Annotated in this window: 106 protein-coding genes, 1 tRNA gene and 1 pseudogene (2 of these 108 running past the window's edge); 40 read left to right on the forward strand and 68 right to left on the reverse strand. The window is 27.8% G+C overall.

Going from position 1 to position 115,343, the window contains the following annotated elements; genetic code table 11:
- The 4 genes in view from T324_RS0107950 to nagA are tightly spaced (at most 28 nt apart) and all read left to right on the forward strand, a layout consistent with a single transcriptional unit that may run on beyond the window.
- Window positions 1-599, forward strand: the end of a protein-coding gene (locus tag T324_RS0107950) for a hypothetical protein (RefSeq protein ID WP_028329754.1). Its footprint begins 991 nt before the window's first position; only the last 599 of its 1,590 coding nucleotides appear in the window; its start codon lies off the left edge, out of view; the stop codon is at window positions 597-599.
- A gap of 28 nt (window positions 600-627) precedes the next feature.
- Window positions 628-3,381, forward strand: a complete 2,754-nt coding sequence (locus T324_RS0107955) for a hypothetical protein (RefSeq protein WP_028329755.1) — start codon at window positions 628-630, stop codon at window positions 3,379-3,381.
- Window positions 3,382-3,404: 23 nt separating this feature from the next.
- Window positions 3,405-4,178 carry a sugar phosphate isomerase family gene (locus tag T324_RS0107960; protein WP_028329756.1) on the forward strand — a complete coding sequence of 258 codons (774 nt, stop codon included), beginning with the start codon at window positions 3,405-3,407 and terminating at the stop codon, window positions 4,176-4,178.
- A 20-nt stretch (window positions 4,179-4,198) separates the two neighbouring features.
- Window positions 4,199-6,160 carry an N-acetylglucosamine-6-phosphate deacetylase gene (nagA, locus tag T324_RS0107965; RefSeq protein ID WP_028329757.1) on the forward strand — a complete coding sequence of 654 codons (1,962 nt, stop codon included), beginning with the start codon at window positions 4,199-4,201 and terminating at the stop codon, window positions 6,158-6,160.
- A 58-nt stretch (window positions 6,161-6,218) separates the two neighbouring features.
- On the opposite strand, the gene T324_RS17020 is transcribed toward nagA, so the two are convergent.
- A complete protein-coding gene (locus T324_RS17020) occupies window positions 6,219-7,427 on the reverse strand; it encodes a diaminopropionate ammonia-lyase (RefSeq protein WP_038375141.1) in 1,209 nt (402 codons plus the stop codon).
- A gap of 147 nt (window positions 7,428-7,574) precedes the next feature.
- On the opposite strand from T324_RS17020, the gene T324_RS0107975 reads away from it, so the two are divergent.
- Together T324_RS0107975 and T324_RS0107980 are read left to right on the forward strand one after the other, a co-directional pair.
- Window positions 7,575-7,660 (forward strand) — tRNA-Ser (locus tag T324_RS0107975).
- Window positions 7,661-7,674: 14 nt separating this feature from the next.
- Window positions 7,675-8,373: a FliO/MopB family protein gene (locus T324_RS0107980; RefSeq protein WP_028329758.1), complete on the forward strand. Its 699-nt coding sequence runs from the start codon at window positions 7,675-7,677 to the stop codon at window positions 8,371-8,373.
- 59 nt (window positions 8,374-8,432) lie between these two features.
- Here T324_RS0107980 and T324_RS0107985 read toward each other — a convergent pair whose 3' ends face one another.
- The gene (locus T324_RS0107985) at window positions 8,433-9,179 is read right to left on the reverse strand and encodes an early set domain-containing protein (protein ID WP_028329759.1); all 747 of its coding nucleotides are present in this window, start codon (window positions 9,177-9,179) and stop codon (window positions 8,433-8,435) included.
- Window positions 9,180-9,190: 11 nt separating this feature from the next.
- A complete protein-coding gene (gene fliS, locus T324_RS0107990) occupies window positions 9,191-9,643 on the reverse strand; it encodes a flagellar export chaperone FliS (RefSeq protein WP_028329760.1) in 453 nt (150 codons plus the stop codon).
- Between the two features lie 207 nt (window positions 9,644-9,850).
- Between fliS and T324_RS0107995 the strand changes: the two genes are divergently transcribed.
- Window positions 9,851-10,672 carry an aldo/keto reductase gene (locus T324_RS0107995; RefSeq protein ID WP_028329761.1) on the forward strand — a complete coding sequence of 274 codons (822 nt, stop codon included), beginning with the start codon at window positions 9,851-9,853 and terminating at the stop codon, window positions 10,670-10,672.
- 82 nt (window positions 10,673-10,754) lie between these two features.
- Here T324_RS0107995 and T324_RS0108000 read toward each other — a convergent pair whose 3' ends face one another.
- The 5 genes from T324_RS0108000 to T324_RS0108020 form a co-directional block, all read right to left on the reverse strand.
- On the reverse strand, window positions 10,755-11,450 hold the full coding sequence (locus T324_RS0108000; protein ID WP_156920157.1) for a hypothetical protein: 696 nt from the start codon (window positions 11,448-11,450) through the stop codon (window positions 10,755-10,757).
- Window positions 11,451-11,700: 250 nt separating this feature from the next.
- Window positions 11,701-12,729 carry a hypothetical protein gene (locus T324_RS0108005; protein WP_028329763.1) on the reverse strand — a complete coding sequence of 343 codons (1,029 nt, stop codon included), beginning with the start codon at window positions 12,727-12,729 and terminating at the stop codon, window positions 11,701-11,703.
- Window positions 12,730-12,748: 19 nt separating this feature from the next.
- The gene (locus tag T324_RS0108010; protein ID WP_028329764.1) at window positions 12,749-13,564 is read right to left on the reverse strand and encodes a TIGR00282 family metallophosphoesterase; all 816 of its coding nucleotides are present in this window, start codon (window positions 13,562-13,564) and stop codon (window positions 12,749-12,751) included.
- Between the two features lie 27 nt (window positions 13,565-13,591).
- A complete protein-coding gene (rny, locus tag T324_RS0108015; RefSeq protein ID WP_028329765.1) occupies window positions 13,592-15,121 on the reverse strand; it encodes a ribonuclease Y in 1,530 nt (509 codons plus the stop codon).
- A gap of 130 nt (window positions 15,122-15,251) precedes the next feature.
- Window positions 15,252-15,791: a rubrerythrin family protein gene (locus tag T324_RS0108020; RefSeq protein WP_028329766.1), complete on the reverse strand. Its 540-nt coding sequence runs from the start codon at window positions 15,789-15,791 to the stop codon at window positions 15,252-15,254.
- Between the two features lie 188 nt (window positions 15,792-15,979).
- On the opposite strand from T324_RS0108020, the gene T324_RS0108025 reads away from it, so the two are divergent.
- The 5 genes from T324_RS0108025 to T324_RS0108045 all read left to right on the forward strand — a co-directional run bounded on the left by T324_RS0108025 (window position 15,980) and on the right by T324_RS0108045 (window position 20,059).
- Entirely contained in the window at window positions 15,980-16,600 is a 621-nt protein-coding gene (locus T324_RS0108025) for a cytidylate kinase-like family protein (RefSeq protein WP_028329767.1), read from the forward strand.
- A 73-nt stretch (window positions 16,601-16,673) separates the two neighbouring features.
- Window positions 16,674-17,174 (forward strand): DUF2262 domain-containing protein, encoded by a 501-nt coding sequence (locus tag T324_RS0108030; RefSeq protein ID WP_028329768.1) that lies wholly within the window; start codon window positions 16,674-16,676, stop codon window positions 17,172-17,174.
- Between the two features lie 33 nt (window positions 17,175-17,207).
- Window positions 17,208-18,113, forward strand: coding sequence for a 16S rRNA (cytosine(1402)-N(4))-methyltransferase RsmH (rsmH, locus tag T324_RS0108035; protein ID WP_028329769.1), 906 nt, complete (start codon window positions 17,208-17,210; stop codon window positions 18,111-18,113).
- 18 nt (window positions 18,114-18,131) lie between these two features.
- Window positions 18,132-18,485: a septation ring formation regulator EzrA gene (locus T324_RS0108040; protein WP_028329770.1), complete on the forward strand. Its 354-nt coding sequence runs from the start codon at window positions 18,132-18,134 to the stop codon at window positions 18,483-18,485.
- Window positions 18,486-18,541: 56 nt separating this feature from the next.
- Window positions 18,542-20,059 (forward strand): UDP-N-acetylmuramoyl-L-alanyl-D-glutamate--2,6-diaminopimelate ligase, encoded by a 1,518-nt coding sequence (locus T324_RS0108045; protein WP_028329771.1) that lies wholly within the window; start codon window positions 18,542-18,544, stop codon window positions 20,057-20,059.
- Window positions 20,060-20,110: 51 nt separating this feature from the next.
- Here T324_RS0108045 and T324_RS0108050 read toward each other — a convergent pair whose 3' ends face one another.
- The 12 genes from T324_RS0108050 to rplI form a co-directional block, all read right to left on the reverse strand.
- Window positions 20,111-20,806, reverse strand: coding sequence for an L-ribulose-5-phosphate 4-epimerase (locus T324_RS0108050; protein WP_028329772.1), 696 nt, complete (start codon window positions 20,804-20,806; stop codon window positions 20,111-20,113).
- 95 nt (window positions 20,807-20,901) lie between these two features.
- Window positions 20,902-22,395 carry an L-arabinose isomerase gene (araA, locus tag T324_RS0108055; RefSeq protein WP_028329773.1) on the reverse strand — a complete coding sequence of 498 codons (1,494 nt, stop codon included), beginning with the start codon at window positions 22,393-22,395 and terminating at the stop codon, window positions 20,902-20,904.
- Between the two features lie 21 nt (window positions 22,396-22,416).
- Window positions 22,417-24,093 (reverse strand): ribulokinase, encoded by a 1,677-nt coding sequence (locus T324_RS0108060; protein WP_028329774.1) that lies wholly within the window; start codon window positions 24,091-24,093, stop codon window positions 22,417-22,419.
- Between the two features lie 105 nt (window positions 24,094-24,198).
- Window positions 24,199-25,173 (reverse strand): galactofuranose ABC transporter, permease protein YjfF, encoded by a 975-nt coding sequence (gene yjfF, locus T324_RS0108065; RefSeq protein WP_028329775.1) that lies wholly within the window; start codon window positions 25,171-25,173, stop codon window positions 24,199-24,201.
- On the reverse strand, window positions 25,166-26,218 hold the full coding sequence (locus T324_RS0108070) for an ABC transporter permease (RefSeq protein WP_211232584.1): 1,053 nt from the start codon (window positions 26,216-26,218) through the stop codon (window positions 25,166-25,168). The genes yjfF and T324_RS0108070 overlap by 8 nt, the downstream gene beginning before the upstream one ends.
- Before the next feature lie 2 nt (window positions 26,219-26,220).
- Window positions 26,221-27,717 (reverse strand): sugar ABC transporter ATP-binding protein, encoded by a 1,497-nt coding sequence (locus tag T324_RS0108075; protein ID WP_038375142.1) that lies wholly within the window; start codon window positions 27,715-27,717, stop codon window positions 26,221-26,223.
- A gap of 70 nt (window positions 27,718-27,787) precedes the next feature.
- Window positions 27,788-28,783 carry an ABC transporter substrate-binding protein gene (locus tag T324_RS0108080; RefSeq protein ID WP_028329778.1) on the reverse strand — a complete coding sequence of 332 codons (996 nt, stop codon included), beginning with the start codon at window positions 28,781-28,783 and terminating at the stop codon, window positions 27,788-27,790.
- 140 nt (window positions 28,784-28,923) lie between these two features.
- Window positions 28,924-29,199, reverse strand: a complete 276-nt coding sequence (locus T324_RS0108085; RefSeq protein ID WP_028329779.1) for a helix-turn-helix domain-containing protein — start codon at window positions 29,197-29,199, stop codon at window positions 28,924-28,926.
- The gene (locus tag T324_RS0108090; protein WP_038375145.1) at window positions 29,192-30,031 is read right to left on the reverse strand and encodes a hypothetical protein; all 840 of its coding nucleotides are present in this window, start codon (window positions 30,029-30,031) and stop codon (window positions 29,192-29,194) included. Before T324_RS0108090 ends, T324_RS0108085 begins: the two co-directional genes overlap by 8 nt.
- A 128-nt stretch (window positions 30,032-30,159) precedes the next feature.
- Complete coding sequence (locus T324_RS0108095) at window positions 30,160-30,966, reverse strand: MlaE family ABC transporter permease (RefSeq protein WP_028329781.1); 807 nt, start codon at window positions 30,964-30,966, stop codon at window positions 30,160-30,162.
- Between the two features lie 7 nt (window positions 30,967-30,973).
- Window positions 30,974-32,374, reverse strand: a complete 1,401-nt coding sequence (gene dnaB / locus T324_RS0108100; protein WP_028329782.1) for a replicative DNA helicase — start codon at window positions 32,372-32,374, stop codon at window positions 30,974-30,976.
- A 36-nt stretch (window positions 32,375-32,410) separates the two neighbouring features.
- Complete coding sequence (gene rplI, locus T324_RS0108105) at window positions 32,411-32,902, reverse strand: 50S ribosomal protein L9 (protein ID WP_028329783.1); 492 nt, start codon at window positions 32,900-32,902, stop codon at window positions 32,411-32,413.
- Between the two features lie 200 nt (window positions 32,903-33,102).
- Between rplI and T324_RS0108110 the strand changes: the two genes are divergently transcribed.
- Window positions 33,103-33,618: a flavodoxin family protein gene (locus tag T324_RS0108110; protein ID WP_028329784.1), complete on the forward strand. Its 516-nt coding sequence runs from the start codon at window positions 33,103-33,105 to the stop codon at window positions 33,616-33,618.
- 75 nt (window positions 33,619-33,693) lie between these two features.
- On the opposite strand, the gene T324_RS0108115 is transcribed toward T324_RS0108110, so the two are convergent.
- Together T324_RS0108115 and T324_RS0108120 are read right to left on the reverse strand one after the other, a co-directional pair.
- Window positions 33,694-34,506, reverse strand: coding sequence for a TatD family hydrolase (locus T324_RS0108115; RefSeq protein WP_028329785.1), 813 nt, complete (start codon window positions 34,504-34,506; stop codon window positions 33,694-33,696).
- Window positions 34,507-34,662: 156 nt separating this feature from the next.
- A complete protein-coding gene (locus T324_RS0108120) occupies window positions 34,663-35,001 on the reverse strand; it encodes an HIT domain-containing protein (protein WP_028329786.1) in 339 nt (112 codons plus the stop codon).
- A 199-nt stretch (window positions 35,002-35,200) separates the two neighbouring features.
- Between T324_RS0108120 and T324_RS0108125 the strand changes: the two genes are divergently transcribed.
- Entirely contained in the window at window positions 35,201-36,007 is an 807-nt protein-coding gene (locus T324_RS0108125; protein ID WP_028329787.1) for a ZIP family metal transporter, read from the forward strand.
- Between the two features lie 11 nt (window positions 36,008-36,018).
- Here the strand turns inward: T324_RS0108125 and lptB are convergent, their stop codons facing one another.
- The 4 genes from lptB to T324_RS0108145 form a co-directional block, all read right to left on the reverse strand.
- Window positions 36,019-36,858, reverse strand: a complete 840-nt coding sequence (gene lptB, locus T324_RS0108130) for an LPS export ABC transporter ATP-binding protein (protein ID WP_028329788.1) — start codon at window positions 36,856-36,858, stop codon at window positions 36,019-36,021.
- A gap of 35 nt (window positions 36,859-36,893) precedes the next feature.
- Complete coding sequence (locus T324_RS0108135; protein ID WP_028329789.1) at window positions 36,894-37,424, reverse strand: ferritin; 531 nt, start codon at window positions 37,422-37,424, stop codon at window positions 36,894-36,896.
- Between the two features lie 227 nt (window positions 37,425-37,651).
- Window positions 37,652-38,167 (reverse strand): ferritin, encoded by a 516-nt coding sequence (locus tag T324_RS0108140; protein WP_028329790.1) that lies wholly within the window; start codon window positions 38,165-38,167, stop codon window positions 37,652-37,654.
- A 224-nt stretch (window positions 38,168-38,391) separates the two neighbouring features.
- Window positions 38,392-40,209, reverse strand: coding sequence for a methyl-accepting chemotaxis protein (locus tag T324_RS0108145; protein WP_483771100.1), 1,818 nt, complete (start codon window positions 40,207-40,209; stop codon window positions 38,392-38,394).
- A gap of 658 nt (window positions 40,210-40,867) precedes the next feature.
- On the opposite strand from T324_RS0108145, the gene ilvD reads away from it, so the two are divergent.
- From ilvD to T324_RS0108180, 7 genes are all read left to right on the forward strand, one after another.
- Window positions 40,868-42,550 carry a dihydroxy-acid dehydratase gene (ilvD, locus tag T324_RS0108150; RefSeq protein ID WP_028329792.1) on the forward strand — a complete coding sequence of 561 codons (1,683 nt, stop codon included), beginning with the start codon at window positions 40,868-40,870 and terminating at the stop codon, window positions 42,548-42,550.
- A gap of 540 nt (window positions 42,551-43,090) precedes the next feature.
- A complete protein-coding gene (locus T324_RS0108155; RefSeq protein WP_028329793.1) occupies window positions 43,091-44,029 on the forward strand; it encodes a bile acid:sodium symporter family protein in 939 nt (312 codons plus the stop codon).
- 96 nt (window positions 44,030-44,125) lie between these two features.
- Entirely contained in the window at window positions 44,126-45,214 is a 1,089-nt protein-coding gene (locus T324_RS0108160; RefSeq protein ID WP_028329794.1) for an iron-containing alcohol dehydrogenase family protein, read from the forward strand.
- A 30-nt stretch (window positions 45,215-45,244) separates the two neighbouring features.
- Window positions 45,245-46,183, forward strand: coding sequence for a bile acid:sodium symporter family protein (locus tag T324_RS0108165; RefSeq protein ID WP_028329795.1), 939 nt, complete (start codon window positions 45,245-45,247; stop codon window positions 46,181-46,183).
- Window positions 46,184-46,375: 192 nt separating this feature from the next.
- Window positions 46,376-49,030: a valine--tRNA ligase gene (locus T324_RS0108170; protein ID WP_028329796.1), complete on the forward strand. Its 2,655-nt coding sequence runs from the start codon at window positions 46,376-46,378 to the stop codon at window positions 49,028-49,030.
- 133 nt (window positions 49,031-49,163) lie between these two features.
- On the forward strand, window positions 49,164-50,183 hold the full coding sequence (locus T324_RS0108175; protein ID WP_028329797.1) for a DUF2806 domain-containing protein: 1,020 nt from the start codon (window positions 49,164-49,166) through the stop codon (window positions 50,181-50,183).
- 178 nt (window positions 50,184-50,361) lie between these two features.
- Window positions 50,362-51,234 (forward strand): helix-turn-helix domain-containing protein, encoded by an 873-nt coding sequence (locus T324_RS0108180; protein ID WP_038375147.1) that lies wholly within the window; start codon window positions 50,362-50,364, stop codon window positions 51,232-51,234.
- A 58-nt stretch (window positions 51,235-51,292) separates the two neighbouring features.
- Here T324_RS0108180 and T324_RS18880 read toward each other — a convergent pair.
- Window positions 51,293-51,415: pseudogene (locus tag T324_RS18880) on the reverse strand (type II toxin-antitoxin system RelB/DinJ family antitoxin); the annotation flags it as partial.
- Between the two features lie 132 nt (window positions 51,416-51,547).
- Window positions 51,548-52,891 (reverse strand): MATE family efflux transporter, encoded by a 1,344-nt coding sequence (locus T324_RS0108185; RefSeq protein WP_028329799.1) that lies wholly within the window; start codon window positions 52,889-52,891, stop codon window positions 51,548-51,550.
- 527 nt (window positions 52,892-53,418) lie between these two features.
- Here T324_RS0108185 and T324_RS0108195 point away from each other — a divergent pair.
- The gene (locus T324_RS0108195; protein ID WP_038375188.1) at window positions 53,419-54,474 is read left to right on the forward strand and encodes a serpulina hyodysenteriae variable surface protein; all 1,056 of its coding nucleotides are present in this window, start codon (window positions 53,419-53,421) and stop codon (window positions 54,472-54,474) included.
- Window positions 54,475-54,535: 61 nt separating this feature from the next.
- On the opposite strand, the gene T324_RS0108200 is transcribed toward T324_RS0108195, so the two are convergent.
- Window positions 54,536-55,879 carry an MATE family efflux transporter gene (locus T324_RS0108200; RefSeq protein WP_028329801.1) on the reverse strand — a complete coding sequence of 448 codons (1,344 nt, stop codon included), beginning with the start codon at window positions 55,877-55,879 and terminating at the stop codon, window positions 54,536-54,538.
- 308 nt (window positions 55,880-56,187) lie between these two features.
- Here T324_RS0108200 and T324_RS0108205 point away from each other — a divergent pair, with 308 nt between their 5' ends.
- Window positions 56,188-56,535 carry a YqfO family protein gene (locus T324_RS0108205; RefSeq protein WP_028329802.1) on the forward strand — a complete coding sequence of 116 codons (348 nt, stop codon included), beginning with the start codon at window positions 56,188-56,190 and terminating at the stop codon, window positions 56,533-56,535.
- Here T324_RS0108205 and T324_RS0108210 read toward each other — a convergent pair.
- The 6 genes from T324_RS0108210 to T324_RS0108235 form a co-directional block, all read right to left on the reverse strand.
- A complete protein-coding gene (locus T324_RS0108210; RefSeq protein ID WP_028329803.1) occupies window positions 56,524-57,306 on the reverse strand; it encodes a hypothetical protein in 783 nt (260 codons plus the stop codon). The genes T324_RS0108205 and T324_RS0108210 overlap by 12 nt on opposite strands.
- A gap of 26 nt (window positions 57,307-57,332) precedes the next feature.
- Complete coding sequence (gene fliE / locus T324_RS0108215) at window positions 57,333-57,701, reverse strand: flagellar hook-basal body complex protein FliE (RefSeq protein ID WP_028329804.1); 369 nt, start codon at window positions 57,699-57,701, stop codon at window positions 57,333-57,335.
- 28 nt (window positions 57,702-57,729) lie between these two features.
- On the reverse strand, window positions 57,730-58,191 hold the full coding sequence (flgC, locus tag T324_RS0108220) for a flagellar basal body rod protein FlgC (RefSeq protein ID WP_008724603.1): 462 nt from the start codon (window positions 58,189-58,191) through the stop codon (window positions 57,730-57,732).
- Window positions 58,192-58,223: 32 nt separating this feature from the next.
- Complete coding sequence (flgB, locus tag T324_RS0108225) at window positions 58,224-58,652, reverse strand: flagellar basal body rod protein FlgB (RefSeq protein WP_028329805.1); 429 nt, start codon at window positions 58,650-58,652, stop codon at window positions 58,224-58,226.
- 136 nt (window positions 58,653-58,788) lie between these two features.
- Window positions 58,789-59,847: a tetratricopeptide repeat protein gene (locus T324_RS0108230; RefSeq protein ID WP_245580668.1), complete on the reverse strand. Its 1,059-nt coding sequence runs from the start codon at window positions 59,845-59,847 to the stop codon at window positions 58,789-58,791.
- Window positions 59,848-59,852: 5 nt separating this feature from the next.
- Window positions 59,853-60,509 (reverse strand): HAD family hydrolase, encoded by a 657-nt coding sequence (locus T324_RS0108235; RefSeq protein WP_028329807.1) that lies wholly within the window; start codon window positions 60,507-60,509, stop codon window positions 59,853-59,855.
- A gap of 179 nt (window positions 60,510-60,688) precedes the next feature.
- Between T324_RS0108235 and def the strand changes: the two genes are divergently transcribed.
- From def to T324_RS0108255, 4 genes are all read left to right on the forward strand, one after another.
- Complete coding sequence (gene def, locus T324_RS0108240) at window positions 60,689-61,252, forward strand: peptide deformylase (protein WP_028329808.1); 564 nt, start codon at window positions 60,689-60,691, stop codon at window positions 61,250-61,252.
- A gap of 12 nt (window positions 61,253-61,264) precedes the next feature.
- Window positions 61,265-61,927, forward strand: a complete 663-nt coding sequence (locus T324_RS0108245; protein WP_028329809.1) for an HAD family hydrolase — start codon at window positions 61,265-61,267, stop codon at window positions 61,925-61,927.
- Between the two features lie 101 nt (window positions 61,928-62,028).
- Window positions 62,029-63,261, forward strand: coding sequence for a M23 family metallopeptidase (locus T324_RS0108250; protein ID WP_028329810.1), 1,233 nt, complete (start codon window positions 62,029-62,031; stop codon window positions 63,259-63,261).
- A 95-nt stretch (window positions 63,262-63,356) separates the two neighbouring features.
- A complete protein-coding gene (locus T324_RS0108255) occupies window positions 63,357-64,178 on the forward strand; it encodes a GGDEF domain-containing protein (protein WP_028329811.1) in 822 nt (273 codons plus the stop codon).
- A gap of 13 nt (window positions 64,179-64,191) precedes the next feature.
- On the opposite strand, the gene T324_RS0108260 is transcribed toward T324_RS0108255, so the two are convergent.
- Together T324_RS0108260 and T324_RS0108265 are read right to left on the reverse strand one after the other, a co-directional pair.
- Window positions 64,192-65,277: a methyltransferase gene (locus T324_RS0108260; RefSeq protein WP_028329812.1), complete on the reverse strand. Its 1,086-nt coding sequence runs from the start codon at window positions 65,275-65,277 to the stop codon at window positions 64,192-64,194.
- Between the two features lie 251 nt (window positions 65,278-65,528).
- Window positions 65,529-67,124, reverse strand: coding sequence for a potassium/proton antiporter (locus T324_RS0108265; protein ID WP_028329813.1), 1,596 nt, complete (start codon window positions 67,122-67,124; stop codon window positions 65,529-65,531).
- Window positions 67,125-67,486: 362 nt separating this feature from the next.
- On the opposite strand from T324_RS0108265, the gene clpB reads away from it, so the two are divergent.
- Window positions 67,487-70,066, forward strand: coding sequence for an ATP-dependent chaperone ClpB (clpB, locus tag T324_RS0108270; protein WP_028329814.1), 2,580 nt, complete (start codon window positions 67,487-67,489; stop codon window positions 70,064-70,066).
- Window positions 70,067-70,103: 37 nt separating this feature from the next.
- On the opposite strand, the gene T324_RS0108275 is transcribed toward clpB, so the two are convergent.
- The 11 genes from T324_RS0108275 to gmk form a co-directional block, all read right to left on the reverse strand.
- A complete protein-coding gene (locus T324_RS0108275) occupies window positions 70,104-71,192 on the reverse strand; it encodes a hypothetical protein (RefSeq protein ID WP_028329815.1) in 1,089 nt (362 codons plus the stop codon).
- Window positions 71,193-71,459: 267 nt separating this feature from the next.
- Window positions 71,460-72,473 (reverse strand): flotillin-like protein FloA, encoded by a 1,014-nt coding sequence (floA, locus tag T324_RS0108280; RefSeq protein WP_084548636.1) that lies wholly within the window; start codon window positions 72,471-72,473, stop codon window positions 71,460-71,462.
- Between the two features lie 29 nt (window positions 72,474-72,502).
- On the reverse strand, window positions 72,503-73,207 hold the full coding sequence (gene pyrH / locus T324_RS0108285) for a UMP kinase (protein ID WP_028329817.1): 705 nt from the start codon (window positions 73,205-73,207) through the stop codon (window positions 72,503-72,505).
- A gap of 72 nt (window positions 73,208-73,279) precedes the next feature.
- On the reverse strand, window positions 73,280-73,759 hold the full coding sequence (locus T324_RS0108290; RefSeq protein ID WP_028329818.1) for a GNAT family N-acetyltransferase: 480 nt from the start codon (window positions 73,757-73,759) through the stop codon (window positions 73,280-73,282).
- Window positions 73,760-73,777: 18 nt separating this feature from the next.
- A complete protein-coding gene (locus tag T324_RS0108295) occupies window positions 73,778-74,266 on the reverse strand; it encodes a GNAT family N-acetyltransferase (RefSeq protein ID WP_028329819.1) in 489 nt (162 codons plus the stop codon).
- A 26-nt stretch (window positions 74,267-74,292) separates the two neighbouring features.
- Entirely contained in the window at window positions 74,293-75,768 is a 1,476-nt protein-coding gene (locus T324_RS0108300; RefSeq protein ID WP_028329820.1) for a hypothetical protein, read from the reverse strand.
- Window positions 75,769-75,925: 157 nt separating this feature from the next.
- Window positions 75,926-76,909, reverse strand: a complete 984-nt coding sequence (locus tag T324_RS0108305) for a hypothetical protein (RefSeq protein WP_028329821.1) — start codon at window positions 76,907-76,909, stop codon at window positions 75,926-75,928.
- Between the two features lie 88 nt (window positions 76,910-76,997).
- A complete protein-coding gene (locus T324_RS0108310; RefSeq protein ID WP_028329822.1) occupies window positions 76,998-78,773 on the reverse strand; it encodes a GAF domain-containing SpoIIE family protein phosphatase in 1,776 nt (591 codons plus the stop codon).
- A gap of 108 nt (window positions 78,774-78,881) precedes the next feature.
- Window positions 78,882-79,811, reverse strand: coding sequence for a tRNA (adenosine(37)-N6)-dimethylallyltransferase MiaA (miaA, locus tag T324_RS0108315; RefSeq protein WP_028329823.1), 930 nt, complete (start codon window positions 79,809-79,811; stop codon window positions 78,882-78,884).
- Between the two features lie 5 nt (window positions 79,812-79,816).
- Window positions 79,817-80,209: a hypothetical protein gene (locus tag T324_RS0108320; protein WP_028329824.1), complete on the reverse strand. Its 393-nt coding sequence runs from the start codon at window positions 80,207-80,209 to the stop codon at window positions 79,817-79,819.
- Between the two features lie 23 nt (window positions 80,210-80,232).
- Entirely contained in the window at window positions 80,233-80,784 is a 552-nt protein-coding gene (gene gmk, locus T324_RS0108325) for a guanylate kinase (RefSeq protein WP_028329825.1), read from the reverse strand.
- A gap of 170 nt (window positions 80,785-80,954) precedes the next feature.
- Between gmk and gltX the strand changes: the two genes are divergently transcribed.
- The 3 genes from gltX to T324_RS0108340 all read left to right on the forward strand — a co-directional run bounded on the left by gltX (window position 80,955) and on the right by T324_RS0108340 (window position 83,333).
- Entirely contained in the window at window positions 80,955-82,400 is a 1,446-nt protein-coding gene (gltX, locus tag T324_RS0108330) for a glutamate--tRNA ligase (RefSeq protein WP_028329826.1), read from the forward strand.
- A gap of 22 nt (window positions 82,401-82,422) precedes the next feature.
- The gene (locus tag T324_RS0108335) at window positions 82,423-82,809 is read left to right on the forward strand and encodes a response regulator (protein ID WP_028329827.1); all 387 of its coding nucleotides are present in this window, start codon (window positions 82,423-82,425) and stop codon (window positions 82,807-82,809) included.
- A 167-nt stretch (window positions 82,810-82,976) separates the two neighbouring features.
- Window positions 82,977-83,333: a hypothetical protein gene (locus T324_RS0108340; RefSeq protein WP_028329828.1), complete on the forward strand. Its 357-nt coding sequence runs from the start codon at window positions 82,977-82,979 to the stop codon at window positions 83,331-83,333.
- On the opposite strand, the gene T324_RS0108345 is transcribed toward T324_RS0108340, so the two are convergent.
- The 4 genes from T324_RS0108345 to T324_RS0108360 form a co-directional block, all read right to left on the reverse strand.
- Window positions 83,319-84,107, reverse strand: coding sequence for an ABC transporter ATP-binding protein (locus tag T324_RS0108345; RefSeq protein ID WP_028329829.1), 789 nt, complete (start codon window positions 84,105-84,107; stop codon window positions 83,319-83,321). The genes T324_RS0108340 and T324_RS0108345 overlap by 15 nt on opposite strands.
- A 16-nt stretch (window positions 84,108-84,123) precedes the next feature.
- Window positions 84,124-85,032, reverse strand: coding sequence for an ABC transporter permease (locus T324_RS0108350; RefSeq protein WP_028329830.1), 909 nt, complete (start codon window positions 85,030-85,032; stop codon window positions 84,124-84,126).
- A 53-nt stretch (window positions 85,033-85,085) separates the two neighbouring features.
- Entirely contained in the window at window positions 85,086-86,051 is a 966-nt protein-coding gene (locus tag T324_RS0108355) for an ABC transporter substrate-binding protein (protein ID WP_028329831.1), read from the reverse strand.
- A 98-nt stretch (window positions 86,052-86,149) separates the two neighbouring features.
- Window positions 86,150-86,779, reverse strand: a complete 630-nt coding sequence (locus T324_RS0108360) for a MotA/TolQ/ExbB proton channel family protein (RefSeq protein ID WP_028329832.1) — start codon at window positions 86,777-86,779, stop codon at window positions 86,150-86,152.
- A gap of 434 nt (window positions 86,780-87,213) precedes the next feature.
- Here T324_RS0108360 and argC point away from each other — a divergent pair, with 434 nt between their 5' ends.
- Genes argC through T324_RS0108380 form a run of 4 tightly spaced genes read left to right on the forward strand, consistent with a single transcriptional unit; the run spans window position 87,214 to window position 91,711 of the window.
- Entirely contained in the window at window positions 87,214-88,272 is a 1,059-nt protein-coding gene (gene argC, locus T324_RS0108365) for an N-acetyl-gamma-glutamyl-phosphate reductase (RefSeq protein WP_028329833.1), read from the forward strand.
- 31 nt (window positions 88,273-88,303) lie between these two features.
- Entirely contained in the window at window positions 88,304-89,557 is a 1,254-nt protein-coding gene (argJ, locus tag T324_RS0108370; RefSeq protein ID WP_038375148.1) for a bifunctional glutamate N-acetyltransferase/amino-acid acetyltransferase ArgJ, read from the forward strand.
- A gap of 24 nt (window positions 89,558-89,581) precedes the next feature.
- Entirely contained in the window at window positions 89,582-90,448 is an 867-nt protein-coding gene (gene argB / locus T324_RS0108375; RefSeq protein WP_038375149.1) for an acetylglutamate kinase, read from the forward strand.
- Window positions 90,449-90,478: 30 nt separating this feature from the next.
- Window positions 90,479-91,711 (forward strand): aspartate aminotransferase family protein, encoded by a 1,233-nt coding sequence (locus tag T324_RS0108380; protein WP_028329836.1) that lies wholly within the window; start codon window positions 90,479-90,481, stop codon window positions 91,709-91,711.
- Window positions 91,712-91,761: 50 nt separating this feature from the next.
- On the opposite strand, the gene T324_RS0108385 is transcribed toward T324_RS0108380, so the two are convergent.
- The 4 genes from T324_RS0108385 to T324_RS0108400 are packed head-to-tail and all read right to left on the reverse strand — an operon-like array spanning window position 91,762 to window position 94,098.
- Entirely contained in the window at window positions 91,762-92,316 is a 555-nt protein-coding gene (locus tag T324_RS0108385) for a GNAT family N-acetyltransferase (protein ID WP_028329837.1), read from the reverse strand.
- 9 nt (window positions 92,317-92,325) lie between these two features.
- On the reverse strand, window positions 92,326-92,862 hold the full coding sequence (locus tag T324_RS0108390; RefSeq protein WP_028329838.1) for a methylated-DNA--[protein]-cysteine S-methyltransferase: 537 nt from the start codon (window positions 92,860-92,862) through the stop codon (window positions 92,326-92,328).
- Window positions 92,859-93,500: an isochorismatase family protein gene (locus T324_RS0108395; protein WP_028329839.1), complete on the reverse strand. Its 642-nt coding sequence runs from the start codon at window positions 93,498-93,500 to the stop codon at window positions 92,859-92,861. Before T324_RS0108395 ends, T324_RS0108390 begins: the two co-directional genes overlap by 4 nt.
- Before the next feature lie 25 nt (window positions 93,501-93,525).
- The gene (locus tag T324_RS0108400; RefSeq protein ID WP_028329840.1) at window positions 93,526-94,098 is read right to left on the reverse strand and encodes an HD domain-containing protein; all 573 of its coding nucleotides are present in this window, start codon (window positions 94,096-94,098) and stop codon (window positions 93,526-93,528) included.
- 183 nt (window positions 94,099-94,281) lie between these two features.
- On the opposite strand from T324_RS0108400, the gene T324_RS0108405 reads away from it, so the two are divergent.
- The gene (locus T324_RS0108405; RefSeq protein WP_028329841.1) at window positions 94,282-95,571 is read left to right on the forward strand and encodes an ankyrin repeat domain-containing protein; all 1,290 of its coding nucleotides are present in this window, start codon (window positions 94,282-94,284) and stop codon (window positions 95,569-95,571) included.
- 39 nt (window positions 95,572-95,610) lie between these two features.
- Here T324_RS0108405 and T324_RS0108410 read toward each other — a convergent pair whose 3' ends face one another.
- On the reverse strand, window positions 95,611-97,014 hold the full coding sequence (locus T324_RS0108410; protein WP_028329842.1) for an HD-GYP domain-containing protein: 1,404 nt from the start codon (window positions 97,012-97,014) through the stop codon (window positions 95,611-95,613).
- A 158-nt stretch (window positions 97,015-97,172) separates the two neighbouring features.
- Between T324_RS0108410 and T324_RS17025 the strand changes: the two genes are divergently transcribed.
- Complete coding sequence (locus T324_RS17025) at window positions 97,173-97,838, forward strand: helix-turn-helix transcriptional regulator (protein ID WP_084548644.1); 666 nt, start codon at window positions 97,173-97,175, stop codon at window positions 97,836-97,838.
- Here the strand turns inward: T324_RS17025 and T324_RS0108420 are convergent.
- The gene (locus tag T324_RS0108420; protein ID WP_028329844.1) at window positions 97,835-98,755 is read right to left on the reverse strand and encodes a tyrosine-type recombinase/integrase; all 921 of its coding nucleotides are present in this window, start codon (window positions 98,753-98,755) and stop codon (window positions 97,835-97,837) included. The genes T324_RS17025 and T324_RS0108420 overlap by 4 nt on opposite strands.
- A gap of 160 nt (window positions 98,756-98,915) precedes the next feature.
- Window positions 98,916-99,794 carry a cation diffusion facilitator family transporter gene (locus T324_RS0108425; protein ID WP_028329845.1) on the reverse strand — a complete coding sequence of 293 codons (879 nt, stop codon included), beginning with the start codon at window positions 99,792-99,794 and terminating at the stop codon, window positions 98,916-98,918.
- Window positions 99,795-100,038: 244 nt separating this feature from the next.
- On the opposite strand from T324_RS0108425, the gene fabD reads away from it, so the two are divergent.
- Both fabD and T324_RS0108435 read left to right on the forward strand, forming a co-directional pair.
- Entirely contained in the window at window positions 100,039-100,950 is a 912-nt protein-coding gene (gene fabD, locus T324_RS0108430; protein ID WP_028329846.1) for an ACP S-malonyltransferase, read from the forward strand.
- 99 nt (window positions 100,951-101,049) lie between these two features.
- Entirely contained in the window at window positions 101,050-101,688 is a 639-nt protein-coding gene (locus T324_RS0108435; RefSeq protein WP_028329847.1) for an ankyrin repeat domain-containing protein, read from the forward strand.
- 71 nt (window positions 101,689-101,759) lie between these two features.
- Here the strand turns inward: T324_RS0108435 and ahpC are convergent, their stop codons facing one another.
- On the reverse strand, window positions 101,760-102,323 hold the full coding sequence (gene ahpC, locus T324_RS0108440; protein ID WP_028329848.1) for an alkyl hydroperoxide reductase subunit C: 564 nt from the start codon (window positions 102,321-102,323) through the stop codon (window positions 101,760-101,762).
- A 195-nt stretch (window positions 102,324-102,518) separates the two neighbouring features.
- Between ahpC and T324_RS0108445 the strand changes: the two genes are divergently transcribed.
- Entirely contained in the window at window positions 102,519-103,280 is a 762-nt protein-coding gene (locus T324_RS0108445) for a DUF4253 domain-containing protein (protein ID WP_028329849.1), read from the forward strand.
- Window positions 103,281-103,337: 57 nt separating this feature from the next.
- Here the strand turns inward: T324_RS0108445 and T324_RS0108450 are convergent, their stop codons facing one another.
- From T324_RS0108450 to T324_RS0108485, 8 genes are all read right to left on the reverse strand, one after another.
- Entirely contained in the window at window positions 103,338-104,294 is a 957-nt protein-coding gene (locus tag T324_RS0108450; RefSeq protein ID WP_028329850.1) for an ROK family protein, read from the reverse strand.
- A 77-nt stretch (window positions 104,295-104,371) separates the two neighbouring features.
- Window positions 104,372-105,121 carry an ankyrin repeat domain-containing protein gene (locus T324_RS0108455; protein ID WP_028329851.1) on the reverse strand — a complete coding sequence of 250 codons (750 nt, stop codon included), beginning with the start codon at window positions 105,119-105,121 and terminating at the stop codon, window positions 104,372-104,374.
- Window positions 105,122-105,255: 134 nt separating this feature from the next.
- Window positions 105,256-106,290, reverse strand: a complete 1,035-nt coding sequence (locus tag T324_RS0108460; RefSeq protein ID WP_028329852.1) for an NADH:flavin oxidoreductase/NADH oxidase — start codon at window positions 106,288-106,290, stop codon at window positions 105,256-105,258.
- Between the two features lie 157 nt (window positions 106,291-106,447).
- The gene (locus T324_RS0108465; RefSeq protein WP_028329853.1) at window positions 106,448-108,958 is read right to left on the reverse strand and encodes an ankyrin repeat domain-containing protein; all 2,511 of its coding nucleotides are present in this window, start codon (window positions 108,956-108,958) and stop codon (window positions 106,448-106,450) included.
- A 93-nt stretch (window positions 108,959-109,051) separates the two neighbouring features.
- Window positions 109,052-110,560: an ankyrin repeat domain-containing protein gene (locus T324_RS0108470; RefSeq protein WP_028329854.1), complete on the reverse strand. Its 1,509-nt coding sequence runs from the start codon at window positions 110,558-110,560 to the stop codon at window positions 109,052-109,054.
- Window positions 110,561-110,582: 22 nt separating this feature from the next.
- Complete coding sequence (locus T324_RS0108475; RefSeq protein WP_038375150.1) at window positions 110,583-113,504, reverse strand: LPS-assembly protein LptD; 2,922 nt, start codon at window positions 113,502-113,504, stop codon at window positions 110,583-110,585.
- 32 nt (window positions 113,505-113,536) lie between these two features.
- Window positions 113,537-114,733, reverse strand: coding sequence for a tyrosine--tRNA ligase (gene tyrS / locus T324_RS0108480; RefSeq protein ID WP_028329856.1), 1,197 nt, complete (start codon window positions 114,731-114,733; stop codon window positions 113,537-113,539).
- 119 nt (window positions 114,734-114,852) lie between these two features.
- A protein-coding gene (locus tag T324_RS0108485) for a M24 family metallopeptidase (RefSeq protein ID WP_028329857.1) crosses the window boundary here: on the reverse strand, window positions 114,853-115,343 show its 3' portion. 586 nt of this gene lie beyond the right edge of the window; only the last 491 of its 1,077 coding nucleotides appear in the window; its start codon lies off the right edge, out of view; the stop codon is at window positions 114,853-114,855.

The following is a 115,343-nucleotide window of genomic DNA, read 5'->3' on the forward strand; positions in this document are numbered from 1 at the left end:
TAAATAAAGCATCAGAACAATTAGAAAATCTTGTTGAAAACAGATTAGAAGATTCTGACAGTACAAAAGATGAAAATTTGGGCAAAAGACCTTTTACTATTATTGATAAAATAGAAAACAGCCGTGTAGAAATCAATGAAGGATATGCTCCTCCTGCAGGCGGACAAACTATAGTAGCAGCTCCTCAGGATGCTCAAGCAGCTCAAACAGCACCTACACAGCAGCCTAACATAACAGTAAAAGTAGAGGCTCCTAAAGAAAGTGCAAAATTAGCTAAACCGGAAACTCAATTAAAACCAGCAAGCGAAACTCCTACTATGAGAATGAAATTGTTGGATGACATAGATGATTATGAAAAAAAATTAGTTATTACTTACGGTTTTGACAATATGCCTGAAAATACTTATTACTCTAAATATAAAAAGATATTAAGAAATGCTGCTAGAATAAGTTTATTCGGTAATTTACAAGAAGGTTTAGAAATGTTTAAACTTATAAGAGATCAAAATATACCGGATGAATATAAACAGATGATAGATAAAAATATACAAGATATTACTTATTATTTAAGAGGCTTGCATAGAGTTAGAATGGAATAAAAATTATTTTAAGAAGCAAATAAGTATAATGAAAAGTTTTATAAAAATACTATACCTATTAATGATAATATCTATTTTATCATGTTCTCAGAAAAAAGTAAAAGATATAGAAATTGAAGCTGTTTATGATAAAAAAGATAATTCATATACAATTTTATATCCTGAATATAATAAAGAGTACCCTAAATTTATAAAACTTAAATATGGTAAAGCTGTAAAAATAGATAATGGAATGTCTCTTACATACAATATTGATACAGATAATATACCAATAAAATTAAATATAGAAACAGAAGAAAATAATGTAACAAAAAGATTATCAATAGAAAATCCATTAGTTAATAGAAATATAAATCTTACATTATATGCTACAAACTTTAATCCTCCTTTAGAGAAAAATAAAATAAGAGAATTATCTATAAGCCTAGAAACAATAGGAGATGTAGATACAAAAGATACTGTAAAGGTGGCAATCTCAGAATATACTGAAAAAAATAAAGTTAGAGAAAATATATCATTAATATTTCCTGAAAGCGGACATACAGCAAAAAGTAATCCTCCTTTCATAATGATTAATAAAAAATCTCCATTAGTAAGAGTATCTGTATCAAAAGAACCATCTTTTACAACAAGATATGAATATACTCTAAGAAACAACACTTTTTTCTCTATGACAAATGAATTAGAAAACGGTAAATGGTATATTGCTTTTGATGAAAATGGAGACACAAATTTAAGAAGAATATTTAGTTTCTTTATAAATAATTCTAGCACAAAAATAACACCTATAACTAATAAAACATTTAATATACCAAGACCTTTTGTATTTATAGATCAGCAAACATTAAACGTATTAAATGTATTAAACAGTTCAGAAAGACTTCAGCCATCAACCTTATTAAGGAATTTAAATGCCTTCAAATTATATACAAAAGAAAATATGGGCAAATGGTCTATAAATAATATATCATATACTAATAATGGAGATACTAATCAATTACATTTTGAAAATTTGCCTTCTCACAGCATGCTTATGTCTTTAAAAGCAGCATTTGAACCTAATAATAATTTATTAAAATATGAAATAAAACAAATGATAAGAGACATAATTGATTTAGATGAAGCAAATATAGAAAATTACAGTCATATTGAAGCAGTTAATATACTTGCCAACTCTTTGCTCATGCCTTTTGATGTAATGTATGATGATTTTTCCCCAGAAGAAATAGTACTTATGAAACAAAAATTTATAAAGTATGGAGAAACTTTATATAATTACATAATAGAAAATCCTTCAGAATACAGATCAAAAAACAATATTAAATATATTACAACATTGGGATTGATAGCAATTAATATGCTTAATGAAAATGTTAATCAGGAACAAATATTAAATTGGCATTATTTCTCAATGCACTATGCAAACGGAATGATATTTTCTATGTTTGATAAAGACGGAAGTTTTAAATCTTCTATAAGCGAAGCATTTGATACTATACTTCCAATTATGACTTATGCTTTATCTTTAAGAAATGTAGGAATATTTGATGCATTTAGTTTGGAATCATTTGCAAATATAGGAAAATATTTATCAATAGTTGGATACCCTTCAGGATACACTTTGTCTATAGGATACACTGCAATAGATAACAGAAGCAAATTAAGATTTGATACAGGTGCTAGAAATGCTGTCATGGAATTATTAAGTAAAATTTATATGAATCCATTATATAAAAATTATGCTGTATTTGCTCAAAGCGAAGCCGTTAATCTAAAATACTTGCCTTATGTTATAATGTGGAATAATTATGAGTTTAGAGATAATGTACCTTCTAATCCGGTTTTCCAATATGAAACATATTTCTTTAATAAAATACAAACAGCAATTTATAATGAAAATATAAAGGCTTTAAATGAACCTTATCTTGCAGTATATGCTAAGGGAATAAATACTCATCCTTCTTTCGGACTAAATCATAATGATAGAATGAGTTTTGTTTATTATAATTACGGTGATTTTATTATAGATGAACTTGGATATAATTTTGATACAAACGAATATAATGAATTTGCAAATGCTGACTTTCATAACAATATATCTATAGATGATTATAAAATAGAAGAAAATACAGGAAGTTATTCATATATTGCAAACACAACAAATTATTACAAAATGTTTTATGTACATTCTAAAGCAGATCAAAAATATATATATCCTGTAACATTAAAAAATTATGATAGAAGATTTTACTATCTAAAACCTAATATTTTAGTAATAAAAGAAGATATAGAAGCTTTGCCTGATATAACTAAAGAATATCATATTCACGGATATAAATACAAATGGAATATAAACTCAAAACTTCCAATTTCATTTGATAATGAAAACAATCAATTTATAATCGATGGTAATTATTCATATACGTATATAAATGTTATATCAAAAGATGAGATATATTATAATATAATTCAAACAAATATAGGACAAGTTACTTTATACAGTGCGGAAGTTACAACAAAAGAAAATATCAAAAAATTTGAACCTTGGGTTATAATCAGCACTATGCCTAAAAATAATGTTCCTCCTGCTATGAGAAGAAATATTATAAATACTAATATATCCGTTAATAATTTCACAAGCACTAATTTAAATTTCACATCAGGATATAAACAATACTACATCAATATATACAATGATTATAATTTTGAAAACGATACTAATAAAACAGATAATATAGTATATACAGAAAATAGGGAAAATGTTATAATAAGTTCAGATTAATGTTATCTTAAGGACTTATTATAATGAATATATATATTGCAGATTCATATAAAGATTATACATCATTTACAGCTAAGCATATTCTTCATTTCTTAGAAAAAAAGCAGGAAATGAAAGAAAAATTATATATATCTGTTTCAAGTGAATATGATACAAAAGACATATATAAAGCCATAATAGAAAATATTAAAAATTATAAAATAAACTTTAAAAACATATTCATATTTCAGCAATCAGAATATATAGGCTTATCTCAAAATAATATTAACAGCAAGGCATATTTTTTAAGAGAAAATTTACTTTCTAAAGTTGATATACCAGAAGAAAATATATTTTTATTTGACGGAAGTAAGGATGAATCTCAAATGCAGAAACAAAATGAGATTATAAATAAAATAGGAAGATTCGATGTTATATGGTACTCGCTCACTGCTGACTCTACTTCTGCGGGTAATGAAAGAATGTCATCATTATCATCACTATTTAGGATAAAAACATTAAGCGAACATACAATAAGTGAAATAAAAAGCAGATTTGAAAGTAATAATGAGGAAGTACCAACAACTGTATTCAGCATGGGAATGGGATTTATAAACATAGTTGATACCGTTTTATTAACATCATCTGGAATAGAAAAATCTTGTTCATTGAGAGATTGTTTAGAAAGAGGTATAAGCAATTCATCACCTTTAAGCAAATTACAAAAACACAGCGATGTTACAGTAATAGCAGATTATGAATCTTCTTTAAGACTATCAAGTCAAACAGTATTTATGAAAATAGAAAAGAATATATAAAATATAGGAGGAGAATATACATGAGAATAATTATTACAAATGAAAGCGTTTATGAATGGGCAGCATATTATACAGTAAAATGCATACTAGATTATTCAGATAATAAACCATTTGTATTGTCTTTTCCTTTAAGACATGTCAATAAAACATATTATCAAAAATTACTTTCATTTTATAATGATAATATAGTATCATTTAAAAATATACATATAGTATCATCCGGGGAATATATAGATTCAAATATATCTCAAAAATATTTAGAGGATAATTTCTTAAAATATATAGATATACCAAAAGAAAATATACATCTATTTGACAGCAAAGTTTCAAATAGAAAACAAGAAGCTAAGAGGATGGCTAATACAATAAAGGAATTAGGAAATATTACATTACTAATAGATACATTAGCCGAAGATGGAAGTTTTCTTCTTAATACTCCAAGTTCATCATTGGAAGGAAGTGTAAGAGATAAAAAGATAAGCGAAATTATAAGAAGCTATGAATCTAGAAAATTTAATATGCCTATAGAGATGTTTCCAAGAGAAGGATTTACATTAGGTTTTGAAGAGGCTTTCAACGCTAAATATGTTCTTGTCATGGCTAATGGTTATGACGTATCGGATGCTTTAGCCCATTGTGTAGAAGGTGCAATAAGTCAATTCTACCCTACTTCAGCACTTCAGGAACATAAAAAACTTATAATAGTAGCTGATGAAGAATCAAGCAGCGATTTAAAAGTAAAAACTTATAAATATGCTAAGAGTTTGGAAAGCAAAAGTCTTCATCCTAAAGAACTTATCAAAGGTCTTTATAAATCTTATTATGCACTTACAAATATTAGAATATTTGACGGTGAAAAGTTTATAGACGGACACTGTATCGTAATAGAAAATAATGTTATTAAAAGTGTAGAAAAAGAAATAGATGTGGATGCTGTTATTACAAGAATAGATTTGGGAGGAAAAATAGTAGCTCCGGGATATATCGATTTGCAGGTTAATGGTATAGGAGGTTATGATATTAATGCTTCACCTACAGTTGAAACATTAAAAAATATGAATGAAGTATGCCAAAGATACGGATGTACTTCATATTTGCCTACTATTATTACAAATGGCGATGAATATATGTTAAAAATCATAGATTTATTTAATAATATAGAAGATTTATCTATAATAGGAGTTCTTGGAATACATTTTGAAGGTCCTTATATATCACATGAAAAAAGAGGTATTCATAATGAGAAATTCATAAGAGAACCAAATATGGAAATGATTGAAAAAATAAATGCCTCTAAATGTGTAATGGTTACAGTTGCACCTGAAATGGTTGATGGAAAAGTTATAGAAGCTTTTGCTATGGGCGGAAAAATCGTATCTGTTGGTCATACTAATGGAACATATAATGAAATAAAAGAAAAAATACCTTATGGAATAACTTTCGCTACTCATTTATTTAATGCTATGCGTCCTTGGGGTTCAAGAGAACCTGGTGCTGTTGGTGCTGTACTTGAAACAAAAGATATGTATGCAGGACTAATATGCGATGGAGTACATTGTGATTTTGCATCTGTAGAACTTGCATACAAATTAAAAACAGGTCATATATGTATAGTAACTGATGCTATAGCTCCTGCTGCTGCTCCTGAGATAAAAGAATATATTTGGGCTGGAAAGAAAATACATAGAGACGGCAACAGACTTATAGATGATAATGGTACTTTAGGAGGTTCATCTATAACTATGAGTCAGTCTGTTAGAAATGTAGTTAATGAAGTTGGTGCTGCAGTAGAAGAGGCTTTAAAAATGGCTTCACTCTACCCTGCTCAAGTTATGGGCATAGATGATAAATACGGTAGAATCAAAGAAGGCTACATTGCTGATTTAGTTATACTAGATGAAAAGTTAGTAGTAAAAGGTGTTGTATTCAAAGGTAATTACAAAGAATATGATTATGACCATGAATGGGTAACCCATGCTTAATTTTTTAAATTAAAAATAACAAAGGCTTTACTTGATCAACAGGTAAAGCTTTTATTTATTAATCAAAATAATTCATTGATTTTTTGCCATACCATAATATATCTTCATACATTTTTCTATCAGTATCACCTTCCGTACTTATAAATAAAAGTATAGAATCTTCTGTAATATTCATCTCTTTTCTAATAGATTCAAAATTTTTATTTACACATATACAATAGGCAATACCTAAACAAACAGCACCGGATTCTCCAGATATAATTCTAGCATCATTTTTTATAGGATTTCCTAATATACGCATGCCTAAAGCAGAATATTCATCCGGACATGTTATATAATAGTCTACTATATCTTTTAATACATTATATGCAAAAATATTAGGCTCCCCTACTGAAAGACCTGCCATAATAGTATTTAAATCTCCGCCTACAGTTGAAAAACAATTATTAACAGCAGATTTCATATAACATCCTGCAGTATCTGCTTCAATAATAGTCATATGAGGCTTATTATCTTTAAATAAATTAGTGTAATATGCCATTATTCCAAGTGCAAAAGTTCCAGCACCTGCCTGCAGTATAATATGTGTAGGCTTAATATCCAGCATCTTATTTTTTATCTCTTCTGCTATTGCTGTATATCCTTGAGATATATAATTGGCAGTGTCTATATAACCATCCCAAGCCTGATCTTGAATATGATACCAGCCCATTTCCTTTGATTTTTCTATGACTAATTTTAATGTGTCATCATAATTATATTCGCTTACAATAACATCTGCTCCTAAATCTCTTATAGCATTAATACGTGATTTTGATGTTTGTTTAGGAACATAGATAATGCATTTACATCCCAACAACTTAGCTGTATATGCCAAACCTCTGCCATGATTTCCATCTGTAACAGAAGAAAAAACAATATCTTTTATTTTATCTTGAACATTTGCATTCAAAAAATAATTAAAACTTATATCTTTTATAGATACGCCTAATATTTTGCAAAGAACCTTAGAAACTCCGTAAATAACGCCTACAGCTTTAAAAGAATTTAATCCCATTCTATATGATTCATCTTTAACAAAAACTTTTTTTACTTTCATCTTTTTAGCTAAATTTTTAAGCTCTACTAATGGGGTTTCATTATATTCTTTTACAGTTTTTAAATAATTCAAAGATTCTGATGCAATTTCTAAATTAAATAAATCACAGTCTGTTTTTCCAATGCAATTAGAATTAAAAAAACAGCATCCTAATATTTCTTTTTTCATATTTAATCCTCACAGATTCTATTATATTCATTTTATTTTGATTGTAAATACAAAAAATATCTTTATTCACAAAAAATTAAATATGAACTTGACTAAAAATCATATTTATGTTATCATAATTGAACTATTTGAAAAAATATATAATGTGGAGAGATGCCCGAGAGGCCGAAGGGAGCAGTTTGCTAAACTGTCGTAGGTAACCCCTACCGCGGGTTCGAATCCCGCTCTCTCCGTATTCGGTTTATATATGATAAAAAAACTTTTTCTTATATCTTTAATTATTTTCAATATAGCTTTTAGCCAAGAAACTAATAATACAGAATTAACTAATCAAACAGATAATACAGAAAATATCACTAATGAAGAAAATACAGCAACTAATTTCTTTAATGCTACATTAGATAATACAAATAATGTGCAAGAACCTGCTATACTTCAAGATATAAGAAATATTGAAAATAGAGCCCAAATAAGTAATGGCTGGATGTTTTTTAAGGCTATTATAGGCTTTATTATTACATTAGTGGGCATATATTTGGTATTTATGTATTTAAAAAATAAATCAAGAAAAGTATCTGGTTCAAGTGAGATTATAAATGTACTTGCTACTACTCCGGTTGCAACTAACAGATATATATCAATAATAGAAATTGTTGATGATATGTATTTAGTTTCTATATCAGATCATAATATTAATTTACTTTCAAAAATAGAAGATAAAGAAACTAAAGATCAAATAAAAATGATGTATATTAATTCTAAAAATAATATAGTAGATGATAGCTTCAAAAATATTTTAAATCAAACATTATCAGTATTTAAGCAGCCTAAAATGAAAGAAAAAGATCCATTGAAAACAACTTCAGAAATTAGAGAAAGACTGCATGAATTAAATAATCCAAACAACAGTAATAATAACAATAATAAAGAAAATGACAATCAATAAAAATAAAAAAGAGATACTTTTATTAAGTATCTCTTTTTTGTGGTTATATGTTTATTTTATTAATATTTTACTCTATTAGTTTGATTATAATTTATCATAGTATATGAGTGAAGTCTGCCATCATTTCCTTTATAAACATTCATATTAAGCGGGTCAACTTCCCATATTCTATCTACAACAAAGTTATAATAATAATTTCCCTCTTCAGCTCTCAAAGTAATAACCCATAAATTATTTGAATATGTCATAGGGTATCTTAAGCTATCAAATCCTAATTTATCAGAAGTGAACATTACCTCTTTAGCTGTATTATTGCTGTAAAAGAAAGTAACTGTACCATCAGAATTATATATAGGATTTTTCTCATAAAAACCAATATCATTAGTAAGTACAAAATAACTTACAGCCTGATTATTATTATCATATTCAACATTCAAATTTAATGGATCATTAATCCATACTCCATTAACTCTGTATCTATATGAATATTTTCCAGACTTTAGAGGAGCTTGCCATAAATAGTAAAAAACTCCATAAGAACTTTTAATCAAAGGTATACTGTCTTCCCAATTATTAAAATCACCAGAAACTTCTACTGAATCATAATTTTCAGCAAATGTAAATAATACACCGTCATCTACTACACGAGGAGGCATTACATCTTGTATATTATAATAATTAAGAATTTCTAAGCTATTCATTCTAGCTTCATATTGTTCTATAGTTTCATAATCTTTATCTCTACATGATACAAGAGCAATAAAAGAAACTGCAAAAAATAATATTAATTTACTCATCTTTCTCATTTTATAATCATTTAACCTGTTATATTTAATTTGCTTTCTGTATTAGAAGAATCGTCATCTTTTTTGGCAGCTGATGAAACATTGCCTTTGCTTAGCTGTTCTTCTACACCTTCCCAAGCTGTTTTAAGCTCTTTAAGATATCTTATAACTTCTAATAAAGGCGGTTTTGTTTTAGATATATTACCTTCTGTAAGTTTCTGATTCATATATGTGTATATGGATGCTAATCTATCAGCTATTTCTCCAGCTTCATAATTTAATGAAGATAAAAGCTCATATATTATTTCTTGCGCTTTTAATATATTATTATGAGCCTCTTCTACTCCATGCTTTTTATCCATAGCAGCACAAGCTGTTTCTAAAAATTTAATAGCACCGTCATACAGCATAATAATAAGTTTATTTTGTGAGGCTGTGCTTACATCAACCTTTTTATACTTTTCGTAACCATTGCTAATAGCCAATTGAAACCCCCAAATATAATATTATGTTAATATATAAATATTATCGGAAAATGATAAAAACAATAAAACATTTTTTGTAATCACTATAACTATATTATACATCATATAAAATAAAAAAATAGTATAATAATACTAAAATTTTTTATAAATTTCATATATAATCAATATCATAGTATATTATATATAATAAACAAAGGATAAATTTATATGATTAATCTCAAATTAAATAACTCTATAGAAATGCCTATATTTGGTCTCGGTATATACAAAATGACTAATCAAGAAGAACTAGAAAATGCCGTACAATGGGCTATAGATGCCGGATATAGAAAATTTGATACAGCACAATTTTATAATAATGAAGAAGAACTTGGTAAAGCCATAAGAAAAACAGGAATTAAAAGAGAAGAAGTGTTTATAACAACAAAAATATGGAATACTCAACAGGGATATAATTCTACAAGAAAATCATTTGAAGAAAGTTTAAAAAAACTTAATATGGATTATGTTGATTTGCTTCTTATCCATTGGCCTGGTCAAAATAAAGAAAGATATCTAGACACATACAGAGCATTGGAAAATATTTGTCAAAGTAAAAAGGCTGTATCTATAGGATTAAGTAATTTTGAAATAAAACATTTAAATGATATATTTGCTCATTGTAATATAGCACCTGTTTTAAATCAAATAGAAAGACATCCTAACTTAATCAGAAATGAATTGGTAGAATTCTGTAAAAAACATAATATAGTTGTAGAGGCTTGGTCTCCTTTAGCAAGAGGAAAACTATTAAATAATGATACAATAAATAAAATTGCTAAAAAATATAATAAAACTCCTTCACAAATCATATTAAGATGGGATATTGAAAGCAATATATCAGTTATACCAAAATCTGTTACTAAAGAAAGAATAGAAGAAAATATTAATATATTTGATTTCAAACTAGATAAAGAGGATATTGAAAGTATAAATAAGTTAGAAAATGGTGACAGAATAGGAGAAGATCCATTAATTTTTGATTTTTAATAATAAAATAATAGTATGAAAATAGCTATCACTGTATAAGCAGTGATAGCATTCTATTAATAAAACTTTTTCAGTTTATGAATTATCTATAAATATATTTCTTATTATAGAAAGGCTGATAACGATTTTCTTTATCTAAAAATGAATTCTGATATGAAGGATATAAAACAACTGTACCATCTTCATTTACATGGCCTACAGGATCATACTCATAAAAAGGTAAAAGGGAATTTTTATAATAAACTGTATCTGAAGGTCCCCATTTCAATGGAACATCAACTCCAAATACTTTATCCTCTTCTACTGGAACACCATATATATAAACATATTTTGTACGTGTATCTATTGCTACAAGAGTATTATCCAATGATATTATTCCGCCGCCTTTTCCTGTAAATCTATAGAAATAAAAACGTTTTATAACATTAGCATTCTCTGCATTTCTTTTTTTAGTGTATAACGGATTGTATCCTCTGTATTGATAGTACTGCATACTAGATATAAAAAATAATCCGGCACTAGAATTTTTACCCTTATAAGTATATTCTTTAGTTTCTGAATTATTAAGTTCCCAATACTTATCTTCTGTCTTTTCTATAAATTTAAAGCTAGGTACATTATTTCCATCAAAAGAAGCTACCAAAAGCCAATTATTAAATTTTGAAGCACTAAAATTAGGATTATCAGATGCTCTTTGCACTGAATTTTCAGAAAATAAAGGAGTAATAGCAATTAATGCCGATATAACTAGTGTATAAAAAAATAATCTATTAATCATAAGCAAATCTTCTAAAAATATTTATTTATAGTGTTAATAATATATTAAAAACCATATAAGTAAATATACCATTTTACTAGTTTAATATAAATTTTCTATTAAATAGAGAAAAAACTAAAAAAATACAAATTACATAAAACATTTAATACTAATTTAACAACACTTTAGAATTATTGTTGCTAAATTAGTGAACATTTTAATTATTATGTCTTATTATTGATATGCTAAGAGATTATTTTAATTTAAATTATTATTTTTTATTGTCTATATTATCGCTATCTGAATTTTCAGCATCATTTTCATCGATTATATTATCTTTAGATGGATTTTCAATATTATTTTTCTCATCTTCAGGTAATTCTATATTTTTTGTATCTTTAATTTTATTTATACCTCTTATTTTTCCATACAATACAGCAAATATAAAATAATATGCTATACAAACTATAACAGCTGATAAGCTATAAGGTAATAATGCCATTTTAACATTATAAACAGTATTAAATAAATAATTATATCCATAAGGAAAACCTATATATATAAGCAAAAATAAAGGTATTACAAGAAATAACCAGAATTTATTTTTATAAACCTTATCTCCAAAAACATAAGAAACTATAATAGTTAATATAGATATTGCTGTAAGATATGATATTGTACCTCTATCTAGTTTAGCATTAGCAAAATCTAGCTCTAAAAAATTCATCAAGATTATACCAGAAACAGATGTAAGGAATATTCCTATCATCGTTAAAGCTATAGAAAATATAATTTTAAGTAAAAAAATTCTATTGGAAAATTCTTTTTCTTTATGAGGTAGTATCTCGACAATCCATAATATTATAGAAAAACTAAATGTTTGCAAAAGTAATTCAGGTAAATTAATTAAATGAAATTCTATAGGTAATTGAGTATATATAAGTCCTTCTATAGAAGAAGGTGCAGCAGATGGTACAGATATTATACCTATACATACAAGTATAAGCCATAATATGAACCATCCAAACTTAGTTGCTATAACCTTTCTTAAAGGATACAAGGCAATGGAAATAAATATTGCTCTTATGGGTTGTAAAAATGGTCCTATAACAGTTAAAGGAGATTCAAACCCCCTCATAAAATCTGCCACAACATTATTGCTATAAACTGTACTATAATCCATAAAATTTGAGAATATAATACCTAACACTATATAGGTTAATGTATGTATAATAGCAACTTCAATATAGAATATTATAAAATGTCTAATAATTATTCTAGGACTATTATTACCATCCATAGCTAAACTCTAAATAAAACTATTTTTCTTGTCTTTCAACAATATCATTATGGTATACTATATTTATTCTTTTTATAGAATGTGCTTTACCTGTTGCACTGTCAACTTGTACAACAATACCATTAATCATAGGGCTTGTAGTTTCAACTTCAAATCTATGAGGCATTCTTGTAACAAATCTTGCTATGGCCGGCTCTTTTTTCATTCCTATTACAGAATTATAGCTTCCGCACATACCTATATCTGATATATAAGCTGTATGAGATGATAATATTTTTTCATCAGCAGTTTGAACATGTGTATGTGTACCGAATATACAAGAAACTTGTCCTTCAAGATAATAAGAAAATGCTATTTTTTCAGCAGTGGCTTCTGCATGAAAATCTATAAATATAATATTTGTTCTTTCTTTTATATGTTTAATTGCAAGATTAGCTTTTTTAAAAGGGCAGTCCAAAGGATCCATAAAAGTTCTGCCCATAAGGTTTAAAACTCCAATCTTACAATCCAACATATCATATATATAATATCCAAGACCAGGAGCATCATTAGGATAATTATATGGTCTAATAAGCCTATGTTCATTACCTATCAAAGCAAAAACATCTCTATTATTCCATATATGATTGCCTGAGGTCAATACATCTATTCCGCAGTCAAATAATTCATTTGCTGTATCTCTAGTTATACCTATACCATTAGCAGCATTTTCACCATTAGCTATAATAAAATCTATATTATTTTCTAGCTTTATCTCTTCTAAGTGTCTTCTTACAGCATAACGGCCTGTAACACCAACTATATCGCCAAGACATAAGATATTCTTTATAGACATTTTCGCATCTACCTTTACACAAATAAATTATCTTGCAACCTCAACTGCTCTGGTTTCTCTAATAACAGTAACTCTTATTATTCCAGGATATTTCAACTCATCTTCTATGCGTTTAGCAATATCTCTAGCTATTTGTTTAGCCTGCATATCGTCTACTATATCACTTTTAGCCATAACTCTAAGCTCTCTTCCTGCTTGTATAGCAAAAGATTTTTCAACACCATCAATACTATCAGCAATTTTTTCCAAATTATCCAAGCGTTTTATATAGCTTTCAAAAGATTCTCTTCTAGCACCAGGTCTTGCCGCACTAATAGCATCAGCAGCTTTAACAATAACAGCCTCAACAGTTTGAGTATCAACATCATTATGATGTGCTCTTATAGCATTAACTACCTCTTCTTTTTCGCCGCATCTTTTAGCTAAATCTGCGCCGCTCATAGCATGAGAGCCCTCGCCTTCTGTTTCTATAGCTTTACCTATGTCATGCAAAAATGCACTTCTTTTAGCTAAATCAACATTTGCTCCTATCTCAGCAGCTATCATAGCAGCTATGTTAGCAACTTCTTTACTATGAAGAAGCATATTTTGACCATAACTAGTTCTATATTGAAGTCTTCCCATATGTCTGATTAATTCATGATGCATAGTAGTTAAATTCAAATCTACAATAGCATTTTCACCAGCTTCCATTATGGAATCTTCTACTTCTCTTCTAGTTCTTTCAACAACCTCTTCTATTCTAGCAGGATGTATTCTTCCATCTAAAATAAGCTTTTCTAAAGAAACCTTAGCTATATGCTTTCTTACAGGATCAAAACAAGATATTACAACTGCTTCCGGAGTATCGTCTATGATAATATCTACACCGGTTAATGTTTCAAGCATTCTTATATTTCTACCTTCTCTGCCTATTATTCTACCTTTCATTTCCTCACTAGGCAAAGAAACAGAAGTTACAGAAGATTCTTGTGCCACCTCACTGGAAAGACGCTGTATAGTTTGAACTATAATTTCTCTAGCCTTTCTCTCGCCTGTTTCAATGGCATTTTTTTCTATATTATCAACTATTTTAGCAGCAGATTTTTTGGCATCTTCTTCTATATCATTTATTAAATTAGCTTTAGCTTCCTCTTTAGTGAGTCCTGCTATTCTTTCTAATTCTTTTTCTTCATCTTCTATGAGATGCTCTAATTTATCTTCCTGCTCCTTTATCTTTTTCATCTTATTCTCAATATTATGCTCTTTATTCTCTAAATATTGAGTTTTTTTATCAAGATTAGCCTCTCGTTGTAGTACTCTATTTTCTAATTTCTGAATTTCAGCCTTTCTGTCTCTGTTCTCACTCTCCAATCTATTACGCTCTTTTTGTATTTCAGAATTAGCTTCAGAAAGCATAGTTTTCCTTTCATTATCTGCCTTTTCTCTTGCACTTTGAAGCAACTTATGTGTTATTATTTCCGTAGAGTTAAGCTTTATTTTAGCTATAACAAAACGGGTTATATATCCAAAAACAAAAGCAACTACAACGAAGGTGATTGTTATACCTATATTCATTATTCACCCCGTTATTTAATACTAATTATTTTAAAAATAATATTCTTACATTAAAATAACATAATTTAACTATAAAGTCAATAATATTATTTACAAAAGAATAAATAAAATTTGTAGTTTTTAAATTTAATTAATATTTTTGGAACATCTTTCCGGAACCTCCGCAAGTCTCACAAGTCTCTGGAGATTTATCTCTATATATGTTGCCGCAGCTTGGGCAAAGATAAAAAGTAACTTCTTCATCTTTATTTAAGAAATTATCTATTATATCTTGGAATAACTTAGCATGTTCTGTTTCAACTTTACCTAATGAATTTACTGTATCGCTTACTAATTTATTTTTCTGCTCAACAGCAACTTGTGCTAACTGAGGATAAAGTATTGTAGATTCATAAACTTCACCTTTTATACCTGCCTCCAAATTCTCTTTATCACTAGCTGGGGTAACAGGATTTATCTCCGGCACAAATTTATTCATATCTAATCCGCTTCTTAAAGCCAACTTTCTCATTTTTTCAGCATGTATTTTTTCAGCCAATGATGTTGTTGAAAATACTTTTTGAATAGCTTTATTTTTAGATGCTTTTCCAAATAAACTATATCTATTTGCAGCATTTGATTCACCTTGAAATATTGAATATAAAACTTCTTCTAATGTTTTAGCAGCCATAAATTATACCTCCAAAATATATTAAAATAAAATGTTTTTTAATAACATTAACTATATGATATCAATTTGTAAAAAAAAATCAAACTATTTTTTTAAAAACTATTAAAATATATGAAGGTAACCATATAGACTAAATTTTTTTTTATATTATAATAAAAAAATATATATTAATTTGTGGTATATTAAATATGGATAGGAAAATTATAACTATTAGCAGACAATATGGAAGCGGCGGAAGATATATAGGAGAAATGCTAGCTAAAAAATTAAACATTAATTTCTATGATAAAGAATTAATAGAAGTTGTAGCAGAAAAAACAGGAATAAATAAAGAATATCTTGAATCTAAAGAAGAAAAATTTACAAATGACAATCTTTTCTTCAGTGCATTTCATAAAGAACATTTTTCAAGCCCTTTTTCTTCTAAAATTACATATTCTACATTAGATAGGATGTTTGAAATTCAAAGCGAAGTAATAAGAAATATAGCAGCAAAAGAAGAATGCGTAATAATAGGAAGATGTGCAAGTTTCATATTAAAAAATTTATACGAATGTTTTAATATTTTTATACATGCTCCAAATAAAGAAAGAATAGAAAGAATAACAAATCAATATGGAATAAAACTGGATCAAGCAGAAAATGTATTAAAAAATACAGACAAATACAGAGCAAATTATCATAAATATTATACAGGAGAAGAATGGGGAAATATGGTTAATTATAACCTAACATTAGACAGCGGATACTTTAGTGATGAGGACATATGCCAAATAATAATAGAAGCAATTAAATATAAAAAAAAATAATAAAAATTTGAAAATTACAAAATATATTATTATATTTATAATAATCAATAATTTGAAATTATGAAGGTATTTTATGAAAAATAAGGATATAAAAGATTTTTACGAAAATGACTATTTTTCCTATGAATCTCATTGTGATTTATGGGGAGATGAAAAGATATTACTATTAATAGATTTCGGAGATGTACCAAATAAGTCAGAAATGCTGTTAAAACATATAGATAAAATAAATGAAATATTAAAATGGATCAATGAACATAAGCAAAATATTTCAGAATTTCTTATTTCAAAACAATGTCTTACTTTAGCAGAAGAATGGGTTTCTACATGTGAAGAATTAGAGGAAAACACATACAAGAATCAATTAGGTGAAATAATAAATATACCTATAAAAGAAGAAGAATTTTTTAATGCTATGTATATAGATACATTATTAATAGACTTTGATGAAGACGAAACAAGACCTGATACAACAATGCATATATTATTTGAACCTGATTATTTTAAGCATCATTCATTAATAGTTTATGTTGATGGCGAAAGAAATATAGAATATGGTGATATAGCAGGATAATTTTAGCGCATCATTTTACCGATAATATTAGAGATGATTGGTAAAAATGATGAGTTAGAAATAGTACATACTCCTGTTATGTTAAAAGAGGTTTTGAGTTTCATACCTGAGAATGCCAAAATAGCTATTGATGCCACTTTAGGCGAAGGCGGGCATACTAAAGCTATGTTGGATTTAAATCTTGAAGTTCATAGTTTTGAAAGAGATAAAAACATCCTCGAAATTGCTAAAAAAAGGTTACATGAATACAGCAATTTTCATTACTATAATAATACATACAACAAAATGACAGAATCTCTTGATAAAAGTATATTAGGCAATATAGACTTTATGCTTTATGATTTAGGGGTTTCATTATTTCATTTCAAAAAAGCTGAGAGAGGTTTTTCATTTAAAGATAATGTTAAATTGGATATGAGACTTGGAATAAATGAAAAAAGTGCTTATGATGTTATTAATTTCTACAGTGAAAAAGAATTAGAAAGAGTGTTAAAGGAATATGGCGAAATTCATAATGCCGCTAAAATTGCTTCAATAATAGTTAAAGAAAGAAATAAAAAAAACATAGAAACTTCAAGAGAATTAGAAAACATAATATTTCATAATACTGATAAATCAAAAAGATATGGAAAAATTCATCCCGCTACATTGGTATTCCAAGCTATAAGAATAGAAGTAAATGATGAATTAAATATACTTAAAGATTCTATATCGCAAATACCAAATATATTAAAACCAAATGGAATTGCCGCTGTGATTAGTTATCATTCACTAGAAGACAGAATAGTAAAGAACTTCTTTAAAGAAAATGAAAAGACAAAAAATAAAGAAGGCATATTTAAACTACTAAATTCTAAGGTTATAACTCCGACAAATGAAGAAATAAAATCAAATCCAGCAAGCCGAAGTGCTAAAATGAGAGTAGTTCAATTAATATAATTTTTTTATGGAGAAAATATGAATAGGCATCAAAATAATACAGATAAAACTCAAGTAAAAGAAAAAAAAACCTACTCTATAGGTTCATTCTTTATCATTCTTCTTTTATTTGTAATCACTATAAGTATATTTACTTTTGCAAGAAATGTTAAAGCAAATGAAATACTTGTTGAAATATCTAAGCTGGATAGAGAAATAGAACGTTTAGAAAAAGAAGTAAAAGTATTAAGTGCTGAAGAAGCTGAATACTCATCTCCAAACAGATTCATAGAAACAGCAATAATGAATGGTTTTACATCTGCCGGAGAAAATAATAATAATGATATTTTATATTTAAAAATAGAATCTGAAAATGAGAAAAATTACCATTAATATTATTTTTAGTATATAATATACATTATAAAAAATAATATTAAATGGAATAAACAATGAAATTCTTTAAAGAACTTATAAAAAATTATAAAACTCAAAAACAATTAACAAAAGAATGCTTAAACTTAGAAATTAAAGGAATAGCTTACAATTCAAAATTAATCAAGAAAAACTATATATTTGTTGCCATAAAGGGGTTAAAAGATGACGGACATAAATATATAGAAAGTGCTATCAACAATAAAGCAAGTATAATAATATACGATGCTTCCGCTGATAAAAATTTTATAAAAGAGTTAGAAACAAAATACAATAATATATATTTTGTATCTGTAAAAAATCCTAGAGAATGCTTAGCTTATATATCAGCAAAGTTCTATGATGAGCCTACTAAAAAAATAAATACAATAGGAATAACAGGAACTAACGGAAAAACTACTACTACATATTTATTAAAATCTGTATTAGAAGCCAATAAAAACAAAACAACTTTAATAGGCACTATCAAAAATATGATAGGAAAAACAGAAATTAAAACAAATTTAACTACTCCTGAATCTATTGATTTAGAAAATATCTTTAATAAATCATTAAAGAAAAATATATCTCATATCGTAATGGAATCATCATCACAGGCACTTGCTATGAACAGATGTGATTACTTACAATATGATACAGCAATCTTTACTAATATAACAGAAGATCATCTTGATTATCATGGAGATATGCAAACTTATCTTAAAGCAAAGTTAAAATTATTCTCTCTTCTAAAAGATAGCTCTAAAAAGAAAAAATTGGCCATAATAAATATAGATACTGATAATTTCAAGCAAATATCAAATTACATAAAAAAACTTGATATAAAAATGGTTACTTACGGGCTAAATGAAAAAGCTGATTATTACGGAAAAATAATCTCTTTAAACTCTAAAAATACAGAATATAAATTTTATGCAAAAGGAAAATTTATATCAAAAGTAAAATTATCAATGCTTGGAAGATTCAATATACTAAATTCATTATCTGTTTTAGCTTATTGTTATGAATACAAACTTGATATAGAAAAATCTATAAAAGCAATGAAAAAAGTACAAGTAGCAGGAAGATTTGAAATAGTCACAAATGAAAAACATCCTTTTATAGTTGCTGTTGATTATTCCCATACTCCTGACAGTTTAGAAAATATTTTAGTAGAGGCTAAAAAATTAAATCCTAACAGAGTTATAGTGGTATTCGGATGCGGAGGAGATAGAGACAGAAAGAAACGCCCTATAATGGCTGCTATAGCTGAAAAATACGCTGATATAGCAATACTTACTACAGATAATCAAAGAACAGAAGATATTAATCAAATAATGAATGATATTGAAAAAGGATTTAAAAATAATAATTACAAAAAAATTATTGATAGAAAAGATGCTATATTTGAAGCAGTGAAAGAAGCCAAAGAAAATGATATAGTTATAATAGCTGGAAAAGGACATGAAACTTATCAAATATTCCCAGACAAAACTATACATTTCGATGACAGAGAAATAGCCAGAGAAGCTTTAACTGAATTATATAAAAAATAAATAATTAAAATATAAAAGCTGCATTATTTTTATAGTGCAGCTTTTAAAAAATTAATTTTGACCATAATATGAATTTTTACCATGTTTTCTAAAATAATGCTTATCTAATAAATACTGTTCAACTCTTTTAATATCTTTATTTATTTGTATAGTTCTATATGCCATTTTAGCAACCTCTTCAAGAACAACAGCATTATAAACAGCATTAGCAACATCTTTTCCCCAAGCAAAAGGTCCATGCGATGATAATATAATTCCTGGTATATCCATAGGATTAATATTTCTTTCTTTTAATGTTTCTATTATAACTAAACCGGTATTCTTTTCATAATCGCTTTCTATTTCTTCCTTAGTCAAAGCTCTAGCACAAGGTATATCTCCGTAAAAATAATCAGCATGAGTTGTACCTAAAGCAAATATATCTTTTCTAGCCTGTGCCCAACTAGTAGCGTAACTTGAATGCGTATGGACTATAGCACCTATTTCAGGAAAAGCTTTATATAATTCAATATGCGTAGCAGTATCTGATGATGGTTTATATTTACCTTCTTTTTTGTTTCCATCTAAATCAAGTATAACCATGTCATCAAATTTCATTGTATCATAATCTACACCGCTGGGTTTTATAGCAAACAGTCTGCTTTCTTTATCAATACCGCTTACATTTCCCCAAGTGTAAATAACTAAATTTTTTCTTACAAGTTCAATATTACCATCAAACACTATTTTTTTTAATTCATCAAGCATAATACACCTTTGATAACATTTGCTTTCTATTATAAAACAATAAAAATATCTTATAATAGAAAGCAAATAAAAATTTAATATTATGAACAAAAATATTATCTCATATTCCAATAAGCTTCATTCCATCTCATTTCTTTTCTAAAATCATTAACTTTAGTATTTTCATCTATAACTAAAAGTTCTATTTGAGCCATTTCAGCATAATCTGCTAAGTAATCAACATTGATAGCATTAGAATAAGTAGTATGGTGTCCGCCTCCTGCTAATATCCAAGCTTCAGCAGCTGTAGTTAAATTAGGAGCAGGTTTCCAAAGTACTCTTGCAACAGGAAGTTTAGGGAATTTATTATCTTCTATTTTAACAGCATTAACAACATTAACAGCCATTCTAAATCTATTTCTCATCTCAACTATAGAAGCACATAAAGCAGGACCAGCCTGTCCATTAAATACTAAACGTGCAGGAGCTTCTCTATCTCCTATACCTAATTCATGAACTTCTATATTAGGTTTAGAATCTGCTATTGAAGGACAAACTTCAAGCATATGAGCACCTAAATTCATCATATTATTTTCTTCAAAATGATAAGTGTAATCTTCCATGAAAGAAGTACCACCTTTCAAACCATTACCCATAACTTTTATTGTTCTAACTAAAGCAGATAATTTCCAATCTCCCTCAGCCCCGAAACCATATCCATCTGCCATTAATCTTTGAGTAGCTAATCCAGGAAGCTGCTTCATACCATGCAAGTCTTGGAATGTATTTGTGAATGCCTTAGCATTTTTATCTTTTAAGAATGCTTTTATAGCTATTTCTGTTTTTGCCTGTTCTTTTATATGAGATATAGTATATTCTTTATTATCCCCATAAATTATATTATAAGTATCTTCATATTCTTTCATAAGTTTATCTACATCAGAATCAGTAACTTGATTCATGTATTTAACTAAATCTCCCACTGCATAATATTGAACAGACCATCCAAATTTAATCATAGCTTCAACTTTATCACCATCTGTAACAGCAACATCTCTCATATTATCACCGAATCTTACAATGGTCATATCCATACCGTCTACATAAGCAACAGCAGCTCTCATCCATATAGCCATTCTATCTTGTACATTTTTATGAGACCAATGTCCTGCTATAACTTTTCTAGGTATATTCATTCTTGAAGTAGCAAAACCAAATTCTCTATCTCCATGTGCCGATTGATTTAAATTCATAAAATCCATATCTATTTTATCGTAAGGTATTTCAACATTAAATTGAGTATTTAATTCCAACATTGGTTTCTTTAATACACTCAATCCTTTTATCCAAGTTTTTGCAGGAGAAAATGTATGCATCCAACATATTACTCCTGCACAATTAACACTTGCATTTGCTTCATTCAATTGAGACAAAATTTTATCAGAATCTGTTAATATCTCTTTGTATACAATTTTATATGGAAGTCCGCTATTATTTAGAGCTTCTACTATTTTTTTAGAATTAGCCCTTACTTCTTTTAAAGTTTCTTCTCCATATAAATATTGACTGCCTGTCAAAAACCAAAATTCATATTTAGATAAATCTATCATAATATTTTATCCTCCAAATAGTTAATTATTATTAATTAAATCCTCACTAAATCTAGCAAGTTCTTTATATTTTTTATATAATTTTTCATATATCTCAACATTTTCTTTTATAGGTTTATGTATCCTTTCAATACCAGCGGATATTGCATTTTGTGCTTCAAAAACTGTATCATATAATCCATAAGCCTTAGCCGCAAAAACTGCAGCCCCTATAGCAGGTGCCTGATCATCTTTAGTTACATATATTTCCCTATTTGTTACATCTGCTAATATTTGCATACCTAATACGCTTTTCCTAGCAACTCCACCTATAGCCATAACCTTCTTAATCTTTATTCCGCCATCCTCAAAACATTCTATTATAGCTCTTGCCCCATAAGCAGTAGATTCCAACAACATTTTCATAAAAACAGGAGCATCAACACCTAATGACATACCGAATATAGTAGCTTTTAAATTTTGATTAGCAAAAGGAGTTCTTCTACCATTAATCCAATCTACAGCTACAGGGGAATTCTCAGTAGTTTTTATTTTGTTAGCTTCTTCCTCTAATAAAGGCAATATTTTCTTTTCAAATATTTCTGTTTCTTCTTCTGTACTTTTTATTATATTTTTATAAGGCCACATCAAAATATTTCTAAACCATGAATAATAATCTCCATAGGCTGACTGACCTGCCTCATAACCTATATAACCTTCAACTACAGAGCTATCAACTTGACCGCATATACCCTTTACTAAATTTTCTTTACCGCTAGGTATATTTCCGATTGTAACATCGCAAGTTGAAGTACCTATACTTTTTACCAAAACTCCTACATCAACCAATCCTCCAACAGCACCTATATGAGCATCATAAGCCCCAACACAAACTAATATACCTTCATTAAGCCCTAATTTCTCAGCCCATTCTTTAGTCAAATATCCCTCTATAGTTTCTGTTGAATATGTTTCTGTTCCTAAAGAGTCTCTTATATCACCCATTTTAGTATCAAATTTATCAAAGAAACTTCTAGGAGGATATCCGCCCCAACTTTTATGCCACATGCATTTATGACCGGCTGCACATCTGCTCCTTTTGATAGTATCAGGATTGGTATTGCCGCAAAGAATAGCTGTTATCCAATCGCAATGCTCCATAACTGTATATACAGCCTCTTTTACAGCTTTATTATTTCTAATAACATGCAAAGTTTTAGCCCAAAACCATTCTGTAGAATAAACTCCTCCAAGATATTGAGTATAATCCACATCATTGCTATGAGAAACTTCATTAATTTCATCTGCTTCTTTTACAGAAGTATGGTCTTTCCATAATATAAACATAGCATCTGGGTCATCTTTAAACTTTTCACTCATTGCAAGAGGCATTCCGTTTCTATCACATAAACAAGGTGTAGAACCAGTTGTATCTATACATATACCTCTAATTTTTTCTGCTGCATTACTAAAATTTTTATTTGCTATATCAAGTGCCTTATTAACAGCTTCTGTTAAACTTTCAATATAATCTAAAGGATGTTGTCTAAATTGATTTATTTTTTTATCACAATATAAACCTTTTTTCCATCTTTGATAATAACTTACATAAGTACCTATAACATTACCATTAAATGCGTCCAATATAACAACTCTAACTGAATCAGAGCCGAAATCCGCTCCTAACATATAATGCTCATTAACATTAAAACTTTTCATTTTACTATTCTCCATTTTCTACCAATATGTTTCCTAAAGGGTTTTTAATAGAATAAAAACCCTTTAGGATTTGAAATTATATTAAAGAACATTAATTAATTTAACTTAATCAACATTTGTCTTTTTAATAAAAAATGTTTGGAAAAGTATAAAGAATAAAAGGAGTATACCTATAGCTATTCTAGTCCACCATGAACTTAAAGTTCCTTGGAACATTATTAATGTTTGTATAACTCCCAATATTAATACTCCAAAAAGAGTACCTATTACATTTCCAACTCCTCCTGATAAAAGAGTTCCTCCTATAACACATGAAGCTATAGTATCTAATTCGCCTCCTTGTGCATGTAATGAATATCCGGATAACATATATAAAGAGAATACAATGCCAGATAATGAGGCGAGAAAACCATTAATAGTATATACTATTACTTTTGTTTTCTTTACACCTAATCCCATTAACATAGCAGACTGTTCATTACCGCCTATAGCATATAATGTTCTTCCAAACCTAGTATATTCAAGAATGATATATGCTGTAATCAATACTATTATTGCAATTATTACATTAAAAGTTATAGAACCATTTATAAACGGTATTTTGAACAATGCTATTTTTTGAAACAACTCATTATTAATAGTTATAGATTCCGTACTAATTATATAACATAATCCTCTTGCTAAAAACATTCCTGCAAGTGTAACTATAAAAGGAACCACATTAAATATACTTATAACTATTCCATGTACAAGACCAAATATAGTACCTACAGATAATCCAGCCAATATAACAATAGCAGGGTTTATACCAGCTTTTTCGCTTAAATGTGCTACAACCATAGTAGTTAATGCTATTACGGAACCAACTGAAAGATCTATACCGCCTGTTATAATAACCATAGTCATGCCTGCTGCTGTAACCATCATGAAAGCATTATCTATAAAAAGATTATAAAATACTTGAGCTGAAAAGAATCCTCTAAATAATATGCTACCTATTATAAACATTAATATAAATAAAGTAATGGTTATTAATACTGATATATTTTTTTTAATAAATGATATTAGTTTATTACTCATATAATTTACCACCTTTCTTTGAAAATGGTTTTGCAACAAAATTTCTGAATTCTTCTGATTGTATCAAACTTATAATAAATACAACTATAGCCTTTATAACTAAAGTAATTTCTGGAGGAACACCGGTAGAATATATAGTTGTAGTTAAAGTTTGTATAATGATTGCGCCTATTACAGTACCCATAATATAAAATTTACCGCCGTTAAGTGAAGTACCTCCTATTACAACAGCTAATATAGCATCCATTTCAAATAACAATCCAGCATTATTAGCATCTGCACTTTTTACATTAGAACAAACTATCAATCCTGAAATAGCAGAACAAAATCCGCAGAAAGCATAGGAGATAAATAATATAATACTAGCTTTTACACCTGACAATCTGCTTGCCTCTCTATTTATACCTACAGATTCCAAAAATAATCCAAGTGCTGTTTTCCTAGTAAAAATTATAGTTAATACTATTATTACAACAGATATTATTATAGTAAAAGGTATTTTAAATATATATCCATTACCTATAAAGAAAAACGGAGCATAATAAACTGTTATAATCTCACCATTTGTAATAAGCTGTGCTATACCTCTTCCAACAACCATTAATATAAGAGTAGCTATAATTGGAGGTATTCTTATTTTTGATACTAAGAAACCATTCCAAGCACCGCATAAAACTCCAACTAATATTGCTATAGTAATAGCTAAACCCATAGGATAATTAGAAACATAATTTTGTGTTCCATCTGCAAGCAATACCAATTTTCCTCCTATTAAACTAGCAACAACAGAACCAGTTATTGATACAATAGCTCCTACTGATAAATCTATTCCCCCAGTAGCAATAACTAATGTCATGCCTATAGCAACCAACATTATAGGAGTAGCCCTATGCAATATATCTATTAAATTACCGTATAATCTATCCCCCATTATCTCTATCTTAAAGAAATTAGGAGTGAATATTAAATTATAAAGTAATATAATACATAAAGCTAAAATAGGCCAAAAATATCTATATTTTCTTAATTTATTTAATTTTTCCATAATCATTTTTCCTGAGCAATACTATTTAATATATTTTTTTCATTTATATCATTTCCAAAAAGTTCTTTTATCTTTTTATTATCTTTAAATATTACAACTTTATCTGATGAACGTATAACCTCTTCTATCTCAGAAGAAATAAATATAAATGACATACCTTTATTACTTAAATCCAACATCATCTTTTGTATCTCTGATTTTGCTCCTATGTCTATTCCTCTTGTAGGTTCATCTAATATTAATAATTCCGGATCTGTACAAAGCCACCTTGCCAAAAGAACTTTCTGCTGATTTCCACCACTTAAAAATTTAATTGGCTTATTAGCATCAACTGTTACTACATTAAGTGCCTTTATATACTTATCAGCCATTTCTTCTTGTTTCTTTCTATCAATATAATTAAATATTCCCTTCTTAGCCTGTAAAGCCAAAATGATGTTTTCTCTAATACTTAAATCACCAATAATTCCTTCTAATTTTCTATCTTCCGAACAAAAGCCTATTCTATTATTAATAGCATCTATAGGCTGAGAAAAATCTTTCTTTTCATTTTTTATAAAAATACTGCCTGTATCCTTTTTTACAGCTCCGAAAATAAGTTTTGCAGTTTCACTTCTTCCAGAACCCAACAAACCGGAAAATCCAACTATCTCACCTTTATTAATATTGAAAGATACAGGATTCATATAAGTCTTTTTTCCTATATTATCAATCTTAATAAAGTCATCCGTATCTTCTTTGTATTCTTTTTTTACTATAGAATTTGATATATCATCATATTCTTTTCCAAGCATCTCTTTTATCAAATTTAATTTGCTTAATTCAGAAGTCTTATGACTTCCAACCAATTTTCCATTTCTTAAAACTGTTATAGTATCTGATACTTTATATACTTGATCCAAAAAATGGGTTACAAAAATTATTCCTAAACCTTCATTTTTTAATTTTTTCATAATATCAAAAAGCTGATTAACCTCATTTTCTTCAAGCGATGATGTTGGTTCATCTAGTATCAATATTTTAGCATTCAATTGCAAAGCCCTTGTAATGGCTATCATTTGCTGTATACCCAAAGAATAATATGATAGAGGTTTAGTAACATCTATATTTAAATAAAGTTTATTTACAGCCTCAAAAGCATTGTCAATTAATTTCTTTTTATCAATGAGTCCAAATTTTTTGGGCTCTCTGCCTATAAAAATATTTTCAGCAACAGTTAAATTACCGCATAAATTTACTTCTTGATAAACAGAACTAATTCCCATTTTTTGAGCATCTAAAGGCGAATTAGGATATATCTTTTTACCTTCTAAAATAATTTCTCCGCCATCCAGTTTATGTACACCTGTAAGAACTTTAATTAAAGTAGATTTACCGGCACCATTTTCCCCCATTAATGCACATACTTCTCCAGAATTTAAAGAGAAATTTATATCTTTTAAAGCCTGAACACCAATGAAGTATTTCTGTATATTTTTCATCTCTAAAATAGTATTCATAATATTTTCCTTTTTATTTGGATATTTAATTAAAGTATAATTAAATATCCAAACATATTAGAAATTTATATTAATATTGTCTGTTAGGGAATTCTTGAGCAGCAACTTCAGCAGGGAATATACTTTCTTCTACATATAAAGATTTAGGTACTTCCTCTCCAGCTACTACTTTTTTCACTGTTTCCATTAATAAGTCACCAAATAATGGATTACATTCTACAGTACAATTAAGTTTTCCAGCCATCATAGCTTCAAAAGCACCTCTAACACCGTCTATAGATACTATAACTATATCTTGTCCAGGTTTTTTTCCTGCTTCCTCTATAGCTTGTATAGCTCCTATAGCCATATCATCATTATGAGCAAATAATATATCTATTTTTGGTTCTGCTTTTAAGAAAGCTTCCATTACTTCTTTACCTTTTGCTCTAGTAAAATCACCTGTTTGAGAACGTATTATTTTATAATTAGGATAGTTAGAAATTACCTCTGAGAAACCTTTTTGTCTGTCATTAGCAGGAGAGCTTCCAACAGTTCCTTGAAGTTCAACTATATTTAATTGTTCTGAACCTCTGCCTAATTTATTCATATATTCTACTAACCAATTAGCTGCTTTTTTTCCTTCTTCTATAAAGTCAGAGCCTATAAAAGCTACATATAAATCATCGCTGCTTACTGCTGCTCTTCTATCTGTAACTATTACAGGAATATTAGCTTGTTTTGCTTCTTGTAAAACTGCTTCAAAACCAGATTCTACTACAGGTGAAAAAGCTATAACATCTACTTTTCTAGCTATAAAACTACGTATAGCTTTTATTTGATTTTCTTGTTTTTGCTGAGCATCTGAGAATACTAATTCTATATTAGCATTAGAAGCAGCTTCTCTTATAGATTTAGTATTTGCTGTTCTATATTCACTTTCAGCACCAACTTGAGCAAAACCAAGAACTATTTGCTTATCTCCGCTGCTTGCTCCTGCACTATCTCCAGCATTTTGACCGCCTCCAGAACAAGAAACTATAAAAAACATTAAAGAACAAATAATAATAGATAATTTTTTAAGCATATTAAGCCCCCAAATATTTTATTTATATATTTTAAATTATATAAAAAGGGAGAGTGTTATATACTATAATTATTACTTTTATACTATAAATTTGATTTATTTAAAAAATTATTATATATTCCGAATTTTTAATTGAGATATTAATTACCTTTTTTTACACAATATTCATCCCTAAATTTTTTAGGAGTAGTTCCTGTCCATTTTTTAAATATTTTTATATAATGACTTTGGGAATAAAAAGAAAAATATTGTGCTATTTCACCAAATGTATATTCACAATAAATAAGCATATTCTTGGAAAATTGTATTTTTTCTCTCTGTATATAATCTTTTATTGTAATACCTTCTTGTTTACTGAATACTCTTGAAAGATACTCAGAATTTGTATATAGTTTTTTAGCTATGTCTTTAACCACTATTTTTTTTATTGATATTCTTAATGATTATCTCTTTACATTGATTTACTAAATAATTCTTATTATCAATATATTCATTATTTTTTTGATTGTATACAAATTGAGCAAAATAAAAATGAGCTTCTCTCTCTATAGACTGTATATGTTCTATTTTATTAGTATCTTCTAATTTTCTCACAAAATTATCACAAATTGAAAAAGCAATCTCAGAGGAAATACCGCCATCTATAGCAGCTCTGCTTGATAAACATATATGACATATAGCTACATTTTTGTATGAACGAATTTTATCTTTAGCCATAGTACCATATTGACCTATAAACTTCTCATCTAAACTTTGTTTTAAACTTTGTAAATCTCCGTTTCTTATACTTTCTAATATTCTTAATTCTCTATCATATGGATTATGAAAAGTATTATTGGAGTAAATATTTATATATGTATCTGTAATTCCTTTATTAATGTTATGCAGTAAATCATCGTTTATAAAATTTTTAATCAACATCTCATCATAAGAAATATTGGTATCATTATATAAATTATGTACAAATAAAACTTCCTCACAAAATATATCTAAAGGAATTTCATGTATATTGTTTATATTATTATATGCTGAGTATATGCAATTAGGTCCTATTATAATTTTTTTATTATCTAAAAAAATGCATGAATAAACTATATTATCTTTATCTATATATAAAATAGGATAATATTTATTTGAATTTGTTAAAAGATAATTTTGAAGTTTAGCATCTATATTATTTTCTTGTATACCTATAGCTTTTTCTTCAATATTATATAAGTTATATATTCTAATAGGAGATTGAATCATTTTTAAAATATGACTGCATATATATTCTATATTCATCCTATTTTTAAAGTATATAAACTTATTATAAATATTCAATATTACAATATGATATTATCAATAAAAATCCTTAGAATAAACAAATATATATACTACATTCCAAACATACCAAGTATTGAAACTAATAAATAGTCAGTTATAAGAATTATCATAAAGCTATAAACAACACTTGTAGTAGTAGCTTTACCAACACCTTCAGCACCGCCGGAAGTTCTAAATCCATAGAAACATGATATAAGCATAACTTCAGCACCAAATATAGTTGATTTAATTAAACTTCCTATAAAATCCCCAATGGTAATAACAGCAATTGCCCTATCAAAATAATGTATAGGATCACTATGTAAAACAAATACTGTAACAATAGCACCGCCTAAAACCCCTATAACATCAGCAGAAACTGTAAGCATAGGTAAAGATATAACAGCAGCCCAAAACCTGGGCACAGCAACATATTCTATTGGATTGGTATATAAAGTCTTCAAAGCATCCAGCTGTTCGCTTACCTGCATAGTTCCTATTTCGGCTGTAACGGAGCTACCTACCCTTCCTGCAAAAATTAAAGCTAAAAGCATAGGAGATAACTCTTTAACCATAGCTTTACCAACCATAGATCCTACAAACTGAGATATACCTTTTAATACGCTATCCAAAACAACAGCTATTTGCAATGACATAACCATACCGGTACAAAGAACAGTAACACCGGCAACAACAAAGGAATCTACTCCCATTCTCACTATTTGTTCTCTTAAAAGTCTAAAAGAAAAATTTGGTCTGAAAGTATATTTCAATATTTCTATTTGTAAATTTGCAAATTCTCCCAATGTAGCCAAAAAATAAGTTATCTTATTTTTAATCCCTTTACGTAATTCTATTTTAACATCAAATAATTCCATAATAAAATTACTCCTTCTCATAAGGTTTTATATTTTCAAATCTAGTTTGATCTGCTATGAAATTAAGAGGCAGTCCATCAAGTATAGCACCATTTCTATGTTTTGCAAGTATTACTTCTACCTGATTTGTCCTATCATCAATAACTTCATCTTCTTTATTCTCTTTATTTGGTCTTTGTCTATGCAAAAACATAACTATATCAGCATCCTGCTCTATAGATCCTGACTCTCTAAGGTCAGAAAGTCTAGGTTTATCCTGTCTTTGTTCAACCGCCCTTGAAAGCTGTGCTAAGGATATAACTGGCACATTAAGTTCTTTAGCCAAAGCCTTAAGCCCTCTTGAAATATCTGCTATCTCCTGCTCTCTTGTGCCATTTCTTCTTGACTGAGCACCGGAATGAATTAACTGCAAATAGTCAACAACTACAAGTTTTAAATCAATATTTTTTCCAGAAGTTTTGCTCATCTCAGCAAATTTATATTTCATCTGCCTAGCTTTTCCGCGTATCTCCATTATAGTTAATTGGCTTGAATCATCTATTAAAAGATTTGCCTGAGATAAACTATTAAATGTATTTCCAAGTTTAACCCATTCTTGTTTTTCTAAATCACCAGACCTTATTCTTGATAAACTTATTCTAGCCTTGCTTGCAATCAATCTTTCTACAAGCTGCATTCTGCTCATTTCAAGTGAAAAAAATCCTATTCCAAAACCAGCCGTTTCAATGTTTGTTATAACATGCTCAACGATATTAAGAGCAAAACTAGTTTTACCTACAGAAGGTCTTGCCGCAAGTATTATTAAGTCAGAAGGCTGAAATCCGTGAGTTACTTTATCCAATCCTATAAAACCGGAAGGAACTCCTGTAACTGTACCTTTATGTTTTTTTCTGCTTTCTATAGTAGTTAAAGCTTCATACAATAAATCTCTAATATGAATAAAATCATTATCTAATCTTCTTTGAGTAATCTCAAAAATTCTCTTTTCAGCAAAATCTGCTATTTCTTTTGTTTCAGAATCTTTTGCATCATAAGCAGACTTTTGTATATCCTGAGTTGCATTTATCAAATCTCTTAATAATGATTTTTCTGCTATAATCTCAGCATAATATTTAGCATTTTGATGGAATGGAGTACCATCTATAATACGCATTAAATATGCTTCATCATTTTGAATAATTTTTTCAAATAAATTATTCTCTTTAAGATATCTTAAAGTTGTTTCTGCATTTATAGCTATGCCTCTATTATGCATTTCTATAATGCTTTCATATAACATGCGATTTCTTTCACTGTAAAAATCAGAAGACTTTATTTTGGAGAGAGATACCGATATGGCTTGAGAATTTTGAAGCATTGCACCCAATAGAGACTCTTCAGCCTCTATTGAGCATGGTGTATTATTCATTGAATATTATGCCTATTGTTAGTATTGGGACAATTATTAAGCTTGAGCAGCTTCTGCACTTTCTTCTTTTACTTCTTCTTGTGCATCCATATTAACTACTTTAATTTTGATATTAGCATTAACGCTATGATATAATTTTATTTCAACTTCAAATTCGCCAAGTTCTTTAATATGTTTTTCCATATGAACATCGCGTTTGTTTATATCAATTTCTTTTTCTTTTAAAGCATCAACAATAGTTTGCTGACTAACAGAACCGTATAATTTACCATTTTCAGCCACTTTCATAGGTATAATTATACTAATATCAACTATTTTACCTTTAAGTATCTCAGCTTCCATTTTTCTTTTAGCTCTTTTTTTCTCTAAACTTTTTTGCATTTGAGCTAAAGTTCTTAAATTAGCAGCATTTTTTACAACTGCTATATTTCTTGGAATAAGGTAATTTCTTGCATAGCCGTCTTTTACTTTACATATATCACCTTCATAACCTAATGATATAAAATCTTTTTTTAAGATAACTTCCATTTGCCTTCTCCTTGATATAATACTCTATTAAAAATATAAATTAATTGCTAGTTTACAACCTATATATTATAACATATATCTATATAATAGCAAGCATTTAAATTCATAAATAACATATTATACCACCTAATCGTATATTGAAATAATTACAATAAATGATATAATTTTATTAGATATATCTAACAAAGGAGAAATTTAAAATGAAATATTCTATTGTTTATACAAGCAAAAGCGGAAATACTGAAAAATTGGCTTTAGCTATAAAAGAAGCTGCTAATGGAGAATGCTTACAATGCGTTAAAGCTGATGCTGCTGATAATGCTAAAATTAACGATTCTGATATAGTATTCGTTGGTGCTGGAAGTTATAAAGGTACTTGTGATGAAGCTGCTGGAAAGTTTATGCAGACATTAAAAAATAAAAAAGTATTTTTGTTTATGACTGTAGGCTATGGAGATAATCAGGAATATTATGATAAAATGCTCAATCCTGCTAAAACTTTCTTGGATTCTTCAAATAATTTAATTGGCACTTATGCATGCCAAGGACAATGGATAGAGGGACAAAAAAAGAATTTGGAAAATATGCTTGAAAAGGCTGCTACCGAAGATGAAAAAAAAGTTATACAGGGTAAATTAGCTAATCATGGAAACGCTATGGGACACCCTAATGCTGATGATTTAAACAAATTAAAAGAAATTGTGAAAGCATTATAAACTTAATTAGGTATTTATTTAATTAAAAAAACTCTCTGTAAATTAATAATTACAGAGAGTTTTTTATTACAAAAATCAAATTCTATCTAAATCTACGGGAAGTTCCAAAACTCTGACAGCATTCTCTAATGCAGTTCTCATAATATCTTCACTGCTCTCACCCCTAACCTCTGAAAGAACTTCTACAGTAAATGGTATGAATGAAGGCTCATTAGCTCTTCCTCTTACCTTTTGAGGAGTTAAATAAGGGGCATCTGTTTCTATTGTAAACATATCTTTAGGAACATATTTAGCAGCTTCTCTTATAAAATCATTTTTCATGTATGTAGCAGAACCTGAAAAAGATAATATATATCCTAAATCTAAAGCATTCTTAGCGTCCTCAACATTTCCGCTGAAACAGTGAAATATTCCTCTTTTTGGTATATCAGCTTCCTTTAATATTTTAAATGTATCTTTAAAAGCATCTCTGCTATGTATAAGTATAGGCAAATGCGTATTTTTAGCGGATTGGCATAATACCATAAAAAATTCCCTCTGCTCATTTCTATTATCATTGTTATGGTAATAATCAAGTCCTATCTCACCTATAGCATATACAGATTTATTTTTATTTTTTAAAGTTTTTTTATTTAAATTTTTTATTTTCAATTCAAAAGCTTTTATAGTATCTTCATCATTCTCATTAGCATAATCAGGATAATAACCTATACTAAAAAAAACTCCTTCCGCATCTGACAATATAAACATACGCTCATCTAAATCATTAGGATGAACTCCTATATCAACAAAATAAAATATACCAGCTTTATTAGCTCTCTCTAAAACATCATGCAATTCTTTACTCTTCTTAGATATATATGTAAGATGGCAATGGCTATCTATCATTAACTAACTCCAAAATCATTATTTTCTATTTATATTGCTAATAAAATTACTTATTTATAAACTAACCTCATCCTTTCAAATATCAGGCATCAGAAATTTTTATAAACTAGCTTTTAAAATATCAAACCAATTATTTTTATTAAAATAATATAAGTTTTATTCTTCTAAATTATCGTCATGAAGCAAATGAAAATGTACATGGAATACAGTTTGACCTGCTCCGGCTCCGCAATTATTTATAATTCTAAATGAATCCAATCCTTGTTCTTTAGCTACCTCTTTTATAGTTTCTAAAACTTTACCCATTAAAAAATCATCTATTTCTAATATATTTTTTGCATGAGGTTTTGGAACAATAAGCAAATGCACTTTAGCTTTAGGATTCAAATCTGCAAATACAACACAATACTCATTTTCTTTTATAAACTTAGAAGGTATTTCACCTTTTATTATTTTACAGAATATACAATCTTTACCTTCAATATAATTACTCATAACAAAAATCTCCTGCTTAAAAATAAAAATTATTTGAATAAATATAAACTATAATAAGAAATTAATCTATATATATATTGTAATTTATTTTAAAAAAATAATCAAATATTATTAATAATTATTACTAATAAGTATTGAAATTAATTTAATAGAATATATAATTACATAGTAAAAAATAATATGAAAAGGCTAAATATAAATGATAGAAAATTCATCGCCAGTTGCATTGGCATTATTTGGAGGAAGTATAACATTTGCTTTTACAGCATTAGGATCAGGACTTGTGTTTTTCTTTATGAAAGAAATAAAACCTAAAGTATTAGCATTAATGTATGGATTTGCTGCAGGCGTTATGACAGCGGCAAGTTTTTGGTCTTTGCTTGCACCATCAATAGAATTATCAGAAAACACTAATCTTCCTAATTGGCTAATACCAGTAGGAGGTTTTTTACTTGGTGCTTTTTTTATATGGATATTGGATAAAGTTTTGCCGCATATGCATATAGTAAATGGAAATGAAGAAAAAGAGGGAGCAAATGTTCAATTATCAAAAAGCATATTATTATTTTTAGCTATTACATTGCATAATATACCAGAAGGTTTAGCTGTTGGTGTAACATTTGGGGCTTTTTCTGTTGGAAATAGTGGCGTAACATTCAATGCTGCTTTAGCATTAGCACTTGGTATAGGATTACAAAACTTTCCAGAAGGTGCTGCTGTTTCTTTACCTTTAAAAACTTCAGGCATATCAAAATTAAAATCATTCTCACTCGGAGCAATATCTGGAATAGTAGAGCCTATTGCTGCCGTTATAGGTGCTTTGGCAGTTACAAAATTAACATTTATATTACCTATAGCTTTATCATTTTCAGCCGGTGCTATGATGTATGTTGTAATAGAAGAGCTTGTACCAGAAGCTGTTGCAGAAGAACATAACCACTTCGGTGTATTCGGATTTATATTCGGTTTCGCTATAATGATGGTTCTTGATGTAGCATTAGGATAATAAAATTAATTTTACATAGTAAAAGATTCGCCCAAATAAACCTTACGTGCTAATGGGTTATTGACTATTTCATCAGGAGTACCCTTTACCAATATTTGACCATTACCCATAATGTATGCTCTGTCTGTAATTCTCAAAGTTTCACGAACATTATGGTCTGTAATCAATATACCTAAACCTTTTTCCTTTAAAGAAGCTATTATATTTTGTATATCTATAACTGCTATAGGGTCAACTCCTGCAAAAGGTTCATCTAATAATATAAATTTAGGGTTAACAGTTAATGCTCTGGCTATCTCGCATCTTCTTCTCTCTCCTCCGGAAAGAGTATATCCTTTCTGCTTTCTAACATGTGTAATATTAAATTCGGCAAGAAGCATATCTGTTATATCCATTCTGTCCTTTTGAGTTAAATTTTTATTATATTCAAGTATAGAAAGTAAATTATCTTCTACAGAAAGTTTGCGGAATATAGAAGCCTCCTGAGGCAAATAACCTATTCCAAGTGTAGCTCTTTCATGCATATGAAGTTTAGTTATATCTAAATCATTTAGATAAACATTTCCAGCAGTTGCCATAACAAATCCAACCGTAATATAAAAACTAGTTGTTTTTCCAGCACCATTTGGACCTAAAAGCCCTACAACTTCACCTTGCTTTACACTATAAGAAATATCTCCTATAATCTTTCTTTTTCCATAATATTTTGTAAGATTTACAGCACGAATTTCATAAGGATTTGATTTATCGTAATTAAAGAAATTTTCTGCTGTTATTGGTTCTTTAGAGGATACATTATCAGCATTAAACTTTTCCTTTTTTTTGAAAATATCTAAAAATTTACTAATCATATATCCTCTCTGTATTTATATTATTTTATTTTTTATTATAAACTAATACTGCTGCTGCCATGTTTTTCAGTATCTAAATTACCAATAGCCTTATCAAATGTATAAAGATTTCTGCCTTTTAAATCACCTAAAATTTTAATTTTATCAAGTATATCATTAAATAATTCTTCTTCTTCAAGCTGCTCTTGTATAAACCAATCTAAAAATCTTAAAGTAATATAATCTTTTTTATCCATAGCACTTCCAACTAATTCATTTATACAAGACGTAACATATTGTTCATGTTTAAGTATAGTTTCAAATAAATCTTCCACAGATTTAAAATCATTCTGAGGAGCTGGCATATCAGTAATTGTAGCTTGTCCGCCTACTTTATTAATAAAATCTCTAAATTTTTCAAAGTGTTCTATTTCTTCTTTATAGTGTCCATATAAAAATTTACTGCATCCTTTTAAACCTTCTTTATCACACCAACCAGCCATATTGAAATAAAGACTTGCAGAATAAAGTTCTTTATTTAATTGTACATTCAATAATTTAATAGTATCCTCTTTTATTATAGACATAATAAAAACTCCTTTTTTATATTTTATAACCTATTATTATTTTATAATACCATATTAAATTTATCAAATAAAAAAATTAAATATATTAGTTTATTATAACATAGTTTTTTATAAATTATTGAATTATTGATATTTAAAACAGATAAATATTAAGAAAAAGAAAATAATATAATAAAAAAATTAGGGTATATTAAAAAAATAATATACCCTATAATTTTTAAGAAAAATTATGAACCATGTTCCTCAGTATCCAAATTACCTACAAACTTATCAAATGTATAAAGATTTCTGCCTTTCAAATCTCCTAAAATCTTAATCTTTTTTATAATATCATTGAATAATTCTTCTTCTTCCAACTGCTCCTCTACAAACCATTCTAAAAACTTTAATGTAACATAATCTTTATTGTCCATTGATATGCCTACAAGTTTATTAATACAAGAAGTTATATACTCTTCATGCTTAACTATCTTTTCAAATAATTCCTCAACAGAATTAAAATTATGCTCTGGGGCTTTCATCTCTCCCATTATAGCCTGTCCTCCGGCTTTATTTATATATTCTCTGAATTTCTCTAAATGAGTATGTTCCTCTGATGAATGATTATATAAAAACTTACTGCATCCTTTTAAGCCCTGTCTCTCACACCATCCAGCCATATTAAAATAAAGATTAGCTGAATAATGTTCTTCATTTAAATGATCATTTAATAATTTTACTGTTTCTTCTTTTATTATAGACATGATAACTCCTTTTAGATTTAACTAACATTATATTATAACATTCTAACAAATTTAACAATATATATCATAGAATATAAACAAATAAAATAGTATAATATTCATTATTATTAAGATTATAAAATAATTAATGAACATTTATAACAATTTTTATAATAAAAATAATATGCAATAAAAAAGCAGCCATATTAAAAAACAATATGACTGCTGGGATTAAATAAAATTTATTAATTTTTTAACTTAAAATACTCTATAGCATTGATAAGCTCATTAGCCTCATTTAATAATGATTCTGATGCAGATGTAGCCTCAGTAACCAAAGCAGCATTCTTTTGAACAGCTGAATCCATACTATTAATTGCCGCATTAATTTGTTCTATTCCTTTTTCCTGTTCTTGTGCTGCTATATTAATTTTTTCCATTAAACTAGAAGCACTATCCATTTTCTCTGATATTTCAATGAATATATCTTTTGATTCTTTAACACTTTTAGCAGCTAAATGTATTTTCTCATTACTGTCTGTTATTAATGATGTAATATTTTTTACTGATTCCTGAGTATTTTGTGCCAAGTTTCTTACTTCACTAGCTACAACAGCGAAACCTCTTCCTTGTTCACCAGCACGAGCTGCCTCTACAGAAGCATTTAAAGCAAGTATATTAGTTTGAAATGCAATTCCTTCTATAAGCTTAGTAATATCCATAATTTTATTACTAGCCTCATAAACATCATCCATCTTACTAACACTATCTTCTACTATTTCTCCTGCTTTATTTAAATATTCTTTAGCATCAGATACCATAATTGTACTTGTTGATACATTTCCTGCAGATTCTTTAATAGCACTAGCCATTTGATTCATAGATGCTGCTGTTTCTTCTAAACTGGAAGCCTGAGATTCTGTTCTTTGAGATAAATCATTATTTCCAACCAAAACTTCATTTGCTGCTGTAGAAACTTGTTCTGCTGAATTTTTAACTGTATTGATTACCTTATTAAAATTACTCATAGCCTTATCCCAACCTCTGGCTATATCTCCCCATTCATCTCTTCTATTATTGAAATTTGCAGGTATTTCTTTAGTTAAGTCTCCGTCAGCCATAGCTAAAATATCTTTTGCTAAAAGATTTATGATACTGGATACTTTTTTTCCAACTATAGATGGAATTAGTAAAGAAAATACAACAATAATGAAAAACAATATTATTATAGATATATTTCTCATAATATTAGCATCTCTTAATATTACATCTTTTGAAGATGCTATTTCTAATCCCCAATATACACCTTTAGCTATTTCTATAGGAGAAAAGGCATATGTAAGACTTTCTCCTGAAACATCGCTATTAGCATCTATTATTTTAAATTTTCCAGCTTTAATATCTTCCAATACATTAAATTTAGAATAATGAGGATATGCATCATAAACTTTTTGCATAATAGTATTTGTATCAAATGTATCGTATACAATTACTCCATTTTGATCATATAAAGAAGCCGTAGTATCCTCAAAAAGCGAAATACCTTCCAATAAAGAAGTAATAGAATCTATAAAAATATCAACATATATCACACCTATAAATTTATTGTCCGGTTTTATAGGTATACATAATGTGAACAATTTTGTGTCTTTATTAACTGTAGAATTATATACTCCAGATACATATACCTCTCCTGTTCTTTTAGGCTCTGTATAATAATCCACATTGAATGTATCTATAGATAAATATGATTCTCCCTTCTTTGATATATAATAATTAAATCTTCCATTAGCAGCTTTATAATCCAAATCATTAATATAAGCCTCATCATTATCAATGGCATTAGGTTCAAATGCTATTGAAAGTCCATTTATATCATCAGGCAAATTTTCAAAAAATACTGATGTTATCTGCTTATAAGAATCTCTATCTCTTATACCTAATTTATATAAATTTTCTATATTAATTTTAAGTCCCATTACATTATATAAATGCTTTTCTATATTAAATTTTACATTTTGAGCTTCTTTTAAAGATGATTCCTCTAATACCTTATAAGACAAATTCTTGCTTATTTTACCAGTATATATTTGAATAACTAAATTTGAGATAATAGTTACCAATATAATAGGCAATAGTATTGAAATTGTAATTTTAACCCTACCTTTTTAAACATATATAAGCTCCATTAGATATTAATTTTAATAAATGCTGTTTATTAATAAAATTTGCTGCCCTCACTCATCACAATTCTTACAGTATAACATTAATTTAATTTCATATAAAGCTAAAAAATTATATTTTTGTAATATTTTTTAACAAAAAAAAATAATATTTAACCTATAAATATTAGTAACTCAAAATATTATATTTAGTAAAATACAATATCACTATTTTTTTATTTTTTTATTTAAATAATTAATATTCCAAATTTGTAATTAATAATCATATATTTGTTTCATTTATAAAACATATTGTTTAGATTAAATCATTTTTTATTGTGATATACTCCCTATACCTACAATAATATACTAAATTGTATTCGGATAGCTTTTATGTTCCTAAATATATTAAAAATAGTAAAATTATAAATACCATAATATATAACTTAATACTTCTAATAGTAAAAAAATAAAAAAAATGCTTGATTTTTTATCATTCTACTAATAGAATGCATAGGTATATTTTTTAAAAACAATTTTATTAAATGGAGAAATAATTATGAGTTTCAGAGAAAACAGTTCTTTAAGGAGCGACAGAGTATTAAAAGGTGATGAAAGAGCACCAAACAGATCTTTATTCTACTCTATGGGTTATACAGATGAAGAATTAAAAAGACCTCTGATTGGAATTATTTCTGCATATAGTGAAATTGTACCTGGACATATACATCTTGATAAACTTTCTCAGGCTGTTAAAACAGGAGTTTTAATAGGAGGAGGTACTCCAATACTTATACCTGCAATAGGAGTTTGTGACGGAATAGCTATGGGACACTTAGGAATGAAATATTCACTTCCTTCAAGAGAATTAATAGCTGATTCTGTTGAAAGTATGGTTATAGCACATGGTTTAGACGGAGTTGTACTTGTTCCTAACTGCGATAAAATAGTTCCTGGTATGATAATGGGACTTTTAAGAATGAATATACCTGGAATAGTGATAAGCGGAGGAGCTATGCTTCCAGGTGATCATGGCGATGAAAAAGTAAGCTTATCAAATATATTCGAGGCTGTAGGAGCTAAAAAAGCTAATCTTATAAATGATGCCGAACTAGAAGAATATGCACAAAACACTTGTCCTAGCTGCGGTTCTTGTGCCGGTATGTACACTGCTAATAGTATGAACTGTCTTTCTGAGGCATTAGGTATAGCTTTACCAGGAAACGGAACAATACCTGCTGTTTATTCTGCTAGAACTTTACTTGCTAAGAAAGCCGGTATGCAGGTTATGGAATTATTAAAAAAAGATATAAAACCTTTAGATATAATAACTCCTGAATCTTTCAAAAATGCACTTGCTGTAGATATGGCATTAGGATGTTCTACAAATAGCGTACTTCACTTACTTGCTATAGCTAATGAGGCAGGAATAGAATTAGACTTAAAAATCATAAATGAAGTAAGCGATCGTACTCCTAACCTTTGTCATTTGGCACCTGCTGGACATAACTATATAGAAGACTTATACAAAGCCGGCGGAATACCTGCTGTTATGAAAGAGCTTGATAAAGGCGGATTTATAAACACTTCTCTTATGACTGCTACAGGTAAAACAATAGCTGAAAATATAAAAGATGCTGTTAACAAAAACAATAATGTTTTAAGAAATATAGAAAACCCTTACAGTAAAACTGGCGGTATAGCAATACTTTGGGGAAATATAGCTAAAGACGGTTGCGTTGTTAAACGTTCTGCCGTTGCTGATGAAATGCTTATACATAAAGGACCTGCTAGAGTATTTGACTCTGAAGAATCTGCAATAGCTGCTATATACGCTGGTAAAATAAATAAAGGCGATGTTGTTGTTATAAGATATGAAGGACCAAAAGGCGGACCTGGTATGCGTGAGATGTTAAACCCTACTTCTGCACTTGCTGGTATGAAATTAGATAAAGATGTTGCTTTGATAACTGACGGAAGATTCTCAGGTGCTTCAAGAGGAGCATCTATAGGTCACGTTTCTCCAGAAGCTGCAAGCGGCGGAGAAATAGCATTCATAAAAGAAAATGACATCATAAGTATAGATATACCTAATCATAAAATCAATTTAGAGATCTCTGATGAAGAAATGGAAAAAAGAAGAAAAGAGATTCCTATTAAACCTTTAGAAGAAATTAGAGGCTGGCTTGGAAGATATAGAAAACTTGTTCAGTCTGCTAATACTGGTGCTGTATTAAAATAATTATAATTAATAATTAGATGTTATAGGATTTATTTTAATTCTATAACATCATATAAAGCACTATTAATCTAAAAGTCATTATAAAAAATTAATATTACAGACTGCTTGAATACCTATCTTTTAAGCCAGGATAAAAATTGTTTAGTTTATAGCTGATATAAGCTTAGACTAAATTTATTTTAAATAAATTTTTTTAAAGGAGAAAAGTATGATTATTAAAAATTAATTTTATAAAGCAATAAACTTATCTTATAATTAATTATAGATATTGTAAAACTATATTATTAAATATTTATAATGTTTTATTATTTGTGGTGGCTTTGCCCCCACCCCCCCAGTTCTTTTGTTGGCACAAAGAACCAAAAAGACTGCAATTTATTATACATTATATATAACAAAACATATCAAATATTATAGATTTCATAATATCTGTAAAATAACAAACATTATGTTTTTCTAATTAAAAAATAAGTATCTTAATTTTATAAAACAATATCAAAAACGAAAAAATAATTAAACAATAATAAAGGATAATTAAAAATGAAAACATTAAAACAAATAAGTAATTTCTTTGGTAAATATATGTCAGTTATAGTATTAGTAGTAGCAGCAGTATCTTTATTCTTTCCAAAATCTGTAAGCTTTATAAAAACAACTTATGTTAACTATCTTCTTATGACTTCAATGTTCTGTATGGGTATAACATTAAAATTGGAAGATTTCAAAGTATTATTTACAAGACCAAAAGATATAGTTATAGGAGCAATAGCACAATTTACTATAATGCCGTTACTTGCATTCCTACTTTCTTTAGCCTTCAGACTTCCTCCTGAACTTGCTATAGGTGTAATACTTGTAGGCACCTGTCCAGGCGGAATATCATCAAATGTTATAACCTATTTAGCAAAAGGAGATGTGCCTTTGTCTGTGGGTATGACTTCTGTATCAACAATACTTGCACCTTTAGCAACTCCGCTTCTTACCCTACTCTATGCAGGTGAAAAAATAGATGTTAATGCTGTAAGCATGTTTATATCAATACTTCAGGTTGTTATAGCTCCTATAGTATTGGGATTTGTTATAAATAAATTCTTTCATAAATTCGTTGATCACTTCAAAGATGTACTTCCTTTAATATCAGTAGTGGCAGTTGTGGCAATAGTAGCTGCTGTAGTATCTGCAAACTCACAAAGACTTATGCAGGTTGGACATTTAGTAGTTATAGTTATAATAATACATAATACTTTAGGATATATGCTTGGATATTTCTTAGGAAAGGTATGCAAATTCAATAATGCTAAATGCAAAACTATATCCATAGAAGTTGGTATGCAGAATGCAGGATTAGCTTCATCACTTGCTTCAACACATTTTGCTTATATGGCTTTGGCTGCTGTACCCGGTGCTATAGGAAGCGTATGGCATTGTATATCAGGTTCAATAGTTGCTAATATAATGGCGGCAAGAACAAGAGAATAAAATTTATTAGCGGTAAACTATAAGATTATAATTAAGTTTACCACTTAAAAACAAATAACAATAATAAAAAATAATATTAATTAAAGGATAACAAAAATGAGTACAGAAAATTTATTTTTAACTAACTTCAGTATAGGAAGCGATGCTTATAAAGATATATACGATATATGTTCAAACTATGGAAAAAAAGCTGTTATAATATCCGGTAAAAAATCTATGCAGGCATCAATAGAATCAATATTAAACAATGTAAAAGATATAACCATAACAGGAATGTTTCATTACGGCGATAAATCAACTTTTGAAAATGTAGATTTACTAAAAAATAAGCAGGCAGTAATGGAAGCTGATATGATATTTGCAGTAGGAGGAGGAAGAGCATTAGATACATCAAAAGTTTTAGCATATACAATAAATAAGCCTATATTTACTTTTCCAACATTAGCTTCAAATTGTGCTGCTGTAACTAGTATTTCTGTTGTTTATAATAATGACGGAAGTTTCAAAAAAATGTTTGCTGATAAAAGACCTCCTTTGCATACATTTATAAATACTGATATCATATTAAATTCACCTGAGAATTATTTTAGAGCAGGTATAGGTAATGCAGTTTCTAAACAGTATGAGGCATTATTCTCAACAAGAAATGAGAATTTAAATTATCAAAATTTCTTAGCAGTAGAGATAATAAAAAACTGTTCTAATGATATATTAAAACATTATTCAGAAGCTATAAATGATTTTCAAAATAAAAAAGTAACAGAAGTTTTGAATAGAGTAATACTTCATATAATATACACAACAGTCTTAACTTCAGTAATGGCAAAAGATGATTATCATATATCTTTAGCACATGGAATGCATAACGGACTTACAAAAGTAAAAAGAATAGGAGATAAATTGCTTCATGGCGAATTGGTATCTTATGGCATATTATTACTTCTCACTATGGACAAACAATATGAAGAAAGAGAGAATATTTTTAAATTTAATAAATCTATATCTCTTCCTACATGCTTAAAAGATATAGGAATAAATAAAGCAAGTTTAGAAGATGAAGATTTAAATAATGTATTGGAAACAGCTCTTTGCGGAAAAGATTTAAATACTAGTCCGTATAAAGTTGATAAAAATATGATATTGAAAGCTATAATAGATTTAGAAGATTTTAATAATAAACAATGATAAAAAATAATTTATAAAAAGGATGATAAAATGAAAACATTAAAACAAATAAGTAATTTCTTTGGTAAGTATATGGCTGTGATAGTATTAATAGTGGCAGCAGTATCATTATTCTTTCCAAAAACAGTAAGCTTTATCAAAACAAGTTATGTTAACTATCTTCTTATGATAGTAATGTTCGGTATGGGACTAACATTAAAGCTTGAAGATTTTAAAGTGGTATTCACAAGACCAAAAGATATAATAATAGGAGCAATAGCACAATTTACTATAATGCCTTTACTTGCTTTCTTACTCTCTATGGTTTTTAAACTTCCTCCTGAACTTGCTGTAGGAGTTATACTTGTAGGAACTTGTCCTGGAGGCACTTCATCAAATGTTATGACTTATTTAGCTAACGGAGATGTTGCTTTATCTGTAGGCATGACTTCTGTATCAACAATACTTGCACCTTTTGCAACTCCACTACTCACTTTATTATATGCAGGACAAAAGGTTGATGTTAATGCTGTGAGTATGTTTGTATCAATAGTACAGGTTGTTATACTTCCTATAGCTTTAGGTTTTATAATAAATAAATTCTTATATAAGTTTACTAACAGTATAAAAGAAATACTTCCTTTAATATCAGTACTTGCAATTGTGGCAATAGTAGCTGCTGTAGTATCAGCAAACTCACAAAGATTAATGCAGGTTGGTTATTTAGTTATAATAGTAGTTGTACTTCATAATTGTTTAGGATACTTATGCGGTTATTTATTGGGTAAATTATTCAGATTAAATAATGCTAAATGCAAAGCAGTATCAATAGAAGTTGGAATGCAGAACTCTGGACTTGCAACTTCACTTGCTGCAACTCATTTTGCTTCAATGCCTTTAGCAACAGTACCCGGAGCAATATTCAGCGTATGGCATAATATATCAGGTTCAATAGTAGCTAATATAATGGCTTCCAAAATAAAAGATTGATAATATAAAAATAATAATTATGTGTTTGGATATATTGTCTAAATACATAATTATTTTTTTATTTTTGTAAATAATAAAATACAATAATTTCAGTATAATTAATACTAATAAAAATAATTGAAAAATATTATATATAGTATAAAATATCATATCAATTTTTAAATTATTATTGATTTATTGGAGGAAAAGAATATGAAACACACTTTAGAAGGGTCATACACCCCTAAAAACATCGAGGACAAATTATATAATTTCTGGAAAAGCAGCGGATTTTTCCATGCTGTTATGGATAAAAATAAAGAGCCATATTCTATAGTCATACCTCCTCCAAATGTTACAGGCGTACTTCATATGGGACATGGTCTTAATAATACGCTTCAGGATATACTTATAAGATTCCATAGAATGCTTGGAAAATGTACTTTATGGATGCCGGGAACAGATCATGCTGGTATTGCTACTCAAAACGTTGTAGAGAGAAGATTAAAGGCAGAAGGCAAAAATAAACATGATTTAGGAAGAGAAGCATTCGTTAAAAAAACTTGGGAAGTAGCTAATGAACATCACTCTATCATAGTAAAACAATTAGAGAAAATAGGATGTTCATGCGATTGGGACAGAGAAAGATTTACTCTTGATGAAGGACTTAGTAATGCTGTAAGAGAGGTATTTGTTGAGCTTTATAATCAGGGTTTAATATATAGAGGAAAATATCTTATTAACTATTGTCCTAGCTGCGGTACTGCTTTGGCTAATGATGAAGTAGAACATGAAGAAGTAGCAGGTGCTTTATATCATGTTAAATACCAAATAGAAGGAAAAGATGAATATATTGAAATAGCTACTACAAGACCTGAAACTATTTTGGCTGACGTTGCTATTGCTGTTCACCCAGATGATGAAAGATATGCTCATCTTACAGAACAAGATGTTTTAATACTTCCTATAGTAGGCAGAAAATTAAGACTTGTAAAAGATACTTATGTTGATAAAGAGTTTGGTACAGGAGCTTTAAAAATCACTCCAGCACATGACCCTAATGACTTTGCTATAGCTCAAAGACATAATTTAGAAATAATAAATATACTTAATGCAGACGGTACATTCAATGAAAATACACCTTCTAATTATCAAGGTAAAACAGTTAAAGAGGCAAGAGCTTTAATAATACATGAACTTGAAAAAATAGGTGCTTTCGTTGGTAAAGATAATATTAAACACCAAGTAGGACACTGTTATAGATGTCATAATGTTGTAGAGCCTTATTACAGCGATCAATGGTTTGTAAAAATGAAGCCTTTAGCAGAAAAAGCATACAAGGCTGTTAATGACGGAAATACAAAAATATATCCTGAAAGATGGATTAACACTTATAATCACTGGATGACTGATATCAGAGATTGGTGTATAAGCAGACAATTATGGTGGGGACATAGAATACCTGTTTGGTACTGTGATGACTGCGGTGAGATGATGGTATCAAAAAAAGATATTACAGAATGTACTAAATGTAAATCTAAAAATATTCATCAGGATGAAGATGTACTTGATACTTGGTTTTCTTCTTGGTTATGGCCTTTCTCTACTTTCGGATGGCCTGAAGTTAATGAAGAATTAAAATACTTCTACCCTACTACTGCACTTGTTACAGGTTATGATATATTATTCTTCTGGGTTGCTAGAATGATTATGGCAGGAACTCATTTTATGAATGATGTGCCTTTCAAAGATGTTTATCTTAACGGACTTATAAGAGATAAAATCGGAAGAAAAATGTCTAAGAGTTTAGGAAACGGTATTGACCCAATAGAAATTATTGATGAACATGGAGCCGATGCATTCAGATTTACTTTATCATTCATAACTTCATTAGGAGGTCAGGATATTTGGCTTGACAGAGAGCTTTTCAAAATGGGCGGAAAGTTTGCTAATAAAATATACAACAGTGCTAAATATATTTTTGGTAACATTGATAATAATGCCAATATAAAAGATTTAGATACTTACACTCTTGAAAATAAAGATAAATGGATATTATCAAGACTTCAGAAAGCTATTGAATCAACTACTCAAAAATTAAAAGAGTATAGATTCGATGAGACTTCTCAAACAATTTATAAATTCTATTGGAATGAATTCTGTGATTGGTATATAGAGATAAGCAAATTCGATTTAAAAGATGAAAGCAAGAAAGAAAAAACTATTGCTGTTCTTTTATATGTACTTGAAGAATCAATGGCTATGATTCACCCATTCATGCCGTTTATCACAGAAGAAATTTATTCTAATTTACCAAAGCATAATATTGATTCAAAAGCATTAATGATTAGAGAGTATCCAAAAGCTAATGCTAAATATATATTTGAAGATATAGAAAAAGATTTCAACTTGATTCAGGATATAGTGTCAGGAATAAGAAATTCCCGTTCATCATTTAATTTGCCTCCGAACAAAAAACTTGATGTAATAATTCGCTATACTTCAGATTATTTCAAAAACACAGCAGAAAGCTATAAGGATATTATATCATCGCTTTCGCTTACAGAATCATTGAATATAGTTTCATCAAAAGACAGTGAAAGAAACAAGGGTTCATTCGTTAAAGTATTTGAAGGCGGTGAAATCAATGTTAATCTTGTAGGCATCATAGATTTAGAAGCAGAGAAGAAAAGATTAGAAAAAGAAGCTGCAGGATACAAAAAAGATTTAGAAGCTGTAAACAGAAAACTTTCTAATGAAAACTTTATGAGCAAAGCTAAACAGGAAGCTATTGACACAGAAAACAGAAAGAAAAAAGAGTTTGAAGATAAATTAAAAGGTATAGAGGAAGTTTTATCTTCTCTATAATTTTTAATAATATTTTATAATTAAAAACTTGGCTTATGTTTGTTAATGTAAGTCAAGTTTTTTTATTTAAAAAATTTACTATTGACAAATAATTATTATTTAATATTATAAAAAATAACTACGGAATGTAATTATGGAAATAAAAGATTTAGCAGGATTATCTGAACCTCTAAAAAAATTAGCAGAAACTATTTCTAATGCTATTGGAAAATTATATGAACCAACGCATATTAAAAGAATTGCAAAAGCAGAATCATTTAAAAGAGATTTAGAATTAAAAGATAAAATAAAAGAAATAAACGAAATCTCTAATGTATTAAAAGATAAAGAAATAGTCAATGTTAATTATAATACAGATAATGTTTCTTTAGACAATAAACCGCTATTAGAAAGAACATATAATAGACTTTTATATCAGGAAATAGAAAGAACAAATAATATTGATAATATTGTAATAAAAGTTATTGAAAAATTAAAAGATGAAGAAAAAGTTTCTGATGCCCCTGTAGATAAAGATTGGACTAAAAAATTTTTTAATATAGCACAAGATATAAGCGATGAATATATGCAGGAATTATGGGCTAGAATATTGGCAGGAGAAATAAAACAGCCTAATAGCTTTTCGCTTAGAACTTTAGAAACATTAAAAAATATATCTAAGGAAGAAGCAGAACTTTATGTAAAGGTATCAAAGTTTTTATTCTATAGTATTAATAGCGATTATTGTTTATTTAAAAATATACCTTTATTGGAAAAATACAATATTAAATTTTCCGATATATTAAAACTTATGGATGCAGGTTTGTTTGTCAGCATCGAAAAATTGGCTATTAGTATTTTTGAAAACTTAATAACTATATCGAATAATAATTATCTTTTTAATATAAAATTAATAAATAGTATTAATGTATTTGATATGAATAATCCTATTAATAGTCATCAAATTCCAATATATAAAATATCTGAAGCAGGCAAAGAAATATTAAAATTAATAGATGAAAAGTGTTCAAATGATGACTTTTTTATTGATAATGTCAAATATATAAAGAAAAACTATTGGAATGTAGAACTTATATTAAAAAAAATAGAAAAAATAGATTTTGAAAAAGGTTTTATACATACTAAAGGTAATAATTTAATTGATAGTATATAAAACACTTCCATTATTTTAAAAAATATATTTGCATTAATAAACATCAAAATTACTCCCATTCATTTTCAAGCCTTATATATAAAGCAAAAAATATAAGTGATTATAAGCTCATATTTCATACTGATATAAACTTATAAAATTTGTATATAGTATAAACTTTTTTTAAGGTGCAATAATAATGAATGATAAAAAAAGATACTATTCTATAATACCAGCTGAAGTAAAATACAATAAAAAATTAAAAGCTATTTCAAGACTTTTGTATGCAGAAATAGCTTCTCTGACTAATGATAAAGGCTACTGCTGGGCTTCAAATGCATACTTTGCTGAACTTTATTCTGTAAGCAAAAGCACCATATCAAGATGCATATCAGAGTTAAAAGAGAACGGTTATATAAAAATAGACTATGAAAGAAAAAACACCAACATTGAAAAAAGAAAAATATTTATAAACAGCATATCAGACAGGGTATCATCAAAATTGACAAGGGGGTATAGTCAAAATAATCAAGGGGGTATTGTCAAAAAAGTCAAAGATAATAATAAATTTAATATTAAAAAGAATAAAGAGTCTCACTCTGAATTTGATTTGTTTGTAAATGAACTTTCTAAAGTTTTTTACAGACTCACATTCAATAAAGCAGACAGCCTCTCAAAAATACATTGCTTCAAAACCAAAGAAAAACAGGAAGAATTAATAAATATATTTAACAACAGACGCTTTTGCTGGAAGGACTCTATAAAGTATGCTGAAATAAGAGTAAAAGACAAAAATAATATATCAGCTATTTGGCTTGATTTTATAAGCTATTTAAAAGTGTATTTAATAAACGGAGATAAAGAAAAACTTATAAAAAGGCATTACACTAAAGATGAATTATTAAAACGCGAAAAAAGATTAAAAGAAATAGAAAATATAAAATTACAAAAAGAAAGAGAAGAACAAAAAATACTGCTTGAAGAAGAAAAGAAGCTCGGTATAGATAATATGACAGAAGATGAAATTATAGAGTTTACTAAAAACCGTTTTAAACATCTTAAACGATGCTGACAAGTTTTGTTATATAATTTTTAATTAAGTTAGTTTTTTATTATTGACAAAAAAATCAAATACTAATTATACAAATAGAGGTTATCAAAAATATATTAATAGCAGTATTAAAATCCAAACCTAGATAATTAAAAAGTTTATCAGCTTCATCTTTTAATTTATCATCAATTTTAATAGTTATTTATGACATTTATATTACTCCATAGATATTTATTATATCTGTAAACTAATTACATACAATATTATTTCGTTAGGTTAGTCAATTAAAAAATTAAGTCTATACAAAATATATTTATATAGACTTAAAAAATAATTAATTTCTAATTAAGACATCAATGCTTCTGTTTTTGTATAAAGCTATTGATACAATTAATGTTATAATCTCGCTTATAGGAAGAACCAAAACAAGACCTAAAAATCCTAATACATTTGGTAATGTTAATACCAGCAAAACAGGTAAAATTAAAGTTCTTAAAGCAGCAATCAAAGCAGATGCTCCAGCCTTTTGAATAGAAGTATAATAGGCACTCATTATTATATTTATACCAACGCATATAAAAATTGGTATAGATGCCCTTACAAAAAACATAGCATCTTCAGCAGTTTTTGAATCTATATTTTTTAATAAAGCATTAACTAATATACTTGGATTTATAAGCAATATTACAGAAGCTGATATTGATAATGATGAAACAAATATCATTCCCATTCTTAGAAAATCTCTCATCTTGTTTTTATTTTTAGCTCCGTAAGAAACACTGATTAAAGATGATAAAATCTCTCCAACATCGCTGGCTATCATTATAAAAAATGTAATTATATAATTGGCAGCAGAGTAAATAAGTATTCCATTGTTTCCTAATATTTTGTATGCTGTTATATTGAATAGCCATGGTATTATTCCGGAAGAAATATTGCTTAGAAATTCAGAAAAACCATTTAATATAGCTTTGAATATATAATTCCAGCCTCCGTATACTTTTATGATTTTTATTCTGCATTTAGGATTCAAAAAATATGAAAGCCCTATAATAAATGAAATAATATATGAAAAAGCTGTAGCCCAAGCAGCACCTGAAATACCTAATTTTAATACCACTATAAATATAGCATCTAATATTATGTTTATTAAAGATGAAGTTATAAACATTAATGATGCAAATTTTGGAGAACCATTTAGTCTTATAAATTGACTGAATACATAAGCCATTCCCCAAAAGAATACCGCTGCAATAACACCGTTAATATATTCTAATGAAAAATTATATATGTTTCCATGTGCTCCGAATAATGGAAGCAATGTTTCTCTAAATATATAAATTAATATTAATACAGGAGTAGTTAAAGTAACAACTGTTATTAAAGTTTGAGTGAATATTAAACTCGCACGTCTCATATTATTTTCACCAATACATTTTCCTGCTATAGCAATTGAACCTAATGTAAGCATGACGTATAAAGCAAATGATAAAGCTGTTATTGGCCAAACAATACCTATTGCTGAAAAGGCTTCTGATGATATGAAATTAGCTACGAATAAACCGTCTATAAATACTGCTGAACTTTCTGTAAGCATTCCAACCATACTTGGAACTGCATAGTTTATAAATATTTTTTTACTAGAGTTTTCTTTTAAAACTTTATTATTAAGCTGCATAGTACACCTCATAGATTGGTATATACCTAAATAAATATACTTTGTCAGAAATATTTTTTTAATTTTAAATATCTGCCCAACACGCTGTGTGCTTAAGCACCACACCTCTTATTTTGCCGACGTAGGCAACCCGCCTATGACGTTTGTAATTGCACTTTTTGCAACTTTTTGCGGCGGGAAAAAGTTGAATAAAAAAATTGACAAAGTTAAAAATTTTTTAGTATATATATTTTTAAAATGTTTTTATAGATTAAATTGATTGATTATTGAAAAAATTAGAATACTTTTATAAGTGATTTATATATAAAGAATAATATATTAAGTTTTAAAATTAAAGAGCCTAACATTTATTTATCCCCATTAATAAAATAAATTATAGTCCGATTTTTTACTAATTAGTATAATGTATTTTTATTTTTATGTCAAGGTTATATGACTATGTAATTATAATCAGTATTTACTTTATTTTCATATTTGTTATAATCGCTTCTCCCAATATGAAAATATAAAAAGGAACTATGAAAAAAATGAAAACATTACTTACTTTTATTTTACTATCTATCATTATGACGGCATCGGTATTTGGTATGTACGGATATAATAATGATTGGATAGATTTTTTAGTAGACAGCAGTCAGCTTAGGGCTAGAATGGATCAATTCGGTTTTATATTAGGCAATGATAATATTAGAGGTACTTTAGGTTTTAAAGCGGACACGGGATCATTCGGCAATATAATGAATTATGTTAATAATGGAAAATCATCATTAGATGCAACAGTTTCTGCCGGTTTAGCTTATACTTCAAATCCAATAAGCATTGGTATAGGATATAATTACACTTATATAGATTCTCAATTAGATGTGCATACTCCTGTACTTTTATTGAATGCATTAGATAACAGCTTAAGAATATGTATTCCTTTTCAAATATCAAGTTCTAAAAATGTAGAAAATTCTGATTATTTAGGTTTAAGTACGACAACAGAAATGAGATACTATACAGGAAAAGATTCAATTAATGCTGTTAGGCTTTATATCAATTATGGAAAAAATTTATATAAAAACGGAACAATTGTAAATTCAGCTTCTTCTTTCGGTTTTGAATTAAGATTTTATTTTATTCCTGTTACTATTGAAACAGTTTGGATTAATCCTTTTATAAAAATATTATATGCTTCATCATTGGATGCAAAGGGTAAGGGAGTTATTGATGAGAATATAGACAATTTAGTAAATGTTCAATCTCACAGCAGAATATTGTACTCATATAATGCCAATGAAATATATGAATCAAATCCGTATATTGTGCGAATAACTCAGGCATTATCATTATATGCAAGTTCAGAATTTGCAACTTTATATTTTGAACCCAGCATTGGTTATAAAATTATATACAATGGGAAAAAAGGAGGAAATCTTATACATACTCTCACTTGGGGAGCTTATTCGGAAGTAAGGCTGCATCCTGTAAAAGATTTAGAATGGTATTTTGAAATGGGTGTAAACAGCGGTGCTAATAATTCAATTCCTGTTAACTTTAGATCTGCCACAGGAATTAATTGGTATTTGCCTAAAATATAATTAATATGCCGAAATGATTTTTAATTTGATAAGATTAATCATTTCGGTATATATATTGAAATCAATCTTCAATCAAAAGATCAGCACTTCTGTTTTTGTATAATGCAAATGAAACTATTAAAGTAACAACTTCGCTTATAGGAAGAACCAAAACCAAACCAATAAAACCAAATATGTTCGGCAAAGTCAATACTAAAGAAATAGGTAAAATCATACTTCTTAAAGCAGCAACAATAGCAGAAGCTCCCGCCTTTTGTACCGATGTATAATAGGCACTCATTATAACATTGATTCCAACTCCTATAAATGTAGGTATTGAAGTACGTACAAAAAACATAGCATCTTCAAAAGTTTGATTATCAACATTCTTCAAAAGAGTATTAACAAGAAGACTAGGATTAATTAAAAGCACAACAGAAGCAAGTATTGATATAAAAGAAATTAAAGATACAGATATTTTTAAAAAGTCTTTCATTCTGTTTTTATTTCTAGCACCATAAGAAACACTAACTAAAGGTTCTAATGCCTCTCCTACCGAATAAGCAAGCATTATAAAAAACATAATAGCATAATTTGCAACAGAGTACGCCAATATTCCTCTATTGCCTGAAATATTGTAAGCTGTGATATTAAACAGCCAAGGAATAAGACCAGATGAAAGATTGCTTAAAAACTCTGAAAATCCATTAAAAGCAGCCTTTATTATATATATCCATCCTCCGTAAACTTTTATGATTCTTAATCTGCAATTCGGTTTGAAGAAATATAATAACCCCATTATAAAAGCTATAATCTGCGATATTGCCGTAGCCCAAGCAGCACCTGCTATTCCAAAATGAAAAACTATAATAAAAAGAGGGTCCAATATCATATTCACTATAGATGATATTATAAACATAGAAGATGCAAATTTAGGTGCTCCGTTAAGCCTTACAAATTGACTAAGTACATAGGCCATTCCCCAAAAGAATGTAGCAAAAAGCACGCCCTCAATATAATCTAATGATAAATTATAAACCTTTCCATGTGCCCCAAAAATAGGAAGTAAAGATTCTCTAAATATATAAACTACAATAAGAGGAAAACTTGCTATTGTAAGAACCACTATTAAAGTTTGAGTAAATATTAAATTAGCACGTCTTATATTATTTTCGCCTATGCATTTACCGGCAAGAGCAACGGAGCCTATTGTAAGCATTACATATATACCGAATGATAATGCCGTTATAGGCCAAACTATATTAATTGCAGTAAAAGCTTCCGGAGATATGAAATGCGCCACAAAAAAACCATCTACGAATACTGCCGCACTTCCCATTATCATGCCTAATATGCTAGGCACAGCAAATTTAGAAAACAAGCTGATACTGCTGTTATCTATCAAAGTTTTATGATTAAGTTCCATTTTTTATTCCTTAAAATCAAGAACATACAAATTAAGAAAATATAATTAAGTCTTTTATACCAATTCTATAGAAAAGAAAAATAATGAGTTAAACGAAATTTAGAGGATATAAAAATATCTATTAATAGTTTAAATAAAATACTATAAAAACAAATAAACATTTTACTACAACCTTATAAGATTTTTATATATTAATAGTATGTTTTTAGACTAAGCCAAGTATAATATTTTATATGATTATGTCAAGCTGGTATTTAAAATATTTTTAAGTATATTATAATATAGCTAAAAATCACGGAGATATAAAAATGAATTTTAAAAAAGTAAAAATGGAAATATATATACCAGAAGAATATACCCCAAAATTAAGAGAGGCTTTGAATAATATAGGAGCATTAGGAGTTGGAAATTATGATAATGTAATGACTGTAACAAAAATTACAGGATATTGGCGTCCTCTTGAAGGAGCTAATCCTTTTGACGGAAAAGTTAATGAAATATCCGAGGCACCTGAAGATATGGTAGGATTTTCAACCGATGCTAAAAACATACCAAATATAATAAATGTTATAAAAGAAGTTCATCCTTATGAAGAGCCTGTTATAAATATTATACCGCTTTTAAATGATAAGTTTGATGTGAATTTAAACTATTGAAAATATATCTTTTATAATATAAACAAAATCATTTTTTGGAAACTTTTGAATATTAACAATATTTTCTACAGCATCAGCAAAATATAATTTATTTTTACTAGGCAAATAAGATACAGCAAATATTTGAGCATTTGTACTTAATAATTTTTCTTTTGTATAACCATACTCAGACATCTCTATTATACGTTCAGGTATATTGTCTCCCATAAAAATGAATACGGCATGATTATATAATTTAGCTTTTAATATTTTTTCTTTTTCATTATCATCTTTTTTGAAAAGTTTTTGATTATCATCTATATATAAATCAAATATTTCATTTAACTCATTTTTTATATTATTCAAAACAGCTTCGCCGTCTTTATCAATATCAATTAAAAAGAAATAATATGCATGTATGATTAAAGACTTTTTATTTTTAATAACTTCGGCATTAATAAAAATCCTCGATGAATTGACAGAATACATACTATATCCGAAATATCTTAATCTGTCTATTATATGATCCTTAGCTACTGTTTTATTTAATTCATGTTCAAATATGGAATTATATTTTATAAAATTTAATTTTCTTTTATTAATTCCTGCAACATCAATATACATAAAAACTAGTGTGATAATTTCTAATATTATTAATGCTATGGTGATATATATTTGATTTTTATTATAGATTGAGAAAAAAATTAAGTTGGCAAACGCTATGGCTATTAAACCATAAACGCTTGCCCTTAATAACTCTTTTTTGAAGGAGAACAGCTTATTATTGTTCATTATTACTAATTTATTTGATGAATTTATTATCTATAAGTAGTTACTTCTTGATATGCTCTAACAGCTCTATCAACAACGGCTTTTGTAAAACTGAGTGATAATTCAGCTTCAGCAATAGCATTCATCACATCGGATACATCTACCTGATCCGGTCTTATACCAGCCTGTACTATTATATTATCTCTATCAACTTGCTTCTGATTAACAGCATCAATAGCATCGCTTAACATTGTGCCGAAATTGCTGATTAAATCATTGCTGGAACTTCTTCTGATCTGCTGAGCTGGTCCGTAATGTCTAGGATCTGTAGTTTTTAATACAAATCCGTAATTGTCACCTACATTTCCTGTTTTTGTATTTACACTATAAGAACTCATTACATTATTAATATTCATAAAAATATCCTTATACACAAATTATTCATTAATATCTAATTATATTCAAAGCACTTCCAAACATAGTTTTAGCAGATTGAATCATAGTAGAGTTTGCCTCATAAGCCCTTGAAGCTTCCATCATATCAACCATTTCTGTAACTGGGTTAACATTAGGCATTTCAACATATCCCGCTTTTTCACCATATTTAATAGCATCTGGGTGTGAAGGGTCATAAACAAATCTAGTTGCAGTTTCCATATCTTTTTCTATACTGAAAACTCTTACTCCTGTACCAACATTAGGCTGTAATGCCTCTGGTAAGAAAGGGCTTCTATATTTATTGCCGTCATCTCTAGGCTTAAATATAACTCTGCTTCTTCTAAAAGCTCCGCCCTCTGTTGTACGTGTTGTATTAACGTTTGCTATATTATCCGCTATAACATCTAATCTAGTTCTCTGAGCAGTTAAACCGCTTCCTGATGTATTGATAATTGAAAATATTCCCATTTTACTGTCTCCTTAAAGAATGATAAATATAATTAAGCATTTCCTATCATTCTTCTAATTTCTCTATACTGAGCATTAACTATTTGTGTAAACATTTGATAACGTAAAGTGTTTTTAGCTTCTTCAGCCATTTCTTTATCTATATCAACATTATTTTTATCATTTCTATAGCTTGTGTCATAATCCACTGTAAGATTTGGTGTAACCTGCTTATAATCCATAGGCATGTGGAAAGGAAAATGTCTTGAATCTGTCCTTTTAGCTTCCATACCGTCATACTTTTCACTATCTAAAGCTCTTGCAAGCTGATATTCAAAAGTTACATCGCTTCTTTTAAAATTCGGAGTAGATACATTTGCTATATTATCCGCTATAACCTCAGCTCTTAGTCCATAAACATTCAAAAGTTTTTTAGCTACCGTCATAGTCTTAGCATAGGTTGTATCAGCAAACATACTCATAGGTTTTAACTCCTAAATAAGATAATACTTACAACTATTGTCGGTTTAATTAAAAAGTGCTTTAATAATTTTTTATATATTATGTAAATAAATCAAGAATATAATATTTTCAAAAATAAAATCATATTTACAGAGTTTACTTAAAATACAAACTATTCATAACATCTTTAGCAAATGATATTAAACTGCTGCTTATTATAACTGTAGATGAAATAGTGAGTATTATGGATTCTTCGCCTTTGCCTACTACCGCTATTGCATTGAAAAAATCATTTTTATTTATTTTTGAAGTGAATATAAACTCAGCGAATAAGTCATTATAGTTTTCTCTTTGTTTTATTGATATAGGAGTAATTATAGAATAAAGCTCTCCTCTTCTGCTTTTAAATCCGTCAAAAAGTTCTCTTATACCCTTTTCATCGTATTTTTTATCACTGTAGCTTATTATTATTGATATTCTATTATCCGGGCTTTCTATTTTTAATACGGCTCCATCTATAAAAGCATTAAAATTTTCAGGAACTAATAAATGAAATCTATCAGGATTAGCTTGAATAGAAACTAAATTGCCAATATTAAATTTAGCATTATCTCTTAAATATTTAATATCAGCTATTCTGTTAATAATATTTATATCATTACCGCTTATATTCAATGCATTTTCCAAAATATCAAGAGCATAATCATATTTATATATTGCTTTATAAGAAACTGACATATTAATCATAGACAATATATCATTATTATCTATAGATATGGCTTTTTTATATTTTTCTATGGCTTCTTCATATTTTCCTTCCATAGAAAGAATAATTCCATACTCTCCGTAAACATTGGAATTAACATCTCCCAAACTTATAAGCTTTTCTATTACATTTTTAGCATCATCATACTGATAAGTGCTTATAAGAGCGTCTATCTTATTTTCAAGCAATTCCTTATCATCTTTTATATATTCAAGAGCTTTATCAATCAATTCTATTACAGCTTTATAATTTTCTTCCTCATAATAAATATCAGCCAAAACTAAATAACCGTATTTATATTTATTATCCTTCTTTATCAATTCTAATGCCAATCTTTTAGCATAATCAATATTATTTAACTCTATTAAATTATTTATCTTCTCTACAACAATTTCATTATTTTCTTTTAAAATATCTTTAATGTCATTATCTAAATTACTAACAGGCATATAATTCATCTCCATTCGGCTATTATAAAACCTTTATCTTTATTTTTTAAAGCATGTTCCTTTAATCTTTTATCCGGATTAACACATATTTTAGTGTCGGCAAAATTAAAAAGAGGTAAATCACTTATAGAGTCGCTATATGCTATATTTTTATAACTATAATTTGGAAATAATTGCTCTGTAAATAATCTGTATCTCTTAGCCTTACCATAACAGTTTTTTCCATACATATAGCCTGTGTATTTTCCTCTAAAAGTCCATAATTCTGTACCGAAACATTTATCAAAACCTAAATTACTTGCTATATATTTAGCATAAATTTCAAAACTCGCAGTTACCAAGATTAAAGTATATCCTTTGCTCTTAAGTGTTTTTATCTCTTCCAAAGCATCTTTATAATACAAATTTGGAACTACAGTATCAGCAAACTCTTTACCTATTTTATCTCCGAAATCTATATCAATATTTTTGAATATATGTGCAATTCTATATTTTACGCTTTCATTATCTATAATTTTAAAAACAAACAATAAAAAATACGGTATCAAAATAATATAGTGTATAAAACTTTTAGGATTCTTTTTTAAATAGAATTTCATAAACGGAACTATTGAATCTTTATTTAATATAGTTTTATCTAAATCAAAAAATGCTACTTTCATATAATTGTATTCTACTACAAAAAAATCATTTGTCAAAGGAATTTAATAAATTTAAGTATAAAAAATTATGTAAACTGACAAAGAAAATAGCTTGACTATAAGTAAAAAATTTAATATTATATATTGAATTAATTAATAATGAATACAAATGTAATACATATACAATTTTAGGAGAGAATATGCTAAGAGAATTAGTAATATACGGAGATGAAAGACTGCAGCAAGTATCAGAAAAGATAGAAAAGATAGATGATGAAATATTAACTTTAATAGATGATATGTTTGAAACTATGTATAAAGAACGCGGAGTTGGACTTGCAGCTGTTCAAATTGGGATATTGAAAAGATTGATTGTTATATCTGTACCTGATTTAGATGATGAGAAAAAGCCGGATTTTAAATTGGCACTTATAAATCCAGAAATAATTTGGCATTCAGATGAAATGGAAATATTAGAAGAAGGTTGTTTATCTTTCCCAGAAATAAGAGATGATGTTGCCAGATATCAAAAAATAAAAGTAAAATATTTAGATAAAGAAGGAAATGAACAAATCTTAGAGGCAGAAGACTATATAGCAAAAGTTCTTCAGCATGAGATAGATCATACAAACGGAATATCTTTTATAGATAGATTGGAATCATATCAAAAAAGAAGATTAAAAAAAGAATTAAAAGAACTTAGAAATAATACTGTACGCGGTATAAAAAAGATGAATAACAGACAAGCATTACAAAATAGCTGATATAAATTGATTATGATTAAAAATATAATATTTGATTTAGACGGCACTTTAGTAGATTCCATATATGATATATATTGCTGCGTTAATTTCACTTTAAAGCAGTTTAATTTAGAAAGTATTTCAATGGAAGAAGCACATAAATTTGTAGGTAATGGTGCCGGAATGTTAATAAAACGTGCTATTAATAATGGTAAACATAATACAGAATATTTAAATAGTATTGAAGATGATGTATATAATTTTTATGTTAAATATTATGAAAAGCATTGTATAGATAATACTAAACTTTACGATGGTGTTTATGATACTTTAAAAAAGTTATACGAATCAAACATAAATATGTTCATCATTACTAACAAACCGAATGATATAGCAATCAAAACAGCAGAAAAATTAAACATAATTAATTACTTTAAAGCTGTTATCGGAGATGGATTTTATCCTTATAGAAAGCCAGATGTTAATATATGGTATAATTTGAAAAAAGATTATAATTTATCTGAAAATGATACTATAATGGTTGGAGATGGTATTGCTGATTATGAATTTGCTGTTAATTCTAAAATAAAGGTATTATTAGCATTATATGGAATAACAGATAAAAACATTCTTTTAAATTTAAAAAACAATTATTACTTAAATTATATTTTTGAAGTTTCCGATTATTTAAGTTAAATTAACTATAAAAAAAAAAGAAAATTACATACTTGACAATACTAAAAAATGTTTGTATATTAGAAGAAATTATTTATTAGTATTAATTTAACAGTAGCAATATGAAAAATAAGAATTTTAAGTACACCAAAATCCATAACAAAAAAAATATATTTTATGATTTCATAGAGTATATAAAGAGAAAATGTACATCTAATTCATCAAATAGGATAAGAACAACTTATGTACATTCAATGAGGTATAATAATAAGAACAAGAATAATATGTTTTCTAATATTATTAAAAAGTTCGCTATAAGTGTAGTTTCATTTTCGTTATTTCTGTTTTTAGCTAATTTTTTAATAATAAATATGCGTCAAACATCAAATGCTGCTTTGCTTCCAGATGATAAGATGCCTGTAACTACTGGAACTGTATATAATAAAATATTAGATGAAATGAAACCTGAACAAATCAGTGCTGTTCCATCCAATATAGCAGTACCAACTGTTACAACAGCTGCTGTATCATTGGAAAATGCTACAGATGTATTTTATGATTCAATAACATCAGACAATACTTTAGCAGGCGACGGCACTATAGGAATGAAATATGATGAATATGTAATAGAAGACGGAGACAACTTAACTATTATATCAAGAAAAATAGGTGCTAATTTAGATACTTTAGTAAGTGTTAATAAAATAAGCAATGCTAATAGATTAAGCCCAGGACAAAAAATAATCGTTCCAAACCGTAATGGGCTTTTATACACAATGAAAAAAGGCGAAACTTTAGCTGATGTTACAGACAGATATGATGTATCTTTAACTAGAGTTTTGACATTCAATAAAATAGATGATGCTAACTCTATACGCGAAGGCGATGATATATTCCTTCCAGGTGCTAAATATACTTTAGATGAAAGAATAGATAAATTCGGACAAATGTTCAGCTTGCCTACAACTGTAACTAGAATAAGCAGTGTATTCGGATATAGAGTTGATCCTTTTACTGGCGTGAGAACTAAGCATATGGGTGTAGATATACCAGGAAGACTTAATACTCCTGTATATGCTTCAAGAAAAGGAAAAGTTATATTTGCAGGATATAGCGGCGGTTATGGTAATTTAGTAATAGTACGTCATGATAAAGGTTATACTACTTATTATGGACACCTTAATTCTATAACTACAAGAGCTGGTGCTAATGTAGGAGTTGGTGTTATGATAGGAAGAATGGGAAGTACAGGAAGATCTACAGGAAGCCATTTACATTTTGAGGTTAGAAGAAATGGTGTGGCATTGAATCCTGCTGATTTCATACCTATTAAGAGATTTATTAGAAGAAGATAAATAAATTAAAATATATAAAAAGGAGGATTTATTCCTCCTTTTTTATTAAGAAATATTTTTGACAAACTATTATATTTTTGTATATTTATATAAATATGAATGATATTATAAAAATTATAAAAACATTGAATGAAATACCAGAACCTTTTTCTGTAGATGGAATAATAAAAACTTTTGAAGCTAGTTCTAAAAAATTAATAAAAAGTTTTGCCATTTATTTTTATAAAGAAGGTTCTTCAGAAGCATCATTATGGTATATATCTGATAATAAATCAGTAATGAATAAAAAAGAAAATAATGAACAATATTCTTTATTTGCAAGAGGCAATAAATTCGGATTTATAATTATTAATAGCGACAATGATAAAGAAACTATATCTATCTTGGTAAATTATCTATCAATAATATTATATAGTGAAAAATTATCTTTTTTAGCTAATAGAGATAAACTTACAGGGCTTTATAATAGAGGTTATATACTTAAATATTTATATGAGAAAGAAAATGCTAATGAAATATACTCTATAGTTATAATAGATTTAGATAAATTCAAGCATTACAATGATACTTACGGACATAATATAGGGGATCATGTATTAAAAAATGCTTGTAAAAGTATGAAAGAAGCATTGAAAAAAATAGAATTTAAATCTATATTGGCAAGATATGGAGGAGAAGAATTTATTATATATTTTGATATAGATAATAAAAAAGAACTTTATGATTCTATGGAAATTATACGTGAGCATTTAGCAAAAACTGATTTCTCAACAGATGAATATTCATTAAAAGCAACTGCTTCTTTAGGCGGTGCTGTAAAAGAAAAACAAATGAATCTTAGTGAATTTATTAATAAAGCAGACAAATCTCTTTATAATGCTAAAGAAACCGGAAGAAACAAATCTGTAATATTATAAACAATAAAAAAAATTATTTTAATCTAAAATTAAGCAAAGAATGATAAGTATCGCCTATATTGTGATATTCTTTTATAAGTTTAAATCCTTCTTTTTCTATAGTATCCACCAAAAGCATATAAGGATACATTTTGCTGTTTCCATTTGCAATAGCTGTAAAATATAATGAAGTAGCTTGAATAGAAAAAGCAGACGATATATATTTCTGCTTATCCCAAAGAGGCTCTAAAATAAATATATCTGTTTCTTTATCTGCACATTTCTTTACTTTATTCATTATAAGTTTAATATTTTCAATAGAAAAACAATCTAAAAACTGACTCATCCAAATTACATCGCAATTTAAAGGAAGATTAGTTTTTTCATCTAATATATTCATTGGAAAATACTCTACCCTATTTTGAAACCCATTATCTTCTATATTCTTTTTAGCTAATTTTATCTGACCATCCAAATCAATCAATAAGCATTTAACATTTTCATTATATTTTAATGCTGACAATGAGAATTTTGCCGTATTAGTTCCTATATCCATTATATTTTTTCTGCTTCTGTCAAAAATAATAGGCAGAGAACTTTCATAACATCTATCAGAATAATAGTTATCAAACTCTATCCAGCTCTTTCTGTCATTATCTGGTATAGAAGAAAGTCCGCTGTATATGGTTTCATAATCGCCGAATACTTTTAATCCCTCTGGTTTGGAATTTATTAAACTATCATTTAAATAAAACATTCCCTTATAGCATATATCATTTATAAAATTAATATTCACTCTAGTTAATTTATCATTTAAAAGAAAAAAGCCTATTTTTCCTAAAACATATTTATTAGGATTAGAATTTTTTACTATTTTTATTAATGATAATCCCAAACTTAATTCTAATAATACAGATAAAGCATACTCTGACAAATCAACTTTTTTTAGTATATCCTGAGCAGTTATCCCTATATCCCCGCTGTCTTCTATGGTTTTAAGTATATTAAAATCTATCATACACTTAGATACTTGAAAAACTATTGGGGCAAAAGCTATTTTTTGTGCTTCAAATCTTGCATCTACTGCTTTTATATTATCATCATAAAATTCTTTTAGCATAAATAAAATATCCAAACTATTATTTAATTACAATTCTTTAATTGAGTATATTTAGAAATATAAAAAAAGTCAATTATTTATGATTAGCAAATGATTAAAAAGTCACTTTTATTTAGCTTTATAAGAGTAAAGCTAAATAAAAGTGGGAGATTATTTATGAAAAATACTATATATTATAACCATTACTTATAAAAATGGTAAAATATAGAGAATCATTTTTAATATTTTCTTGATTTTTTCTCAAATTTATTTTACACATCTCTTAGTAATACAATATCTTTATCTTTAATCATTGTATTACCTCTAGGGATAACTGTTCCGCCCTCTCTTTTTATCATTACTATTAAATTATTTTTAGGCAAATTTAAATCTTTAAGCTCCTTATCTCTCCAAGGATGATGTGTATTAATATGTATCTCTCTAAGGCTTATATCATAATATTTAGTTCTCTTAGCATTAAGTATTACAACATCGCCTTCTTCTATAACAGTTTTTCCATTAGGTATAACAGTAGTCTCTCCTCTTTCTATAGTCACTATAATAGAATTTTCTGGAAGCTCTATATCCATTATTTGTCTATTTATCCAATGATGATTAGGAGGTATTGTAATTTGTATAAGCTCCATATCAGAATCATCTACATAGTCGTTGAATGTTTTAAGTACATTTTCATCAGAGTCTACCAACCCCAATTTTTTAGCTATTATAGGAAGCAATGTACCTTGGAACAATACAGATATTATAGCCAAAAAGAAAACTATATGAAATATATCATAACTTATACTATTATTATTTACTATTACAAATATGGCAAATACTATCGAAGCTGCTCCTCTTAAACCTGCCCACATAACAAGAAGCTGTTTTTTTAATGATACTTTAAAAGGCATAAGTATAGAAAATACGGCTATAGGTCTGGCTATAAATGTTACAAATAATGCTACATAAATTGCTGTAGGTGCAACATTGAATAGTCTTGAAGGAAATGATAAAAGCCCTAATAAAAAGAACAATACCATTTGCATAAGACCTGTAACCCCGTCAAAGAAATGAACCAAAGTAACTTTATTTTTAATTCTAGTATTACCTAAAACAATACCAACTATATAAACTGTTAAATATCCATTTCCTCCTATTATAGAAGAAAGTGAATATGAAAGCAGTGCTACAGCAAGTACAAATATAGTATCAAGTCCGTTCACTGGAAATTTAAATCTTCTAAGCATATTATAAGCCATAAAAGACACAGCAGCAGCTACAACCAAAGCAAAAGCAATTTGAGCAAAAACCATATAAATAATAGATAAAGGACTTGTTAAAGTTTTACCTATAAGCCCTAAAAATATTACAGTAAGCATATATGACATAGGGTCATTACTTCCACTTTCTAATTCCAATAATGAAGCCAAACCATCCTTTAAGTTCAAACTTCTTGAACGAAGTATTGAGAACACAGAAGCAGCATCCGTAGAACCTATAACAGAGCCTATCAAGAAACTTTCAAATAATTCAAACTTAAGCACAAAATAGCATAATGCCCCTGTAACCATAGATGTAATAAAAGTACCTATAAATGATAAAAGAAATGCTTTCTTTGCAACCGGTTTAGCTACATTCCAATTAGTTCCGAATCCTCCGTAAAACATTATAAAAATTAAAGTTATAGTACATAATTGTTCTGCAATTTTGTAATCATCAAACCGTATCTTTAAAAGTCCGTCACTTCCAAAAATCATTCCTAAAAGCAAAAAAAGTAAAAGAGATGGGACTCCTACTTTAATAGAAATTTTACTAACTATTATACATAATATAATTATTATAGATGATAATAATATTGACGAATTCATAAAAATAAAAAACCTTATAAAATATTCTATATATTATATATACTATTTTAAAAAAAATACAAATATTATATTTATGAAACTATGATAAAGAATGATAAAAAATATATATAATGAAACAGTGGGCAAAAATTAATAGTAAATCGTTTTATTTTTATACAATAATGAAATTTTAGTCTATCAAATTTATACAGATATAAATACAACAAATAATTATAAACACAAAAAATAAAAAATAACCGTATAATAATAATACATTTACTATTACCATTTTGGCACATTTTTTGCATACATATAAATAAAAGCAATTGAATGCTTAAAATTATAAAGGAGTTAGGCGGTTTAAACCGTCAATTAATTAGAATATGGATTATAACAAATATACAATAAAAGCACAAGATGCAATTAATGAAGCTGCTAATATAGCAAATGGTGAAGACCATAATGAAATAAAAAGCGAACATTTACTTTTAGCACTATTAAAACAAGAGGACGGACTTATTCAGCCTTTAGTTGAAAGAATAGGTGTTCCTATAAATACATTGATAGATAAAACTCAAAGATTAGTTGATGAAAATGTAAAGGTAACAGGTGAAAATGTACAATTACATTTATCATCTAATGCTGGAAAAATTTTAGCTAAGGCAGAAAAAGAAGCCAATGCTTTGAAAGATCAATATGTATCTACAGAGCATATATTCTTAGCACTTGTTGATGCTGATAATAAAGCAGGCGACATGCTTAGAAAAAGCGGCATAAGTAAAAAAGAAGTTTTAAGTGCATTAAAAGATTTAAGAAAAGGTCAAAGCGTTAATAGCCAAGACCCTGAAGCTAAAATGCAGGCACTTGATAAATACTGCCGTGATTTAACTTCATTAGCAGAGGCTGAAAAAATTGACCCTGTTATAGGACGTGATGAAGAGATAAGAAGAGTTATGCAGGTATTATCAAGAAGAACAAAAAATAATCCTGTACTTATAGGTGAGCCTGGTGTTGGTAAGACTGCTATTGTTGAAGGACTTGCTAGAAGAATAGTTTCTCAGGATGTACCAGACGGACTTAAAGATAAAAGATTATTAGCTTTGGATTTAGGTGCATTAGTAGCTGGTGCTAAATTTAGAGGAGAGTTTGAAGAGAGATTAAAGGCTGTTATTACTGAGATAGAAAAATCTGAAGGTAACATAATATTATTTATAGATGAGCTTCATACTCTTGTAGGAGCTGGTGCTACTGAAGGTGCAATGGATGCTTCTAACCTATTAAAACCTGCATTAGCTAGAGGCGAATTGAGAGCAATAGGTGCAACTACTTTAGATGAATACAGAAAATATATTGAAAAAGATAAAGCACTTGAAAGAAGATTCCAACAAGTTTATTGTAAAGAGCCTAGTGTTGAAGATACTATTTCAATATTAAGAGGTTTAAAAGATAAATACGAAGTTCATCATGGTGTTAGAATAAAAGATGATGCATTAGTTGCTGCTGCTGTTTTATCTAACAGGTATATAACTAATAGATTTTTGCCTGATAAAGCTATTGACTTGGTAGATGAAGCTGCAAGCCAATTAAAAATAGAGATAGACAGTCAGCCTACAGAACTAGATAAAATAGAAAGAAAGATTTTACAGCTTAATATAGAAAAACAAGCTCTTTCAAAAGAAAATGATGCTGCTTCTAAAGAAAGATTAGGAAAGTTAGAAAAAGAATTATCTGAACTTTCTGAAGAACGCAACGCTATGAAACTTCAATGGGATAATGAAAAAGGAAGAATTGAAGAGACAAGAAAATTAAAAGAAGAACTTGAAGCTTTGAATATAAAAGAAACTCAATACACAAGAGAAGGAAATTTAGCAAAAGCTGCTGAAATAAAATATGGTAAAATACCGGAACTGCAGAAAAAATTAGAAGAAGCTACTAAAGCTATGGAAGAGGCTAAAAACTCTGATAAGAAAAGACTTTTAAGAGAAGAGATTTCTGAAGATGATATAGCTAGAGTAATATCTGTATGGACTGGAATACCTGTAAGTAAAATGCTTGCAAGTGAAAAACAAAAATACTTACAGCTTGAAGAAGTATTACATAAGAGAGTTGTAGGACAAGATGAAGCTATAACTTCAGTTGCTGATGCTATTAGAAGAAACAGAGCAGGACTTTCTGATGAAAATAAACCTCTTGGAAGTTTCTTATTTATAGGACCTACTGGAGTTGGTAAAACAGAACTTGCTAAAACACTTGCTGATTTCTTATTTAGTGATGAGCATGCTTTAACAAGAATAGATATGAGTGAGTATATGGAGAAATTCTCTGTTACTAGACTTATAGGAGCTCCTCCAGGATATGTAGGTTATGATGAAGGAGGACAATTAACAGAAGCAGTTAGAAGAAGACCTTATTCTGTTATATTATTTGATGAGATAGAAAAAGCTCACCCTGATGTATTTAATGTTTTACTTCAGATATTAGATGATGGAAGACTTACTGACGGACAAGGAAGAATAGTAGATTTCAAAAATGCTATTATCATAATGACAAGTAATTTAGGTTCTGACCTTATTCTTGAAGCTAATGATACAAAAGACATAAAAGAAAAGATTCAGGAACTATTAAAGATGTCATTTAGACCGGAGTTCTTAAACAGAATAGATGAGATAATAACATTTACTAGACTTGACAAAAAATACATTGCTGAGATAGTAAGAAATCAAATAGCAAGAGTTGCTAACAGACTTAAAGACAGAAGAATAACTTTAGATGTAAGCGATGAGGCTATAGACTATATTGCTGATATTGGTTATGATCCTCAGTTTGGAGCAAGACCATTGAAAAGAGCTATACAAAATTATATAGAAAATCCTTTAGCAAAAGAAATGCTAGCTGGTAAATATTTAGAAGGAGATACTATAAAGGTAAAAAAATCAGGAGATAGTTTAGTTTTTGAAAAATAATTAAAAATGCAGATAGGGTTATTATTATTTAATAACCCTATTTATATTTAGAAATGTAATTTATTGCTTCTTCAATACTATTTTTAGAAAAGTTTACATAATCTTTTATTTCATTTATATTAGTTTTTATATATCTTTGAACTTTTTTATTAATTATATATTTTAAATATCTATCTATAATTTTAATATTAACTATATTAATATTTTCAATTTCATTTACATCAAAATATTTTTTTATCAATTTCATAGCATATAAATTTATATTATACCTAAAATCATCTCTTTTATTTCTTATAGGAATGAACCATACAAGTCTGTCTACAAATATATGGAATTGATTACTAAATTTATATAAATACATATCCATAAAAACAGTTAATTCATTTAAAGAAATTATATCATTCACATTTTTTTTATCTCTCAAAGCATTAATTGGAATTTTTTTATTTTTAGACTTCTCTTGATTAAAAGGATATGTAGGAAAGCTATATATTTTAGCAAGTACAGAAAAAGCACTTTGATCATGTCTATTTTCAATAAATATATCAGCATTTGGAATTTTGGAAGGAGTATCATCAATTAGAGAAAAATCATCATAATAAATTTGAAGCCATTTTTTTATCAATTCTATATTACTAGTATTTTTTAATAAAAAGAAACAAGTTGCTGCTAGTTGATGAGTATCTATAATATTTGTATCATCTAATACATTAAAATAATTGAATAAATCTGATTTAGTCCACATTTTTTCTGGGTAAGATGTTTTAAAACATAATGCCCCTTTCTCTATAACAATATCTAAATATTCATAAAATATATTAATACTTTCTTTATTAAAATGGCAACCTATATCGGCATAAAATAAAATATCATCATCATCCATAGATTCTAATATATTTAATATAACAAATGGTTTCCAGCACCAATAACCAAAACCTCTACTAGATGACAATTTAGGACGAAGCAAACTTTCAAATTTTTTATCATAAGGTAGATTATATTCATGATATATAAAAATTTCATCAAAGATATTAAAACTTTCTGCTTGTTTTTTAAATCTAATAGCAGAAGGATACAAATCCAAATTATGGAATGCACATAAATATACTTTTTTATCTTTATACATTGTGCATCCTATAAACATAATAAAAAATAAAATTTAAATTTTTTATTATGATAAAATAAAAATATATAAAGATATTATAATGTTTAGTTACTTGACTTGACTTGACTTGACTTGACTTGACTTGACTTGACTTCAAGTATGTTATCTAAAAACACAATATTTACAAACATATCTATATTATATAATAAAAAAAATATATTTCAATAAAAAATAAAGGCTGTATAAAAAATTATACAACCTTTATTTTTTAAAATTATTATTTAAATATTATTTTGCAGATGAAGAATTATTATTTTTGCTTGCAGAGTCCATACAGGAAATACTGTAACGCATCTCTGTATCTGCCATAACATTTTTCATATTATAATAATCTAATACACCGATGTTTCCTTTTTTAAGAGCTTCAGCAATAGCAAGAGGCAATTGAGATTCAGCTTCTACAACTTTAGCTTTCATCTCTTCTACCATAGCACGCATTTCCTGTTCGCGTGCAATAGCCATAACTCTTCTCTCTTCGGCTTTAGCCTGAGCAATCTTTTTATCAGCTTCAGCTTGGTCAATCTGTAAGAAAGCACCAATATTGCTTCCAACATCAACATCAGCAATATCTATAGAAAGTATTTCAAAAGCTGTACCTGAGTCTAAACCTTTAGCAAGCACAACCTGAGATATTCTGTCTGGATTTTCTAAAACTTCTTTATGAGAAGCAGAACTACCTATTGTAGTAACTATACCCTCTCCTACTCTGGCAATAATAGTTTCTTCTCCGGCACCTCCTACAAGTCTGTTAATATTAGTTCTTACAGTAACTCTTGCAGTAGCTTTAACTTGTATACCATCTTTAGCAACAGCAGCAATTAACGGAGTGGCTATTACCCTAGGAGAAACAGAAGTTCTTATAGCGTCAACTAAATCTCTTCCAGCTAAATCAATAGCAGCAGCACGCTCAAAACTTAAATCTAATGAAGCCTTATCAGCAGCAATTAAAGCATCAGCAACTGCAGTAGGATTTCCTCCAGCTAAATAATGCGCCTCAAGTTCATTGCTTCCTATTTTTAAACCTGCTTTCCATAATTTAATTTGATTCAAAACTATAAGTGATGGATTAACTCTTCTTAAACGCATTGTAAGAAGTGTTATCATATTAATTCTTACGCCAGAAAATAAAGCTGTAACCCAAAGACCTATAGGGAAAAAACGTAAGAAAATAAGTAAAAATACAAGTATTATAACTATACCAACAAACATTGGTATAATAGGCATATAACCGAAGTCAAGCATAAACTCTCCTTTAAAATAAACTTTATATATTAATTATGAACATAAGTTCCTATAACTTCTCCAGTAATAGCTTTTGTAATATTACCCATTTTATTCATATTAAATACTCTTATAGGCATATTATTATCATTAGCCATAGCAAAAGCTGTCATATCCATTACACGTAAATTCTGATTAATAGCTTCTTTAAATGTAATATCATCATACATTTTAGCATCTTTATTAGTTTTAGGATCTTTATCATATACACCATCAACATTAGTTCCTTTCAATACAATAGATGCTCCTATTTCTAATGCTCTTAATATTGCTGTACTGTCAGTCGTAAAATATGGATTGGATGTTCCGCCAGCTATAACTAAAACATTATCACGTTCCAATATACGAATAGCTTTATCTCTTTCAAAACCTTCTATCATACCTTCTATATTAAAAGCAGAAAGTATTTGAGTAGGTATTCCGGCAGCCATAAATCTATCTTTTAAAGCTATAGCATTCATTATTGTAGCAAGCATTCCCATAGAATCGGCTGTAGCTCTAACCATTCCTGTTTTATCCGAAAGCTGCATACCTCTAAAAATATTACCTCCGCCTACCACAACAGCTATTTGAGTATCATTACAGGCTTCTTTCATTTCTAATGCTATTCTATCAACAACATTATTATCTATACCATAATTTTTCTGACCAAGTAAAGCCTCTCCTGATATCTTAAGCAAGACTGTTTTTTTCATATGTTGCAACCTCTTAATTATTTATGAAATAAATTTCATATATTATACTATTTTTTTTCATATTATCAAGAATTATAAAAATTTTTTCAATGCTTCATTAGTAAGTCTATATACTCTTGCATCCTTTACCATTTCAGCACCGGTGGATAAATAAAACTCTATACTAGATTTATTCCAATCCAAACACCACCATTCAAATCTGCCGCAGTTACGTTCTAAAGCTATACCAGCAACTTTTTCAAATAATTTTTTTCCGTAACCTAAACCTCTGTATTTTTCATTAACATATAAATCATCTAAAAATAAACCATGCCTTCCTACAAAAGTAGAAAAAGTCTCAAAAAATACAGCATGCCCAACAGGAATATCATCTTCAAAAGCAATTATAACCTCAGCTTTCTTTTTATCAAAAATATTTTCTTTTAAACTTTCTTCTGTAAGATTAAGCTCATGCTCCAAACTCTCATAAGCAGCAAGCTCTTTTATAAATCTTAATATAGTAGGTATATCTTTTTCTTCAGCATATCTTATTGTGAATTTCTTATCATTCATAAATAACAACCCCATAAATTATTCAGCAGCAAATTTTTTCAAATTATCATGGCTTAATCTGTATGTAGTCCACTCATCCATAGCGGAAGCATTTAATGATAAATAAAAATCAATGCTTGGTTTATTCCAATCCAAACATTGCCAATCAAGTCTTTCGCATCCTCTTTCAACTGCAATTTTGGCTAATTCCTTTAATAAAGATTTACCATATCCCAAACCTCTGTAATTGGGACTTATATATAAATCTTCCAAATATATACCAGCTTTACCCAAAAAAGTTGAAAAATTATGAAAGAATAAAGCATATCCTATTTCAGCATCATCTTCTAAAGCTATTAAAACTTCTGCTTTTTCCTTTTCAAATATCCATTCTTTTAATATATCTTCAGTTGCTGTAACCTCATGTTCTAATTTCTCATAAGCAGCAAGCTCTTTTATAAATCTTAATATAGTAGGTATATCTTTTAATTCAGCAAATCTAATACTAAATTTTTTATCTTTACTCATATTTAATTATCCTATTATTTTATTATTTACTTTTCAATCAGCCATTCATTACCATATTTTTTAACCTCTAAAATTACAGACTCTCCTGCCTCATTGCTTATGCATAAAGAATCTCCTTCATCGCCATAATTTACTACATTTTTAAGAGTAATTTCATTAGTTATAATATTAAGATAATAATCCATTTCCTGAGTAGCTAAAAACCAGTCATAATCCATCCCCTCAACAGCTCCGTCATTTTGTTTATTTTCTTCCAAATTATTTTTTATTTCTTCAAAATTATTTTCTAAATTTTTAATATAATTGTCAGAAAAATATCCCGAATTTTGAAATTTAGATATATAGAGATATACATTCTCCATATTAATCTCATAATATCCGCCACCCTCAAAATCAAAATCTACAATTTTATTAAAAATATCACTTAATTCACTGTAATTTTCAGCATACCATCTGCAAGCATTATAATATGCTTTTTCTTTAGTGCTTTTATCATTAGCATCTACAGAACCTGACATTCCATCAGATTTTTTATATATACCAGTAAAACCATAGCTTCCATTAGGCTCTGTTACCATAATAGTATCAATATTTATAGGCTGAATAGATATAATATAACCTCCATCCATTCCTACTGTCTCTTCATAATCTAAAGTATGAGCACCTATACCGCATTCAGGTTCAACATATTGATTTTCTTCTAATACCATTTTACTAACATCTGTACTTTGAATATTAGTTACTGTTTGTCCGTTTTCATCTGTAGTTATGCTAATAGCATACAAGTAAAAAGTTTCATCATTATTTTTCTTTAATTCTATAGAAGCATTATAAGCATTTGTATATACATTATTAAAATTATAATTATTGATATTGCCTACTTCTTCCGGTCTATAATCTGATTCTGATATTAATATGCCTTCCTGTCTTTCATTATATTTCTGAAAAGTTACATCTGCTTTATTCTCATAAGGGAAATTATCAAAGTTAGGATTTTCTTTTACTTCTTTATAATAGTAATTAGAATAATAATTTTCTTTTTCCCATTTAGTAATTATAGTTTCATTAGGGTCGCTTTCATAACCTTGATAATTATCTTCATAAAGAATTCCATTTTTTACAGAAAAGCCTTTATAATTTGTAGCAATATTACTTGGTCCTTCTTCGTACTTATCTTGTATATTATAAAGTTCATAATAATAAGCATTAGTTCCGTCTTTTGAGGATTCAAATATATAATTTTTATCCTCTCTATAACTTCCGGAATCATATACATATTCTATATCGCCGTTATCTTTGAAAGTATATTTAGCCATACCGCTTATAATTATTTTATTCTTTACCTTTTCTACAAATGCTGCATCCTCCTGCGATAATATTTTTGCTGCTGATATAGTTTCATTTGACTGCACCGAAGCATCATTAGTTTGAGTATCTGTTTTATTACCGCATTGAATTATAATCAAAGACATTATTGTGATAAATAGGAATATTTTTTTCATAAACTATCCTCTAAGAATTGATACCGTAAGTATACTATATAGATATATTTATTTCAATAAAAACATTATTATCCTGCATCTATAGAATATACAAAAATAAAAAGGCTTTACCAATATAATAATTGATAAAGCCATTAAATTTCAAACTAAATAAAAATTAATTAGACTGCTTTTTAAAAACTCCGCTGAATCCATAGCTTCCATTATTTTCAACTAAAACTAAAGCATCAGAACTTATAGGAGTTATATCTATAAAATATGTACCATCCGCACCAGAAACTTCTCCATACTCCATAGAATTGTCAAATATTTCACAATAAGGTTCAACATACTGATTTTCTTCTAATACCATTTTACTAACATCTGTACTTTGAATATTAGTTACTGTTTGTCCGTTTTCATCTGTAGTTATGTTAATAGCATAGAAATAGAATGTTCCGTCATCATTTTTCTTTAACTCAATAGATGCATTATAACCATTTGTGTATACATTATCAAAATTATATTCATTAATATCACCTACTTCATCAAGTTTATAATCTGATTTTGATATTAACAAACCTCTTGCTATTCTATTGTATTTATCAAAAGTTACATCAGCTTTATTCTCATAAGGGAAATTATCGAAGTTAGGATTTTCTTTTACTTGTCTGTAATAGTAATTAGAATAATAATTTTCTTTTTCCCATTTAACCATTATAGTTTCAATGGGATCGCCTTCATAACCTTGATAATTATCTTCATAAAGAATTCCATTTATTATTGAAAAGCCTTTATAATTTGTAGCAATATTACTTGGTCCTTTTTCGTACTTATCTTGTATATTATAAGTTTCATAATAATAAGCATTACTTCCGTCTTTTGAAGATTCAAATGTTAAAAGAGAACCAGACATATATTCTAAATCTCCATTCTCTCTGAAAGTATATTGAGAATCTCCATCTATTACTATTTTATTTTTTACATTCTCTAAAAATGCTGTATCTGCCTGTGATAATATTTTTGTTGCTGGTATAGTGTCATTTGACTGTACTGCCTCATTTGTATTAACATCATTAGAAGCTGTTTGACTATCTGTTTTATTACCGCATTGAATTATAGCTAAAGACATAATTGTGATTAATAAGAATATTTTTTTCATAAGAAAATCCTTTATAGAATATTAATCACAATATACCATAAAGCCGTATTTATTTCAATAAAAAGATGTTAAAATAAAAATAGAAAAATTAATTTAATAATCTTGCAACTAAAAGAGTAATATCATCAAACTGAGGCATTTTATCTCTAAAAGATATTGTTTCTTCTACAATATCATTTACAAGCTCTTTTGCATTATCATAATCATTTTTTAAGATAGCTTTAAGTCTTTCTTCTCCGTATTCTTCACCATCTTTATTAAAAGTTTCTGTTATACCATCGGTAAATAAAACTATTGTATCCGATTTGGAATAAGAAATTTGTTTATTCTGATATGTTGCATTCTCAATAAAACCTAAAGGCTTACCATGAGTATGCATTTCATGTATGGAGTCTAAAGAACTAATATCATACTTTTTAATTAAAAATTGAGGTAAATGTCCTGCATTAGAATATGTAATTGTTTTATTTTCTGTATCAACAACAATCAAGAAACATGTAACAAACATGCCATTATTAGAATCTGCATATATATGTTTATTTGTACTTTCAAGTATCTTTGCAGGATCATCCATTTCAGAAAAATATACTCTTAATATAGAACGAGTCATAGTCATAAAGAATCCTGCCCCTAATCCTTTGCCTGATACATCAGCAATTACAAGACCATATTTAGTATCATTAATCTTCACATAATCATAAAAATCTCCGCCTACATTTTTACTTGGTATGCTGACAGCAGCCACATCAAATAAATCTTTATTAGGAAATTCTTTTGGAAGTACACTCTTTTGAAGCTGTTCCGTAAAATTAATTTCTTCTGTTAGAGATTCTTTTATTTTTGACTCTTCAGATAAAAGTATATGCATATAATTTTCACCAATCTGCTGAGCAAGCATTTCTAAAAGTGATAAATTACTTAGATTGAATGCTTTATTGATATTTCTCTCTGTAGCAGAAAGGAAACCAATTATCTCATCTTTTGCTATTATTGGTGCTACTATAAAGCTATTTCTAGTATATCTTAAACTTTTATTAGGTTTGAATCTGGAATCTTTATCTACATTTATAGAATATACCGGCTTTCCTGTACGGAGAACTTCAGCAAGAACATTGTCTTCAACAGTTACAACACCATATTTAATAACATCCTCATCAATACCAATTCCTGCTTTAAATTTAAATACACCATTCTCTTTTATAATTACAGATACTCTATGTGCTTCAAATGCTTCACATACTATACTAATATTATCATTAAGTATTTCATCTATAGTTTCGCATTTATTAATAGATATAGACATTTGATATAAAGCACCAACCTCATAAGCCCTTGATTGAGATTTGTCATATACCATCTTATTAACTAAAGCTAATGATACAATATTAGCAAATAATGACATTACAACTGTATCTTGTTCTATAAACTTTCCATTTTTTTTATTTATTAAAAATAATGAACCTATATTCTTTTTTCTTACTTTTAAAGGTACAAATAAAATATTTTTTAATTCATCTCCTAAAATTTCTTTCATAGGAGTAAAAGCAGAATCCTCCTGAGGATCATTTGAATAAAGTGAACAAGATGTAGTATAAGCTCTTACTGATAAAGGTTTTTCACTATCTATAATATGTCCAAAAAATTTACTGCCTAATGGACCTATAGACATTTCATAATTTATATTAAATAATTCCTGATCTACTAAATAAAGTAAAATAGAATCTGTATACATTATTCTTTTTATTTCAGATACAATAGCCACCAAAGTTTCATCATGATCATTGCTGGCATTCATTCTCTTTATAATAGAAGAAAAAACCTCAAGCTGCTTTTCAGGATTATCGACTATATCATAAATATCCACTTAATACCTCTAATTTTAATAAGAATCCTATTATATCATTATATCATAGGGCATTTTTATAGTCAACATATATTTTTGATAGGCAGAATATATTAATATATAGAAAAACTAAATACCATAAAATGATTTTATACAATCAGCTGTAATATCTATATCATTAGGTGTAATTCTTTTATGTTCTTCACGCCTGAACCATGTAAGCTGTCTTTTAGCAAAATTTCTAGTACGTTTTTTGATAAGTTCAATAGTTTCTTCTAAATTTAAATAATCATTAACAATATAATCATAACATTCTTTATAACCTATAGCCTGCATAGCTGTATTAGAATTATTAACTCCCATATCAATAATTCTCTTCACTTCATCAAGCAAACCTTTTTCAAACATCAAATCAACTCTCTTATTGATGTTATCATAAAGAATTTCTCTTTCAATATCTATAATGCAGCTTAAATACTCTAAATCAACAATAGGTTTTCTAGTTTTTCTAAGATCCGAAAACTTTTTACCTGTATTATAATACACCTCTAAAGCTCTTACAACACGTCTGCTGTTAAATCTGTCTATATTTTCTGCTGCTTCTTTGTCTATATCTAATAGTTCTAAATACAAACTTTCTAATCCGTATTTATCTATTCTATTATAAAGCTCTTTTCTTATATTTTGAGAACTCTCTTTATTATCATTTTCTTCTTCAAATATACCATATTTAATGGCATCTATATAAAATCCTGTACCGCCTACTCCAAATATTATTTTATTATCATCTATATTAGATATTACATCTTTAAATATATCAAGATAATCCTTTATATTAAAATTAACAGTAGGTTCAAGGATATCAACCATTTTATAATCATATTTGTTTATTTCTTCTACCGATGGCTTGGCAGAGCCTATATCCATATATTTATAGACCTGTATTGAGTCTATAGAGATTATGGAGGCATTATTATTGAAATATTTATCTATTAAGTTATGTACAAAACCGCTTTTACCGGAGGCTGTAGCTCCGGATATAAATACAATTTTCTTCACTTTATTTATTCATCTTTCTTTTTTGAAGCTCTTTTCTTTTTTTTAGGCTTATCCTCTTCTTCCTCATAATCATCAATATCAGATGAAACATATTCTACTTCATTATCTTCTACTACAGTTTCCTCTTCTGTAGAATATTCAGATTCATTATATTCAATCTCAGAATGTTTAAAAGGTGCTTCCTCATCAACTACCATATCAACACCTTCTTCATATTCATATTTAATTTTACCATCTAATATATTTTTCATAACAGTAGGTATATATTTTCCACCTCTGTATTTAGTCTCCCCTTTTAATAAAGTTCCGCCGTTTTTAGCTAATTCTATCATAGCTCTGCTTAATTCATAACGGTTACCTCTATATTCTATAAGTTTTTCCAACGGTATTATACCCATATATTAAACTCCATTATATAATTTTATAATTTTGAATTTATAGCTTCTTCAAGCTCTTTATAAGCCTTTTCTATATCATCATTTTCTATAACGATATCAAATTTATCTTTGAATGATATTTCTCTTTTAGCATTCCATATTCTTGTTTTAATACTTTCTTCTGTTTCTGTACCTCTGCCTTCCAATCTCTTTTTAAGATCTTCTATTGAAGGAGGCATTATAAATATATAATTTGCTTCTATTTCTTTGCTTTTAAGATATAAAGCACCTTGAATATCTATATCAAGTATTAAAATATTATCTTCATTATCTGCTTTTTCCAACTCTTTAAATGAAGTTCCATAATAATTATCATGAACATTAGCCCATTCTATGAAATCGCCATCCGATATCATTTGTTCAAATTTTTCTTTGTCCACGAAATAATAATCTTTACCATCAACTTCGCCTGCTCTTGGTTCTCTAGTTGTATAAGAAACACTAAATGAAGCGTTAGGATGATTAGCCATATATTTTTTTATTAGAGTAGTTTTACCTGCAGCTGAGGGAGCTGTAATAACAACAATATTGCCCATAATACACCAAATATAGAATTACGATTAAGTATAACATAATATAAAAAAGATTTCAAGTTCTATTGATAAAACAAATAAAATTTATTTCGGCATAAAACTATTATTTAATTGATATTTATTTGTTTTGATGTATAATAGTCGAAGTTTAAAGTAACAAGGAGTAAATTTTTATGTCGGATATTAGAGTTCGTTTCGCTCCATCTCCAACTGGTTTTTTACATATAGGAAACGCTAGAACTGCATTATTTAATTGGCTGTATGCCAAAGCTATAAATGGTAAATTGATTCTAAGAATAGAAGATACTGACCAAGAAAGAAGCACTAAAGAAGCTGTTGATATGGCTATAAAATCATTAAAATGGCTTGGAATAGATTGGGACGAAGGTCCTGAAGTAGGCGGAGATTATGGTCCGTATTTTCAATCTGAAAGACTTGATATATATAAAAAATATACTGAAAAACTTATGGAAGAAGGAAAAGCATATTATTGTTTCTGTACTTCTGAGGAATTAGAAAAAAAATCAAATATGCAAAAAACTCTTAATCAGCCTATTATATATGACGGCAAATGTAAAGATATACCATTAGAAGAAGCTAAAAGAAGAGTAGCAAACGGAGAACCTGCTAAAATCAGATTTAGAGTTCCTAAAAATCAGGTTATTACATTTGATGATTATGTAAGAGGTATCGTAAAAACTAACAGCGATGAAATTGGAGATATTATTATAGTAAGAGAAAATGGCTTCCCTACTTATAACTATGCTGTTGTTATAGATGATATGCTTATGAAAATTACACATGTTATCAGAGGTGAAGATCATATATCAAATACTCCTAAACAGATACTAATATATGAGGCATTAGGTTCTGAAGTACCTAGATTTGCACATACTTCTTCAATACTTGGAAATGACAGAAAAAAACTATCAAAAAGACATGGTGCAGCAACTTTAATGGAATACAAAGATGAAGGCTTCCTTCCTCAGGCTATGAGAAACTTCCTTGCTTTACTTGGATGGACTCACCCAGAAGCTATGGAAACTATGGTTGATGATGATATGATTAAAGCTTTCAAATTGGACAGATTTTCTAAAAGCCCCGCTATTTTTGATACTGCTAAATTAAGACATTTAAATGCTTGGCATATAAAAAATACAAATTTAGATGAAATCACAGAACTTTTCATACCATACCTTGTTAATGGAGGCTTTTTAAAAGAAAACTATACAGAAGCTGAACATGCTTGGGCTAAAAAACTTGTTTCTGTTATAAGACATAATTGTGTAGTTTTATCCGACATTGTAAAATATGTACCTGTTTTCTTTGAGAATGATTTTGAACTTACAGATGAAATGAAAGAACTCGTAAATAAAGAAGAAAGTAAAAACTTACTTAAATTTATAAAAAATGATATAGAAAGTACTGATGAAATTACAGATGAATATATGAAAGCCCTAATCAAAAAAGCACAAAAAGAAACCGGATTAAAAGGACCTAACCTATATCATCCTATACGTTATGTATTAACAGGAAGTGCGGCAGGAAGTGAACTATCTCATATATGTGAACTTTTAGGTAAAAAAAGTGTTCTTTATAGATTATCTAAATACATTTAAAATAATTATATGGGGATAAAAAATGGTAAATGGTAAACCTTTGATACTAGCTGTAGATGATGAAGAGCCTATAAGGAATCTTATAACATATACTTTTGAACCTCATAATCTTGAAGTAATTACAGCAGAAAATGGTAAATCAGCAATAACTATATTAGAACACAATCCTGTTGATGTTATTATTACAGATTTATTAATGCCTTCTATGACTGGACTTGCATTAATAAGAGAAATGAAAAAGAGAAAAAGTTCAATACCTATAATCATTATAACCGCTTATGGAAATACAGAAATGGTTAAAGAGATTATCGCAGAGGGAGTATTCAGACTTATAGAAAAACCTCTTGATTTCGATGTATTAGTGCCCATAGTTCAAGAGGCCATAGAATACAAAAATAATAAAGAATAATAATTATATAGATTAGTTACAAAATTATAAGATTCTATTTCAATAAATTGATATAAAATCTTATAATTTTTCTTTTATATACTGTGTTCAAAATATTATAATAAAATCAAAATATATTTTTGACAATTTATGTTATTTTTATTATAACAAATTTATTAGGAATTGGCATGAATAATAATATACCTGACATATTATATGTAGTTGATCCGGATACTATAGATGAAAAAGTATTTGATAATCCTGATGATGCCCTTCAATATCAAGGCTATATTTTTCATAAAGGTATAGATGATTATATAGATAATAATTATGATGAATATTCTGATGAAAACAGTGATGATATTTTATTGGAAGCAGGTTATGAAGCTGGATACTGTGCTCCTATATTAAAAGTAAAATTAGATCATAAAACCAAAAAAGTTAAAATATTACTGGATGATGACAATTTTGATTATGGAAATGATTATAATATTTCTTATGACAGAATAATCAAAAAATATAAAAAAACATTAAGAGAGCAGTAATTTATCGCTTAAAGCACCTTCTTCAGTCTCAAATTTCTTGAGTAAGTCAGATATCTCTAATGATTTCTTTTCTTCACCTGCAACATCATATATTATATGTCCGTCATTCATCATTATAAGCCTGTTTCCATAATGAATAGCATCTTTAATATTATGAGTAACCATAAATGCTGTAAGCTTGTCTTCTCTAATTATTTCCTCTGTAAGGTCTAATACTCTTTTAGCTGTTTTTGGGTCAAGTGCTGCAGTGTGTTCATCTAGTAGTAAAAGTCTTGGTTTTTTAAGAGTAGCCATGAGAAGAGTTAATGCCTGTCTTTGTCCGCCTGATAAAAGCCCTACTTTTGACTGAAGCCTTGTTTCAAGTCCTAAATCAAGTCTTTTTAATTTTTCAACATATTCCTCGCGCTCTGCCTTAGTTATACCCCATCTTAAAGTTCTTCTTTTACCTTTTCTTTTAGCAAGTGCCAAATTTTCTTCTATACCCATATTAGAAGCAGTACCAACCATAGGATCTTGGAAAACTCTGCCGAAAAGTCCAGCCCTTGCATATTCTTTCTTATCTGTAATATCTACTCCATCAACGGATATAGTACCATAATCTACTTCATAAACTCCAGCAATCAAATTCAAAAGAGTAGATTTTCCTGCTCCGTTTCCGCCTATAACAGTTACAAAATCTCCATCATTTAATTTAAGGTTAACACCCTTAATGGCTTTTTTTTCTGTAATTGTACCTTTATTAAATGTTTTATAAACTTCTTTTAATTCCAACATAATATTCCTCCCTATATTACCCTTTTCTTTTTCCGCCTACAACTCTAGTAACCTTTCTATTTAGTACAGGCACTGAAAGAGCAATAGCAACTATTATAGCTGTAAGAAGTTTTAAATCTGTAGCTTTCAATCCTAATTGAAGAACTATAGCTATTATTATTCTGTATATTATAGAACCCATCACAACAGAAGCGAGCTTGTACCAGAATGAGAATCTGTTTCCAAATACAACCTCCCCTATTATAACAGAGGCAAGTCCTATAACTATTGTACCAGTTCCCATACCTACATCGGCATATCCCTGACTTTGAGTAACCAAAGCACCAGACAAAGCAACCAAGGCATTTGATATCATAAGTCCTATTATTTTCATAACATTAGTATCAACACCTAATGCTCTAATCATTCTTTCATTATTTCCTGTAGCCCTTATAGCACATCCCATCTCAGTACCAAAAAACCAATACATTATAGCTATAATAATTACAGAAAATATAAATCCTACAAGCAAATCAGATAATACTTTATTTAAAGATAAGAAATTTTGTATTATAGTTAAAGAAGTATCCATTCCCAAAAGCGGTATATTAGGTCTGTTTCCCATAACTCTAATATTAATAGAATATAAAGCTATCATAGTAAGAATACCAGCTAATATACCAGGAATTTGCAATTTTGTATTTAAAAAACCCGTTGCAAATCCAGCTAAAGAGCCTGCTAAAAATGCAAAAAACAAGGTAATAAAAGGATTCATACCATTTGATATAAGTATAGCACTCACAGCACCGCCCAATGCAAAACTACCATCAACTGTCAAATCAGGAAAATCCAATACTTTAAATGTTATATAAACACCAAGCGTCATTACACCCCAAATTATCCCCTGAGATGCCGCACCTTGTATTGCAAGTAAAAGCCCTTCCATAAAAAATGTTCCTCTACACTATTATTTTTCTATTGTTTTTATAAAATTATTATTTATTTTTGATATAATGATTCTGGTATAGTAATACCTATGCTATTAACCATATTAGTATTTACAACTAAATCAAACTTTTTTAATTTTTCTATAGGCATTTCAGCAGGTTTTTTGATACCTTTTAATATAATTACAGCCTGAGAAGCTGTTAATTTTCCAAGTTCATAATAACTTATAGCATAAGTGGCAGTACCTCCTAACATAGTCATACCACCCTCTCCACAAACTACAGGAAGTTTAGCAGGCTCAGCAACTAATGCAACTGTAGCCATACCAGCTGCTATCATATTATCAGTTGGTGTATAAATAGCTTCTACTTTTCCTATCAAACTTTGAACTACCTGCTGTATTTCATTAGCACTTGTAACTGTAGCATCTATATATTTTAATCCCATAGAATCTAATTTCTTTTTAGCTATGTCCATTTGAAATACTGAATTCTGCTCACTTGAACAATATAAAAGTCCTACTGTTTTTAAGTTAGGAGTAATTTCATTTAATAATTCAATTTGAGCTTCTACCGGAGTTAAATCAGAAGTACCTGTAACATTTCCTCCAGGAACTTTATTATCAGCCACTAAACTAGCAGCTGCAGGATCAGTAACTGCTGTAACAAGTATAGGTATATCTTTTGTCATATTTGCCACAGCCTGTGCTGCTGGTGTTGCTATTGCTAATATTAAATCGCTTTTATCATTAACAAACTTTTGTCCTATAGTAACACAATTAGCTTGCTCTCCTTGAGCATTCTGATAATCTATAATAATATTTTTTCCTTCTTCATAACCAGCCTCTTTAAGACCATCAACAAAACCTTTATAAGAAGCATCCAAAGCATCATGTTCAATTAATTGTAAAATTCCTATTTTGAATACTTTATCAGATGATTCTTTATTGGAAGTTTGGGATGAACATGAAATAAAAATTAATGGTATTATAATTAAGAAAGAATATATGTACTTCATAAATAAACCTCTATATTTTATTAAAAACTATATATAGTAATTATACTACATAAAATAATAATGTCAATTAAGATATTGAGATATCAAAATAAAATTGATTATTTATTAGTTTCATCATTTGAATTTATTATAAAATCAGAAACTTCATTGGATAAATTTTCCATAAATAATATTCTTGAGTTTATAGTATTAACAAAATAGTTATAAAAAACAACGGATGGAATTGCAATAATAAGTCCTGCTGCTGTTGTAAGAAGTGCATTAGCAATACCTCCTGCTAAAGCTGTAGGCTTTCCGCTTCCAACAACGGACATAACTGCAAAAGATTGTATCATACCTAATATAGTACCTAATAAACCTAATAAAGGAGCTACTGTAGATATTGTAGAGAGAGTTGAAATAAATCTCTCCAATTTAGGTAATTCTTTATTAGACTGGCTTTGCATAAATTCTTTAGGCATATTAGTATTCTTTAATCCAGAAATTATTATATTAGATAAAGGAGATTTATTGGTTTCACATAATGCAATGGCTGCTTTTATCTCATTGTCTTTAACTAAAGAAATTATCTTTGGAGCCAATGAATCATCCTGTGCTTTTATTCTTGTAAAGTATATAAATCTATCAATTATTATTGTAAGTGCTAATACTGAAGATATAATTAAACCAATCCAGCAAACTGTCATAGCTGAATTAAGCAAACTATCTGAATTAAATATACTATCCATCTATAAAATGCCTCATCAAAATATAAAAGTTATTACAATTAGTTAAAACATTATAATTGTAAGAATATAAAAAATCAATAATTATAATTTATATTTTATGAATATTTTAAAGCTCAATATGTAAAGTTAATATTTATAATAATTCTTACTAAATATTTTAGATGAAACTTTATATATTAAATTTTTATAAAAAAAACTTAAAAAAATATAATAATAATACCAATACAATTAATATTAACAAAAATAATCACAAAATCATTGACATTTTTAAAAAAATAAAATATTATTATTGTCGATAGTAAATATATTAGGATTATCATTTATGTATAATTCATTACTACATTATTTATTTATACTAGGTAATTCATTAGTTTAATTCGTATTTCAATTCAAAAACATTCTAAATATACAAATCTTTATTACGGAGTTTATAAATGATAAGAGTTTCAGTTATAGGAGCAACAGGATATGCAGGAGTAGAACTAATCAGACTTCTATTATCGCATCCTAAAGTAAAATTACAAAATCTATCTTCAAAAAGTTTTGTTGGTAAAACAATAGATGAAATATATGCTAATTTAAACAAAAATTGTAATAAAACTTTAATAGATGAAAATGAAATTTTTGAAGAAACAGATGTAGTATTTGCATCTCTTCCTCATGGTTTAAGCGAAGAAATTGCAAATAAATGTTATGAAAAAAAAATACTATTTATTGACTTGGGAGCAGATTTCAGACTTTCTAATGAAGAAGATTATAAAAATTGGTATAAAAAAGAATACAAATATAAAAATCTTCATGAAGCTGCAATTTATTCAATACCAGAGATAATTAAATATGATAATGTATTTAATAAAAAAGATTTAAAAAATGCTAAAATCATAGGAAACCCAGGATGTTATCCTACATCTATAGGATTGGGATTAGCCCCTGTATTAGTAAATAAAATAATAGAAAAAGATGATATAATAATTGACTCAAAATCCGGTGCTACTGGAGCAGGAAGAGAATTAACCTTAAATACTCACTTTACAGAATGTAATGAAGCATTTGCTCCATACAAAATCGCTGAGCATAGACATACACCGGAAATAGAACAAACATTATCAAATATTTATGGAGAAAACATAAAAGTAACTTTTGTACCTCATTTACTTCCGCTTAACAGAGGCATAGTTTCAACAATATATACTAAATTAAAAGATAAAAGCACATCATTAGAAAATATACATAAACTATATAAAGAATTCTATAAAGATTCAAAATTTATACGTGTGCTTGATATTGGAAATATAGCTAATTTAAAAAATATAAAATATTCAAATTACTGTGATATATCTTTGCATATAGATGGCAGAACTGGTAAATTAATAATAGTATCAACTATAGACAATATGGTAAAGGGAGCAGCTGGTCAGGCAATTCAAAATATGAATATAGCATTAGGGTTAGATGAAGATACTGGATTAAACATCATTCCGCCTGCATTTTAATATAAAAAAAAATTTATTTGGGAGAATAAATATGACACAAAATAACGATAACATAAAAAGAGTTGACGGCGGTGTATGTGCTGCTAAAGGTTTTTTTGCAAATGGAATATATGCTGGTATAAAAAAGAAAAAAGAGAAAAAAGATTTAGGGGTTATATACAGTAAAAGTATGTGTTCTGCTGCTGCTGTATACACTAAAAACAAAGTATGCGGAGCAAATATTATAGTTAGTAAAGAGCATTTAAAAAATGGACAAGCTAAGGCTATTATATGCAATTCAGGAAATGCAAACACATGTAATAAAGATGGTGTTGAAGTGGCAAAAGAAATGTGCAAATATACTGCTATGCATTTAAATATAGATGAACAGGATGTTGTTGTTGCTTCTACGGGAGTTATAGGTATGTCTCTTCCTATAGATCCTATAAAAAATAATCTTAGAACTTTAATAGATAATGCACAAAATACAGCTGAATACTCTAAAAATGCTGCGTTATCAATTTTAACAACTGATACATTCACAAAAGAAGTAGCATATTCTTTTGAATTGGACGGAAAAACTATTAGTATTGGTGGTATAGCAAAAGGAAGCGGAATGATACATCCTAATATGGCAACTATGCTTTCTTTTATTACAACAGATATCAATATTACACCTCAAATGCTTCAAAAGGCTTTAAGTGAAGATGTTATAAATACATATAATATGATTAGTATTGATGGCGATTCATCCACTAATGATATGTGTGTAATACTTGCTAATGGAGAGGCTAATAATAAATTGATTGATTCTGAAAATGATGATTACAAATTATTCTGCTGTGCTTTAAATAGATTGAATACTCATCTTTCAAAACTAATAGCAAAAGACGGAGAAGGTGCTACAAAATTAATAGAATGCGAAGTTATAAATGCAAATGATTTAGATACTGCAAGAAAAATAGCTAAATCTGTTATACAATCAAGCCTGGTAAAATCTGCTATATTCGGATGCGATATGAACTGGGGAAGAATATTATGTGCTATAGGATATACAGATATTGATAGTATAGAAATAGACAAGATTATCGTAACTATTGGATCTAGTTTTGGTTCTATAGAAGTATTCAGAAATGGATATGGTTTAGAATTTGATGAAGATGAAGGTTTAAAAATACTTAAAGAAAATGAAATAAAAATAATGATAAATATGAACAGCCATAAGAATAACGGAGTGAGAGCTGTTTCTTGGGGATGTGATTTAACTTATGATTATGTAAAAATCAACAGTGCTTACAGAAGCTAAACAAATAAAAAATAGGAATATATTATGAGCCTTACAGATATATCAAATAAAGATAAAGCATATATTTTAAATCAGGCATTGCCTTATATACAAAAATATCAACATAAAACCGTTGTTGTAAAATACGGCGGAAGTGTAATGGAAAACCATGAATTAAAAGAATCTGTTATGAGTGATGTTGCCTTACTATCAACTTTAGGTATAAGAGTAATAGTTGTACATGGTGGCGGTAAAGATATAACAGAAATGCTTAACAGAGTCGGCATAGAATCTAAATTTATAAATGGACTTAGATATACAGATAAAGAAACAGCTGAAATAGTAAAAATGGTTTTAGCCGGTAAAGTAAATAAAGAACTTGTTGGTATACTTAACAGCTGCGGAGGTCAATCTCTTGGAATATGCGGTATAGACGGCAATATGTTTAAAATAAAAAAATACGATTCTAATGATGATTTAGGATTTGTAGGTGATGTTGAAGAAGTTAATGCCCATTTATTGGAAACTATCATAACAAATAAATATACTCCTGTAGTTGCTACTATCGGATGTGATAGCGAAGGAAACGTATACAATATAAATGCTGATACTGCTGCTGCTAAAATAGCTGAAAGTCTTAAAGCTGAAACTTTAATGTTTATGACTGATACACCAGGGCTTCTTAAAGATAAGGACGATGAAGCTACTTTAATACAAAGAATAAAAGTTAATGATTTAGACAAATTATTAAAAGACGGTACTATTTCCGGAGGTATGATACCAAAAGTAAAACATTGTATTAATGCTGTTCAAAATGGCGTAAAAAGAGTATTCATAATGGATGGAAGAATACCTCATTCAATGATAATACAAATGTTTACTGATGAAGGTATAGGAACAATGTTCTATTAATAAAAAATATAATAAAAATCGGAGAATAAAATGCCTACAAAAAAACCTGTTAATAAAGTTAATAAAGAAAAGGAATCTAAATTAAAAAAAGAGTATATTAGCAACAGTAAAAAATATGTAGCTAATACTTATGCCAGATTTGATTTAGTATTAGAATCAGGAAAAGATGCTAAATTAAAAGATATTGACGGTAAAGAGTATATAGATTTAGGAAGCGGTATTGGCGTTAATAGTATAGGATATGCAAACAAAAATTGGGTTGATGCGGTTTCAAAACAGCTAAAAACTTTACAGCATACATCAAATCTATATTACAATAAATCTTATATAGAATTAGCAAAAAAATTATGTGCTATTACAAAACATGATAAAGTATTTTTCTGCAATTCTGGTGCTGAAGCTAATGAAGCTGCTATAAAATGTGCAAGAAAATACTCATTCAATAAATACGGACAAGATGCTGATTATAAAAGATATAACATAGTAACATTAAAAAATTCATTTCATGGCAGAACTATGGCAACTATTTCTGCTACTGGTCAGGATGTATTTCATAATTTCTTTTTCCCATTTTTGGAAGGATTTTTATTTGCTGAAGCTAATAATTATGAAGATACTATATCCAAATTACAAAATAATGCCTGTGCTGTAATGATGGAGCTTATACAAGGAGAAGGTGGAGTTATACCTCTTGATAAAGAGTACGTACAAAAAGTAAAAAAATACTGTGAAGAAAATGATATACTTTTTATAGTTGATGAAGTTCAAACTGGTGTAGGAAGAACTGGTAAATTCTTATGCTCTGAACATTTTGATATTAAGCCTGATATAACAACATTAGCAAAAGGTTTAGGAGGAGGACTTCCAATAGGTGCAATACTTATGAGTAAAAAATGCTCTGATGTATTCGTTCCTGGAGATCATGCTTCTACTTTTGGTTCTAATCCTGCAGTTACATGCGGAGCTTTAGAAGTTATAAAAATAATAGACAAAAATTTACTTAAAAGCGTAGAGAAAAAATCAAAATACATAAAAAATAAATTATCAAAATTAGATAATGTAGTAAGCGTAGATGGAATTGGTTTAATGCTTGGAATTGGTCTTAAAGACGGATTAAATGCCAGAGAAATAGTAGAAAAATGTATAGAAAAAGGGGCTATTCCATTAACTGCTAAAAATAAGATAAGACTTCTTCCTCCTCTTACAATAACAGATAAGGAACTAGAAAAAGCTGTTTCAATACTTTGTGAATGCATAGGATAAAATAGACTATAATAAATAAAGGCTTTGCTTTTAATTCAAGCAGAGCCTTTTTAAATTTCATCATTCAATATAACCATATGTATATGATCTTCCCATTTTCCATTAATTTTCAAATATTTTTTTGACAACCCCTCATATTGAAATCCAAGTCTTTTAACAAGTTCTATCGATGGCTTATTATGAGGCATTATATTAGCTTCTATTCTATGAAGACCTACTTCTTTAAATACTATTACTATTGCCGCATGCAAAGCCTCTGTCATATATCCTTTATGCTGTTCATACTCATCTAGTTTATAACCTACAGTAGTTGATAAAAAAACTCCCTTAAAAATATTGGCAAAATTAATCATTCCTATAATTCTTTTTTTATCTTCTATCTTATATATCCAAAACTTTAACATTCTTCCGCTTTTTACTTCTTCAAGCTCTCTCTTAATAATATCTTTATGAGTTGAAACCCTATAAAAAGCATCTGTTCTGTAAGGGTCAAAAGCTTTAAAGAAATCTTTATTTCTGCTATAAAAATCAACTATTTGTTCTGCCATATTAATATTAGGCTGTACAAGAAAGAGTCTGTTGGTTTTATAAGTCTTTTTAAGCATAGAACAAACCTATTTAGAATCAGTAATTATTTTAGAATTTACTATATTAAAACCTTCATGCCTTAATAGATACTCTTTTTTTTCTAATCCTCCAGCATATCCAGTAAGTTTTTTATTAGCACCCACTACCCTATGACAAGGTATTATTATAGCTATATTATTCTTTCCTTCAGCATTTCCAACAGCACGTGATATGCTTCCAATACTGTCAGAAACTTTTTTGGATATATCTGAATAAGTTACAATATTCCCAAAAGGTATTTTATAGGTTTCAATCCAAACTTTATATTGAAAATCCGTACCATATAATGCTAAAGGTACTGTAAATGTTTTAACTCTATTTGAAAAATATGCATCTAATTCTTTTTTTGTTTTTTTTATAACAGCAGGCTCATCATAAACAATTTTCATATCATCACCTAAGTGGAAGGTTAATGATGTAATATATTTTGAAGTATTATCTACTGAAAGTATTAAATCGCCTATTGGGCTTTTATATATATATGCTCTATTATTTTCCTTTTTATCAAGTCTTATTATATTCACAATCTTACCTTTTTAAGATTGATAATAGGACAAGAAGAATATAAACCTTCTATTGCATCAGGATTAACAGCAACAGAAGCATATTCAAGTACATTAACACTGACTAAATATTCTGCATCAATAGAAGCAACGTATTCTGCTGTATCTCTAGCTGTATAAAATACGCAATAATCAAGAGATACACCCACAAAATCTAATATTAATGTTTCCTTATTTTCTCTGGCTGCATCTATAAACTCTTTATGCATATAAGAAAAACCAGAGTTTCCTTCATCATCAGGATCAACACCTTTTTGTACATATATATAATCTCTTTTCTTTCTTAAGCCATCGACTATGGCAGAACCATAAGTTCTTGCTACACAATGACGCGGCCATAAAGTTAAAGATTCCTCGTCTCCCGTATCCTGATCTATAACTTTTACTTTGGAAAAAGGTTCTTTTCCATGAGTTGAAGCAAAAGATATATGATTGGACGGATGCCAATCCTGAGTAGCAATTATGGCATCATACTCGCCATTCTTTATAAGATCATTTATTACAGGTACAAGTTTAGCAGCCCCTTTAACAGCCATAGGACCGCCTTCCATATAATCGTTTTGCATATCTACTATTGTAAGTATTTTTATTCTGCTCATAATTCAAGTCCATCAATACTTTAATTTATGAAATTTTTTTAAGACCTATACTTTCCTGTATAGGAATAAGTGCATCTATAGTTTCCTTTATTAAATCATCAATAGGAACTCCCAACATTTCAGCACCTTTATTTATAACCGTTCTATCAACCTTGGCAGCAAATGCTTTATCCTTTAGTTTTTTCTTAACAGATTTAACTTCTAAATCTTCTAAACTTTTTGAAGGTCTAACTAAAGCACAGGCTGTAATAAAACCGGCAAGTTCATCAACAGCATATAAAGTTTTTTCCATATTATTTATAGGCTCTATATCAGTACAAAAGCCATAACCATGACTTTGTATAGCTCTTATAAAACTTTCCGGTAATCCTTCAGATTCTAATATTTCTTTCACTTTAATACAATGCTCATCAGGATATTTTTCATAATCCATATCATGCAAAAAACCAACCATACCCCATTCATCTTCATCTTCGCCGTTCTTTTTAGCAAAATATCTCATAACTGCCTCAACTGATAATGCATGTTTAAACAAAGAATGTTCTTCGTTATATTTCTTAAATAATTCTAATGCTCTTTCTCTATCTATGCTAGCCATTAAAAAAACCTCCTAAGGATTAGAATAAGTATATATTATATTTTTCTATTTTTCAATATTTTTATTCTTATATTTATATGATATTTTACTAATATATCACAAAAAAGTTATAATAATAAAGTGCATAAAAACGATTATTATTATAATAATATAAAAAATAAATAGGGATTATTAAAAATGCTAATAAAAAAACTTATTATATTTATAACTATTTTAGAACTTATATCAATACAAATATATGCAATGACTGAAAATGAAAAAAATATGATAACAGCTGTAAAAGCTGGGGACACTAAAAGCATACAAACACTTCTCTCACAAAATGTAAATCCTAATATGAAAGATGAAAGAGGATATTCTCTTATACATATAGCTGCTGAAAATAATAAAATAGAATCTATAAAAGCATTAAAGAATTCAGCTTATACAGATTTTAATGCACTTTTGCAAAACAATTCAATAATAAATATACAGAATAATATAACCTTAGATGCCTCATATTATTCTGCTATGGATATTGCAACTGTAAATAATAATTTTGATATTGTAAAACTATTAATAGATTATGGAGCAAATATAAATTTTCAAATGGAGTATAAACCTAGAAGTGAATTTTTAGCTTCAAGATATTCAACTCCTAGAATTTTAGAGTTATATTTAAATAAAAACATATATTTACTTATGAACAGTGAAGATGTTATATCATTAATAAAATCTGCAGTGTTGGGAAATAATATTCCAAATATCAATTATTTAGTTAAAAATTTAGGTATAGATGTTGATACTAAAGATACAAATACAATGCTGCACTATGCCGTTGGAGAAGGTTCTGTAGAGGCTCTAAATGAACTTATAAAATTAAGGGCAAATGTTAATAATACAAACTCTAATTTTCAAACACCTTTACATTATGCAATTGAAAATAATTCATACAGAATGAAAGAAAGTGTATCTTCATTACTATTATCAAAAGCTAATCCTAATATAAAAGATAAAAACGGAAATACTGCTTTACACTTAGCTGTAATGAATGCATATAAATCAACAGATTACATAGATATTATGAATAATTTAATAAAAAATAATGCTGACGTAAATATCATTAATAATAACAATCAAAATGCATTAAATATAGCTGTTGAAAATAATAATACTGATGCTTCAAATATACTTATAAATGCTAAAGCTAATTTAAATAATATTCATGACGGCTATGCTCCTATTCATATTGCTGTAAAAAATAATAATATATCAATACTTAGAAATTTATTATTAAATAAAGCTTATATAGATATTAAAGATGAAAAAAAAGGATATACTTCTTTATGTATAGCAATAGAAAATAATAATTTTGATATATGCAAAATGCTTATAACAAATAATGCTTCAATGGATAATAATGCAATAAATCTTATAAAAAATTCTACTAATGAAAATATTAAAAGACTGCTTGAATCCAGCAAGGTTAATTAATAATATACTAATAAAAAAATATTATTTACAATTTTTTCATTAATAATCTTTAAATTCTATTAAATATTTTTGAAAAATTGTAAATAGTATATAATCTATTTTAACCTCATCTTTTAGGAAATTATCATACATATAGTTAACAATATCAATATTTGTATTAATTTCATTGAAACAAACTTCATATTTGTATTTCAATAAATCATATATATCCAATATTTCCAAAATCTTAACGGGATAATATACAGATGACGTAAAATTTAATATATCCCTAGAATCAAAACTAATTAAATATTGATATTCAAAATTAGGTCTTTTAGATTTCATAGCTTCATACAAAGTTATAGCTAATCCATATCCGTATCCATAATACTCATGATGAAGTCCAACTGCCAAATTTATATCATAATTATTAGATATAGAACATTTCAAATAATTATATGACTTTATTGAATGTGAATACAAATCATTATTAGTATTGACACTTTCTATAGGCAGATAATTAATTATTTCAGTTAAAGTAATATCATGCAAAAATGCTGCTATTGAAATATTGACTATTTCCATATTATCAAAATGTCTTATTCCTAATTTGAATACATTATCCAATTTTCCTATATCTCTAATAAATTTATATTTATTTGCTATCTTCAGATAATAAGGCATAAACTCATTTTTCCATTTTGCTCTTATTTTAGACAACATACCCATATTAATATTTCTATTATAGAATATCATAAATTCCATAGTATTAATAAAAAGTCTATTACTATGATCTATTATATTGTATCCTGTAAATCCAACAACATCATTAAATATATCAGGTTTTTCATAATTTTTATTAAGCAAAACAAAAACGCTCTCAGCTACACTTCTTATTAAATCTTCATAATTTATATTATATACTTTCATGTTAAATTTGGAGTCATTATTAATATCCCCAATAACATTTATTCTATTTATTAATCCTAACTTTATTAATATTTCACCAATAATCTCAGCAGCTTTGCACGTGAATTTTTCTCTTGATTCTTCAGCCTCAAGAGTTTTTATTAATTTTTTTATATGCTCAACTCTTTCATAAGGAGTAATGGATAATATTTCTTCCAACATTGCAGATTCTTTATCAGAAACCTCTTTTATAGGATCCTTACAATTTGTAAAAATAGAATAAAAATAATCTTTATTATTCAATTTAGCAGGATCCACAAAAAATTTTATCATTTCAAGATATGAACTATATATATAATATTTTGAATTATTAAACAAAATATTATTTTTCATAGTATCATCAAAAATAAGATCTATTTTATTATAAGGTATTACATTTATGATACCATCTTCATTTTTAGAAATTATTTCTATTTTGTCTTTAAGAAATAATTCTTTATAATCTCTAAGTTTTTCTATTTCTATTTCCGAATAATTATCTAAATTTATTTCCATAATTAATCCATAAATATAATAATTTATCACTCATATTTATTATATACAATAAATACAATAAAAGGAAGATTTTGTAGTAAAAAATGTTGGAAAAAAGAAAAAAATTATTATATTTATAAATATGGATGAGAGTATTCACTAAAGAAAACGGAGGAAAGATGGAAAACAACTACGAATACACCAAGGAAGATCTTGCTATACTGAACTCATATAAAATACTATCTCAATCTTTAGCGACTTATTTAGGTGAAAATGTAGAAATTATCTTATACTCCTTTGAAAATGAACAATGTAATATCATACATATCGTAAATGAACATCTATCAAATAAAAAATTAGGTTCTCCAATATCTGATATGGATAAAACTATAATGTTGGAAATATTATCAAATAATGAAAATCATAAAAATAATTTTGTACAATCTGTAACAGGAGAATGCAATAAATCAAATTATACTATATTAAAGAATAATTATGGAGTTCCTATTGGAATGATGTGTATAAATTGGCATTTTGACATATCTGTAATAAATATATTAAGTGCTTTTATACCTGATAATATAAGTGTAAGCAAAGAAAAATCTAATAATAGATCTGAAGAAATAATACTAGATGCTATAAAAAAGGTTATTATAGGTGTAGATAGAGATGAAGTAGGAGCATCTGTATATAATAAAACTATAATAAAAAAGTTATTTAGTCAGGGAATATTTGAATTTAAAGAAGCAGTGCAAATTGTATCAAATTATTTACATATATCTCATCACACTGTCTATTTGCACCTTAGAAGCATCAAAAAATCAAAAAAGTATAAAAATAATTAATTATTTGAATGCGGATGAAATTTATTATAAACCTCAAATAATCTTGAATTAGTAACATGCGTATATCTTTGTGTAGTTGCTATTGTTTCATGTCCCAACAATTCCTGAACACCTCTAATTTCTGCATCATTATTAAGCAAATGTGTAGCAAAAGTATGTCTTAATGTATGAGGTGAAAAATCTATAGATATATTAGAATTTCTAATTAAACGTTTCATAGATGTTCTTATGCTTCTATCACTTATAGGCTTTCCAAACCTATTTATAAATATATAATCATTAGTTTCACCATATTCTTTTTGTATAATCCTTCTTTTATCCATATAAATATCCCAATTTTCATATATTATAGGAAGAAGAGGAATATCTCTAACCTTAGAACCTTTACCGCATACTCTTAAAGTTTCAGAACCTTTCTTTATCATGCTAAGTCTTAGAGAAGCTAATTCTGATACTCTTAATCCAATTGTATACATAAATAAAGCCATCATTTTATCTCTAAGTAATGTAAACTCTCCATTATCATCTATATTAAGTATACTATCCATATCTGATATTGATAAAAATTTAGCTATATGTTCTTCCCTTTTAGGACTTTTCATATCAACTATTCTTCTTTTATCCGAATAGTTATTTCTTATCAAATATTTATAGAATTTTTTTATAGAAGATAAATGTCTTGAAGTTGTAGAATTAGTTAATCCTTTATTCTTTAAAAATGTTAAATAATCTCTAACTGCATAATGATCAGCATCTTCTATCAATATATTTTTACTTTCTAAAAATTTAGCATATTCTTTTAAGTCTTTATTATAGCTGTTAATAGTATGTGCTGCAAAATTTAAAGTTTGCAAATAATCACAAAACTCTTCAAGAAAATCATAAAATTTATTATCAGTAGAAACCCCATTATCCATAATAAAGCCTTCATTAAAAATTATTATATAGAAATATTATCGAAAGTTTATATTATAAATTTATGAAGTATGTTAACTAGATAAAATTTTTTCAAAAATAAATTTATTATTTTTTAATAAAAAATATATTAATTAATAATTAAATTTATTTAATTTCTCCTTATCTGTAAGCCTCTATATGTATAGTAGGTTCTATACCTAATTTATTTCTTATAGCATTTTCAAAAATAGTTGCTTTCTCATGAGCATCAAATACAGTCATATCTTTTGGGAAACGCATATGGAATGTTATTTCACTATGATCTCCATAAGTATGTATATGAAAATGATGCAGATTCAAATCTGAATTATCAATATTAATTTCTTCTGCTATTTTTTTTATATTTTCTATAGTCTCTTCTGAAGGATATTCACCTATTAAAGGCTTTATACTTGATTTAATAACATCAAAAGCAGCATAAAATATTACAAGTGAAACTAATATACTTAATACGCTGTCAATCCACCAGAAATTTTTTCCTAATAAAATACCAACTAATATAATTATAGATGTAACACTGTCGCTTCTATGATGCCATCCGTCAGCGTATAAGGATTTAGATCCGGATTTTCTATATCCCCAAAAAGAATACTGAGCAAGCAATTCTTTTATTAAAATAGAAACAATCATAGCAATTATGGATATCATTGTAAATGAAGCAGTTTTTCTATTCATAATATTTTTTATAGCCTCAGAAAAAAAGCTATATCCAATAAATACAAGCATAATACCAACTACAAAACTTGTTATTAATTCTATTCTTCCATGTCCGAAAGGATGTTCCTTATCAGGAGGTCTCTTTGAAAAAATACCTCCTATTATAACAATAATACTGCTTATACAATCGCTTAATGAATGCCAAGCGTCAGCCATAATAGAAAGAGAGCCTGTTAATAAGCCTACTGCATATTTAAAAGCAAATAATAATATATTAATAATTACAGATACTATACCTTCTACTATCATATATTTAGATTTTTTTTCATTACTAATATTCATATTTTATAACCCTAAAATAATTTTATATATTTTTTAAAGATAATGAATTTAATAAAAAATGTCAATTATTCAAATATAAATTGTTGTTTACAGATTAGAAGATTTTAACTTTTAATAAAAGTATATAACTTATATTAGCTTTATCAAAACAAGATTAAGTGCTTGATAAAACTTAACTTTTTTGTTAATATTTCTGTTAAATAAATTAAGTAAAAAATAGATATAATAAAAAAGGAGAATAAACATGTCAAATACAGCATTTCTATTTCCTGGTCAAGGTTCTCAATGCGTAGGTATGGGAAAATCTTTGTATGATAATGTATCTGAATCTAAAGTAATATTTGATAAAGCTGCTAATATTTTAGATGATGTTGATATCAAGGCGTTATGTTTTGAAGGAACTGAAGAAGATCTTAAAAAAACAGAAAATACTCAGCCTGCTTTAGTAACAGTAGGTATGGCAGCTTATGAAGCATTAAAAGCAAAAGGAGTTAAAGGAAATTTATTTGCAGGACATAGTTTGGGAGAAATCACAGCTCTTTGTGCTGCTGGTTATATATCATTTGAAGATGCAGTAAAGATTGCAAGAACAAGAGGTTTATTAATGGCTAAAGCAGGTGCAGATGCCCCTTACGGAATGGCTGCAGTTATGGGATTGGATTATGATACAGTTTCAAAATGCATGCCTGAAAGCAAAGAGGTTGTTGCTGCTAATTATAATTTAAAAGATCAAATAGTTATATCCGGTTTATTAAGTGCAATTGAAGCAGTTACACCAAAACTTCAAGAAGCAGGAGCTAAAAGAGTATTGCCTCTAAAAGTATCCGGGGCTTTCCATTCACCATTTATGAAACCTGCTGCTGACAGTTTAAAAGAATTTTTAGAAAAAATAGAATTACATAATAATGATAATAAAGTAATGTCTAATGTTACAGCTGAAGTTCATGTATTTGATTCAATAAAAGAAAATTTATACAAGCAAATGTTTTCAACTGTTAGATGGTATGACAGCATGATTAATATTCAAAATATGGGTATTACAAAAATATATGAATGCGGCCCTGGTAAAGTATTAATAGGTATGTCTAAAAAAATTACTCCTGATATTGAAGCATTACCTGTATTTGATATTGATTCATTAAACGCTGCTTTATAATTCAAGTATATTAAGTACATAATAAGAGTAAAAAATTAATATTAGCAATAATAAATTTTTTACTCTTTTATTTTTTTATCTTACATTAAAGAGATTATTATGAAATCTATATTTTATTCTATAGTTATAATATTTTTTACATCTGCTCTAACCTTTTCTAATAATCATTTTTTTGTTGCAGTACATAAAGGTGATATTAATTCAGTATCTCAATATTTAAAAAATGGCATCGATATAAATATGCAAGACAATAGAAAAAGAACAGCTTTAATGATAGCTGTTTATAAAAATGATATAAATATGGTGAAGCTTTTAGTAGATAATAATGCCGATGTTAATATACAAGATGAGAATTTAAACTCTCCTTTTCTATATGCAGGTGCCAGAGGTTTGCTTGATATATTAAAATTATTATATAAAAAAGCTGATACTATAAATGTTCTTAATATTTATGGAGGAAATGCATTAATACCGGCATGTGAAAAAGGTCATTTAGAAACTGTAAGATTTTTACTTGAAAATACGAATATAAATGTTAATCATGTTAACAAATTATCTTGGACTGCCCTATTAGAAGTTGTTATACTTGGAGATGACAGTTACAATTATGTTGAGATAGTAAAGTTATTATTAAAACATGGTGCTGACAAAAATATAAAAGATAATAGAGGTAATGATGCATTATATTATGCCAAAACTAAAGGATTTAAAAATATAGAAAAACTATTAGCAAATTAATTTTTTGAATAAAAAAGGACATATAAAATTAATTATATGCCCTTTTTTATTTATACTATATTATACAGAAATTATAGCTTTCCAACTAAATCAATTCCTGGTTTTAATGTATTAGCACCAGGTTTCCATTTAGCAGGACAAACTTCACCGCCATGCTCAGCTACATATTGAGCAGCTTGTACTTTACGTAATAATTCATTAGCATCTCTACCAATACCCATATCATGCACTTCATAAGCTTTGATTAAACCTTCAGGATTTACTATAAAGCTTCCGCGTAAAGCCTGACCTGCTTCTTCTACATATACTTCAAAGAATTTAGCTAAAACACCTGTTGGGTCTCCAAGCATTGTATATTTAAGATTTTTAATAGTAGGAGTAGCATCTGCCCAAGCTTTGTGTACAAAATGAGTGTCTTCAGATACTGAATACACCTCACAGTTAATTTTCTTTAATTCATCATAAACTGTACCTAAATCAGCTAATTCTGTAGGACATACAAATGTGAAATCTGCAGGATAGAAAAAGAATACACTCCATTTGCCTAATACATCTTTTGTTTCAACTGTTTTAAATTCTCCATTCTGATAGGCTTCTACTTTAAAATCTATAAGTTTTTTATTGATTAAACTCATTTTATAACTCCTTTTATTAATGTTTGTATATTCTAACAATACAATAAATAATACTTTTTGTCAAGTAGAAAATATTATAAATTGATAAAAATTACTAAAAAAATGAATATTATTGCTGATGAATATAAAAATATCTATATTGTAAAAATAATTTTTTAATATATAATAATTTTGATATTATTAAGGAGTGAATATATGAATGAAGATATAAAATTTATAACAGATTTTTTAAAATGCGATTATGAAATATTAGAAGGCGGACTTGAAGATGACAGCAAAATAATGAGCTGGTACAAAGAAAATTTGGAAAAAGGAAAAAAAGAAGGGTACACTCCTTTAATTATAATACCTACAGATACACTTACTGAAGCGATTAAAGTTTTTTTGGAAGATAATGACAGCGAAATTGAAGATTCCAAAAAGTTAATTAACGAGTATATTGAAAAATCAAAAGAAATAGATTACAAGCAATATTTAAATCAGAATATAGAAGATATTTATGATGATAAAGAGTATATTGAAGAAATAAAAAAATCATTTAATGCCCCTATAATAGAAGGATTTGAAGTATTGGATAGTTTTGGTTCTTATTATGATTATGAAACAGAAAAGACAGTTGATTTAATATTAGCTAAAATTCCTACTGTTAATCCTTATGAATTAGCTTGTTATATTCCTATGGGCGGATTCAATGATTGCCCTAATCCAGAAACACAAACTTCAATATTCAAATACTGGTATGAAAAATATAATGCCTATCCTGCAGTAGTAGGTTTTGATACTTGTGAACTTTTTGTAGAAAAACAGCCTCAAACAGAAGAGGAAGCCAGAGAACTTGCTATAGAACATTATTATTTTTGTTTAGACAGAGTGGATCAATACAGCGAAGATTATAATATTGGAAAACTAGCAGGTACATTATTAAAATCAAGTGTTTGGTATTTTTGGTGGGATTAATAAAAACAATAAAAAAGCCTATACTCAAAGTATAGGCTTTTATTTTTTATTAAAAAATTAATTATTTCTAAAAAATAAAGCAGCACATCCTAAAACCCCAGCATCATTACCTAAAGAGGCAGGTTTTATTTCAACATTATTAACCATCATTCTAAGTCCGTAATTTCTTACCCCTCTTTTAATATGCTCTATCATCATATCAAAATCTTTACATAATCCTCCGCCTATAAGAACTAAATCCAAATCAAGCATATTTAAAGCTTGTGCTATAGACATACCTAAATAATACGAACATTCCGCAATAGTTTCCTTAGCAAGAATATCTCCATTTTTAGCAGCATCAAATAAAGCCTTAGCTTTTCCAGTATCTAATTTTTCATAAGTTAAAGCTGTAGGTATAACTCCCTTATGTATTTTCTGCTTAGCCATTGCAATAAAACCAGTAGCAGAAGCATAACGTTCAATACATCCGCTTGAACCGCAGTTACATTTATCACCATCAGGAACTACAAATACATGTCCAATCTCTCCGGCACCGCCTAAAGAACCTGTGAATAATTTTCCATTAAGAACTAATCCGCCTCCTACACCGGTACCCAAAGTAACAAGCATTACAGACTGATAATCTTTCTCCTTTCCTGTTCCGTATTTAGCTTCTCCTAATGCAGCCATACTGGCATCATTAGCTGTTTTTATAGGAAGATTAAATCTATCTCCTATATCAGAAAATTTCAATCCATGAAGCCCAGGAACATTTTCAGCTCCTCCAATATGTAAAGTATCTCTATTCATAACTCCAGGACAATCTATACCCAAACCTATAGGCTTATAACCATCTGGTATATTACTTTTTAATTTTTCTATAAATTTTGATATAGCTTCTTTATGTTCTTCTGTATTATGACTAGGATTAACATCGCAATTATCTTTATACAAAATATTTCCATTCTCCTCTATAACAGCACCTTTCATAGAAGTGCCTCCAATATCTATAGCTATAACAACATCTTTCATGCAATTATCCTCCTAGTTTATAATTTATTAATGTCACAATTTTAGTATAAGAATTAAAATTGTCAATATCATAAAAATTATCTTACAGCACCGTATTTTATTAATAGTTCAGCCATACTATAATTTTTATTTTCTTCAGCCATAGTTAAAGCTGTTTTATTATAATTATTTCTTTTATTTACATCCGCACCATTTTTTATGAATATCTCAGCAAAGTTTCTATAATCCAAAACGGCAGAATACATTAAAGCAGTGTATCCATGAATATCTTGAATATTAATATCAGCTCCAAGATTAATAAATGTATTGATCATATTAACATCAGCATCCTTTAAAACATTATACATCAAAGCTGTCTTGCCGTCTAAATTTTGTGCATTAATATCAGCACCGGATTCTACAAGAAATCTTATAATATCAGGATCTCTGTTTGCAGCGTATATAAATGCTGTAGATTTATAATTATCAGTTATATTAATATCCGCTTTATACCATATAAGCATTTCTATCATATCAAAATCACAAAATTGACATGCATACATCAATGCTGTTTTTCCGCTGTCATTTTTCATATCTGTATCAGCACCATTTTTTAATAATAATTCCAATATATATATATTTCTATTGAGTACGGCATGCATTAAAGGAGTTACACCATATTTATCGCAAATATTAACATTAACATCTTTTTCATTTAATATCCTTCTTACCATAACTATATCAGAAGTTTCAGCAGCTACTAATAAATCATTCTCATCTTGAGTAAATGTATATACAACAGAATGTATACTAGTAAACAAAACAAATATAATTAATATATTCTTCATAATTTACATACTAACAATTAATATAATATAATTCTATTATTAAATAAAAATATATCAAGACAATAAAAACAAAAAAGCCTGACTATACAATAATGTATAATCAGACTTTTTAATATTCTTATAACAATATATAATTATCTTTTAGCCTGTTCGTACTGTTTAGGGAATGGTACATCAATACCTAAAGTTCTAGCAGCCTGCAATGCCCAATACGGATTTCTTAAAAGCTCTCTTCCTATATAGATAGCATCAGCAGCACCATTTCTTACCATCATATTAGCCATTTTAGGATCATATATAAGTCCCCCTCCTATACAAGGAACTGACATATACTGTTTTAATTCACGGCAGAAAGGAACTTGATATCCTTCATAAGGAATAATCTTTCCGTCAGCAGTAACAGCACCTGTACTAACATTTATAGAATCAAATAATCCTTCCTGTTCTAAAGGCTTTAACATATCAGCAAAATCTTTTACTGTATTTCCGCCTTCTCTCCAATCATAAGATGATATTCTAATTTGTATAGGATAATCTTTACCTACAGCTTCTCTGCCTTTTCTTAAAATCTCTTCTAAAATTTTAACTCTGTTTTTACCATATTCATCAGTTCTTTTATTTGATAAAGGAGATAGGAATGTAGAAATTAAATATCCATGAGCAGCATGAATTTCTATCATATCAAAACCAGCTTTCTTAGCCCTTACAAATGCTTTAACAAATGCATCAACAACTTCATTAATATCTTCTTTTGTCATCTCAACCGGAGTTCTGTATTTATCATTAAATGCTTCAGCTGTAGGAGCATATATCTTATCAACTTTTTTAGATTCGCATTTTCTTCCAGCATGATTTATCTGTATTCCGATTGCAGCTCCATTGCTTTTAACAGCTTTTACCAATTTAGATAAACCGTCAATATATTTATCATCCCATATTGCTAAATCTCCGTCTGTGATAGAACTAACATAAGGAAGTACTCCTGTAGCTTCAACTATGATTAATCCTGTTCCTCCTATAGCTCTTGTAACATAATGCTGAATATACCAATCATTAACATATCCGTCTTCAGCAGAATACATACACATTGGAGGCATTACTACACGGTTTTTTATTTCAAGATTACCTATTTTTAAAGGTGTAAAAAGATTACTTTTTTCTGGTTTCATTAAAAACTCCTTCAAATATTATTGCTTTTTATACTACTATATAGTATATACAAGATGATGTATATTTCAATTTCACAATATAATTAATTTATTATTATATAATATGTAATTATATGTGACAATAAAAAACTACACATTTATAACACATATAAAACATTTATTTTTTCAATAAATCTGAGGCTGATATGCCGGCATTATTTTCTATATCCATTCTGGCACCTCTTCTTACTAACAAACTTATTGTACTATTATAACCTTTTTCTATGGCATAATGCAAAGGCGTATTACCATCATTATCCTTAGCATTAATACTTAAAAATGTATTTGATAAATAATAAGATATAGCATTATCATTTCCATACATAGCAGCATAATGTATTACAGTTCTTCCGCTTAAAGATTTTTCTCTTGTCAAAGAAGAATCTTTTTCTAATAAGAAATGTATCATATCAGAATCGCAAAAAGCAGATGCATAAAATAAACTGCTGTAACCATTATAATCTTTCTTCTTCATATCTGCTTTACTTTCTATAAGTAAATTAACAGTATTTGTATTTCCTTTATATATAGCATACTGTAATGGAGTTGTTCCATTAAATAAAACTTCACCACTAAAATTTTTTCCTTTGACAGAATAAGTATTAGAATAATTATTTAAAGGCATTTCTATATCAATATTGCTGAAACTTAAAAGAGCTTTTATAGCTTCTAATTTATCATAATTAATAGCATAAAGCAAAGGAGTAAAGCCTTCTTCATTTCTAGAATTTATATTTGCACCATTTGAGATAGCTTTAAGCATATCACCTATATTATTATTATATATAGCATCAAAGATAGGTTTATTTGCATCATATATATGAGAATAATCATCACTAGTATCAGGTTCAACATAATCATCATCTTCAATACTTTTTTCATCGCTATATTCATATATCAAATCATCAGCAAAAGTATTAACATTGATAGCATTAATTCCATTAAAATTATTATAATTGTATATTGAATTGGTATTATTATCGAATAGACTATTATTTAAATTTGTATTTACTTTATCATTAAATGTATTATTGGTATTAAAGCTATTTATTATATTTTCTATATTGTATCCGCTATCTTCATATAATAAATCTGATGCAGTTTTTCCATCATAATTTTTTATAGTGTAGTCAGCACCTTTTAATAATAAGAATCTATATGTATTACTATTATTATTTTTTACAGCTAAATGCAAAGGTGTATTTCCATCAATATCTTGTACATTTATATTAATAGGAGTTCTATTCATAAGTGCAGTCAAAGTATTGGTATTTCCTAATAATGCTGCATTATGCAAAGGAGTATCACCATAAACATCAACAACTCTATAGGAATTGCTTGAATAATTTAAAATTGTATCAATAATTTCTTCATTTCCATAACTTGCTGCGTACATTAAAGCATTATTTCCTAAGCTGTCTTTTCTGTTTATATCAGCCCCATATTTTAAAAGAGTATTTATAATATTAGTATTTCCTTTGAATATAGCATATTGTAAAGGACTAGCATCTCCCAAATATATATTACCTGTAAACTCTACCCTACTTTCATTAAAATAAACATGATCTGCCGGTATAAAAGAAGTTTCTATATTGATAATATTAGTATTATTTTTTCTATAACTTAAAAGCTCATTAACAATATCATATTTATCAAGATGTATAGCATAAGTAAGAGGAGTTTCATAAGCTATAATTACAGAATTCATATTAAAATTAGAATACATCATTATATTTCTTAAAGCATTAGTATCTGATGTACGAATAATTTCTGCAATGAACATATTCTCATCATCAGTATTTGTAAGTAAATTATCATCATTACTATTAGAGTTATCATCTAAATCAACAGCAGAACTTCCTCCTGATAAAACATATTCAGGCTTAACACCGTAATTATCCCCTATATCCTTATTAGCACCAAGTTTAATAAGAAGATTATATGCATCCTTTTTTGCATAGTAAGCGGCATAATATAAAGCAGTACATCCGTTCGAATCTCTGTCATTTATATTCATATTAACATTTTTCACTAAAAAATTTATATTCTCTAAATTGTTAAGAGAAGCAGCGTAATGAAGACCATTAATATTTCCATTAGATGTTTTATCATTAACTAAAGCTCTATCTTTTACAAGAAGCATCCTTATAATATTTCCGTTTCCAAAACCGCATGCATATAAAAATACAGAAGTTCCTTCATTATCTCTGGCTTTAACATCAGCATTTTTATCTATTAATTGTTTAACTATTCTTGGATTACTTTTGAATATAGCAAACATTAAAGGAGTAGCCCCTCCTATATTAAAGCTATCGCCTTCAACTCTATTTATATATGGATAATCTGCAAAATCATCAGGGAGTCTATATTCTATATTAACGTCTTTATATTCAAGTAATACTCTTATGGCTCTTTCATTACCGCATTCAATAGCATACAAAAGCGGAGTTAATCCTCTTTCATTTGTAGCATTCAAATCCATTTTATATCTTAAAAGATTTTTTAATTGTGCTTCATATTTATTTTCTTTTATAGCATTAAAAAATTCCTGCTCCTTTGAAGTAAGAGCGAACATATTAAAAGTAATAGAAAAAAGCAATATAATAAATAAAAATCCGTTTCTAATCATAACATCAATTTCCTAAATATATTTATTCTAATAAGTAAACATAATATCAGAATTATATAACAATAATCAATTAATAACAACAAAATTTATTTTTTATTGTAAAACATCAGCAGGCTTTAAACCTTCATTATTTGCTATATTCTTATCAGCACCAAGTTTGAGGAGTAATTTATAGGCATCTTTTTTATTATTAATTGCGGCATAATAAAGAGCAGTCCATCCGTCATCATCCTGAGCATCTATATTTATATTCAGTTTTTCAACTAAATATTTAATATTTTCTAAATTATCATAAACAACAGCCATATGCAAAGCTGTAGCATTGTCTTTAGTTTTTGTATTTATAAGCTTTCTATTTTTATAATAAAGACTTCCAAGAATATCAGGATTACCAAATGCTGCAGCATACAAAAATGCAGACCAACTCTCTTCATCTCTCGCATTAACATTTGCACCTTTTTTTATAAGCATATTTACTATTCTGCTGTCTCCATTACTTTTTAATATTGCATATAAAAGAGGAGTAGCTCTTCCTATATAAATAGCATCTGCCTGTTCATTGACTAAATGTGTAAAATATCCTTCCGGAAGTTCGGCCTCCAAATTAATATTTCTATTACCAAGCAATATTTTAACAGCATCTAAATTATTATTTTTTATGGCAAAATGTAAAGCACTTAAACCATATCCATCTTTAGTATTTACATTAGCACCTGCTCTTATTAGATTTCTCATGGTTTTAATACCATTAGTTTCTATAGCTTTTAATAAATTATTATCAATTTCTCTAAACTGATTATTTTCATGCTCTATTTTTCTCTCTAAAACTGTAGAAGGTAAAACATTATCATTATCACCTATATTAGTATCAGCACCCAATCTTATAAGTAAATTGTACGCTTCTATACTTTTAGAATTAGCAGCATGATAAAGAGAAGTCCAACCGTCTATATCTCGTTCATTTATATCAATATTAGAATTAGTGCATAAATACATTATTGCTTCGAGGTTATTATGATCGCTTGCTATATGAAGAGGATTAACATGGAATTCTGTTTTGGAATTAATTAATGTCTCATCCTTTTCTATAAGCATAACAAGTGTATTAATGTCAGAAAATGCAGCAGCATACATTATGCTATTCCAAGTTTTAAAATCTTTAATATTTAAATTAGCCCCATTTTCTATTAAAAGTCTAGTGATATCTGTATTATTTTTGTATATTGAATATAAAAGCGGTGTAGCACCGGATAAATTATTAGTATAATTATCAGGAAGTCTAACATTTAAATTTATACCGTTTATTATAAGTTCTTTTATATATTCTATATTATTATTATCTATTGCTTCATATAATACACTAATCCCATTATTATTAGTAATATTTACAATATTATTTGTATGAACATTATTATTTGTTTGAATAACCTCATCATACTGCTGCTCATTATCATTTGAATAAACATCATCGTATTGCTGCTCATTATCATTTGACTGAATATCATCATATTGCTGTATATTATCATTTGAATAAACATCATCATATTGCTGCCCATAAATAAAGGCAAATAAAAATAACATTACAAATAAAATATTTCTCATAAAAATAACCCTTTTATTATTGTTATGGTGTAATTGTTGTTGCAGAACTATCTTGTAAATCAGTAATTGTACTGTTAAGATCATATTCTTTTCTAGGCAATCCGACACCAGGAAAGTCTGTAAGAGTAAATTCAATCCAAAACTCTTTATTCCAATAAATTCCTTTAACTGAACCGCTGGTAATATCTGAAGGAAGAGTAGAAGGTCTTACGGCAAAAGTAGCAAGTATCTGCCATCCATCCAATTCATGCCAAATGCTTGCTTCTATAGATTCAAGTTTAAATAAGCTGTCAGTTCTTTTTTGCGGATCATTAAAATTAAATGAATTTATAATATCCCAAAATGGATTTACCCAAGTTTCATTTTCTCTCTCAGCATAAGATTTAATATATCTGTAAGCCTTTTCATTTGCACTTGTAGTTGCTATTCTAAATTTCCATTGATCTATTACTTGCAATTCTATACCAAATGTAAATGCAGCTGTATTATATTTATAGTTAATAAAATCATGAGTAAATGCAAAACCAAAATATAAATTAAAATCATTTATAACACCATCAAAAAATGGCTTTCTATTATTTTTTACAAGTATCCAGTCTGTTATCTTTCCAAGAGGTATAGGCAAATGTAAATATGAAGTAATACGGTTAAGGGTTAAATTTGTTCCAAGCATGTTTCTTGAAATATCATAAGATACATAAGATTGATTATAAAAAAGTCTTGCTGAAGAACCCACTTCTGTAGTAAGCATATTATTTGTAGAAAACTGTACTTCATAAAGCTTAGTTTCCGGATTATATGTAGGTCTAAAATCATATCCTGTTCTTATAAATGATTCTAAATTAAGATTCAAATCAGGAAGGAAAAATAAACTATACCCTGTTCCTCCAACAGTTAATTTAGTAGTTAAATTATGCGAGTTAAATTCTCCATTTTGGGCTGTAATAGAGTCTGTATCAATATACTTCTCTTTAAATCTATATCCTAAACTGTAAGTAGTATCCCATCTTACAATAGGTTCAAAATAGTGAGTAAAATTATACGGTAATATATTATAAGGTAAAAACATAGAAAAATTAACACCAGCACCTAATCCTAGATAAGTGTTGTCTTTATCATAAATTAAATCTTCAGCTGAAGGATTAATACTATTTTGATATGAATACTCCATATTAACACTTGGTACAAATCTTAAAAAATCATTAGTAAAAGTTCTTGATAAGCCTCCATACAAATTTAAATTATCCCTTTCTGCAAGCTTATCATTCAATTGATCATCACGCAACGGATTATTATAAAAAGCAATACCTTCAGAAGTTTTATAATTAATTGTATGATTATAATTAGCTCTTAAATCATAATTTAACTTAAGATTCGGAAAATAATAAGAAGTTTCATCTCCAAATACAGAACTGTAACTAGCCTCAATAGAAGGAAGAACAAGTTTATAAGGCTTAGGCATATAATAATCAAAATTTGTATTAACATCAACAGATATATTTCTAACAGCTTCTAAATCCCATTCAGCACCAGCTTTTAAATTTACCCCATAAATATTATTATTAATATATACAGAATTTTCAATGTAGCTCTCAGGATAAGAATCTCCAATATCCTGCAAATTTCCAGTAACAGAAGTAAAGAAAGTTAATATATCAAAACGCCCTCTTTGATTATAGAAATCTGATTTAAAATATAAATCACTATTTAAATTTAATTTACCAGTAACATAACTATTAATATTCTGACTACTGTACAACTGTAAAGTATGATCATATTCAAATTTGTATCTAGGTACAAATTTACCAGGCTGACCTGTAGCAAAATAGTTAACATATCTAGTACCATAACCTATACTAGAAGTTATATATGAATCTAATAAATAATACTGTCTTCCCAAGGCAAACATTGCATCTAATGCAAAATCATTATATTGGCTTGTATATCTTATTTCATCACCTATTAAAAAACCTAATTTTTGATAGGCATCTAATCTTATTTTATGCTGAACTCCATATATATCAAATACTTTAGAGTTCTGCATATATACGCCTTCTCTTAAAGACTCACCAAATGAAGATATAATACCTGTACCCATATAATTTTGCATAAACAGAGGAAAATAGAATACCGGCTGTCTTCCAACTCTATAGATACTGTTAAATATCATCATTTTTTTGGTATCCCATAGATAAACTCTGCTGGTTAAAAAGTCATGTGCTACCGGGCTTAAACGTGAAAAACTAACACTGCTGTTTTCTGCAAAAAAACGCTCATCATTAAATTTAATTATATCTCCTTGAACAGTAAATACCTGAAATTTAGTACCTCCTCCAAATAGAACTCCTTTTTTATTCTCTCTATTAAGCATAAACCATTCGCCTGTAAGAGTACTCTCACCAGCCTTTACCGTTAAATTACCAGAAGCAAACACTTCTCCTGTTTTCAAACTATAAACAACTTTATCAGCAATTAATGTATTATTATACATACGCATGGTAACATTACCATATAATGATATAAGTTCTTCCTCAGCTTCTTTTATCTCATAACGCTCTACAAAATCAGCACCAATAAGTTCAACCTGAGCTCCTCCCCTATTAATAGTGGTTCTTGCTACCTCTTTAACCTGTTCACTTCCTGATACTATTTCAGCCTTAATATTAACCTGTCTTTCTATAATTCTTGCCCTTAAAGTTGCTTCTGTATCATAAGGGTATATTTCTATATTATTTATTCTAGCATATTCTCTTAATACATAAAAAGGTGTAAAATTTACTAAATTAATAAATGATATTGGATTTCTTCTCGCATCAAATCTATTTATCTGCATTATTGCATTTTCACTTGCATTAGCAGGAATATTATTATTTACAGCATTAGTATCCTGTGCATACAAATATGCATTGAATATCAATATAAATAATAAGATTAAGATACGCATTATATCCTCTAAAATTCAATTATCATTTTTATTTAAGAAAATTTTATTTTAAAGAAATTGCGTTTGCCAACTTTTAAAATACCTTCTTTAGAAATAACTGCATTTATATCACTAATTTTTTCATTATCTAAAGTAACGCTTCCTTGCGAAACTAATCTTTTCAAATTTGATTTACTTTCAGAAGACATACAAACAGATAATATATTCAAAATATTGTCATCTTTCTTAACAGATACTTCTTCTATTTCATCCGGAAGTCCTTTAGAACTGAATATTCTTTTGAACTCTTCCTCAGCATTTAATGCTTCTTCTTCTCCATGATATATTTTAACTATCTCTTTGGCAAGTATTCCTTTTATATTTCTAGGATTTTCACCATTTTCCATAGACTTAACATAATTCTTTATATCTTCTATAGGTATATCTGTAAGAAGTTCCATATACTTAGAGATTAAACTATCAGGTATGCTCATAGCTTTACCGTACATATCTTTAGGACTATCATATATACCAATATAATTACCAAGAGATTTACTCATCTTTTCAACACCGTCCAATCCTTCTAATAATGGTACTGTAATAACTGCCTGAGGAGATAATCCGTATTCTTTCATCAAAGTTCTTCCTACAAGCAAATTAAATTTCTGGTCATTACCTCCAAGCTCAACATCACATTCTAAAGCAACAGAATCATACCCTTGAGCTAATGGGTACATAAATTCCATCATACTAATAGGCTGACCATTTTTATATCTTTTAGCAAAATCATCTCTCTCTATCATCTGTGCTACTGTATATCTTGAAGTTAATCCTAATACATCAGCAAAACTCATTTTTTCAAGCCATTTTGAGTTAAATTCTACTATAGTTTTTTCAGGATCTAAAATTTTAAATACCTGCTGCTTATAAGTTTCTGCATTTCTTAAAACATCTTCCAATGTAAGTCTTGGTCTTGTTTTAGTTTTACCAGAAGGATCTCCTATTCTTCCTGTAAAGTCACCTATTAAAAATATAACCTTATGCCCCAATAATTGGAAATGTCTCATTTTTCTTAAAAGTACAGTATGTCCCAAATGTATATCAGGTGCAGTAGGATCGAAACCTGCTTTTACTGTTAATTGTTTTCCACTTTTTAATTTTTCTTTTATCTCATCTAATCCTATAGCTTCACTTATACCTCGTGTAATCAATTCTATAGATTCTTCTACACTGTATTGTTTATTCTCCATATTTACTATCCCTTTTATAACAATAAATTACATATTTACATATAATATTGAGTATTAATAATAATGTAAATTTCAATTAAAGTCAAATAAAGAATTTTATTATGTTAATTTTATAGTTATTATTTTACTATGATTTCTTTTGTAAAACTATTCAAATCTTTATAACCATCTTTAGTAACAAGTATTAAATCTTCTATTCTAACACCTATTTTTTTATCACTACAGTATACACCAGGTTCTATTGAAAATATCATACCATCTTTTAATTGTGCATGATGTATAGAACTAACATCCCCATATTCATGTACATCCATACCTATACAATGTCCTGTTCTATGAGTAAAATATTCACCATATCCATTTTCTGTAATATATGAACGTGCCTCATTATCTATATCAGAAAATTTTACTTTTTCACTTACTTTATTAATAGCCTTTTCATTAGCTGTTTTCACTATATTATATATTTTTTTAGCTTCATCACTAGGATCTCCGAAAAATATAGTTCTAGTCATATCTGAACAATATCCATCATGCATACAGCCCATATCTATAACTAAACATCCGTTATCTCCTATAACTGCATTGCCTGTAGAATAATGAGGATTAG

The organism is Brachyspira alvinipulli ATCC 51933 (assembly GCF_000518245.1).
Taxonomy (GTDB): domain Bacteria; phylum Spirochaetota; class Brachyspiria; order Brachyspirales; family Brachyspiraceae; genus Brachyspira; species Brachyspira alvinipulli.

Coding starts and splice junctions, on each gene's coding strand:
- T324_RS0107955 (WP_028329755.1), top strand. CDS start 628: ATGAAAAGTTTTATAAAAATACTATACCTATTAATGATAATATCTATT.
- T324_RS0107960 (WP_028329756.1), top strand. CDS start 3,405: ATGAATATATATATTGCAGATTCATATAAAGATTATACATCATTTACA.
- nagA (WP_028329757.1), top strand. CDS start 4,199: ATGAGAATAATTATTACAAATGAAAGCGTTTATGAATGGGCAGCATAT.
- T324_RS17020 (WP_038375141.1), bottom strand. CDS start 7,427: ATGAAAAAAGAAATATTAGGATGCTGTTTTTTTAATTCTAATTGCATT.
- T324_RS0107980 (WP_028329758.1), top strand. CDS start 7,675: ATGATAAAAAAACTTTTTCTTATATCTTTAATTATTTTCAATATAGCT.
- T324_RS0107985 (WP_028329759.1), bottom strand. CDS start 9,179: ATGAGAAAGATGAGTAAATTAATATTATTTTTTGCAGTTTCTTTTATT.
- T324_RS0107995 (WP_028329761.1), top strand. CDS start 9,851: ATGATTAATCTCAAATTAAATAACTCTATAGAAATGCCTATATTTGGT.
- T324_RS0108000 (WP_156920157.1), bottom strand. CDS start 11,450: ATGATTAATAGATTATTTTTTTATACACTAGTTATATCGGCATTAATT.
- T324_RS0108005 (WP_028329763.1), bottom strand. CDS start 12,729: ATGGATGGTAATAATAGTCCTAGAATAATTATTAGACATTTTATAATA.
- T324_RS0108010 (WP_028329764.1), bottom strand. CDS start 13,564: ATGTCTATAAAGAATATCTTATGTCTTGGCGATATAGTTGGTGTTACA.
- rny (WP_028329765.1), bottom strand. CDS start 15,121: ATGAATATAGGTATAACAATCACCTTCGTTGTAGTTGCTTTTGTTTTT.
- T324_RS0108020 (WP_028329766.1), bottom strand. CDS start 15,791: ATGGCTGCTAAAACATTAGAAGAAGTTTTATATTCAATATTTCAAGGT.
- T324_RS0108025 (WP_028329767.1), top strand. CDS start 15,980: ATGGATAGGAAAATTATAACTATTAGCAGACAATATGGAAGCGGCGGA.
- T324_RS0108030 (WP_028329768.1), top strand. CDS start 16,674: ATGAAAAATAAGGATATAAAAGATTTTTACGAAAATGACTATTTTTCC.
- rsmH (WP_028329769.1), top strand. CDS start 17,208: ATGATTGGTAAAAATGATGAGTTAGAAATAGTACATACTCCTGTTATG.
- T324_RS0108040 (WP_028329770.1), top strand. CDS start 18,132: ATGAATAGGCATCAAAATAATACAGATAAAACTCAAGTAAAAGAAAAA.
- T324_RS0108045 (WP_028329771.1), top strand. CDS start 18,542: ATGAAATTCTTTAAAGAACTTATAAAAAATTATAAAACTCAAAAACAA.
- T324_RS0108050 (WP_028329772.1), bottom strand. CDS start 20,806: ATGCTTGATGAATTAAAAAAAATAGTGTTTGATGGTAATATTGAACTT.
- araA (WP_028329773.1), bottom strand. CDS start 22,395: ATGATAGATTTATCTAAATATGAATTTTGGTTTTTGACAGGCAGTCAA.
- T324_RS0108060 (WP_028329774.1), bottom strand. CDS start 24,093: ATGAAAAGTTTTAATGTTAATGAGCATTATATGTTAGGAGCGGATTTC.
- yjfF (WP_028329775.1), bottom strand. CDS start 25,173: ATGAGTAATAAACTAATATCATTTATTAAAAAAAATATATCAGTATTA.
- T324_RS0108070 (WP_211232584.1), bottom strand. CDS start 26,218: ATGGAAAAATTAAATAAATTAAGAAAATATAGATATTTTTGGCCTATT.
- T324_RS0108075 (WP_038375142.1), bottom strand. CDS start 27,717: ATGAATACTATTTTAGAGATGAAAAATATACAGAAATACTTCATTGGT.
- T324_RS0108080 (WP_028329778.1), bottom strand. CDS start 28,783: ATGCTTAAAAAATTATCTATTATTATTTGTTCTTTAATGTTTTTTATA.
- T324_RS0108090 (WP_038375145.1), bottom strand. CDS start 30,031: ATGATTCAATCTCCTATTAGAATATATAACTTATATAATATTGAAGAA.
- T324_RS0108095 (WP_028329781.1), bottom strand. CDS start 30,966: ATGGAATTATTTGATGTTAAAATAGAATTACGTAAAGGGATTAAAAAT.
- dnaB (WP_028329782.1), bottom strand. CDS start 32,374: ATGAATAATACACCATGCTCAATAGAGGCTGAAGAGTCTCTATTGGGT.
- rplI (WP_028329783.1), bottom strand. CDS start 32,902: ATGGAAGTTATCTTAAAAAAAGATTTTATATCATTAGGTTATGAAGGT.
- T324_RS0108110 (WP_028329784.1), top strand. CDS start 33,103: ATGAAATATTCTATTGTTTATACAAGCAAAAGCGGAAATACTGAAAAA.
- T324_RS0108115 (WP_028329785.1), bottom strand. CDS start 34,506: ATGATAGATAGCCATTGCCATCTTACATATATATCTAAGAAGAGTAAA.
- T324_RS0108120 (WP_028329786.1), bottom strand. CDS start 35,001: ATGAGTAATTATATTGAAGGTAAAGATTGTATATTCTGTAAAATAATA.
- T324_RS0108125 (WP_028329787.1), top strand. CDS start 35,201: ATGATAGAAAATTCATCGCCAGTTGCATTGGCATTATTTGGAGGAAGT.
- lptB (WP_028329788.1), bottom strand. CDS start 36,858: ATGATTAGTAAATTTTTAGATATTTTCAAAAAAAAGGAAAAGTTTAAT.
- T324_RS0108135 (WP_028329789.1), bottom strand. CDS start 37,424: ATGTCTATAATAAAAGAGGATACTATTAAATTATTGAATGTACAATTA.
- T324_RS0108140 (WP_028329790.1), bottom strand. CDS start 38,167: ATGTCTATAATAAAAGAAGAAACAGTAAAATTATTAAATGATCATTTA.
- ilvD (WP_028329792.1), top strand. CDS start 40,868: ATGAGTTTCAGAGAAAACAGTTCTTTAAGGAGCGACAGAGTATTAAAA.
- T324_RS0108155 (WP_028329793.1), top strand. CDS start 43,091: ATGAAAACATTAAAACAAATAAGTAATTTCTTTGGTAAATATATGTCA.
- T324_RS0108160 (WP_028329794.1), top strand. CDS start 44,126: ATGAGTACAGAAAATTTATTTTTAACTAACTTCAGTATAGGAAGCGAT.
- T324_RS0108165 (WP_028329795.1), top strand. CDS start 45,245: ATGAAAACATTAAAACAAATAAGTAATTTCTTTGGTAAGTATATGGCT.
- T324_RS0108170 (WP_028329796.1), top strand. CDS start 46,376: ATGAAACACACTTTAGAAGGGTCATACACCCCTAAAAACATCGAGGAC.
- T324_RS0108175 (WP_028329797.1), top strand. CDS start 49,164: ATGGAAATAAAAGATTTAGCAGGATTATCTGAACCTCTAAAAAAATTA.
- T324_RS0108180 (WP_038375147.1), top strand. CDS start 50,362: ATGAATGATAAAAAAAGATACTATTCTATAATACCAGCTGAAGTAAAA.
- T324_RS0108185 (WP_028329799.1), bottom strand. CDS start 52,891: ATGCAGCTTAATAATAAAGTTTTAAAAGAAAACTCTAGTAAAAAAATA.
- T324_RS0108195 (WP_038375188.1), top strand. CDS start 53,419: ATGAAAACATTACTTACTTTTATTTTACTATCTATCATTATGACGGCA.
- T324_RS0108200 (WP_028329801.1), bottom strand. CDS start 55,879: ATGGAACTTAATCATAAAACTTTGATAGATAACAGCAGTATCAGCTTG.
- T324_RS0108205 (WP_028329802.1), top strand. CDS start 56,188: ATGAATTTTAAAAAAGTAAAAATGGAAATATATATACCAGAAGAATAT.
- T324_RS0108210 (WP_028329803.1), bottom strand. CDS start 57,306: ATGAACAATAATAAGCTGTTCTCCTTCAAAAAAGAGTTATTAAGGGCA.
- fliE (WP_028329804.1), bottom strand. CDS start 57,701: ATGAATATTAATAATGTAATGAGTTCTTATAGTGTAAATACAAAAACA.
- flgC (WP_008724603.1), bottom strand. CDS start 58,191: ATGGGAATATTTTCAATTATCAATACATCAGGAAGCGGTTTAACTGCT.
- flgB (WP_028329805.1), bottom strand. CDS start 58,652: ATGAGTATGTTTGCTGATACAACCTATGCTAAGACTATGACGGTAGCT.
- T324_RS0108230 (WP_245580668.1), bottom strand. CDS start 59,847: ATGCCTGTTAGTAATTTAGATAATGACATTAAAGATATTTTAAAAGAA.
- T324_RS0108235 (WP_028329807.1), bottom strand. CDS start 60,509: ATGAAAGTAGCATTTTTTGATTTAGATAAAACTATATTAAATAAAGAT.
- def (WP_028329808.1), top strand. CDS start 60,689: ATGCTAAGAGAATTAGTAATATACGGAGATGAAAGACTGCAGCAAGTA.
- T324_RS0108245 (WP_028329809.1), top strand. CDS start 61,265: ATGATTAAAAATATAATATTTGATTTAGACGGCACTTTAGTAGATTCC.
- T324_RS0108250 (WP_028329810.1), top strand. CDS start 62,029: ATGAAAAATAAGAATTTTAAGTACACCAAAATCCATAACAAAAAAAAT.
- T324_RS0108255 (WP_028329811.1), top strand. CDS start 63,357: ATGAATGATATTATAAAAATTATAAAAACATTGAATGAAATACCAGAA.
- T324_RS0108260 (WP_028329812.1), bottom strand. CDS start 65,277: ATGCTAAAAGAATTTTATGATGATAATATAAAAGCAGTAGATGCAAGA.
- T324_RS0108265 (WP_028329813.1), bottom strand. CDS start 67,124: ATGAATTCGTCAATATTATTATCATCTATAATAATTATATTATGTATA.
- clpB (WP_028329814.1), top strand. CDS start 67,487: ATGGATTATAACAAATATACAATAAAAGCACAAGATGCAATTAATGAA.
- T324_RS0108275 (WP_028329815.1), bottom strand. CDS start 71,192: ATGTATAAAGATAAAAAAGTATATTTATGTGCATTCCATAATTTGGAT.
- floA (WP_084548636.1), bottom strand. CDS start 72,473: ATGCTTGACTTCGGTTATATGCCTATTATACCAATGTTTGTTGGTATA.
- pyrH (WP_028329817.1), bottom strand. CDS start 73,207: ATGAAAAAAACAGTCTTGCTTAAGATATCAGGAGAGGCTTTACTTGGT.
- T324_RS0108290 (WP_028329818.1), bottom strand. CDS start 73,759: ATGAATGATAAGAAATTCACAATAAGATATGCTGAAGAAAAAGATATA.
- T324_RS0108295 (WP_028329819.1), bottom strand. CDS start 74,266: ATGAGTAAAGATAAAAAATTTAGTATTAGATTTGCTGAATTAAAAGAT.
- T324_RS0108300 (WP_028329820.1), bottom strand. CDS start 75,768: ATGAAAAAAATATTCCTATTTATCACAATAATGTCTTTGATTATAATT.
- T324_RS0108305 (WP_028329821.1), bottom strand. CDS start 76,909: ATGAAAAAAATATTCTTATTAATCACAATTATGTCTTTAGCTATAATT.
- T324_RS0108320 (WP_028329824.1), bottom strand. CDS start 80,209: ATGGGTATAATACCGTTGGAAAAACTTATAGAATATAGAGGTAACCGT.
- gmk (WP_028329825.1), bottom strand. CDS start 80,784: ATGGGCAATATTGTTGTTATTACAGCTCCCTCAGCTGCAGGTAAAACT.
- gltX (WP_028329826.1), top strand. CDS start 80,955: ATGTCGGATATTAGAGTTCGTTTCGCTCCATCTCCAACTGGTTTTTTA.
- T324_RS0108335 (WP_028329827.1), top strand. CDS start 82,423: ATGGTAAATGGTAAACCTTTGATACTAGCTGTAGATGATGAAGAGCCT.
- T324_RS0108340 (WP_028329828.1), top strand. CDS start 82,977: ATGAATAATAATATACCTGACATATTATATGTAGTTGATCCGGATACT.
- T324_RS0108345 (WP_028329829.1), bottom strand. CDS start 84,107: ATGTTGGAATTAAAAGAAGTTTATAAAACATTTAATAAAGGTACAATT.
- T324_RS0108350 (WP_028329830.1), bottom strand. CDS start 85,032: ATGGAAGGGCTTTTACTTGCAATACAAGGTGCGGCATCTCAGGGGATA.
- T324_RS0108355 (WP_028329831.1), bottom strand. CDS start 86,051: ATGAAGTACATATATTCTTTCTTAATTATAATACCATTAATTTTTATT.
- T324_RS0108360 (WP_028329832.1), bottom strand. CDS start 86,779: ATGGATAGTATATTTAATTCAGATAGTTTGCTTAATTCAGCTATGACA.
- argC (WP_028329833.1), top strand. CDS start 87,214: ATGATAAGAGTTTCAGTTATAGGAGCAACAGGATATGCAGGAGTAGAA.
- argJ (WP_038375148.1), top strand. CDS start 88,304: ATGACACAAAATAACGATAACATAAAAAGAGTTGACGGCGGTGTATGT.
- argB (WP_038375149.1), top strand. CDS start 89,582: ATGAGCCTTACAGATATATCAAATAAAGATAAAGCATATATTTTAAAT.
- T324_RS0108380 (WP_028329836.1), top strand. CDS start 90,479: ATGCCTACAAAAAAACCTGTTAATAAAGTTAATAAAGAAAAGGAATCT.
- T324_RS0108385 (WP_028329837.1), bottom strand. CDS start 92,316: ATGCTTAAAAAGACTTATAAAACCAACAGACTCTTTCTTGTACAGCCT.
- T324_RS0108395 (WP_028329839.1), bottom strand. CDS start 93,500: ATGAGCAGAATAAAAATACTTACAATAGTAGATATGCAAAACGATTAT.
- T324_RS0108400 (WP_028329840.1), bottom strand. CDS start 94,098: ATGGCTAGCATAGATAGAGAAAGAGCATTAGAATTATTTAAGAAATAT.
- T324_RS0108410 (WP_028329842.1), bottom strand. CDS start 97,014: ATGGAAATAAATTTAGATAATTATTCGGAAATAGAAATAGAAAAACTT.
- T324_RS17025 (WP_084548644.1), top strand. CDS start 97,173: ATGGAAAACAACTACGAATACACCAAGGAAGATCTTGCTATACTGAAC.
- T324_RS0108420 (WP_028329844.1), bottom strand. CDS start 98,755: ATGGATAATGGGGTTTCTACTGATAATAAATTTTATGATTTTCTTGAA.
- T324_RS0108425 (WP_028329845.1), bottom strand. CDS start 99,794: ATGAATATTAGTAATGAAAAAAAATCTAAATATATGATAGTAGAAGGT.
- fabD (WP_028329846.1), top strand. CDS start 100,039: ATGTCAAATACAGCATTTCTATTTCCTGGTCAAGGTTCTCAATGCGTA.
- T324_RS0108435 (WP_028329847.1), top strand. CDS start 101,050: ATGAAATCTATATTTTATTCTATAGTTATAATATTTTTTACATCTGCT.
- ahpC (WP_028329848.1), bottom strand. CDS start 102,323: ATGAGTTTAATCAATAAAAAACTTATAGATTTTAAAGTAGAAGCCTAT.
- T324_RS0108445 (WP_028329849.1), top strand. CDS start 102,519: ATGAATGAAGATATAAAATTTATAACAGATTTTTTAAAATGCGATTAT.
- T324_RS0108450 (WP_028329850.1), bottom strand. CDS start 104,294: ATGAAAGATGTTGTTATAGCTATAGATATTGGAGGCACTTCTATGAAA.
- T324_RS0108455 (WP_028329851.1), bottom strand. CDS start 105,121: ATGAAGAATATATTAATTATATTTGTTTTGTTTACTAGTATACATTCT.
- T324_RS0108460 (WP_028329852.1), bottom strand. CDS start 106,290: ATGAAACCAGAAAAAAGTAATCTTTTTACACCTTTAAAAATAGGTAAT.
- T324_RS0108465 (WP_028329853.1), bottom strand. CDS start 108,958: ATGATTAGAAACGGATTTTTATTTATTATATTGCTTTTTTCTATTACT.
- T324_RS0108470 (WP_028329854.1), bottom strand. CDS start 110,560: ATGAGAAATATTTTATTTGTAATGTTATTTTTATTTGCCTTTATTTAT.
- T324_RS0108475 (WP_038375150.1), bottom strand. CDS start 113,504: ATGCGTATCTTAATCTTATTATTTATATTGATATTCAATGCATATTTG.
- tyrS (WP_028329856.1), bottom strand. CDS start 114,733: ATGGAGAATAAACAATACAGTGTAGAAGAATCTATAGAATTGATTACA.